Genomic DNA, 110,594 nt, shown 5'->3' with positions numbered 1-110,594 from the left:
GCGACATCAGTCATTACCTGATGCATCGGTACAACTGGATTAGACCGCACCAATTCAATAACGGACTGGCCCCAGCTCAGGCCGAGAAAAAACTTAACGTCGTGTCCGGGATTAGTTGACCACTACAGCGAGAGTGTTCGACACATCGAGGTATCTGACGACCTGCTAGCTCAAACGCGTGGCGTTAGGTCGTGTGCTTAAACAAAGGTATAACCAGATGGAAGCAAGCCGTTCGCTCGGGTTGTTGAGTCCGCGTGTCGGTGCGTCTACCAACTCCAGCAAGTAGCGCAATGGCGTTACTCCAAAGAGCAACGCTTTGACGCTCGAACGCAGAAAAATCAGTAGCTAGAAGGTCTGATCGCCCGTTACAGGCGAGGGGAATCTATTTTTAAAAGGTTGCCGCACTCTTGATTCGGAAAAGCGCGAGCGCGCACGCCCGTTGCTCAGTTGAGTGCGCGAGAGCCGGTCGATTGGCGTTGAGCAATCTCCGCGTCGACTCGTTCGTATAACTACGCCGACCGTATCTGGCGCCAAACCTTGGCGTTGAATGGAGTTGATGTTCTGGCGCCCGCTCAAGTCTAGTGTGACCACATCATCTATGCCTGGGCTCAAGGACGCCGTTGCCCGGTTGTCGTTATGCATTGTTACTCGCGCCGATTGCTGGGCTAGGATCCGTCGAACAAGCCGGATGTCCGCAGCGGCTTTGTAGTGATCTGCCATGAACAGGCGATAGCCATCCACAGACCAGCCGCGCTCCGCTAACTCATCGGTCACGTCAATGACGCCAAGATTGCCGAAATAGGCTGTGGTGTCAGGCTAAAGAATGCCAGCCAATGACAACTTAGCCACGCCGGATTCTCGATCAAAATATGAAAGGAAATGCCACACACCCTTGGTGCTTCAGGGATGGGGGAAGTTGATAGCGGCTTTGCCCGTGATGTAGTTTTCTCGGGAGACGCGTTTGAGGTCAAAGTTGAAGAGCGGCTGGATCATATGCTTGAGACGGCTACACGGCGGAGTCGTTGATCTGGAAAACGCTTTGAGATGCACTGTGATGAAGTGAACATGTCGTATGCTTAATGGGCCTCTGTCTTGTCGGAAGCTAATTTGCGCTGCGCGCCTCAGTTAGTCCAGAAGCAAGCGGAGCGCGCAGGCCCATGGCCGAAGGCGTGAGGATGGAAGCCCGAAGGGCCGAGACGCAGGCGTTTACGCCCAGGCTCGGTTCACGACAGCCGTCCGCCATCAGGGCGGCACGTCAAAAGCGTCTGACTGCAGATCCATTATCCATTCAGCCGTACTGAAATCATCGCTCGTTCTTCGCTTAATGGTTGAAGAACGCCTGGCGATCCTCTGGTGTAAAGATAGAGAAAATACTCTCCCTTATGATTGTGAATGATCCGGTAAACCTCTCCAGGTGAAAGCCTGCTAGGAAAGGTAATTTTGTCTAAAAGTATCTCGTATTGATCGTTACTCTGGCATCTCAAGGCGGCCATGAATTCTCTTTGTTCCTCGCGCTTCCATTGCCGCAGCATGTGGTATCGAAGAAAGAAAATGAGGCCGGCGAGTGCAACTAGCCCAGCAGCAACAATCGATCTACTGTCCAGCTCCACGTAGCACCTCCCTTAGCTTCGTGTCCCATCAAAACAAGGCGCTATCAGCACTGTAGCGGCTGCGAGAACGCGTGATCCTTGCGGCGTTGCACCTGAGCAAAGTCAGCTTATGGCAAACCTGCCTTGGTAATCTGGCTTCGGGCTGCTGCGACAATCGGTTGCATACCGTCGTGCCGGAAAGGTGAGGGCAAGTGGCTTACAATTCGTGCGACGAGGATGCGTCCATTTCAGCTGTACACAGGCATCCCAAGTCAGCAATAGCGAAGTGCTTATCCAACAAGCTGCATTTTTTCATGCAGGGTTATCGACCCGTGTGTAAATCCCGAAGGAGCTCCTTCACAAACCAGTCTTGTAAACCGACCTCAAGTGTGGGGATATCAGATGCTGGGCTCACCACCAAGCCAATGTTGATCAAACTTTCGACTTGATCGCTTGCTGCTTCAGACTGACTCCCCGTACCCACCTTTCGGTTCAGCATTTACTGCGCCGGCAGCGCTCCGAGCAGTAGCGCACTTCTTCCCAGCAGCGTGCCCACTTTTTCCTCCATGTGAAGGGAAGGCCGCAGGTCACGCAGGTTTTGACTGGGAGCTCACTCTTCTTCAAAACGATCCCCATGCATCGCGTCTAGCGAGTAGTGTCTGGTCGCGTACCCAGACCGATTGTTGTTTGGATTTACCCTTGATGCAGTGCTGCCGTGACACGTGTTTGAGAGCAAGGTCGAACAGTGGCATTTTCATGGGAGCTCTCTGAAGCGCACAAGACCCCGCTTGATGTGGCCGGCATTATCATCAATGTTGCTGAATGGAGGATCGTCTATTCTGCGAAGCAGAATTCTACTTGCTGGGCGTTCGTCGCTGAGCGATTACTTGAGGACTTACTAGAGGGGCGTGCCGCTAGCAACCCATCGCCCGACGAAATCGTCAAATTTTTCAGAATTCCGTCGCGGGTTAGACCCGCCAATTCTTCTTGAGTCTGACGCAGCAAAGCGTTGACCGGATGCCCCGATTCGGCGGAGAGAGTAATGGCTACTAGGGTCAGAGGATTCACATTAAGCGGGCCACTTAGCGCGGTGATCATCTCTAACGTCGGACTTGATTGACCGCGCTCTAATTTCGAGACGTATGTTCGACTGCTGACTTCTGCCAGGTTCCTCTGGGTCAGTCCTTTGCCTGCACGCATCGCTTTAAGCACAGCAGCGAAGGCATTTTTGAGCGACATAAACACGTTCCTGATTTGAGTCGTGGATACGCTGGAAGTAGCAATTCTGGGCACATGGAAGCCTATCACGATATGTCTGGGTTTCATGCTCTAGTGAGACCGAGACGAACCTTGCAGCTTGCTGAGGCTATGTACGCCGAGGTGGGCTATTTAAGGGAGTTGCCTTGACGAAGAAAGCGAGCGCATGTGGGAGGTTTCGAGACTCTTGAACTGCTGAAGCGCTGCCTCTAATTTGGAGCCAAGACGGGTTTCACCGATGACCTGTACCATCTCGATTGCGGCCTGCTCTTGGTCTAGAGCCAAGTCTGCTCCCTCCATCTTTCTAGCTGAACATCTCGTTGATTTCGGTATCAGCACGGCCCAGCGACTTCATCGAGATGTTGCCTGCGTCGTTCTCAGCAACGTGCCAGAGCGCAAATTTCGGAAGGTTTAGCCACGCCGGTGGCTTCGCATCAACGGCAATAGCCGAGCGGGTATGGTAGGTTGCTGCACCGTCGACTATCGATACAAGCGCGATACCGTGGGCTGTTGCATATTTTATCGCTCCGGATTGAAATCCTGATGTGGTGAACAGCATTCCTTTATGAGCGCCCAAAGATCTGACCTTGTCGTGCAGCACCTGAACCAGCTCCCGCTCGACTGCGTTACGGTATTTTTTGCACTCAATCAGAACGATAAATTCGGCGCCCGCGAAGGCTTGGAATTTTGCCAGCACGTCTATCTGGTAGGTTGAATCGTAGGCCTCGACCTTCACGTCGTGCTTGACCTCCAGCGATGTCAGTTCACCTCCCTGTTTGAGGATCCAGTCTCTGACCAAGAACTCGAATTCAGTGGCGGTAATTTCGAGGTTGGGATTCGCCATTGGTGGGAACATTCTTTTCCTTATCGTTCAGTCGAATTGGCAGTGTGCGATAGGTGCGCAGGGCTCGGGGTGGCAGCACCTAAGACTGTCGAATCCTCAAGATGGAATCGGCGATGGCTTGAGCATTTGCGTCCAGCGCTTCCATGGCCGACATCGCATGAGCGGCGACGCTTCCCACGCCATTTTCTGAAAGCCACTTGGTTATTTCTTCTATTGCTGCACCTAGTGCGTGCTGGTTATGCAGCAGCAATGTCAGGGCGTCCGCCGTGGCGATCTTGTAGTTCGAATTATCTCGCATGGCGGTCTTCCTTGGGATGGTGCACAGAGCCTAGTTCATCTCACCGCTGTCTCAAACGGTGCGGGTTTGCCCGATGTTTTGGCAGAGCACGACCAGGGCTGACAGGGGGCCAGAATGCTGCACTCACCGTCTTTGCTTGCCCGCCGTGCTTGGTCTGTGGAGCACGCGATGGGTAATACTTATCTACCCGAGCTTCAGGTTTGCGTACGGAGCCAAGCTTCCACCTTTTGCAATCTACCAACCTCGGAAAGCTTTGACCTTCCTGTATCTAGAGTCTCAAGCAGTCGCTGTCTCTCCGCACTAGAAGGAAACCAATCATCAATCTCGACGCTGCAGTGGATGGACTCACTCAATGCCCATCTAACGATCATGTCCGCAGCAGCTCTGCGGTGATCCGCCATGTACAGCCGCCGTCCTTCAACAGACCATCCACGCTTTGCTAGCTCATCGGTCACGTCAATGATGCCAAGGTCACCAAAGTATGCTGTGGTGTCAGGGTAATGAATGCCTGCTAACGACACCTTAGCCACGCCGGATTCCCGATCAAAATATGCAAGGAAATGCCACCCACCCGTGGTGCTTCCTAGACGCGGGAAATTGATGGCGGCTTTCCCTGTTATGTAGTGCTGGTGCGAGACGCGTTTGAGGTCAAAGTCGAAGAGCGGCCTGTTCATGCGTTTCGACCCACTTGTTTATGTAAGCATCTTATAGATCTCAGTATTGACGGAAGGGCGCTACCGCCTTCCCGAGCTCCGAGGATGTAGAGGCAAGCTGGAAGCCTGACGATACCTACTAAGGGCCGAAGCCTGCGGGTGAGCTGATCGAAGACAAAGGCGCTGGCGGCGCCCTTCGTCTAATTAGTTCATTCACCGCTTTACTCGACCTAGCGCTCTATCGATGAAATGCCGCTCAAGCAAGGTTAGGCTTTGGAGTCGATCCAGGTTTTCACGCAAGATTCGAGAAGCATCGTCTACGCTTGCCTCTTCTGCAAATGGAAATCGTGTTCCGAGCTTATGAAGCAATTGGACAGGGATTCCCATCTCTTCAAGCCCGGCCCATGCCGGATGCAAATGATAGTTTTCGAAAACACTGCGCAGATGCCCATAGGATACCCGGTAGTCTTTACCCCTCTCCTCTAGCTTGAGGTTGACGATGTCCTCAAGTAGAGCTAGTGCTTTAGGTATGGCATAACCAAATATCCGACTCGCAAAGTTTAGGGCATGGTTTATTTGCTCGGATAATTCTTCGCTATCGACACTGGATGGTATGCGAGATATTTGTTGGGTTAGGTAGCTTTCGTGGCTGGTCGCCATTAGGTAGGCAGAGACTCTGGCATTGATAACGCTGATGTTATTGATCAGCCCTAGTTTTTTAAATGAGCCAGAGCAAACACGATCAACGAAACGAGACAGGAAATTTGCGAATCCTGCTTTGGGGACGCCTGAGAATAAGCAACTGTGGAATTCACTTTCATCGGACATGTCTACGAAGCTGAATGCTGCTTCAATAATTTCCAGTTTGAATGAGGCATGTTTCCTCAGAAAATCCTTCCCAGCCCTGCTGGCTGACGTCCCGGCATCGAACCTGGATTGGGAAAAATCTGTCAAATGTTCCGGCTGAATGCCTGCGAGGAAATTTAAGGGCAGCTCTTCTGTTTGTTTTCCTAGAGGTATCACTACCTCAAAACAGTCGCTTTGTTTTGGTAGTTCTTCCATGCAAAAAACCTTACCGACGAAATGCTCACCCATCCGTCCTGCTCGGCCTTTTATATTCCCATGCGTGAACCGATCAATGCTGAAGTTACCGGCTCGATTATCGTAAATAAATACATTCTTAGCGACAGTGTTTACGCCTTCAATGATAGTTGAAGTGCAGATCAGAAATGGGAGTTCGCCACGGTTAAACTTATCGATAGTGTATTGCTGCATAGCTCTGGGTAGTCCACCGTAGTGAAGGCCTATCCCATTTCTAAAAGCGCGCGTGTACTCCCACTTGGGATGGTAGTGTTGATCTAACCAGCTGAGGTAGTCATCTTCGATGGCTTTCATAAAGCCGGATTTTAGTAGAAATTTAGCAACCTGTACCGCGCGGCCTGGAGATTTGCAGTAAATGATGGTAGGCCCATGGATCTGCTCGAGTGTTGTCGCTAATGCCTCATTCTTCTCATTCACGCTATCAGGTTTAATGTTGAAGAATTTGACGTCCACAGCTACCGTGTTGTAGTCGGTAGGGATAAACGTGTAATGCAGGTTGGACGACGGCAGTCCGCTTACACCGTTGATAAATGGCCCTGTCATGAAAAACTGCTTGGAACAGCGAAGTAGTTTGCTCAGTGCCGAGTTTAGAGCTGGTACTCTTTCATCTTCATCGTCAATCTCGCCGTCCTTCTTGCGTTTGAAGGCGAGCTTGTAAAATTCATCAAGTACGAATAGGTCGATGTCGATCAGATCGTCCCGGTCATTAACACGCTCTTGTGTCAACACATATAGAATGTGCTCCTGTCGAGAACGCTGTGTGCCATGGTGAATTATTTGAAATGTTTGTCCAAAACGCTCTTCAAGTCGACGTCGTGTTTCGTCGACCAAGGCGACAGTGGGGAGGACAATTACGAGTTTATTAAATTTCCCAGACGCGATCAGCGAGTCAACGATAGCGCTCTTACCCATGCTAGTCGGTGCACTCAGGATCACGTTTCGATATTCAAGAAGCAACTCGTAGATTTTGAATTGCATGGAGTGAAAGACGATATCTGTTGATATAGGCGTCTGATATGCCTCTAAGACAAACTCCTCCGCAAGCGACAGATCTTGAAACTGTGTTTTCAAATATGGATATAGCCCAGATTTCCGAACTAGGTGGCGTAGTAATGCATGAACTCCCGAAAATTGGCTTCGAGAGTCCAAGGCTCGAATGACAAGCTCTCGCCCGGAGCTCCTGTACTTCGGATTAGATAGGAGCTGCTCAGCGGTTTTGAGGTAGGCAAAGGCCGAGAAGTTTGGATGTTGCAGGCTTTGGAGCGCGGATTCGTAGTTTTCAAGCACAAGCCTTCTCCAGCGCCTTCTTTACTTCGGATAACAATCTATCTATGTTCGGTACAGGGTAAAGGTGAAGATCGATCAGTACCTCTCCGAATCCGCTGGTTTTTAAGTCTGACGAAAAATTATCGAATAGTTTCTTAGTTTCTGTATAAAGTTCTGGCTCATAACCCGGTGTCTCGGGCTCGGTCAGCAAAATGGAGTTGTAACCAAGAAAAATTATAAAGCGATACCTGTTTAGGTGGATATCGAAAGCTTGACTGGTTTCGAGGAGCTCATCAATATCGTGCTGGAGCAAGTAGGAGTCTTGTTTGATTTCAAGAATTTTGGAACGAGCCGAATCGATATTGTCGATGATGTCTGTGTATAGAATCGTTCGAAGATTGTTCAAACATTCGGCTAGGTCGGAACCGTTGTAAAGGTGGCTAAACCCTACCCAAAGCTCATCACCTCCTGAGGCTCTTGGGACGATATGAACATTCTCGAGGACTTTTACCTCGAAGGGTTTCTCAATATATAGAGAGGCAGGTATTGGCTGGCTCGTATGTTGGCTTCGGATACAAGAGTGAAGTAATACTTTTCCAAGAAAATCCCCAAGCTCGCTCATGGATGCTTCCAATCGAGATAACAAGATCCGGTATCGATCACTTGTTGATATGCCTGTGATGTCCGCTATTTCCTCTGGCATTAGTAGGATTTCATCAATCCATTTAATTACACTTTCTGAGATGTAGCTATATCTGTAGTTTCTAATGCTGTAATGCTGGTGCATTACTTTTCCGCATCTTGTGATGCTTCCGCAGCTGGGCGCATGCGTGTGGAGGTGCACGAGAATGGGTTGGAGTTTTTTGTTTGCGTATATTTTTGTATTCGTATATGCGGATTTCTCGTGTATCAAAATCTCAGATTTAAACCAGTCGATGAGATTGTTTCGATAGTAGGTCTTATCGTCTTCACAGTAGACTTTTCTGGAAAGCGCACTTTTCTTGGTTAGTGTGTAAACGATGTCTCGCCAAATTGCCTCGGCAGCGACATCGGAACTCAGGCTTACGCCAACGACCTCTAGAGCCGCGTTGCGGATATTTTTAATACCCATAAGTTCGATTTCGTGTACCGACGCATATACCTGCCACCAAGTCGAATCTACCCAATGCCCGATATCGTTTTTGGATGCGGCAACAAAGTTAGCAGTTCGCTGGTTGAGGTCGTCGACTAGCTCTTGTCGTCCTGGCCTGCCAATTCGCGAGGTCGGCAATACTCGGAGGTACTCCAAGAGGCCAGTCGGGCGCTCTGCTGAAACGATCCGAAATCTGCATTTGCTAATTGGGACGGTCGCTTGCTTCATCGATTTATGCACCATCGATGAATCAGGTATGCGTTTTTTTCGTGGCTTGCCCCAGGACTTGCTCTTCGCAGAGGAGACAGCAGTGCTTGTTGAATTATCTGTGATTGTGGTCGGTGTCCACTTCTTCTCGGCAGCAGCCTTGACTTGGATGAACTCTGTGAAACCTGCCCAGACGATATCTACATCATCAACGGTCTCGACACGCACGGCACGCATTTCCCTGTCCATGAGCATCTCAGTTGCAAGCCAGGCAGCGACACAGTCCTGATATAGGAAGCCGTATTTTGCTGCTACGCCCCCCGAGTCGGTTATTTCCATTGCGCTCGTATTCCATGGCACTTTGCTATGCCCAGCGTATGGGATTGTGCTCTGCCAGTCTATGGGCGGAATGGAGGCTTTCGTAGCCAATAGGGACACGGCGCTAATCCGGATGGAAGGTAGCTGATCCCAGCTCGAGGAAGTAGCCTCGTTCAGGCACCTCAAAAGCAACAAGCTTCGTTCCACGCTGTTTAGAAACGCTACCGAATACACCCCGTTGTTTTCGCCTCCTGGCCGCAGTCGCACGGGCGAATCCCTAGCTCGGCTCATCCTCACAGGTTGTACCTTCATCAGCAGGCCGCCATCTTGGGAACATCCAGTTGGCGATCAACCAGTCTTGCTGGAGGCTGCCATCTTTGGCAAATATGTCTTTTCCTTCAGCTAGCCTAAAACTGAATGTCTGCAATTCCTCGCGATTCCCCGAAAAAACGGTGACCTTCAGAGCAGCTTCAGTGCCGTAGAGCTCGCCAAATTTTCGATTTACCTCATCGACAAAAAAGTTCTCGGTGATGGTAGATGGGTCTTCAGGGGTGGGGACGTGTATGTCTTTTAGGGTTTCCTCAGTCAGCCAAGTAGACAAGCCCTGTAGGTGAATGCTCTTTGAGATCCGAACCCAAACACTTGCACCTGGTTCGACCTTGATAGGCGTGTTGGCGTTCGGGTTCTCGGACAATACGCACATTCCCGCTGCACCGGCTCTGCCGAGCGTTGCCGTATTGCTTTTGGTGACTTCAATTAGAGCCGACGTCAGGTAGACGGGATCCTTTCCATAGTTCCTCAGCTGCAGCTGAACAAATACGTCATCTTGGTTTTCAGGCATCACGGCGTTAATTCTGAAAGGCTTTAGCCTTGCTCGGACAACGGCTAGGGGCGCTTTGTCCTGTCCTCGCAACTGACTCACGAACGATATAAGGGAAGACCCGTCACTCAAAAAGCCAACGAAGGCGAAGAGGGCACCGACCGACAGCATATTTCGAATTGCGGGGCGGCTCCGGATTGATGACAAGGCTGAGACAAGCTTTTTTAACAAAATAAACTCCACCCTTTCAGGTTTTTCATTGCTCCACGGGATCTTTAAAATCGTCCACGCGCATATCTGTCGGCATGTAACGAGGAAATATTAATTGCATGGATTCCGATTTGAGCAGGAAGGCGCAATGATTATGACGGGGAGCTTACCGAGTAGCGCTGGTAGCTTTCCCAGCGTGCCCTCTGTCGATACGCGCTTAGCGACTATCCAACAGCGGGAGGCAAGCGCGTGGACGTGCTGACGGCACTCAGATAATGTCTCAAGCACGAAAACGCGCAGGTCGCGTGACGACTCATGAAAGGGATAGACGCGATGATTTATCAATGCAATGGATGCAATAGGACTACCTTCGAGATCGCATGCCCATGGTGCATGGGTTCTCAAGTTTCACCGTCATCAGAGCTCACGTTGCGACACCTCACGCCATTGGATCCTTCGTTTTATCCCGACTTTCAATACAGATCCAAAGGCTTGATTCAGGACTTCTTCGGGAAGAAGAAGGAGCAAGCCCAGCTCAACGATCTTTTGAACAACGTCTTGAGAAAGTACGCGGAGCTGAAGCAGCCATACTTCACGAACTTCATACACACCACTCGCGAAAGCGCAGGTACAAGCGATGAAGCAGGCGTGCCCGGCCCACGGTTGGATGGTGTGTACAGCGAGAGGGAGCTGTTCAGGGAAGTCTTGATTCGCAAAGGCTTTGACGAACTCGAAGGGCTTCCATCTCTATTGGACAAGCTGCTACAGACCACAGCCTTCAACTCTGCCTATCTGGGCTTCTCCAGAGAATTGACCCGCCACATTCGGACTGACCTGGCCGACACATTACGTTCTTGGATTGAAGAGGCAGGAGCGACATTCAGGTCTGACTTGGCTCTGTTCTATTACTACCTTTGGGAAAATGACCTAGCTTTCCCCAATGTTCAATTCAATCCCCAGGCGGCGTCGACATCTGGTGTGCCGCTCCTCCCGATACAGGTTTTCCGGAATGGCCTGAGCCTCTGCGAGGAGATTTATTTCGATATTCTCGTCGAACGTCTGGGATCTCAGCTGGAGCATTTTAATCCGAATCAGTTCATCACCATGTACCTGGTGGATGCTATGGACGGATTTCAGTTTGAAGCTTTCCTGGTTGAGATCTTCCAGACCATTGGCTATGACGTTAAGGAAACCAAGAAAACTGCTGATCAGGGCGCCGATCTTTTCGTTAGCCGGTTCGGTAAAAACATGGTCATCCAAGCTAAGAACTATTCGGGCTCCGTAGGCAACGCGGCTGTGCAGCAGGCCATCTCTGCTGAAGCCTTCTACGGGTGTGACGAGGCGATGGTCGTAACGAACTCCTACTACACGAAATCAGCGAAGGAGTTGGCCAGCACGGCGTGCGTGCGGCTAATCGACCGTGATGGGCTTCAGAGCTACCTTGATGACTACAATCAGAAGCTCATCGAGGTCTTCCAGGCCGAGGATGAAAGCGCCTAGGCCTGTGCCCTTCAGCGGTCAAGACGGCAATCGCCAAGGCATCATAAGCATACAGATCTGAGGGAGCACGCGAGGTGTCAGGAGTAAGACAGCACTTCATTCCAAAGTTTTTGCAGAAAGGGTTCAGATCTCCAGGTAACGGCAAAATCGTCCGATGCTGGGTATACGAACAAAACAAGCCCCCCAGATCTGCAAATATTCAAGACGTAGGACTTGAAAGGCATTTTTATGCTATCGACGGCGAGCCGGATCTGGACGATAAAATCACCGACGAAGAGCGGGACGTTTACGTACCTTTGATAGACAGCCTACGAGCTGGCAACCTGAGCGAGGCGGTGGTCGGTAGGATTCCAGCGCTGTTAGCTCATCTAGAAATCAGAAGCCGCCATGTTCGCCAGAATATGCAGTCGATGGTTGATGAGTGTGCCACTGGCATTCTTGGGTATCTTTCAGATCCCGCTACCCTCCGTGCGTTGACTCAAGATCATTTCAGACCAGGTTCCCCTGTCTTTTACAGTGCCTTGGCAGAGCAGGATGTTAGCCCGCAGCAGCTTCAGGCTTTGCTCAATATGGATGAATCACTCCTCGACCAAATCATCGAGCCCCTTGTCGCGATATTTGCAGCCCAGATGCCTGCCCTGTTGATGCGTATTAAGTCTTCAATACCCGACATGATAAAAGCCAGTCATGTCCGCATGCTCAACGAGTCTGTATCGCCAGCTGCCCGCGCCCTGCGTTTCAGCGCGCTCCATTATTCGGTTCAAAGATTTGAGTCACGCGATCTGCCCCTAGGGGATTCAGTCGTACTGTTCCATGTGAGAGGCGAGCGCTCTTTCAAGCCCTTCATGGATAAGGATGATGAGCTTGTTCACGTAATCCTGCCGCTGTCGTCGGATCTGTATCTTCTTGGGGAGACGGATATCTCTCAGCCACCGCTTTCCCAAAACCTGCCGCTTGAAATCGCCCGATGCTCTATGAAGTATTTCATCTGCTCCCACCAGAGTGATCGTGCTGTAGATTTTCAAGCGCAGATAGGACGCAATGCTAGCTGGCTTTCGGCACGAGAAATGAGCGTATTACTTGGAGAAGTGCTTTCGGGGCTGATGGGGCAGAAGCTAACTTGACGCGCAACAGTCAAGACGAGGTTACACGAAGGGATCTTTCTGAGATGGTTCGTCGAGATCTATCCTCATCATAACGCCTTCAGAAGCCGCTCAAATGTCTGATGCTCCCATGTGCTAAGCAGAGCTATAGGGTCAGTCCCGTATCGATCTCCCGAGTCGAACGACCAACGTCGTCCATCGGTGCTGACGCATGCTTCGCAGTAATCGAGCTCAACACAGTCGTTGAAGATCGTCATGCTCCATCCCTCGACGTCGACCATGAACATCCCGGCATAGAGCTCGTCCCAAGTCTGAGCACATGCTCTGATCATCGTGCGTCGCCCAAAGATCGCATCGCGCAGTACCTAGCAAACCTCTCTTGCTGTGAGCGCAGGCGTAGGTTCGTCAGGGCAATAGGTTAAAGTCATAAAAGAAACCAGTCGGCTTTGGTCGCTTTGCCAAAGGTACACCGGCATGCATGAACCAGGTACTCACAGGGAGTAGAGGATGAAGCTATTTTTGGACTGTGAGTTCACTCAGCTCAACCAGGATACAAAGCTGATCTCGTTAGCATTGGTCTCAGAAGCGGGAGACGAGTTCTATGTAGAACTGACCGATACCTACAAGATCGAAGACTGCAGTGACTTCGTAATCCAGCATGTCTTGCCGCAGTTGGATCAGCTCCGCTATGGAAGGTCACTCGTTGAAGCCCAAGCAGCGATGAGCGCTTTCCTGGGCAGTATCGAAGGCCAACTCGAAGTGTGCTCCGACGCTCCAGACTGGGACTGGGATTTCTTCTGCCAGCTCGCGTACGTGGATCATAAATGGCCAACCTATGTCGCGAACATGCCCACCAACCTGATTCATTTGTTCAGAGGTTTTGAAGCCGACGACCTCGGTGACATAGCGCTTTCCGAGCTACCTCATCATGCCTTGCTTGATGCCCGACTCCTCGCTGAGCTTTATCAGCGTCTGACGGCGGCCCCCAAGTTGGTGGGAGATTGATTGTGATGAATCATGAGCTCGAGAGGGGAGTGCTTGTTTGACCCTGTCCAAGATCGTCTTTCGTATTTCGGTCAATCCGAAAAAATGCGCTTGGCGTATAGATATACAGTTATCTCAATTGTACAGACGGAGCCAATCCTGGTCGTAGCCTCTGGGGACGCCAGCACGGATCGTGATGCAAGTAGAAAAAGTCCCCCAATTGGGGCTTTTTTGCCTGAAAATCGGGAAGGAATCTTGCGATCACTACTCAACGCGTCATGAAGGTTACTGAGCGCGACGCCAATGCTATCGCTTCTTCGAGCCACCGGCTCGGCTCAGTACGCCAAATGAATCGAAAATGGTTATCGTACGAAACGCTTGAGTGACCGGCGACTCGCTATCACTTGCTCTCGTATCTCGTCGGGGTCAATCGACATACCGCCGTCTGGTGTCACGCGCAGAGATTTCAGGTTGTTGAGGGCAGCTATGAACGCCCGATCTCTGGCTTGCTCTTGGCCAGATCTGTTGTCCCGACAAACGAGTCCTATCAATCGACCGAACCAATTCATGCCGCACTCCTTATTTCGTGTTCCATGACAGCATTTCAGCGATGCGTATGAAAGGTTAAATGAGAGAGCGAGTAGAAGCGAGATATTGGACGACCTGCTCCAGTCCCGCTCGGCATGCGATGAGATCGCGTGGTCGACCACTCAGACCTCGATTCATGCTGCTTAGCCAGACCTTTGCATTTTGCTCGTTTCCTGCGACGGCGAGCAGTGACTGATACAACTCAATCAGGAGCATGGCCCGGCCCCGCGCTTCGATGCTAGGTTCAAGTAGCTCATGTCCGTGACGTAAACGACGCACAGTTGAAACCTGCTCGCCTAATACGGCTGATAGTTCAGTGTCATCAAGCCCCAACCCTTCGCCAACCCGGATAAATGCTTTGCCAAGTACAGCGTTTGCAGTGCCCGATTCGCCTGATTTCATGCTCCACCCTATGATCTGTGATGGCCGAGTTTGACTATCCATCTTCATTGAACAGTTTGGCCGCTTCTGACCGGCGAACGGCTCCAGCTGCCAGCGATCAATGGTCTGTAACGTAGTTTTGTGCTTTGTAACTCTGCTTACGTTACAGCGCACAAAACTACGTTACAGACGTCAGAAGGCGAGTGGTGGGCGAAGGCAAGCGAAGCGCGCAGGCGTGCGGATGGAAGCCCGTCAGGGCCAAGACCTGCGCCTCGCGCTAGGGCTTGGTTTACGACAGCCATCCCCGACCAGGGGCACGCCCAAAATCATCGCCTCTCACCAGCCCGCATAATGAGTAACCAGGTGGCCCCAGTCCGAGAGCGCCGGGCCATCGCTGCGAAGGATGTTCATTGCCTCGGCGGCAGGGATTTTGGTTGGACAGCCCCCAGTCAGATATGTCTTGTCTTTGCCTTGGCAGTACAAGTGCATGATCGTTAAAACCATGATCTGTTGCAGCGACGACATTGCACGATAATTTTTGCGCATTGCTTTCAAAGATTCGGGGACGGGCTCTTCTCCACCAGTCCAATTGAATCCCCGAGGCCGCAAGTTGTAGTGGCTGCCTTGACTACCATAGGCGCGTTCGACGTACTCAAAGCAACCCTCAAGCGAGTAAGCCTCCACGATTCCCCACACCGCTTGCCCAAAAATATTGCCGCGCTCTGATGCACTCGGAAACGTAGGGATTGAAGCTCCGCAAACCATCGCCAGAGCCGTGTGCTCAATACCATCCATGCAAGGCACTTTGTCTACCATGTCGATCAGCGCCCAGCCAGGGAAACGGCCAGCAGCAAACGTGGCGTTAACTGCCGCGTAGGCAGCCAGGGCTACTGGTTCTCGCGAGTGATGGATGTAGGCTTGGTTGGCAGTTTGAATATTTGCGAATGCCCATACACCTGCTGAAGGCTGATGGACGCCAATCTCGGACAGAAGGCCTTTAGCTTGGGCGACGTAGTTGTCGTTCATGATTCCGCTTCCTTTACCTTATTTTGGTGCCCCACGGCCAATAGGTCAGTTAGGGGCATTCTCTTTCGGATAAAACAAATAGGGCTGATCGCTTCCTCGTCAGGGCAGAGCGCGAGAAGGGGGGGGCGGTTTGCAGTTGTTGAAGAAGTCGCTCCAACGCTGCCCGTTCCTCGGCGCACAGCAAAAAGACTGGGTCAAGACCGTCACTGCCGACACTCTCGAATGACCAACGTCGGCCATCAGTACTCATGCACTGATCGCAGTAATCGAGCTCGCAGCAATCATTGAAGAACACGAGGTGCCAACCATCGACTTCGATGTGGAAAAGTCCGGCGAAAAGTTCAGCCCATGACTGTGTGCATGCTCTCTTCATTGCGCGGCGCTCGTGTCTCTGAGCACCTGACAGACATCTTTTGCAGTAAGCGGAGACATTAAGGAAGTTTCCGGGTTCTGAAACATTGCCCGGAGCATGTTTGAGGAATACTACATCGGCATCTCAGTGAGCTTTGAACGCAACGGAATCACTGCATTTCCACAGCGGGCGCACTCCCTATGTGGCCGGCGATTTGGCTTAGTCGGTTGGTGTTCAGGCTCATTCCAAACTCGTCCGAACAGTTGCGGAGCGTGTGACTCACAAAAGTTAAAGAAACTGATAAAAATCTGGAGATTTCGCTCAATCGTTTTTGCGCTCCGATGTCCTAGCCGAGCCTGGATGTTAGTGAGATAGCACTGCACTAGGGATTGAAGAATGCGGCAATGATCAGGGGCTACGGGATCGCATTCAGGGTTGAAAATGTCTGAAATGGGCATGAAGGCATCCTTCCTATTGGGTACTTTTATAAAAGACGACAGGGAGAGAGTATGCAACGTGAGGCGACAGATGGTACTGATTATCCATACAAAACAGTATGTTACGCGTATACCTGTTTATTGTGTTGAATGGCGGAGGATACTTTTATTGGTTGAATTGACAGGTCTTCTTAGCAAGCTTCAGAACAGAGTGCGCAGAGTGCGCAGAGGGTCGAGCACGGCTCACAGATGTTGACGAAGCTGCTCGAGCACTGCCTGTTCCTGAATTCTCAGCAAAAGGATCGGGTCAAGACCGTCACAACCGACACGTTCGAATGACCAGCGTCGGCCATCAGGACTGATGCACTCATCGCAGTAATCAATCTCACCGCAATCATTAAAAATCACGAGATGCCAACCTTTAACTTCGATGTGGAAAAGTGCGGCGAAAATTTCGTCCCATGACTGTGCGCATGCTTTCTTCATGGCGCGGTGTTCGAGAATGATGTTTCTCAGCACTTGGCTGACATCATTCATTGTGAGCAGAGGGATGGTGCTGATTTTTAGCTCATCCGTAGTCATCCGCGTGCAAACCCTAGGGGAGCTTCATAGGAAGTTAGTTGGATTTATCATTGGCGCATTTGCGATGGGGCTGGTGAATTAAGCATAGCAATGTACGGCAGGATCCTACTCTACATTATAATTCTAGTTTGTTTAGAGCTTTTCCGTTGTAACAAAATTATAAGTAGCTTGATATGATTGATGTATGCGTATTTTATTTCTATCAGTTTTGTTTGGGTCAGATCGATTCCGCTTTTGATGTTTGATTTGTGTGTTGAGCGGTATATATGTCAATTTATTATTAATCATTGGTGGTTTAACTATGGGTATTCTTTCATTGTACTCTATTTAGTCAAAAAAAAACTTGAGGAAGTTGGTTGGCGAGGCTAGGCTTTGATTCGTATTGAATGGTGCGATGGAATCAACGGCATACCAGTTTGCCAACTACTGGAGTGACTCATGCTTGAATACAGCAACGCGGTAGGAGCGCTGTCCATCAAGAAAATTCCATTCTTTCCTTTAGTTCAGCCAGTCCGATTTGGCACCGATCCAGAAGATGCTATTGAAGAAATGGAGGTCATATTCGAGGGGCGGGCCACACTAGAAGAATATCAAAGCAGCATAAAATTTGAGCCATTGCATCAGTGCCATGAGACGCACTTCAATCATTTTCCAGCTTTATTGAATGAAGATGGATCCCCTTGGATATTGGGGAATCTGTACCTCATGAGCTTGGCTACGAGCTATCCGCAACCTCACCACAATACTCTTTATAAGACAGCGCAAGCTTTGAAAGATCACGCAAAAGTGCTAGAAGAAAATGGCATTGGAGTTTTCGACTTCCCTAGCCGGCAGGCAAAGCGTGCGACATACGCTTATAGGAATCACTGGAAGCGTATTGTTGATGAGGAACCAGATAAAGAAGACGGGGCTAATGAAAAAATAATTAAAGTAATTGGCTTTTATCGTTGGGCAGAATCGAATAGGTTCTTCACGCCAGAGAGGCCAATGTGGATAGAGACAAAATGTAGCAAGCCTCTGACGGATGGCCGTGGTCGTACTTTTATCAAAGAATATGTAAAAACTGACCTAGCTGTAAAAAGTTCGGGTGTGCGCTCCCCGAAAAAGCTTAAACCCTACGGCGATATTGCACAAGCCGCTATCATTCAGGCGTTAAAGGAAATTGATAATACCGAGATGAATCTTGTATTCATCTTGTCTTTAACGACTGCTGCTCGTAAACAAACAGTGCTTACGTTGAAAAAGTCCGCCTTCGATTCATTCAATGGGCAAGCTGAATTTAAGCTTAGAGTTGGTAAAAGAGGGGCGGCCGATACAAAGAAGCAAAAGAGTTTTGATATTTTCATACCGGGTTGGCTTGCTCAAGACATCGTTGACTATTTGAAGTCAAAAAGATACGCAGATCGCTTGGCTTTGTCATCTGAAGGCCAAGATAAAGATTACGTTTTTTTGAGTAAGATCGGTCAGCCTTACTATGCGCGAAAAGACGACTCCATGCTCGATCAATACAATGCTATTCCGGTAGGCAAGGCCATAGATGCCTTTATTCGACAGCAACTCACTCCCCACCTCAAATCAATGGGGCATGAGTTGCATATTCGATTTCATAACTTACGTGCAACCTACGCCAATAACTTTGTACGTGGGAATTTGGATTTGGTAAATAGTGGCCAAATGACGATGGCGAAACTTATCTATGAGGTCATGGAAAAACTAGGCCAGTCCTCCTACGAGCAAGCAGAAAAATACATAGGCAAAATTCAGATGGACGAGCTTTCTTATATTGCTCAATCACGAATTGAGTCAAGGCTTGAGCATGTACTCGCTGGGGGGGATGTCGGTGAAGAATGACATGGTCAAATATGAGCCGCTGGTCTACGATCTTGACTTAGAGGAAAATATTGGAATTTATTTTGAAGAAGATTTCAAGTGCGTTGAAGCATTGGAACTTCGTACTCTTGATTATGCAAGAATTCGTAGGATGCCCGTAGGTTTTTTAGCATATACATCAAGGTTCTCGAAGCGACCATATAAAGAGCGATGGGTAAGTATGTCTTCGCTCCGAAGCTCGCGGCTTAATCCTCTTCGAATATGGGCCAATTCTCTTACTGATAAGCGCGCTCATAAGCTTTCTCCCGCAGGAGTGCATGAGGAGTTTACCAAATTTTCAACTTTTATATTGTTCTGCGATGAAAATGGGCATGTCGATGTTTTGGACAGCCCTGAGTCGTTTCATAGAGCACTCATTATTTATTCTCATGAGCTTAATGAAAAGGTAGAAGAGAAAGGTCGAGGAAATACCGAAAACCGACTACTCACCGTGGCGCTTTCGGTCGCATATGAGATCTTCCCAGACGCTGACTATAATTTCAGGCTAGGAGTCAAATTTCCTGGGTACAGCAAGGACGAGCAAGAGAATACTCGGGTGCCGGACGAGGAAAAACTCTTTCCTATTTATCGAGTGGCTGATGCCGTCTTTAAAGCAATTCTCGCATTTCTTAAAGACCCAGAAAAGTCACCAAGAGTTGTTGAGCACTATGGGGAGAGGTATTGGTTCTTACCGGCTTACTATCCATTGATTTCTGAAACCGCGATGGTTGAAAACCAGCAAAAGAAGTCGCGCGGGTTAATCCTTACCGTTATTAGGGATCACGCATTAAAACTCGCCGAGCACAGCGATGGAAAGCTCACAATATCGGATGCAGTGTCAGTGGTAGTTATCAGGTTGGTCTCAGGCGACGAACTTGTCAATGAGAATTGTACAAAGCGAACTAAGTATGTAAGCCTGCCAAAGGCGTTTTCTCCAGTTGACTTAGCTCGACTGGCAATCCTCGCTCACGATTGCTTTTTGTTTATCTTCATTTTAAATACAAGCGCAAACGTCTCAGTGGCTGCAAATGTCTTGTGGGACGAGGCGCATAAAGTGGAAGCAGAGGTTCAGCGCCTTAGGTCAATAAAACGGCGGGCCAGTAATAAATCTGTAGATATTGTTTTTGGCGTGAGATTTCTTAAGCGACTCAGGGAATATTTTGAGCTTCGGGACTTTCTTCCTGGTGCTGATAATTTCAAAAATTTGTTTGGTACTTTTGACGAAAAAAAAGCACCACTGCAAGTCGGTGACAACCCTGCTGGCGATCTTGCTCACACACTAAAAAGGGTAGTGAGAAAGTCTCTGCAAGGCGTCGGTTATCGCGAGCTACGTGCTTTTCACCACAACTCCAAGTCAAAAGATTTTGGTTTGCCCGTGGCAGCGGACTCCGCGCAACACTCCGAGAGAACGGCCATTCAAAGTTATACGTCTGGAAACTACGGCGAAGCGTTGATGGAAAGTGTCATGTTTTTTTCCGGTCTTGGGAAGGCCGTTGAGAAATATGAAGATACCCATGCTGGTGGTTGCACTGGAAACCTAATTAGCGCGATTCAGGTCAGTGATATTTCGAGTGTCGTGCCTGATTGCAAAAATCTGATCGGTTGTTTGTTTTGCAAGCATTATTTGTTGCACTATGATCTGGTGGATGCTCAAAAGCTGATTAGTATTGATTATCTAATTGAGCAGCTTCGATCTGTACAATATAACGCTGAGGAATTTCAGGAAGCTTATGGCCCTACTCAAGCGAGAGTAAGATGGCTGCTGAGTGTGTTGTCTAACGCTAGTGAGGAGTTGAAAGTGCAAGTGCCGAAAATGCGTGATTATGTATTTAGAAATGAGGCGCTTACTGAGTACTGGCAATCCAAGCTCAATATTCTTGTCGAGATAGGAGTTCTCTAAATGGGTAGGTTTGGTTTGGTCGAATATCTCGATGATGCGTATTCTCCCTGGGCGAACAAAGGCGAAATTTGGCATATGCCGAACGACGAGTTTGTAGTCTCAATTATTCCTCTTGGTGAGGATGTTTTGTTTTCACATGACACTTGGTACTTTTTTAATCGTGGGCTTGCGCCAAACAAGCCAAACTATTTCAAAATTTCCTATGAGAAAGAGTCTCTTGATGAATGCGCACTTAGAAACTTGAAGGAGTCCAAAAGCATTTTGCTCGCTCTTGATCGGCATGCATTTGTTAAGCCGGGGCAGCCGTTGGGTCTTGCTACCTTGAATAGATATAATCTTGCCTTGCAGCATGTGAGAAGAGCCTGTAAAAAAAACCACGAATCTGTGTTTGACGTATTATCTAACTCGACGCGTCTTGGCGAGGCTTATGAACTTTATAGTTCTAATGCTCCGGCCAGTTCTCGTACATTGATAGATCTGATGAAGAAGCTAAGTCTACTTCCTTTTCGATATGTTGGTTTTAAGCCTGCATTGTTGCCTTTTTCGATGAGGCCTTCTCCTTCGAGTGAGGCAGGCAAGGAATTTCATCAAACTGAGATTATTCCCACGCAGATTTATCTGGATCTCCTTGTCAGCTACAAGGAAGTAGCAAAAGACTACTTGGCCGTAAAGGATGAATTAAGAGAGCTTGCTAAATGTATTTCGAAAGATCCAAGTTATGGGCGCAGCAAAACGAAGGATGGTGGTAAGTTTTTCAGCTTTGAGCAGGCCGTAGCAGCTGTGGGCTTGGAGTGGTATGCGAAAAAATATAATGTATCGTCGGTAGTCGAGCTTCAGAGGAATTTTGGGACGGTTCATTATGCATGTATTATGTTGATACATGCATTCACCGGCATGAGGAAGTCTGAAGCCTATAGTTTGAGACTTACTTCGCTTAAGAAAAAAGTTGAGGGTGTGAGGGTTGTAGCTTACGGTTTGTATGGATTTACAACAAAGTTTCGAGGAAAAAGAAAAAGGGTTATTTGGTATACCTCTGTCGATGTAGAGCTTCCATTCGAAGCGGCGTCGCATGTTTGCGAAACTATCATGTTTTGTAATGGCGAGCATGTGCCTAATCAGTATCTATTCATTTCCACCGGTTATTTTCCGTTTTCTTCTTCGTCCGATTCACTGCGTCCACTTGGATCATCAAATCCAACATGTGGTAATTATGAACCTAGTAAATATCAGATGCATCTAGGTACCCCTGCGATCACAGGTGAGCATCTTGATGAACTTAGGGCCTTGAATCCATTTAGGATTTGGGAGGCGGAAGAGGTTTTTCAGTTAGGAAAGGAGTGGCCTTTGAAAATACATCAATTGAGGCGCTCTACTGCGGTATACGCGATGGCAAGTGGCTTGGTCAGCCTTCCTGCGTTGAAAGAAATGCTGAAGCATTTAACTTTGGCTATGTCACGTTACTATGCCAAAGGATCCGTCTACGCTCACAACATACTAAAATATCATAAGTCTGATAAAGACTCTTGGCCTGTGAGGTATCAAGAGTCTGAAATTTTCGTGCGAGCATTCCAATATGTACAGGAACTCATCATTCCGGATGAGGTTTTGCTTGGGCCAGCCGGGGTGTGGCTAGAGCGAAATTCGAAGCCTCAACTGAAATCTCTCGCCTATGCCGAAAGTTTGGAAAATACGATGCGCAAAATGAAAAAAGGACAGATCTACTATCGGCCTACCCCCGTTGGCGGCTGCACCTTCAATGGTATTTGTAATAAGCGGGCTAGTGTCAGTTTTATTGGGTGTGAAGGCTGTTCTTATGCGGCGGTCAAAGAGTCAAAGCTTCTCAAACTTATTTCTGTTCAAGAAGTATTTGTGCAACGGTTGGAAAACACACCAGAGTACCAGTTTGAATGTAATACGCTGAGTGAACTCAAAGAATTTTCTGCTCGCCTTGGAGTGAAGTTATGAGTGATTCTGGCTTGGGGAAAATATGGGCCGCGTTACGGCGAATAAAGGCAGGAAAGCCATTGGTGGTCAGTCCGGACGACCAGCTTTCATACGATCTTATTTGTTTGGAGGCTGGTTTTGGACGGGGGTACCTCAAAGCTGGAAGGCCACAGCACGACGAGGTTCGCGCCGCAATTTCTGAGGAGATGAAGCTGCGAGGTGCGCAACCCAGGAAGCTTATAAAGGCAGCTGTTAAAGATGTTGTTAAACAAAAGAATGCTGAGATTAGCGCTCTTAAGGCCAAATATGAGTTGGTGTTAAATAGAGAGGTTATGCTGATACAGCATATTTATAATTTGGAGGAGCAGCTCCACAAGCGTGGAAAGCCACGGCTTGTTTACTCCCAATCAAAGCCTGAATAAAGCGCCATAAAACGTGCGACCACTTACTCTAAGGTAGCTCGTCAATTAGTTGTCCCTGAGTCACCGAGTGTTCTTTTATGCCGGAAGTAGCATCGGTGGCTTCGCGCCAGTCCCTCTTGCCAATTAACCCGATGCTCACCCAGATACAGCCAGCGACTGACCATACATCCCTAGAGTGCCATGGTTCAGACCAGCTTCTCACGACTTATTAGGGTTCCTCTGGAGGTCAGTTTGACGTGATTGAGGTTTGTGCACGCTCGGATGATTCTTGAGGGCTGGCTCCTAACGCGTCAGTGAACATCTTCACCCAAGCTCCTTGACGCATTCAACAATGCCAGGCACCCCCTTTGACCCTTTGACCCTTTGACCCTTTGCGCCAAAGCTAACGGCCTGCGCAAGTGTTCCCGATTTGTGGCCAGGAGGTGTCTGACGAATGACCCCATTAAGAGAGGCCATCGTTTCCTTTTACGATAAGAGAAGGTAAACGTTTATGTTTATGACGAATAGCAACGACAAAAGTGGGGAGCTTTTGGGCAAGGTGTGTCGGCTCCGATGGAGCCCAAAGCGAAACTGGCCATGGTGCGCGCAAGTCTTGAGCCAGGGCAGCCTTGTACATCGGCACACACACCATTGAATGCTTCATCGTGAAAGACAGCTACTGTGCTGCTCAAAGTGTCCAGTTTGTCGTGGACATCAAGGCTTGATGTCAGCTGAGACTCAGCCCTGCGCCTAACCCCTTCCTGCGACGCACCCATACCCTGTTCTATTGCCTGCCTTCTCCTCGTGTTGGTAGCGGGAGGGTCGGCTGCGCTTCCTGTCGGTCGCATGCATGCAAGATCTGTCTGTCCATCTGTGTGCATGGCGAGATGTGGATTTGTGTCCTCATATAGTGAGTAGCACTGATGAACGACGCTTCGGGTCTGGTGACGTTCAAGTTCGCCTTGGTCGCAGCGGTGACCGGGGTGTTCTCGCTGGCTAATGCGAGCCTGACGTTTGTGCTGGTGGCGGTTGGAGGGTTGGCCGTCGGGGTGGCGTTGAGCTGGCTGGTGGGTCGCCTGCGCGCCTGGATGATTGCCCGCGGCTGGGACGATCCGGCTACCCATGTGGTGTTTATGTTGCTGCTACCGTTCGCCGCTTATGTGCTGGCCGAACGATTGGGGGCTTCGGGCATTCTCTCTGCCGTGGCGGCGGGGATGATGCAGAGCTGGCTCGATCTGCTGCCGCGTCAGACCAGCACTCGTTTGCTCAATCGCAGTGTCTGGGCATTGCTGGAGTTCGCCTTCAATGGTCTGATCTTCCTGCTGCTGGGTCTGCAATTGCCGGACATCATCAAGGCCGTTGTCAGTCATGAGCCGACGTTGTGGCCGACATTGCTGTATCGCTGCCTTGACGTGGTGGCAATTTTTCTAGCGCTGGTGGTGCTGCGCTTTGTCTGGGTACAAAGTATCTGGCGTTTGTCAGTGCTCCTGCGACGTTTGCGCGGCAAGGGTGATCTGACGCAGGTGCCGACCGCCCGTTCATGCTGGCTGCTGACCGTCGGCGGCGTGCGCGGCGCCGTGACGCTGGCGGGTGTGATGTCGGTGCCGATGCTGATGGGAAGCGAAGCGTTTCCCGAACGGGATCTGCTGATTTTTATCGCCGCCGGGGTGATTCTGCTATCACTGGTGTCGGCGTGTATTGCGCTGCCGTGGTTGCTGCGTGGCATCGAAAAAAGCCCGGACGACAAGCGCCGTCAAGAAGTTCGGGACGCCTGGCGCAAGACCGCCGAGGCGGCGATCCATGCGCTGGAGACCGAGGAAGTCAACCCGCAAGACGCGGCTCAGGCGGCACTGTCAGCCGAGCTCAAGGCGCGGATCATGTCTGAATATCGTCATCAGCTCGAAGTGTTCAACGACTCGGCGGAAGCCCAGGCGCTGGCGTTCCAGATGGACCTGCTGGAACGCCGATTGCGTTTGAAGGCGCTGCGGGCACAGCGTCTGGAGTTGTACAGCCTCAGTCGTCAACACCAGATTGGTGATGACGTGCTCAGGGAAGTGCTGGGGGAACTGGACTTGAGTGAGGCCAATCTGGGGCCGGTCAAGTAAGTAAATGTGGCGTGCAAACTGTTATAGGGGTGGATAGATAGTCCGCATATTGACTTTATCTTGCTCGCTGATTTTCAGGTTTCTGGCCAGTTGCCAGTGACCGTCGGTTAGAAAATCGGGTACGTCATAATGCATGATGGAAAATTTGTCATAGGTGCCCAGAAACAGGTCAGGGTGTTTTGGTGCTTCGAACATGAAACGATCCACTTCGCCTTTGTCCCATCCGGCTACTTGTTTGTAGTAGTCGTAAACCCTTTCCTTGTTCCACGGAATATTGGCGTCGGGGTGCAAATGTTCATGATCCAGGCCCAGTGCATGGCCGAACTCATGAAGTAATGTCGCTTCAAACATCGGATCTTCTGGTAATACCGCGATGCAAAGAGTGGGCTCATCTTGCTCCGCAGCCAGCGCCTCCGAGCCCAGGAAGGAGTTGTTGTGAACACCACCCAGATAAATCCGGATGTCGGCTGTATGACCTTGCACAAAGTCGAGCGCAAGGTTGTGGTGCGGATCCCAGCGTCGAATGATGGCCTCGATTCGAAACGCGAGTTCATCGGGCACGGTGTGTGTAAATGCAACAGTGATTGTTGAAGCCTGTTCCCACAATGCATCCTGAAAAACCACGGAGCGCTTTTTGCGCACGCTGTCAGTGGTTGTTGTTGCAGGTGTTATTGTTCTGACTAAGTAGCGGGGGTGCATGATTGATCTCCCTGTCATTAAGAAATCTACCTCGTCCTTGGGTAGAAAGTGCCTGGATTAAAGAGACTCAAGGCAGGGTTGTAAAGCCGAAAGGTGGGTCGGCATTGTTACTTGATGATTAATGAAAGTCCCGCAACTGCATTGCGCAGTGCGGGACTCATTTGTTTACTGTTTCGAGGTAATAAAGGCACGAATTCGTTCGGCGGCCTCGACACATTCAGCCAACGGCGCGACCAACGCCATCCGCACGCGACCAGCACCCGGATTGACGCCATATACGTCGCGGGACAAGTACGAGCCCGGCACCACGGTGACGTGTTCTTCGGCGAACAGGTCGCGGCAGAAAGCTGCGTCGTCGCCTTCAACATTCGGCCACAAGTAGAAGCTGCCGTCGGGGCGCTGCACGTCCATCACCGGGCTGAGGATTTCCAGCACTGCATCGAACTTCTCGCGATACAGCGCGCGGTTGGCACGCACGTGTACTTCGTCGTTCCACGCGGCGACGCTGGCCAACTGGGTTTGTACCGGCATCGCGCAGCCGTGGTAGGTGCGATACAGCAGGAAGCCCTTGAGAATGTCTGCATCACCGGCAACGAAACCCGAACGCAACCCCGGCAGGTTGGAGCGCTTGGACAGACTGTGGAAAACCACGCAGCGTTTGAAGTCCTTGCGGCCCAGTTCAACGCAGGCAGTGAGCAGACCCGGCGGCGGGGTCTGTTCGTCGAAGTACAACTCGCTGTAGCACTCGTCGGCGGCAATGACGAAGTCGTATTCGTCGGCCAGGGCGATGAGTTTTTTCAGGGTGTCGACCGGGATCAGCGCGCCGGTCGGGTTACCCGGCGAGCACAGAAACAGGATCTGGCAGCGCTTCCAGATATCTGGCGAAACTGCATCGAAGTCAGGGTTGAAGCCGTTTTCATCCAGGCACGGCAGGTAATGCGGCTTGGCCCCCGCGAGGAACGCGGCGCCTTCGTAGATCTGATAGAACGGGTTCGGGCTGACCACCAGCGCATCGTCCCCACGGTTGACCACGGTCTGGGTGAACGCGAATAACGCTTCACGTGTGCCGTTGACCGGCAGCACGTTACGGGCCGGGTCGATCCAGCCGCTCGGTACGCCAAAGCGGCGCTCGCACCAGCCAGCGATGGCTTCGCGCAGGGCGGGAATGCCAAGGGTGGTCGGGTATACCGCCATCTGATCCAGACTGTTTGCCAGCGCCTCGGCGACAAAGCTTGGGGAGCGGTGTTTCGGCTCGCCGATCGACAGGGCGATCGGGCGCTTGTCCGGGTTCGGCGTGACGGTACCGAGCAGGGCGCGGAGCTTCTCGAACGGGTAGGGCTGGAGCTGTTTCAGAGCGTTGTTCATTTGTACGGGGTCTCATTGCAAAGCAGGTTAATCCGGGCGCGCAGTCAGATACTGATGCGCGAAAGCTTGATATCGGGTTCCTGATTGACGCTCAGTTGCTCGACGATCGCATCCTGCAAACGGCTGCACAGCAGGGGATCGGACAGCGGCTGGTTGTGCGCGTCGGTGATGAAGAATACGTCCTCTACCCGTTCGCCCAAGGTGGCAATTTTGGCGTTCTGCAGCGACAGATCGAACTCCAGGAAAATTCCACCGATCCGCGCCAACAGGCCTGGACGGTCGGGTGCGGTCAGTTCCAGAACCGTCACCGGACGCTGGGCGTCGTTGTGAATCGTCACTTGTGGCGCAAAGGCAAAATGCTTGAGCTGGCGCGGCACCCGGCGCTGAATGATCGTCGGGTAGTCGTCGGGGTTGCGCAGGGCTTCGGTCAGGCCCTCGCGGATCTGCTTGATCCGTGCCGGGTTGTCGCCGATGGATTCACCGTCGTTGTCGAGCACTATGTAGGTATCGAGGGTGAACTGGCTGCTGGACGTGATGACCCGAGCATCGTGAATGTTCAAGTTGAGCTGATCCATTGCCGCCACAGTCACAGCGAAGAAGTCGTGCTGATCCGGTGCATAAATGAAGATCTGCGTACCGCCCTCGAATTCACGCTGGGTGGTTTCCTTGATCAACACCAACGGCCCGCCATCGGCTGGCTGCTGGAGTATGGCGTCGCTGTGCCAGGCTACATCGCCGGCTGTGTGACGCAGGAAGTAGTCATCGCCCAACTGCCCCCACAACTGCTCGACGGCGTCTGGATCGGTGCCGCCGCGCACAAGAATGTCCAGCGCTGCACTTTGGGTCTGGCGGATCTGCTCTTCGCGATCCACCGGGTTTTCCAGGCCGCGGCGCAAGGCGCGTTTGGTCTCGGTGTAGAGCTGGCGCAAGAGGCTGGCGCGCCAGGAATTCCACAGCGTCGGGTTCGTCGCGTTGATGTCGGCCACAGTCAGCACGTACAGGTAGTCGAGGCGGGTTTCATCGCCGACCGCCTGGGCGAAATCGTGGATTACCTGCGGGTCGGACAAGTCCTTGCGCTGGGCGGTGGTCGACATCACCAGATGGTTTTGCACCAGCCAGACGATCAGGCGGCTGTCCCACACCGGCAACTGATGACGCTGGCAAAACGCCTCGGCATCGACTGCGCCGATCTCCGAGTGATCGCCATGCCGGCCTTTGCCAATGTCGTGGTACAGGCCGGCGAGGTAGATCAGCTCGGGTTTGGGCAACTTGCCCATAAGCTTGCTGGCCAGCGGGAATTTTTCCGATACCTGGGTGTACTGCAACTTACGCAGGTGCTTGATCAGGTTCAGGGTGTGCGCGTCGACCGTATAGATGTGGAACAGGTCGTGTTGCATCTGCCCGACGATAAAGCCGAACTCCGGCAGATAGCGCCCGAGAATGCCGTAACGGTTCATCCTTCGCAGGTTGCGGTGGATGCCGATCTTGCACTTGAACAGCTCGATAAACAGGCTGGTATTGCGGATGTCGTTGCGGAAGTTGTCGTCGATCAGGTGCCGGTGCTCGCGCAGCAAACGAATGGTATCGGCGCGCACGCCTTTGATTTCCGGCTGCTGAGCCATCAGCACGAAAATCTCGAGCATGGCGAACGGCGTGCGGCGGAACACGTTGTCGTTGCGTGCTTCGATATAGCCGTCGTGCAACTGGAAGCGCGAGTTGATCGGATGGGGCGGCGCTTCGTCTTCCGGGGCGAGGATGACTTCCTCGAAATGCTGGATGATCAGGTCGCTGAGCTGGGCGATGCTCATCACCACGCGAAAGTACTGCTGCATGAAGTTTTCGACAGCCTGCTTGGCGTCGTCGCCTTCAAAACCGAGTAGCCCGGCAATGGTGCGTTGATGATCGAACAATAAGCGGTCTTCGGAGCGGCCGGCGAGCATGTGCAGGGCGTAGCGCACTTTCCAGAGGAATTCCTGGGAGGAAGCGAGCAGGGCGTTTTCGCTCTCGACCAAAAAGCCTTCGCCGGCAAGGGCGCGCAGGTTCAGGGTGCCGTACTGACGACGGGCAACCCACAGAATCGTCTGAATATCCCGTAGCCCGCCGGGCGAGCCTTTGACGTTGGGCTCCAGGTTGTATTCGGTGTCGTTGTACTTGTGGTGGCGAGCCTTCTGCTCGGCGCGTTTGGCCAGGAAGAACTCCTTGGCCGGCCACATGTGGGCAGTGCTGGTGACTTCGAGCATGCGTTGGCGCAAACGCTCGGGGCCGCAGATGGTGCGGCTTTCCATGAGATTGGTGACGACGGTCAGATCGGCGCGCGCCTCTTGGGCGCACTCATCCACCGAACGAACGCTCTGACCGACTTCCAGGCCTATATCCCACAGCAAGGTGAGAAAACGCTCGATGGAATCGCGGAAAACTTCGTGATCGGCACTGTCCAGCAGGATCAGCAAATCGATGTCGGAGTAGGGGTGCAATTCACCACGGCCATAACCGCCGACCGCGACCAGCGCGATGTCGGCGTCTTCGCTCCAGTTGAACTGCTCCCAGGCCTTTTGCAGGATGTTGTCGACGAACCAGGCGCGGTCTTCGATCAGCCGGCGTATATCGCGGCCGCTGCGAAAGCGCGCATCGAGCACTTCGCGGGCCTGGCGGATCGCCTTCTTGAACGCCGCGATAGGGCTCGCTTTCAGGGCCAGTTCAGCCTGGAACTGGCCGCGGTCGAAGAGTTCGGGATCCACCTGCGGCATCGATTGGCTTTCCTTCTATAGGCTGGGAGCGTTTTTGGGATCAGGCCGAGACGCGGGGAATGGTGTCGTCGGCGCGCAAGGTGAAGATCTCGTAGCCAGTGTCGGTGACCAGCAAAGTGTGTTCCCACTGGGCCGAGAGCTTGCGATCCTTGGTGATCGCGGTCCAGCCGTCGCCCAGTACTTTGGTGTCGGCCTTGCCCTGGTTGATCATCGGCTCGATGGTGAAGGTCATGCCGGCCTTCAGTTCCATGCCGGTGCCAGCGCGGCCGTAGTGCAGGATCTGCGGCTCTTCGTGGAACACCTTGCCGATGCCGTGGCCGCAGAACTCGCGAACCACCGAGAAGCCGTTCTTTTCTGCGTGCTTCTGGATGACTTCACCGATGTCGCCCAGACGGCAGCCAGGTTTGACGATCTCGATCGCCTTGTACATGCATTCCTGAGTGATCTGCGACAGGCGCTCGGCCCAGACCGGCACTTCGCCGACATGGAACATGCGGCTGGTATCGCCGTGGTAACCGTCCTTGATCACCGTGACGTCAATGTTCAGGGTGTCGCCGTTTTTCAGCGGCTTGTCATTCGGGATGCCGTGGCAGACCACGTGGTTGATCGAGGTGCAGATCGACTTCGGGTAGCCCTTGTAGTTGAGTGGGGCAGGGATGGCCTGCTGCTCGTTGACGATATAGTCGTGGCAGATCTGGTTCAGTTGATCGGTGGTGACGCCCGGTTTTACATGTTCGGCAATCATTTCCAGCACATCGGCGGCCAGTTTGCCGGCGACACGCATGCCAGCGATGTCCTCGGGGGTTTTGAGGTTGACGGTCATACAGGCTCTCTCTGCGCTCGGCGGCGCTTGCTGATACGGATAGGGCGGCAGGTGTTCGTTTTGCGACCCTGAAAAACGCGATTCTAACAGACGAAAGGAGCAAACCCGCGCCTGCCTGCATCGCTTCTCTCTATACAATGGTGCGCGCCGAGTCGATTCCAAGGGGGCTGCGCCCATGTCCTTGGTGTGATTACAGATTTCGGGTTCCGTTTCTGCGCACCCTGTGGTATAAAATGCGCCGCTTTCCGGGGATACCCCGAAAAGCTTAAATCCACACACGTGTCGACACGATGACCTGGGTGCTTTTGGCTTTAAGCCACTGGTTGGTCATTGGGATACGTGGAGGCCAAACCCGACTTATTAAGGAACTATCATGTCCCAAGTCAATATGCGCGATATGCTGAAGGCCGGTGTGCACTTCGGTCACCAAACCCGTTACTGGAACCCGAAAATGGGTAAGTACATTTTCGGCGCGCGTAACAAGATTCACATCATCAACCTTGAAAAAACCCTGCCAATGTTCAACGAAGCTCTGACTTTCGTAGAGCGTCTGGCCCAGGGCAAAAACAAGATTCTGTTCGTCGGCACCAAGCGTTCCGCTGGCAAGATCGTTGCTGAAGAAGCAGCACGTTGCGGTTCGCCGTACGTCGATCACCGCTGGTTGGGCGGCATGCTGACCAACTTCAAAACCATTCGTGCTTCCATCAAGCGTCTGCGTGACCTTGAAGTTCAGGCCGAAGACGGTACTTTCGCCAAGCTGACCAAGAAAGAAGCGCTGATGCGCACCCGTGATCTTGAGAAGCTGGATCGTTCGCTGGGCGGCATCAAGGACATGGGCGGTCTGCCAGACGCACTGTTCGTGATCGACGTTGACCACGAGCGCATCGCGATCACCGAAGCCAACAAGCTGGGCATCCCGGTTATCGGCGTTGTCGATACCAACAGCAGCCCGGAAGGCGTTGACTACATCATCCCAGGCAACGATGACGCAATCCGCGCTATCCAGCTGTACATGGGTTCGATGGCTGACGCAGTTATCCGTGGTCGCAACAATGTTTCCGGCGGCACTGTAGAATTCGCAGCTGAAGAAACTCAGGCTGCAGCTGAGTAATTGACGCCCTGGCGTTGACTCAGTAAGCAAAAAGGGGGCTTGGCCCCCTTTTTGCCACCTCGAAAACCATTTGTTAACAGCGCAGCTACAGCATCTGTAACGTGCAGCGGCTAACAAGGGTGATTCGGGAAGAATTGAACGCCCGTTCGATCGGGTGGAATGGTTGAAAACCTATCCAAGAGGAATTTGAAAATGGCAGCAATTACTGCGGCGTTGGTTAAAGAACTGCGCGAGCGTACCGGCGAAGGCATGATGGATTGCAAGAAAGCCCTGGAAAAGGCTGACGGCGACATCGAAAAAGCCATTGATGACATGCGTGCTTCGGGCGCGATCAAGGCTGCCAAGAAAGCAGGTAACGTAGCTGCTGAAGGTGCCATCGCGCTGAAAGAAGACGGCAAATCCGCCGTTCTGCTGGAAGTGAACTCGCAGACTGACTTCCTGGCTCTGCAGGACGACTTCAAGGCATTTGTTGCTGCAAGCGTTGAAAAAGCGTTCGCCGACAAGCTGACTGATGTTGCTCCGCTGATCGAAGCTCAAGAAGCTGATCGCCTGGTACTGGTCGGCAAGGTTGGCGAAAACGTCAACATCCGTCGCCTGACTCGCGTTGAAGGTGATGTTGTTGGTGGTTACCTGCACGGCAACAAAATCGGCGTAGCTGTTGTTCTGAAAGGCGGTGACGTTGAGCTGGCCAAAGACATCGCGATGCACGTAGCGGCAAGCAACCCTGAGTTCCTGCTGCCATCGGAAGTTTCGGCTGAAGCTATCGAGCGCGAGAAAGCTGTGTTCCTGCAGCTGAACGAAGAAAAAATCAAAGGCAAGCCAGAAAACATTGTTGAAAATATGGTCAAAGGCCGTATCAGCAAGTTCCTGGCAGAAGCAAGCCTGGTTGAGCAGGCGTTCGTCAAGAACCCTGAAATCAAGGTTGGCGAGCTGGCCAAGAAAGCGGGTGCTGAAATCGTTTCCTTCACCTACTTCAAAGTAGGCGAAGGCATCGAGAAGCCGGTCGACAACTTCGCTGAAGAAGTTGCTGCCCAGCTGGCTGCCGCCAAGCAATAAGACAGTTTTCAACTGTCGCCCGAAAGAGGCTGCCCGCTCACGCGCGCAGCCTCTTTTCAGATGGGGTAGCCAATTTTTATTGGTTTCCACTTGGAACTGACTTACAAAGCCATGTTCCGATGGCGCTGAAGCAGCGCCAAGCTAGAGTGAACGCCAGCTGTAAACAGCTCGCAAAGAATTTTAAATACGCCGCAGGAGAGATTCGCAATGGCTCAGCAGGGCAGTGGTTATCAGGCTCGCTATAAACGCATTCTACTCAAGCTTAGCGGCGAGGCCCTGATGGGGTCGGAAGAGTTCGGGATCGATCCAAAGGTGCTGGATCGCATGGCGCTTGAAGTCGGCCAACTGGTCGGCATCGGCGTTCAGGTCGGTCTGGTGATCGGCGGTGGCAATCTGTTCCGTGGCGAAGCCTTGAGCAAAGCCGGTATGGATCGGGTGACAGGCGACCACATGGGCATGCTGGCCACTGTGATGAACGCTCTGGCCATGCGCGACGCGCTGGAGCGTGCCAATATCTCGGCCATCGTGATGTCGGCCATTTCCATGGTTGGCGTGACCGATCACTATGATCGCCGCAAAGCCATGCGCCATCTGAACTCCAAAGATGTCGTGATTTTCGCGGCCGGTACCGGCAATCCGTTCTTCACCACGGATTCGGCAGCCTGCCTGCGTGCAATCGAAATCGATGCCGATGTTGTGCTCAAGGCGACCAAGGTCGATGGCGTCTACACTGCAGATCCGTTCAAAGACCCGCATGCCGAGAAGTTCGATCATCTGACATATGATGAAGTGCTGGATCGCAAGCTGGGTGTAATGGATCTGACTGCTATTTGTCTGTGCCGCGACCACAAGATGCCGCTGCGCGTATTCAACATGAACAAGCCTGGTGCCCTGCTGAACATTGTTCACGGCGGCGCAGAAGGAACCCTGATCGAGGAAGGCCAACAATGATCAATGAAATCAAGAAAGACGCTCAAGAGCGCATGCAGAAGTCCCTGGATTCCCTGTCCCATGCATTCGGTCAGATTCGCACCGGCAAGGCACACCCAAGCATCCTGGGCAGCGTGATGGTGCCGTACTACGGCGCAGACACCTCCATCACTCAAGTAGCCAATATCACTGTAAAAGACTCGCGCACCCTGCAAGTCGTGGCGTTTGAGCGCAACATGCTCGCGGCAGTCGACAAGGCAATCCAGAGTGCCGGCCTGAACCTCAACCCGACCAACCTGGGCGAGTTGCTGCTGATCTCCATGCCTGCCCTGACCGAAGAAACCCGTAAGGGGTTTACCAAGCAGGCGCGCAGTGCAGCTGAAGACGCTCGTGTTGCCGTGCGCAACATTCGTCGTGATGCCTTGGGTGAGTTGAAGAAGCTGGTCAAGGACAAGGAGATCAGCGAAGACGAAGAGCGTCGTGCTGCTGCGGACATTCAGAAGCTGACTGACAAGGCTGAGGCTGATATCGACGCAGCCACCAAGCAAAAAGAAGCGGACTTGATGGCCGTATAAGGGTCGAGCTTTTAATGGACAAGACCAAGCAGACTGCGCCGTCCGCGGTGCCGCGCCATGTCGCGATCATCATGGATGGCAACAATCGCTGGGCGAAAAAACGCTTTATGCCGGGTGTCGCCGGGCATAAAGCGGGCGTTGATGCTGTACGGGCTGTAATCGAGGTGTGCGCTGAGGCCAAGGTTGAGGTACTGACCCTTTTCGCCTTTTCCAGTGAAAACTGGCAGCGTCCGGCCGATGAGGTCAGCGCCTTGATGGATCTGTTCTTCAAGGCGTTGCGTCGTGAGGCCAAGCGTCTCAACGATAACAACATCAGCCTGCGCATCATTGGCGATCGCTCGCGCTTTCATCCGGAGCTTCAAACCGCGATGCGCGAAGCCGAGGCGATGACTGCGGGCGCCAACCGTTTTATCCTGCAGATCGCCGCCAACTACGGCGGTCAGTGGGATATCGCGCAAGCCGCGCAGCGCCTGGCGCGTGAAGTTCAGGCCGGGCATCTGCGCCCGGAAGACATCACCCCTGATCTGCTGCAAACCTGTCTGGCGACCGGCGATTTGCCGTTGCCGGATCTGTGCATCCGTACCGGTGGCGAGCACCGCATCAGTAACTTCCTGCTGTGGCAACTGGCATACGCCGAGTTGTACTTCTCCGACCTGTTCTGGCCGGACTTCAAACACGATGCCATGCGCAATGCGCTGGCCGATTTCGCTTCGCGCCAGCGTCGTTTCGGTAAAACGAGCGAACAGGTTGAAGCTGGAGCCCGGGTTTAATGCTTAAACAACGAATCATCACTGCGCTGATCCTGCTGCCGATTGCTCTGTGTGGGTTTTTCTTGCTCCAGGGTTCCGGTTTTGCGCTGTTCATCGGTCTGGTCGTAAGTCTGGGTGCCTGGGAATGGGCGCGTCTGGCCGGCTTCACCGCGCAATCGTTTCGCGTCGGTTTTGCTGCCGTCGTCGCGTTGATGTTGTTCGTCATGTATGTGCTGCCCGGCCTTGCGCCTTGGGTGCTGGGTGCTTCGGTACTTTGGTGGGCGGTCGCGACGTATCTGGTGCTGACCTATCCGAAGTCCAGCGAGCATTGGTCCAGTGCCGCCACCAAACTGGTGATCGGTCTATTGATTCTGCTGCCGGCCTGGCAAGGTCTGGTGCAGATCAAGCAGTACCCGTTGGGTAACTGGCTGATCATGGCGGTGATGGTATTGGTCTGGGGTGCCGATATTGGCGCCTACTTCTCTGGTCGTGCATTCGGCAAGCGCAAGTTGGCCCCTCAAGTCAGCCCGGGTAAAAGCTGGGAAGGTGTGTACGGTGGTCTGGCGCTGAGTCTGGTGATTACCGCCATTGTCGGTCTGGTGCGTGACTGGACGGTAGCTGAATTGCTCAAGGGCTTGATGGGTGCTGCGCTGATCGTGTTCATCTCTGTTGTGGGTGACCTGACCGAAAGCATGTTCAAGCGTCAGTCCGGTATCAAGGACAGCAGCAACCTGCTGCCGGGTCATGGCGGCGTGCTCGATCGCATCGATAGCCTGACAGCGGCCATTCCAGTCTTCGCCGTATTGCTGTGGATGGCTGCACCGTGAGCCGTCCGCAACAGATTACCGTTCTGGGTGCGACAGGCTCGATTGGTCTGAGCACCCTCGATGTCATTGCGCGCCATCCAGAGCGATATCAGGTTTTCGCGTTGAGCGGGTTTACGCGTTTGAGTGAGCTGTTGGCCTTGTGCGTGCGTCATGTACCGCAATTTGCCGTGGTGCCGGAAGTCGCCGCAGCACGTGGTCTGCAGGATGATTTGCGCGCCGCCGGTTTGCCGACCCGCGTGCTGGTGGGGGAGGAGGGCCTGTGTCAGGTCGCCTCTGCTCCGGAAGTTGACGCAGTCATGGCGGCCATTGTTGGTGCGGCAGGTCTGCGTCCGACTTTGGCTGCCGTTGAAGCGGGCAAGAAGATCCTCCTGGCAAATAAAGAGGCGCTGGTGATGTCCGGCGCCTTGTTCATGCAGGCAGTACGCAAAAGCGGTTCGGTGCTGCTGCCGATCGACAGCGAACACAACGCGATTTTCCAATGCATGCCGCAGGATTTCGCTCGTGGTTTGAGCAGTGTCGGTGTCCGTCGGATTTTACTCACAGCCTCTGGTGGCCCGTTCCGACAGACGCCCGTGAGTGAATTGGCGAATGTTTCACCTGATCAGGCGTGCGCGCATCCGAACTGGTCCATGGGGCGCAAGATTTCAGTCGATTCGGCCAGCATGATGAATAAAGGTCTCGAGTTGATCGAGGCCTGCTGGTTGTTTGATGCAAAACCTTCACAGGTCGAAGTGGTGATTCACCCGCAGAGCGTAATTCACTCTCTGGTCGACTTTGTCGATGGCTCGGTGCTGGCACAGTTGGGCAATCCTGACATGCGCACGCCGATCGCCAATGCACTGGCCTGGCCGGAGCGCATCGACTCCGGTGTGGCACCGTTGGACCTGTTTGCGGTCGCGCGTCTGGACTTCGAGGCGCCCGATGAAGAGCGCTTCCCATGTCTGCGTCTCGCACGGCAAGCTGCCGAGGCAGGCGACAGTGCACCAGCAATGCTCAATGCAGCGAACGAAGTAGCGGTGGCAGCGTTTCTCGACGGACGGGTTCGTTACCTGGAAATCGCGAGTATCATCGAGGAGGTCTTGAACCTCGAATCAGTTGTGGCGCTGGATGATCTCGATGCCGTGTTCACGGCAGACGCCAAAGCGCGAGTCCTGGCCGAGCAATGGCTAAAACGTCACGCTCGATAGATTTTGCAACACAATGGCTATAAGCGGCACTGAACAGGATTGCGGAGAAAGTAGATGAGCGCGCTCTATATGATTGCCGGCACCCTGATCGCCTTGGGTGTGCTGGTCACCTTTCACGAATTCGGCCACTTCTGGGTCGCGCGTCGCTGTGGCGTCAAGGTTCTGCGCTTTTCCGTAGGCTTCGGCATGCCGCTGCTGCGCTGGCACGACAAGCAAGGCACTGAATTTGTTGTGGCTGCAATTCCGCTGGGTGGCTACGTCAAGATGCTCGACGAGCGCGAAGGCGAGGTGCCGGTCGATCAGTTGGATCAGTCGTTCAATCGCAAGTCCGTTCGTCAGCGTATTGCTATTGTAGCGGCCGGCCCTGTTGCCAACTTCCTGTTGGCCCTGGTGTTCTTCTGGGTGCTGGCGATGCTCGGTAGCGAGCAGGTGCGCCCGGTCATCGGTGCGGTAGAGTCCGGCAGTATCGCCGCCAAGGCTGGTTTGGGTGCGGGTCAGGAGATCGTCGCAATTGATGGCGAGCCAACGACCGGTTGGGCAGCTGTCAATTTGCAGCTGGTACGTCGACTCGGTGAAAGCGGTTCGTTGCAGTTGCTGATGCGCGAGCAGGGCACTACCGTTGATTCGCCACGTGAGCTGGTGCTGGATAACTGGCTCAAGGGCGCTGATGAGCCTGATCCGATTCGCTCTTTGGGTATTCGTCCTTGGCGTCCGGCCTTGCCGCCGGTGTTGGCTGAACTTGATCCAAAAGGCCCGGCTCAGGCTGCCGGCCTGAAAACCGGTGATCGTCTGCTGGCGCTCGACGGCCAGGCGCTCAACGACTGGCAGCAAGTGGTCGATACCGTTCGTACGCGTCCTGATACCAAAATCGTGCTGCGTGTCGAGCGTGATGGTGCTTCAATCGATGTCCCTGTGACCTTGGCTGCGCGCGGTGAAAGCAAGTCGCCAAGCGGTTATCTGGGTGCGGGTGTAAAAGCTGTCGACTGGCCACCGGAGATGATCCGCGAAGTCAGTTATGGGCCATTGGCCGCGATTGGCGAGGGCGCCCGTCGTACTTGGACCATGAGCATTCTCACGCTGGATTCACTGAAGAAAATGCTGTTCGGCGAGCTCTCGGTAAAAAACTTGAGTGGACCGATAACCATTGCTAAAGTGGCGGGCGCTTCTGCCCAGTCGGGCGTCGCTGATTTCCTGAATTTCCTTGCTTATCTGAGTATTAGCCTGGGAGTTCTGAATTTGCTGCCCATTCCTGTACTGGATGGGGGGCATTTGTTGTTTTATCTGATCGAGTGGGCGCGTGGTCGTCCCTTGTCGGATCGGGTGCAAGGTTGGGGGATACAGATCGGTATCAGTTTGGTGGTCGGGGTGATGTTGCTTGCTCTGGTCAACGATCTGGGTCGACTGTAAAGCTTCGCTGAATTGCGAATCTGCCGCATTTTGCGGCAGTTTGTTTATTGCCAGTTGGAATAAGAAAGGACTTCATGAAACGTCTGCTGCTAACTGCGGTTCTCACCGTATTGATGATCGCCGAAGTTCACGCCGAGTCCTTCACTATCTCTGATATTCGCGTCAATGGCCTCCAGCGGGTCTCCGCGGGTAGTGTCTTTGGGGCCTTGCCGTTGAACGTCGGTGAGCAGGCGGATGATCGTCGCCTGGTGGAATCCACTCGTGCGTTGTTCAAAACCGGTTTTTTTCAAGATATCCAGCTGGGCCGCGAAGGCAACGTTCTGGTCATCACGGTTGTCGAGCGTCCGTCGGTCGCCAGTATCGAGATCGAAGGCAACAAAGCGATCTCCACTGAAGACCTGATGAAAGGCTTGAAACAATCCGGTCTGTCCGAAGGCGAGATCTTCCAGCGCGCCACCCTCGAAGGTGTTCGTAACGAACTGCAACGTCAGTACGTCGCGCAGGGTCGCTATTCGGCTACGGTCGATACCGAAGTGGTATCGCAGCCGCGTAACCGTGTTGGTCTGAAAGTGAAGATCAACGAAGGCACCGTTGCGGCCATTCAGCACATCAACGTGGTGGGCAACACGGTTTTCCCCGAGGAAGACCTGACCGACCTGTTCGAACTGAAAACCACCAACTGGCTGTCGTTCTTCAAGAACGATGACAAATACGCCCGTGAAAAGCTTTCCGGTGACCTGGAGCGTCTGCGCTCCTACTACCTGGATCGCGGCTATATCAACATGGATATCGCTTCGACCCAGGTGTCCATCACCCCGGACAAGAAGCATGTCTATATCACCGTCAACGTGACCGAAGGTGAAAAGTACACCGTTCGTGACGTCAAACTCAGCGGTGACCTGAAAGTCCCTGAAGATCAAGTCAAGTCCTTGCTGCTGGTGCAGAAAGGCCAGGTGTTCTCGCGCAAGCTGATGACCACCACATCTGAATTGATCACCCGTCGTCTGGGTAACGAGGGTTACACCTTCGCCAACGTCAACGGCGTGCCTCAGCCGCACGATGATGACCACACCGTGGACATCCTGTTCGCTGTCGACCCGGGCAAGCGCGCCTACGTCAACCGCATCAACTTCCGTGGCAACACCAAGTCCGAAGACGAAGTGCTGCGTCGCGAAATGCGTCAGATGGAAGGTGGCTGGGCTTCGACCTACCTGATCGACCAGTCCAAGACCCGTCTCGAGCGTCTGGGCTTCTTTAAGGAAGTGAACGTCGAGACTCCGGCTGTTCCAGGTGTCGACGACCAGGTTGATGTGAACTACAGCGTTGAAGAGCAGGCTTCCGGTTCGATTACCGCCAGTGTCGGTTTCGCCCAGAGTGCCGGCCTGATCCTCGGTGGTTCGATCACTCAGAACAACTTCCTCGGTACCGGTAACCGCGTCAGCGTCGGTCTGACCCGAAGCGAATACCAGAGCCGCTACAACTTCGGCTACGTTGACCCCTACTGGACCGCCGATGGCGTGAGCCTGGGTTACAACGCGTTCTATCGCACCACTGACTATGATGAACTCGACGCCGATATATCGAGCTACGCAGTAGACAGCTTGGGTGTAGGCGCTAACGTTGGTTACCCGATCAGCGAGACTTCGCGTCTGACCTTCGGCCTTTCTGCTCAGCAGGACAAGATCAATACCGGTAAATATACCGTTGACGAGATTTTCGACTTCGTTAACAAGGAAGGCGATCAGTACCTGAACTTCAAGGCGTCGGCCGGCTGGTCCGAATCGACTTTGAACAAAGGCGTGCTGCCAACCCGTGGTCGTTCCCAGAGCCTCACCCTGGAAACCACCATTCCGGGCAGCGACCTGTCTTTCTACAAACTTGACTACCGTGGTCAGCTGTTCCAGCCGATCAGCGAAAACTACACTCTTCGCCTGCACACCGAGCTGGGTTATGGCGATGGTTATGGTTCCACAGACGGCTTGCCGTTCTATGAAAACTACTATGCTGGTGGTTTCAACTCGGTACGTGGCTTCAAGGACAGTACGCTGGGCCCGCGCAGTACCCCGAGTCGTGGCACGAATCCGGGCACCATTGCTGACCCGGACCAGGATCCACTGCCGTTCGGTGGCAACGTCCTGATCCAGGGCGGTGTTGAGGTGCTGTTCCCGCTGCCGTTCGTCAAGGATCAGCGCTCCCTGCGTACCTCGGTATTCTGGGATGTGGGTAACGTTTTCGACTCGCAGTGCAAGGACACCACCAACGCCAACGGCTCGTCGTCGAACACCAAGTGCAACGACATCAGTCTGAGCAACATGGCCAGTTCCGTCGGTGTAGGCGTGACCTGGGTCACCGCGCTGGGTCCTCTGAGCTTCGCGTTGGCAATGCCGATCAAGAAACCGGATGAAGCTGAAACTCAAGTGTTCCAATTCTCCCTCGGCCAGACGTTCTAAGCGTCTGACCCAAGATAACGACAATGGATTTTGTAGGGGTGCATCGTGCGTAAGTTGACTCAATTGGTTCTCCTGGCCTCCGTACTGGTGGCAGGTCCGGCGTTCGCCGACATGAAAATCGCTGTTCTGAACTATCAGATGGCACTGCTGGAATCCGATGCGGCGAAGAAATACGCCGTGGATGCCGAGAAGAAGTTCGGTCCGCAACTGACCAAGCTGAAAACTCTCGAAAGCAGCGCCAAGGGCATTCAGGATCGTCTGATGGCCGGTGGCGACAAGATGCAGCAAGGTGAGCGCGAGCGTCTGGAGCTGGAATTCAAGCAAAAGGCCCGTGACTTCCAGTTCCAGTCCAAGGAACTCAACGAAGCCAAAGCCGTTGCCGACCGCGAAATGCTCAAGCAGCTGAAGCCGAAACTGGATGGGGCAGTGGAAGAAGTCATCAAGAAAGGTGGTTTTGACCTGGTGTTCGAGCGTGGCGCAGTGATTGATGTCAAACCTCAGTACGACATCACGCGCCAGGTTATCGAGCGCATGAATCAGCTGAAGTAACCCATGACCGTGACTATCAAGCTCGGCCAGTTGGCCGAGTTCCTCGGCGCCACCCTGCGTGGCGACCCGGAGAAGAAAATTACTGGGCTAGCCACTTTGCAAGAGGCTGGCCCAGCTCAGTTGAGCTTTCTGGCAAATCCTCAATATCGCAAATACCTCCCGGGTTCGCAGGCTGCAGCCTTGCTGCTCAAGGAAGCGGATGCCGAAGGTTTTGCCGGTAATGCATTGGTGGTGCCGGATCCTTACCTGGCCTATGCGCGTATCTCTCACTTGTTCGATCCCAAGCCAAAAGCTACTGCGGGGATTCATCCCTCGGCGGTAATTGCTGCCGATGCGGTGGTTGATCCAACCGCCAGCATCGGTCCTTTCGTGGTGATCGAGGCTGGTGCGCGGATTGGAGCGCAAGTCACGCTCGGCGCCCATTGTGTGGTCGGTGCACGCAGCGAAATCGGTGAGGGCGGCTGGCTTGCTCCACGGGTGACGCTGTATCACGATGTGCGCATCGGCAAGCGTGTGGTTATCCAGTCCGGTGCCGTACTCGGTGGGGAAGGCTTCGGCTTTGCCAGCGAAAAAGGTATCTGGCAGAAAATCGCCCAGATCGGTGGCGTGACCATCGGCGACGATGTGGAGATTGGCGTGAATACCGCCATCGACCGCGGTGCGTTGGCCGATACCGTGATCGGCAATGGCGTGAAGCTCGACAACCAGATCCAGATCGCCCACAACGTCCAGGTCGGTGATCACACCGCCATGGCTGCGTGCGTCGGGATCTCCGGCAGCACCAAAATCGGCAAGCATTGCATGCTCGCTGGCGGTGTCGGTCTGGTCGGGCACATTGATATTTGCGACAACGTTTTCCTGACCGGGATGACCATGGTGACCCACTCGATTACCGAGCCGGGTGCCTATTCTTCCGGCACAGCCATGCAACCGGCTGCCGAATGGCGCAAAAGCGCGGCACGCATCCGTCAGCTTGATGACATCGCGCGACGTTTGAAACAGCTGGAAAAGCGCGTAGGGGAAGTGACCCCTGACGGCAATGCTTCATCAGATGGCTGATACCATTTCCATATCAAGTGTGCACAGCCTCTAGACTGCCTCCTTGATTTGCTAGAGGAGTGCGCGTCAGTCGCGCTCCCAATCTTTACATAGGCTTCCCCCCGAAATGATGGACATCAACGAGATTCGCGAATACCTGCCTCACCGTTACCCGTTCCTGCTGGTGGACCGGGTGGTGGAACTGGACACTGAAGGCAAGCGCATTCGCGCCTACAAGAATGTCAGCATCAATGAACCCTTCTTCAATGGTCACTTCCCTGCGCACCCAATCATGCCGGGTGTGCTGATCATCGAAGCGATGGCTCAGGCTGCCGGGATCCTCGGTTTCAAAATGCTCGACGTCAAACCGGCCGACGGCACCCTGTATTACTTCGTCGGTTCCGACAAGCTGCGTTTCCGCCAGCCTGTGTTGCCGGGCGATCAGTTGATCCTCGAAGCCAAGTTCATCAGTTGCAAGCGCCAGATCTGGAAATTCGAATGCCAGGCTTCGGTCGACGGCAAGCCAGTCTGCTCTGCTGAAATCATCTGTGCGGAACGCAAGCTATGAGTTTGATTGACCCTCGCGCAATCATCGATCCGTCGGCCGTTCTGGCTGACGGCGTCGAGGTCGGCCCGTGGTCGATCATCGGCGCAGGTGTGGAAATCGGCGAGGGTACCGTAATCGGGCCGCATGTGATCCTCAAAGGCCCGACCCGCATCGGCAAGCAGAATCGCATCTACCAGTTCTCCTCGGTAGGCGAAGACACGCCCGATCTGAAATACAAAGGTGAAGAAACTCGTCTGGTGATCGGTGACCACAACGTCATCCGTGAAGGCGTGACGATTCACCGTGGCACCGTGCAGGACCGTTCGGAAACCACGCTGGGCGATCACAACCTGATCATGGCTTACGCCCACATCGGTCACGACAGCGTCATCGGCAACAATTGCATCCTGGTCAACAACACCGCGTTGGCCGGCCATGTGCACGTCGAAGACTGGGCGATCCTCTCCGGTTTCACCCTGGTGCATCAGTACTGTCACATCGGTGCCCACAGCTTTTCCGGTATGGGCACGGCAATCGGTAAAGACGTTCCGGCGTTTGTCACCGTGTTTGGCAATCCGGCTGAAGCGCGCAGCATGAACTTCGAAGGCATGCGCCGTCGTGGTTTCAGCGAAGACGCTATCCACGCGCTGCGTCGCGCCTACAAGACTGTGTATCGCCAAGGCCTGACGGTCGAGCAGGCACTGGCCGAACTGGCTGAACCTGCTGCTCAGTTCCCGGAAGTCGCGGTGTTCCGTGATTCGATCCAGTCGTCGACTCGCGGCATCACCCGCTGATCATGGCCAGTCTGCGTATTGCGCTGGTGGCGGGTGAGGCTTCCGGTGACATTCTGGGCGCCGGTCTCATGCGCGCCCTAAAGGCACAGCATCCGGCAGTCGAATTTATCGGTGTCGGTGGACCGTTGATGCAGGCCGAAGGCCTGACCTCCTACTTCCCCATGGAACGCTTGTCGGTCATGGGGCTGGTGGAGGTGCTTGGTCGGTTGCGCGAGTTGCTCAAGCGCCGCAAGGAACTCATCGCCACGCTGATCGCCGAAAAGCCGGACGTGTTCATCGGTATCGATGCGCCGGACTTCAACCTCAATATCGAACTCAAGTTGCGTCATGCCGGCATCAAGACCGTGCATTACGTCAGCCCGTCGGTGTGGGCGTGGCGGCAGAAGCGCGTGTTGAAGATTCGCGAAGGCTGCGACCTGATGTTGACGCTGCTGCCGTTCGAAGCAAAATTTTACGAAGAGAAAGGCGTGCCGGTTCGGTTCGTCGGTCACACGCTGGCCGATACCATTCCGCTGGAGGCTGATCGCGCTGCTGCGCGTGCCGAGTTGGGTCTGCCCGACGGCCCGCTGGTGGCATTGATGCCCGGTAGCCGTGGTGGCGAAGTCGCCCGTCTGGGGGCGCTTTTCCTCGATACCGCCGAGCGTTTGCGTGCCATGCGCCCCGGGTTGCGTTTCGTCATACCTTGCGCCAATGCAGAACGCCGCATGCAACTTGAAGAGTTGCTCGCGGGCCGCGATTTGCCAGTGACCTTGCTCGACGGCAAGTCCCATCTGGCCCTGGCCGCGTGCAATGCGGTGTTGATCGCCTCCGGTACGGCGACCCTTGAAGCCTTGCTGTACAAGCGGCCGATGGTGGTGGCCTATCGTCTGGCCCCGCTGACGTTCTGGATTCTCAAGCGCATGGTCAAGAGCGCGTACGTGTCTCTGCCGAACCTGCTGGCCCAGCGCCTGCTGGTTCCGGAGCTGTTGCAGGATGATGCGACAGTCGAGGCATTGGCACAGACCCTTTCGCCCCTGATCGAGGGCGGTGAAGAGCAGACTCGCGGCTTCGACGAAATCCATCGCACGCTGCGGCTGGACGCTTCCAATCAGGCGGCGGATGCCGTCCTCAACCTGATCGGTCAAACACGATGAGCAAAAAAGATCTGCAGATGGGCCTGGATTTCACCCTGGTCGCCGAAGTCGAAGAGCTGGTGGCCGGTGTCGATGAAGTCGGTCGCGGCCCATTGTGCGGTGCGGTGGTAACGGCGGCGGTGATCCTTGATCCAAACCGACCGATCCTTGGCCTCAACGACTCGAAAAAACTCACCGAAGCCAAACGCGAAAAGCTTTACGACGAGATCATCGAAAAAGCCTTGAGCTGGTGCATTGCTCGTGCCGAAGTCGAAGAAATCGACGAACTGAACATTCTGCACGCAACCATGCTGGCCATGCAGCGTGCCGTGGCCGGCCTGCACATTCAACCGAAACTGGCGATGATTGATGGCAACCGCTGCCCGCAATTGCCGATGCGCGCTGAAGCCGTGGTGCAGGGCGACGGCAAGGTTCCAGCCATCGCAGCGGCATCGATTCTGGCCAAGGTCAGCCGTGACCGCGAGATGGCCGCATTCGAATTGATTTACCCGGGTTACGGCATTGGTGGCCATAAAGGCTATCCGACGCCCGTTCATCTGGAAGCGTTGGTGCGTCTTGGCCCGACGCCGATTCACCGGCGCTCGTTCGCCCCGGTGCGTCAGGCATACGAGGCACTGGAAGGGCTGACGCAGGTTTAGTCGCAAGGCTGATGTTTTGTTCGAGGCCCGGTACAATCCGGGCCTTGTTGTCTCTATGTAACTGGACAGGATCACTATGCCGGCTTCATTCGTTCATCTACGCCTGCACACTGAATACTCCCTGGTCGACGGGCTGGTGCGGATCAAGCCACTGGTCAAGGCGCTGACCGGCATGAACATGCCGGCCGTGGCGGTCACCGATCAGAACAACATGTGCTCCCTGGTCAAATTCTATAAAAACACCATGGGCGCGGGCATCAAGCCGATCTGCGGCGCCGACCTCTGGCTGTCGAACAAGGATCCGGACGCGCCACTGAGCCGAATCAGTCTGTTGGTGATGAACGCCAAGGGTTATCGCAACCTCACCGAGTTGATCTCGCGCGGCTTCATCGACGGCCAGCGCAACGGCATGATTATCATCGAGCGCCAGTGGGTCGCCGAAGCCAACGAAGGCCTGATCATGCTGTCCGCCGCCAAAGAAGGCGAGATCGGCATGGCGCTGATCGGTGGCAACCCGGCTGAAGCCGAAGCCCTGGCGCGCGAATGGATGAGCGTGTTCCCGGATCGCTTCTATCTGGAAATCCAGCGCACCAACCGTCCCAACGATGAAGAGCAACTGCATGGCGCCGTGGCCCTGGCTGACAAGCTTGGCGCGCCGCTGGTGGCCACCAACGATGTGCGCTTCATCAAGCAGGAAGACTTCGCTGCCCACGAAACCCGCGTATGCATCGGTGAGGGCCGCGCCCTCGATGATCCACGGCGTTCGAAGAATTACAGCGACCAGCAATACCTCAAAAGTGCCGAGGAAATGGCTGAGCTGTTCAGCGACATTCCCGACGCCATCGAAAACACCGTCGAGATTGCCAAGCGCTGCAACATCGACGTGAAACTGGGCACGCACTTCCTGCCCAACTTCCCGATTCCCGATGGCATGACCATCGACGAGTATTTCCGCAAAGTGTCCTTCGACGGTTTGGAGGAGCGACTGGCGGTTCTGCTGCCAAAAGACACCACCGAAGATTACGAGGCCAAACGTCAGGTCTATGTCGACCGGTTGAATTTCGAGCTGGATATCATCATCCAGATGGGCTTCCCGGGTTACTTCCTGATCGTGATGGACTTTATCCAGTGGGCCAAGAGCAACGGCGTACCAGTAGGTCCTGGCCGTGGATCGGGTGCCGGCTCGCTGGTGGCTTACGTACAGAAAATCACTGACCTTGACCCGCTGGAATATGACCTGCTGTTCGAACGTTTCCTTAACCCGGAACGGGTATCGATGCCCGACTTCGACGTCGACTTCTGCATGGACGGTCGTGACCGGGTGATCGACTACGTGGCCGAGAAATACGGCCGCAACGCGGTAAGCCAGATCATCACTTTCGGTTCCATGGCGGCGAAGGCTGTGGTGCGAGATGTGGCGCGGGTGCAGGGCAAGTCCTACGGCCTGGCGGATCGCCTGTCGAAGATGATTCCGTTCGAAGTCGGCATGACCCTGGAAAAAGCCTACGAGCAGGAAGAAATCCTGCGTGACTTCATCAAGGTCGATGAAGAGGCTGCGGAAATCTGGGAGATGGCGCGCAAGCTTGAAGGCGTTGTGCGTAACGTCGGCAAGCACGCCGGTGGCGTGGTGATCGCGCCGACCAAGCTGACTGACTTCTCGCCGATCTACTGCGACGAGGCCGGTGACGGTCTGGTAACCCAGTTCGACAAGGACGACGTTGAAGCGGCCGGTCTGGTGAAGTTCGACTTCCTCGGTCTACGCACCCTGACGGTTATCGACTGGGCGCTGAAGACCATCAACCGTGACCGCGCCAAGGTCGACGAGCCGCCGCTGGATATCGCGTTTATCCCGCTGGACGACAAGCCGACGTACACGCTGCTGCAAAAAGCTGAAACCACAGCGGTCTTCCAGCTTGAATCCCGCGGCATGAAAGAGCTGATCAAAAAGCTCAAGCCCGACTGTCTGGAAGACTTGATCGCACTGGTGGCCCTGTTCCGTCCGGGCCCGCTGCAGTCCGGCATGGTTGACGACTTTATCAACCGTAAGCACGGTCGCGCCGAACTGGCGTATCCGCACTCCGACTACCAATACGAAGGCCTCAAGCCGGTATTGGCGCCGACGTACGGCATCATCCTGTATCAGGAACAGGTGATGCAGATTGCTCAGGTCATGGCCGGTTACACCCTCGGCGGTGCGGACATGCTGCGTCGGGCAATGGGTAAGAAAAAACCCGAAGAGATGGCCAAGCAGCGCGGCGGCTTCATTGAAGGTTGCAAGACCAACAATATCGACGCTGACCTCGCCGGTAACATTTTTGACCTAGTGGAAAAATTCGCCGGTTATGGCTTCAACAAGTCTCACTCTGCCGCTTATGGTCTGGTGTCGTACCAGACGGCCTGGTTGAAAACCCACTACCCGGCGCCATTCATGGCCGCGGTACTGTCGGCGGACATGCACAACACCGACAAGGTCGTGACCTTGATCGAAGAAATTCGCACCATGAAGCTGCGTCTCGACGCGCCGGATGTGAATACTTCGGAATTCAAGTTCACGGTGAACGACGACGGCCGCATTGTTTACGGCCTCGGCGCGATCAAAGGTGTCGGCGAAGGTCCGGTGGAAGCGATCACCGAGGCGCGTCAGGAAGGCCCGTTCAAGGATCTGTTCGATTTCTGCGCCCGTGTCGACCTCAAGCGCATTAATAAGCGCACCCTCGACGGTCTGATCCGCAGTGGCGCACTGGATCGTCTTGGGCCGTATTTCCACGACGAACAAAAGGCTTATCAGGCCAACATCGACCGCAACCGCGCCGTGCTGCTGGCGGCGATGGAAGAGGCGATCAAGGCGGCAGAGCAAACCGCTCGCACCCACGACAGTGGTCACGCCGACCTGTTTGGCGGGCTGTTTGTCGAGGAAGATGCTGACGTTTATGCGACTCATCGCAAGGCCAAGGAATTGACCCTCAAGGAGCGCCTCAAGGGTGAAAAAGACACCTTGGGCCTGTACTTGACCGGTCACCCGATTGATGAATATGAAGGCGAGATTCGTCGGTTCGCCCGTCAGCGCATCATCGACCTGAAACCGGCCCGCGATACGCAGACAGTGGCGGGGATGATCATTGCCCTGCGGGTGATGAAGAACAAAAAGGGCGACAAGATGGGCTTCATCACCCTCGACGACCGCTCCGGGCGGATCGAGGCGTCGCTGTTTGCCGAAGCGTTCCATTCCGCACAGTCGCTGTTGCAGACCGACGCGATGGTGGTGGTTGAAGGCGAGGTCAGCAACGACGACTTCTCCGGCGGCCTGCGCCTGCGGGTCAAGCGGGTGATGAGCATGGAAGATGCGCGTACCAACCTTGCCGAGAGCCTGCGTCTGAAACTGCAGACCCAGGACCTGAAAGGCGATCAGCTACGCTGGTTGGGTGATTTGCTCAAGCGTCACCGCGGGGCGTGCCCGATCACCATGGAGTACACCAGTCCTGATGCGAAGACCTTGCTGCAGTTCGGCGAGACCTGGCGGATCGACCCGGCGGATGCGTTGATTCAAGCCCTGCGTGACCAGTTCGGGCGAGACAACGTCTTCCTCCAATACCGTTGACCGGCAGGGTGCCATCAAGCGCTTTGCCCGCGACCTGAATTTTTAATCTCGACCTCAGCGCGCCTTTTCCTTAAGGTAGGGCGCGAATAGACAACCGGCCGGCCCAAGCTCATTTGGGACACGACCCAAGACGGACGCCTATGAACCCGAATTTTCTAGATTTCGAACAGCCGATCGCCGACCTGCAAGCCAAGATCGAAGAGTTGCGCTTGGTCGGTAATGACAATTCGCTGAATATCGGCGATGAGATCTCCCGCCTGCAGGACAAGAGCAAAACGCTGACCGAAGACATCTTCGGCAAGCTGACCAGCTGGCAGATCGCACGCCTGGCGCGTCACCCGAAACGCCCGTACACCCTCGATTACATCGAGCACATCTTCACCGAGTTCGACGAACTGCACGGCGACCGTCACTTCTCCGACGACGCTGCGATCGTTGGCGGCATCGCCCGTCTGGACGATCAACCGGTGATGATCATCGGTCACCAGAAAGGCCGTGAAGTGCGCGAGAAGGTACGCCGCAACTTTGGTATGCCGCGTCCGGAAGGCTACCGCAAGGCCTGCCGCCTGATGGAAATGGCCGAGCGTTTCAAAATGCCTATCCTGACCTTCATCGACACCCCGGGCGCCTACCCTGGCATCGACGCTGAAGAGCGCAACCAGAGCGAAGCGATTGCCTGGAACCTGCGGGTCATGTCGCGCCTGAAGACCCCGATCATCGCCACCGTAATCGGTGAGGGCGGTTCCGGCGGTGCTTTGGCGATCGGTGTCTGTGATCAGCTGAACATGCTGCAATACTCGACCTATGCGGTGATCTCGCCGGAAGGTTGCGCGTCGATTCTGTGGAAAACCGCCGAAAAAGCACCGGATGCCGCTGAAGCGATGGGCATCACCGCCGAGCGTCTGAAGGGCCTGGGCATTGTCGACAAGGTGATTGGCGAGCCTTTGGGCGGCGCGCACCGTGATCCGGCAAGCGCTGCGGCTTCGATCCGTGCCGAGCTGAGCTCGCAACTGGCGATGCTGAAGAAGTTCGACAACGAAGCGCTGTTGAAGCGCCGTTATGATCGACTGATGAGCTACGGTCTCTAAGTCGACTGCGCTGTACCCATGTGGGAGCGAGCCTGCTCGCGAAGAGGGGGTAACATTCAACCAATGTGTTGGCTGTTACACCGCTATCGCGAGCAGGCTCGCTCCCACATTTGATTTGGGCAAAGAGAAAGATATGGATCGATCATCGATTGATTTGCCATCGCGATTGCTGCTCAATCTTGAGTCTTGGCGCAATGCCACTCATTGGCGTGTCGCATTCTCTGGTGGCCTTGATTCCACCGTACTGCTGCATCTGCTCGCCAGTCTCGCCAAAAAACAATCCTTGCCGGCGCTAAGCGCTGTCCATATTCATCACGGCCTTCAGGCTGCGGCCGATGCGTGGCCGACGCATTGCCAGTCTGTCTGCGATGCGCTGGGTGTTCCGTTACAAGTGGAGCGGGTGCAGGTGCAGCCGGGAGCGAGTCTGGAGCAGGCGGCGCGGGATGCACGTTATTCGGTGTTCTGTTCGGTGACGCAGTCTGATGACGTCTTGCTGACCGGTCAGCACCGTGATGATCAAGCCGAAACCCTGCTTTTCCGTCTGATGCGCGGTGCGGGAATGCGCGGTCTTTCGGGGATGCCACAACAGCGTCCGCTGGGGCAGGGGGCTTTGGTTCGACCGTTGCTCGATGTTACCCGCGCGGAGCTGGAAGCCTACGCACAAACTCATCAATTGCATTGGATTGAAGATCCGTCGAATCAGGATCGGCAGTTTTCGCGTAATTATCTGCGCCATCAGGTCATGCCGGCGCTGACCGGACGCTGGCCGCAAGCGCAGGCCAGCATGGCCCGCAGCGCTTCGCATTTGCGTGAAGCGCAAGGCCTGCTCGATGAGCTGGCACAGGTGGATCTGGCTCAAGCCAACACTCGTCATGAATTCGAATGGCTGGGATTGCGCTCACTTGAGTTGGCGCCGCTGGCCGCGCTGTCTGCCGCTCGTCAGCGAAATGCCTTGAGTCACTGGCTCGAACCGCTAACACGGTTGCCCGACACTGACCATTGGTCGGGTTGGTCGGATCTGTGCGACGCCGCCCACGATGCGACACCGGTCTGGCGTCTGGCCGATGGCGAATTGCACCGCAGCGCCGGCCGTCTGTGGTGGCTCAGCGGCGTCTGGCTGCGTGCGCCGGTGATCGGCAGCGACTGGCATGACCTGTCGTCACCGCTACGCTTGCCCGATAACGGACGTGTCATGTTCAGCGGTCAGACTCCCGTCGGGCCGTTGCAGATCCGCTATCGTCAGGGCGGCGAAGTGATGCATCTCGCGGATCGCGGCCGTCGCGATCTTAAGCGGCTGCTCAATGAACGCGCGGTGCCGGGCTTCGTGCGTGGCAGATTGCCGCTGCTGTTTCGCGGCGAAGAATTGCTCGCGGTGGCTAACCTGCCGGGTCTTGATGGCAAAGGGCAGGACGGCTGGCAATTGCATTGGCAGCCAACAGACGAAGATCAAGGTTTGAGATGAAAGGGGCATTCCGGTAGACTACGCTCCCTTCTTGATACAACTTCTGTGGATTCGCCTGAATTGCAGGAGTTGCCGATTACCAAGCAGTCTTTGCTGGGCGATTCCAAAAAATGTGTAGCGAGCAACGTACCGGTGTTTCATCTGCCGGTCTGTCCCAACGCGGCGGTTTTTTTGAAAGGTGCACTGTGATTAATGCAGGTGATCGGGGGCTTCGGCCTTCCTTCGCTTTCCCCGGCGGCTCGTACCGCTTTAACGCAGACTTCTAGGGTTTTTCATGACGCGCTACATATTCGTCACGGGCGGTGTTGTTTCTTCATTGGGGAAAGGCATTGCCTCGGCTTCATTGGCGGCCATCCTGGAGGCGCGGGGGCTTAAGGTCACCATGCTTAAGCTGGATCCGTACATCAACGTCGACCCGGGCACCATGAGCCCGTTCCAGCACGGTGAAGTGTTCGTCACCCACGACGGCGCCGAGACCGACCTGGACCTGGGCCACTACGAGCGGTTCATCCGCACGACCATGACCCAGAACAACAACTTCACCACCGGCCGTGTCTACGAGCACGTGCTGCGCAAAGAGCGCCGTGGTGATTACCTGGGTGCAACCATCCAGGTGATTCCGCACATCACCGACGAAATCAAGCGCCGCATCATCAAGGGTGCCGGTGACGCTGACGTGGCGATGGTCGAAATCGGTGGCACCGTGGGTGACATCGAGTCGCAACCGTTCCTCGAAGCCATCCGCCAGTTGCGTTTCGAAGTCGGCGCCAAGCGCGCGATGCTGATGCACTTGACCCTGGTTCCGTACATCGCCACTGCTGGCGAAACCAAGACCAAGCCTACCCAGCACTCCGTCAAGGAACTGCGTTCGATCGGCCTGCAGCCAGACGTACTGGTTTGCCGTTCCGATCACCCGATCGACATTTCGTCTCGTCGCAAGATCGCGCAATTCACCAACGTTGAAGAACGTGCGGTGATCGCGCTGGAAGACGCCGACACCATCTACAAGATCCCGGGCATCCTGCACTCCCAGGGCCTGGATGATTTCGTTGTCGAGCGTTTTGGCCTGCAATGCGGCAGCGCTGACCTGTCCGAGTGGGAAGCGGTGGTAGATGCCAAGCTGAACCCGGAACACGAAGTCACTATCGCCATGGTCGGCAAGTACATGGAGCTGCTGGACGCGTACAAGTCGCTGATCGAAGCGATGAGTCACGCCGGCATCAGCAATCGTACCAAGGTCAACCTGCGCTACATCGATTCCGAAGACATCGAAAACCAGGGCACTGCGCTGCTGGAAGGTGTTGACGCGATTCTGGTACCGGGTGGCTTCGGTCTGCGTGGCGTGGAAGGCAAGATCACTGCCGTTCAGTACGCTCGCGAAAACAAGGTTCCTTACCTCGGCATCTGCCTCGGCATGCAAGTGGCGGTCATCGAGTTCGCCCGTAACGTGATGGGCTGGAAAGACGCCAACTCCACCGAGTTCGATCGCGCCAGCGGTCACCCGGTCGTCGGTCTGATCACCGAGTGGGAAGACGCTACCGGTGCTGTTGAAGTGCGTACCGAAACGTCTGATCTGGGCGGCACCATGCGCCTTGGCGCTCAGGACTGCCTGCTTGAAGCCGGTTCCAAAGTGCACGATTGCTACGGCAAGGACGTGATTGTCGAGCGTCACCGTCACCGTTACGAAGTGAACAACAACCTGCTGCCGCAAATTATCGAAGCCGGCCTGAAAATCTCCGGTCGTTCCGCCGATGCTGCGCTGGTTGAAGTGGTCGAAGCACCGGATCATCCATGGTTCGTTGCTTGCCAGTTCCACCCTGAGTTCACCTCGACACCACGTGATGGCCATCCGCTGTTCAGCGGTTTTGTCAAAGCAGCGTTGGCTCAACACCAGAAGAAGGCGTAACCCCGATGGCACAGAAGATCATCCGCGTCGGCGACATCGAGATTGCCAACGACAAACCCATGGTGCTATTCGGCGGCATGAACGTGCTGGAAAGCCGTGACATGGCCATGCAGGTTTGCGAAGAGTACGTGAAGGTCACCGAAAAACTCGGCATCCCTTACGTGTTCAAGGCCAGTTTCGACAAGGCCAACCGTTCTTCTGTGGCCTCTTATCGCGGTCCTGGCCTGGAAGAGGGCATGCGCATCTTCCAGGACATCAAACAAGCCTTCGGCGTGCCGATCATCACCGACGTCCACGAGCCTGACCAGGCCGCGGTCGTCGCGGAGGTCTGCGACATCATTCAACTGCCGGCCTTCCTGTCGCGCCAGACCGATCTGGTCGTCGCGATGGCCAAGACCAACGCTGTCATCAACATCAAGAAAGCCCAGTTTCTCGCGCCTCAGGAAATGAAGCACATCCTGAACAAGTGCGTGGAAGCGGGTAACGATCAATTGATTCTCTGCGAGCGTGGTTCGAGTTTCGGCTACAACAACCTCGTGGTCGACATGCTCGGCTTCGGCATCATGAAGCAGTTCGAGTACCCGGTATTCTTCGACGTGACCCACTCGCTGCAAATGCCTGGCGGTCGTTCCGACTCCGCCGGCGGTCGCCGTGCGCAGGTTCTGGATCTGGCCAAGGCTGGCATGAGCCAAGGCCTGGCAGGTCTGTTCCTCGAAGCTCACCCGGATCCGGACAACGCCAAATGCGACGGCCCTTGCGCCTTGCGTCTGGACAAACTGGAGCCATTCCTGGCCCAGCTCAAAGCTCTGGACGAACTGGTGAAGAGTTTTCCGACGGTAGAAACCGCGTAAACCTCAATTCTCCGGTAAAGTACCGCACGATTTGTCGCTCATGCCCTCGGGCATGAGCGTTATCGTCTGCAAGCTGCCCGCCGTACACCCCTTGCCGACGGTAAAAAGATTTCCTCTAGCTGCGTCGTTTTCGTCAACTTTGGAGTGTTTACAACAATGGCAAAAATCGTCGACATCAAAGGTCGTGAAGTTCTCGACTCCCGTGGCAATCCCACCGTGGAAGCGGACGTGCTTCTCGACAACGGCATCATCGGCAGCGCTTGCGCGCCGTCCGGTGCATCCACTGGCTCGCGTGAAGCACTCGAGCTGCGTGATGGCGACAAGAGCCGTTACCTGGGCAAGGGCGTGCTCAAAGCGGTAGCCAACATCAACGGTCCGATCCGCGATCTGCTGCTGGGCACCGACCCAAGCGACCAGAAAGCGCTGGATCACGCGATGATCAAGCTCGACGGTACTGAAAACAAAGCGACCCTGGGCGCCAACGCCATCCTCGCCGTGTCCCTGGCTGCGGCCAAGGCTGCTGCACAGGATCAGGATCTGCCGCTGTACGCACACATCGCTAACCTGAACGGCACACCGGGTGTTTACTCGATGCCGGTGCCGATGATGAACATCATCAACGGTGGCGAGCACGCCGATAACAACGTCGACATCCAGGAATTCATGGTTCAGCCGGTTGGCGCCAAGTCTTTCTCGGAAGGTCTGCGCATGGGCACCGAGATTTTCCATCACCTCAAAGCTGTGCTGAAGGCCCGTGGCCTGAGCACTGCCGTTGGCGACGAAGGCGGTTTCGCACCGAACCTGGCGTCCAACGAAGACGCTTTGAAAGTGATCTCCGAAGCCGTGGCCAACGCCGGTTACAAACTGGGCACCGACGTGACCCTGGCACTGGACTGCGCGGCCAGCGAATTCTACGAAGACGGCAAGTACAACCTGTCCGGCGAAGGCCAGGTGTTCACTGCTGAAGGTTTCGCTGACTACCTCAAAGGCCTGACCGAGCGTTACCCGATCATCTCCATCGAAGACGGTCTGGACGAGTCCGACTGGGCTGGCTGGAAGATCCTCACCGACAAGATCGGCGAGAAGGTTCAACTGGTAGGCGACGACCTGTTCGTGACCAACACCAAGATCCTGAAAGAAGGCATCGATAAAAAGATCGCCAACTCGATCCTGATCAAGTTCAACCAGATCGGCACCCTGACCGAAACCCTGGAAGCCATCCAGATGGCCAAGGCTGCCGGTTACACCGCCGTGATCTCGCACCGCTCCGGCGAAACCGAAGATTCGACCATTGCCGACCTGGCTGTGGGCACCTCGGCTGGCCAGATCAAGACCGGTTCGCTGTGCCGTTCCGACCGCGTTTCCAAGTACAACCAACTGCTGCGTATCGAAGAGCAGTTGAATGGCAAGGCCAAGTACAACGGTCGCTCCGAGTTCCGCGGCTAAGTTGTAAATGGTAAAAAGACACCGGATTGTGTCGGAAAAGTCGTGACAGCGATGGATTTGCCACTAATCTGATGCCTTAACAGCACAAGCCTGGATCTTCCAGGCTTCGTGCTATCAGACGTTTCAAAGTTTTGGCGTGGCTGTCTTTTTTCACTGGATACCTGATATTCGATGCGCAGTCCTTACTGGTTGTTTCTCGTTTTGCTCTTGCTGCTGGCCGGTCTGCAGTACCGCCTGTGGGTGGGCAATGGCAGTCTGGCGCAAGTCGCCGAGCTGAATCAGCAGATTGCTGAGCAACATGCCGAGAACGAAGGCTTGCTGGAGCGCAACCGGGTGATGGACGCAGAAGTCAGCGAGCTGAAGAAAGGCATGGAGACCGTTGAAGAGCGGGCTCGCCATGAGTTGGGCATGGTCAAGGACGGCGAAACCCTTTACCAGTTGGCCCAATGATCGATTCCCTGCCGGCCTTCTGGGCCGTGATTCCTGCCGCGGGCGTCGGTGCCCGAATGGCCGCGGACCGTCCCAAGCAATATTTGCAACTGGGCGGGCGCACAATTCTCGAACACAGCCTCGGCTGTTTTCTTGATCACCCGAGCCTCAAGGGCTTGGTGGTCAGTCTTGCTGTTGATGATCCTTATTGGCCGAACCTCGCCTGCGTCAACGATCCGCGTATTCAGCGGGTTGAGGGCGGTGCCGAGCGCTCCGGTTCGGTGCTCAATGCCTTGCTGCATCTGCATGCCCAAGGTGCCGATGATGAGGATTGGGTGCTGGTGCACGATGCGGCACGGCCCAACCTGAGTCGCGATGATCTCGACAAGTTACTCGCTGAACTGGCGAGTGATCCGGTGGGTGGTTTGCTCGCAGTGCCGGCTCGCGACACGCTGAAGCGGGTCGACAAGCACGGTCGTGTGGTCGAGACCGTGGATCGCAGCGTGATCTGGCAGGCCTATACGCCGCAGATGTTCCGCCTTGGCGCGTTGCATCGGGCGTTGGCTGACAGTCTGGTGGCGGATGCCGTGATAACCGATGAAGCCTCGGCGATGGAATGGGCGGGCCTGGCGCCGCGTCTGATCGAGGGGCGCGCGGATAACCTCAAGGTGACCCGTCCTGAAGATCTGGAATGGTTGCGGCAGCGTTGGACTAACCGTCGCTAGAAGATCAAAGCCTTTAAATTCGATACTCCGGCCGCTCGGCCAATCCTTCCTTCAGAAAGTCCACCAACTTGCGCACCTTCGGCGACAAATGTCGCTGCTGCGGATACAGCGCCCACACCGCCGTGTTCGGCGGCTGATGCGCCTCCAGCAACGAAATCAACGCGCCACTGTGCAAATGCTCCAGCACGTAATAGTCCGGCAACTGACACAATCCAACCCCTTGCAGCGCGGCATCCAGCACCGCTTGCCCGCTGTTGCAGCGCCAGTTTCCCTGTACCCGCTGGGAAAATTCCCGGCCGTTTTGCTCAAGCTGCCAGATGTCCGAACTGCCGATCAGGCAATTGTGTCGGGTCAATTCGGACAAGCTGTGTGGGCGTCCATACCGTTCGACGTAGGACGGTGATGCGCACAAATACATGCGCCTTGGCGCAAGCCGTGTGGCGACCAAGCGCGAGTCCTGTAGTCGACCCAGTCGAATCGCCAGATCCAGCCCTTCATGCACCAGATCGAGTTGGCGGTTACTCAATTCAATATCGATGCGCAGTTGTGGGTACAGCCCCATGAACCTCGTCACCAGCGGCACGATAAAACGTTCGCCGTAGGCCACCGCGCAAGTCATGCGCAGCATGCCCTTCGGTTCGCTGGTCAAATCGCCGACCGCGCGCAAGGCTTCTTCGCGACCGTCCTGCAATCGTTGACAGTGCTGGAGAAAGGTTTGCCCGGCTTCGGTCAGCGTCACGCGACGTGTGCTGCGATAGAGCAGGCGTGTCTGCAAGCGCTCTTCCAGTCGTACGATTTGTCGACTGATGTGCGAGGAAGAAACCCCAAGACGTTCGGCAGCGGCGGTGAACTGGCTGCATTCGGCGACGGCGACGAACTCGTCGATGCCTTCCCAGCGGTTTTCGGACATCGTGATTATCCCTGCATGGCAATAATGTTTTGCTTTTGGCCTGATTATTCATCGTAAAGCCATGTATTACACTCCTTGTCTGGTTTTTTTATTCAATGGATTCACTGGAGAGTCAGCATGATCAAGTCGCGCGCCGCCGTTGCCTTCGAGGCCAAGAAGCCGCTGGAAATCGTAGAAGTCGATGTCGCCATGCCCAAGGCTGGTGAAGTGTTGCTGCGCGTGGTGGCTTCCGGCGTTTGCCACACCGACGCTTACACCCTGTCCGGCGCTGACCCGGAAGGCATCTTCCCGTCGATCCTCGGCCACGAAGGTGGCGCAATCGTTGAAGCGATCGGCGAAGGCGTGACGTCGGTTGCCGTCGGCGATCACGTGATTCCGCTGTACACCCCGGAATGCGGCCAGTGCAAATTCTGTAAGTCGGGCAAGACCAACCTGTGTCAGGCGATTCGTGCGACTCAGGGCAAAGGCCTGATGCCGGATGGCACTTCGCGCTTTTCCTACAAGGGCGAAACGATTTTCCACTACATGGGTACTTCGACGTTCTCGGAATACACCGTGTTGCCGGAAATCTCCGTGGCCAAGATCTCTAAAGATGCGCCACTGGAAAAGGTCTGCCTGCTCGGTTGCGGTGTCACCACCGGTATCGGCGCAGTGCTCAACACTGCCAAAGTCAAACCGGGTGACACCGTGGCGATCTTCGGCTTGGGTGGCATCGGCCTGTCTGCAGTGATCGGCGCAGTGAAAGCCAAGGCTGCACGCATCATCGCCATTGACATCAACCCGGCCAAATTCGAAATCGCCAAGCAGCTCGGCGCCACCGACTGCGTGAACCCGAAAGACTTCGATCGTCCGATCCAGGAAGTGATCGTCGACATGACCGATGGCGGCGTCGACTTCTCCTTCGAATGCATCGGCAACGTGCAACTGATGCGCGCAGCCCTTGAGTGCTGCCATAAAGGCTGGGGCGAGTCGGTAATCATCGGTGTAGCCGGCGCGGGTCAGGAGATTTCCACCCGTCCATTCCAGTTGGTCACCGGTCGCGTCTGGCGCGGTTCGGCGTTCGGTGGCGTGCGCGGCCGTACCGAGTTGCCAAGCTATGTCGACATGGCGCAAAGCGGCGAAATCCCGCTGGATACTTTCATCACCCACACCATGGGCCTGGAAGATATCAACAAGGCGTTCGACCTGATGCACGAAGGCAAGAGCATTCGTACCGTCATTCATTTCTGATCAATCGTGGTGACATGGCAACAAGTCGTGAAGTCTTGTTGCCGTGACCGCGTAGGAGTCTTTACATGAGTCTGGAAAACATCTCCTGTCAGAAAAGTTTCGGTGGTTGGCACAAGCGCTATCGCCACCGATCCGACGTGCTCGGCTGCGACATGGTATTTGCCGTGTACCTGCCGCCGCAGGCGGAGCAGGGCGGCAAGCTGCCGGTGTTGTATTGGCTGTCGGGTCTGACCTGCACCGATGAGAACTTCATGCAGAAGGCTGGTGCCTTGCGCATGGCCTCCGAGCTGGGCTTGATCATCGTGGCGCCGGACACCAGTCCGCGCGGCCCTGATGTCCCGGGCGATCCGGATGGCGCGTGGGATTTCGGTCTTGGTGCCGGTTTTTATCTGAATGCCACGCAGGAACCCTGGTCGCGGCACTATCGGATGCATGACTATGTCGTGCAGGAATTGCCTTCACTGGTTGAAGCGCATTTCCCGGCGTCCGATAAGCGCAGCATCAGCGGGCACTCTATGGGCGGTCACGGTGCGCTGGTTTGTGCATTGCGCAATCCGGGGCGTTACCAATCGGTGTCGGCGTTTTCGCCGATCAACAATCCAATGGATTGCCCGTGGGGGCAGAAGGCGTTCTCCCGTTACCTGGGCGAAGACCGTTCGAAGTGGAAAGAATGGGATGCCTGCGCGCTGATCGCCGAGGCCGATGAAAAGCTGCCGCTGCTGGTTGACCAAGGTGATCGCGACGACTTCCTCGCCACCCAACTCAAACCGGAAGCCCTGCAACAAGCCGCAAAACAAGCGGGCCATCCGCTGACCTTGCGCTCTCAACCGGGCTACGACCACAGCTATTTCTTCATCTCAAGCTTTATAGACGACCACTTGCAGCATCACGCACGCGCTCTGCGCGGTTAATGCAGGTAGAATCACGCCCTGACAAAAATCGGGGCGTTTTTTCTTATGCGTATTGGCCACGGCTATGATGTGCACCGTTTCGCTGAAGGCGATTTCATTACTCTGGGCGGCGTGCAAATCGCACACAGCTTCGGGCTGCTCGCTCATTCCGACGGTGACGTCCTGCTGCACGCCTTGAGCGATGCCTTGCTCGGTGCCGCGGCGCTGGGTGATATCGGTAAACACTTTCCGGACACCGATCCGCAGTTCAAGGGCGCCGACAGCCGTGCGTTGTTGCGCCATGTGGTCGGGCTGATCCACGCCAAAGGCTGGAAAGTCGGCAACGTCGATAACACCATCGTCGCGCAGGCACCCAAAATGGCCCCGCATATCGAATCGATGCGCGCGCTGATCGCTGCGGATCTTCAAGTTGAGTTGGACCAAGTGAACGTGAAAGCTACTACTACCGAGAAGCTTGGCTTTGTCGGTCGCGAAGAAGGCATTGCCGTGCACTCCGTTGCCTTGTTGCTGCGCGCATGAATGAACTGCAATTGCTCGGCCCGCGGGCCTATGGCGAACCCCTCGGCACCGCAGTACTGAAAGCCATCGCTGAAGATTTCCAGGTCGATGAAGTCCTCGATATTCCGTTTAGCGGTGACGGCGAACACCTATGGATCTGGGTTGAAAAACGCGGCCTCAATACTGAAGAGGCTGCACGGCGCATCGCCAAGGCTGCCGGTGTGCCTCTGCGCACGGTCAGTTATGCCGGGCTGAAGGATCGTCAGGCGCTGACCCGTCAGTGGTTCAGCGTGCAGCTGCCGGGCAAGGCTGATCCGGATCTGTCGGCAGCGGAAAACGATACGCTGAAGATTCTCAAAACCACCCGCCACAAGCGCAAGCTGCAACGCGGCGCGCATTCGGCCAATGGTTTTACCCTGCGCCTGACCCAATTCGCTGGCGACAAAGCGGCTATTGAAGAGCGTCTGCAACTGATCGCCAAGCAAGGCATTCCCAATTATTTCGGCGCTCAGCGTTTTGGCCATGACGGCGGCAACGTCGTCGATGCGCGTGCGTGGGCGGCGCGCAAGGCGTTGCCTGAGCAACGCAATGTGCGCTCGCGACTGCTGTCGACGGCACGCAGTTTTCTGTTCAATCAGGTGCTGGCGGCGCGGGTCGCCGATGGCACCTGGCAGCGCGCGCTGGTTGGCGACCTGCTGGCATTCACCGACAGCCGCAGCTTTTTTCCAGCCGGTGAAGCTGAATGCAGCGATCCGCGTCTGGCGATTCTCGACTTGCATCCCACCGGCCCGCAGTGGGGCGAAGGTGACTCCCCGGCCGCTGGCGCTGTCCATGATCTGGAGCAGGGGATTGCCGCCCGTGAAGCGGATCTGCGAGATTGGTTGATTCACGCCGGCATGAGCCACGAACGTCGCATCCTGCGGCTGCCCATTGGCGGGTTGACGTGGCATTATCCCCAGCCTGACATTCTGCAACTGGAATTCGTCCTCCCGGCCGGATGCTTCGCCACCGTATTGGTGCGCGAACTCGTTGATCTGGTGCCGGTGGGGCAGACGGACAGCCCATGCGTATTCTGATTTCTAACGACGATGGGGTAACCGCACCCGGTCTCGCCGCGCTTTATGCTGCGCTGGCAGATTACACCGAGTGCGTGGTTATCGCCCCGGAGCAGGACAAAAGCGGCGCCAGCAGTTCGCTGACGCTCGACCGTCCGTTGCATCCGCAATATCTGGCCAACGGCTTTATCAGCCTCAATGGCACACCGACCGACTGCGTGCATCTGGGCCTTAATGGTCTGCTGGAACGTGAGCCGGACATGGTGGTTTCCGGTATCAACCTCGGCGCCAATCTTGGCGATGATGTGTTGTATTCCGGGACAGTGGCGGCCGCCCTTGAAGGGCGATTCCTCGAACGTCCGTCGTTTGCCTTTTCGCTGGTCTCACGTCAGGTGGATAATCTTCCTACGGCGGCCTACTTTGCGCGCAAACTGGTCGAGGCCCATGCCGGGCTCGATCTGCCGCCGCGCACGGTGCTCAACGTGAACATTCCCAATCTGCCCATCGACCATATTCGCGGCATTCAGTTGACCCGACTTGGCCATCGTGCCCGGGCGGCGGCGCCGATGAAAGTCGTCGATCCACGCGGCAAAGCCGGTTATTGGATTGCTGCCGCTGGCGATGCTGAAGATGGCGGGCCGGGCACAGACTTTCATGCCGTGATGCAAGGCTATGTTTCCATCACCCCTTTGCAGCTCGATCGCACCTTCAACGATGCCTTCAGAAGTCTCGACGGCTGGCTGGAGGGACTGCGCTGATGGCTCGTGAACACGAAGACAGAATGCGCAGCGGCATCGGCATGACGTCCCAGCGCACGCGGGAACGTTTGATCCAGCGCCTGTACGAAGAAGGCTTGTCCAACGCCAAGGTGCTGGAAGTGATTCGCCGCACGCCGCGACACCTGTTTGTCGACGAAGCGCTGGCGCACCGCGCTTATGAAGACACGGCGCTGCCCATTGGCCATAACCAGACCATTTCCCAGCCTTATATGGTGGCGCGCATGAGCGAGCTGCTGCTTGAGGCCGGTCCGCTGGACAAGGTATTGGAGATCGGCACCGGTTCGGGTTATCAGACGGCCGTGTTGTCGCAACTGGTGGAGCGGGTGTTCTCCGTTGAGCGCATCAAGGTTCTGCAGGATCGCGCCAAGGAACGTCTGGTCGAGTTGAACTTGCGCAACGTGGTGTTTCGTTGGGGCGACGGTTGGGAAGGCTGGCCGGCCCTGGCACCTTACAACGGCATTATCGTTACAGCCGTGGCCACCGACGTGCCGCAAGCGTTGCTCGATCAGTTGGCGCCGGGTGGACGTCTGGTGATCCCGGTAGGTTCGGGGGAAGTACAGCAATTGATGCTGATCGTGCGTGAAGAGCACGGTTTCTCACGACACGTTTTGGGCGCTGTTCGCTTCGTGCCTTTGCTCAATGGGCCGTTGGCCTGAGCATTTATGCACAGGCGCTGAATTCCTTTCGTTCGCCTCGGTCTTACTCCGGCGACGATGGTTTAAACGGCGCAGATTGTCAGCTTGCAAACGTGTGCGCGAAGCGATTTCGCTTCATTAAAGGTAAAGCCGATTCGGCCCGTTATACTTTCGACACTTATGCCGAAATCCGGCATTCAAAATTTTTCAGCCACCACAAAGGGAGCGGCGGGTGAGTCTCACAGTCATTGCGCAGCGTATGGGTAACACGAGCTTTCAGCGCCTGGTGACTGGCCTTGTCTTGAGCACCTTGCTGGTGGGTTGCTCCAGCACCAAATCGAGCAATGTGCGGGTAGTCGATCGCAACAATGCAGTCGCGCAGCGTCCTACAGTGACGACCGGGCAATACGTGGTCCGTCCGGGCGATACGATGTTTTCAATCGCTTTTCGCTACGGCTGGGACTACAAAGCCCTCGCAGCCCGGAACAATATTCCTACGCCGTATACGATCCATCCGGGTCAGACAATTCGCTTCGACGGCCGCGCCGGTTCAACGCCCACGGCGGTGGTAAGCAACGCCAGTTCTTCGCCTTCATCATCCAGCAAAACTACGGTAATCCGGCGTCAGGCAAATGGCACGACCACCACTACAACCACCGGTTCTGCGGGCGGTTCTACTGGTGCAGTACCGTCCGTCGCCAACAAGCAAACCCAAGCTCCACTGCCTCCAGCGGGTCCAGCCCCGACCGGCTGGGGATGGCCATCTAATGGCATTCTGATTGGAAAATTCTCTTCAAACGGTAGTTTGAATAAAGGAATTGATATCGCCGGGGATTTGGGACAGCCTGTTTTAGCTGCGTCTGATGGGACGGTGGTATACGCCGGGAGTGGCTTAAGGGGCTACGGCGAATTAGTCATCATCAAACACAGCGAAACCTACGTCAGTGCTTACGGTCACAACCGTCGGCTGTTGGTTCGGGAGGGACAGCAGGTCAAGGTCGGACAGACAATTGCCGAAATGGGGTCAACGGGTACAGACCGGGTGAAACTGCATTTTGAGATTCGCCGACAAGGTAAACCTGTAGATCCGCTGCAGTTCCTGCCAAGACGTTGATTTGTAAGCCAGCCTGTTCCGTCACGTAGAGGGGACAGGCTCCAGCGCTGCCAAGGATAAAGGCGTCGCTTGAGCTTGGGGTCGAACTCACCAAAGGACTATAACAATGGCTCTCAGTAAAGAAGTGCCGGAGTTTGACATCGACGATGAGGTTCTCCTTATGGAGACCGGCATCGCTTCGGATTCGATGTCGAATGATGAAGGGGCTGCTCCACCTTCCGTTCGTTCCAAATCCAAACACTCCGCTTCACTTAAACAACATAAGTACATCGACTACACGCGGGCACTCGATGCCACGCAGTTGTATCTCAACGAAATCGGCTTTTCCCCATTGCTCTCCCCGGAGGAAGAAGTTCATTTTGCGCGCTTGTCGCAAAGTGGCGATCCCGCCGGGCGCAAGCGCATGATTGAAAGTAACCTGCGGCTGGTGGTCAAAATCGCCCGGCGTTACGTCAATCGGGGGTTGTCGCTGCTGGATTTGATCGAAGAGGGCAACCTCGGATTGATCCGCGCGGTGGAAAAGTTCGATCCCGAACGCGGTTTCCGCTTCTCGACCTACGCGACCTGGTGGATTCGTCAAACCATCGAGCGCGCCATCATGAATCAGACCCGGACCATTCGGCTGCCGATTCATGTGGTCAAGGAGCTCAACGTGTACCTGCGGGCTGCACGGGAGCTGACGCAAAAGCTCGACCACGAACCTTCACCCGAAGAAATCGCCAACCTGCTGGAAAAACCAGTGGCCGAGGTCAAGCGCATGCTGGGCCTGAACGAGCGGGTTTCTTCGGTCGACGTCTCGCTGGGTCCGGATTCGGATAAAACCCTGCTGGACACCCTGACGGATGATCGGCCAACCGATCCATGCGAACTGCTGCAGGATGACGACTTGTCGCAGAGCATCGATCAATGGCTGTCGGAGCTGACCGACAAGCAGCGCGAGGTGGTCATACGCCGCTTCGGTCTGCGCGGCCACGAGAGCAGCACACTGGAAGACGTAGGTCTTGAGATCGGTCTGACCCGGGAACGGGTGAGACAGATCCAGGTGGAGGGCCTCAAGCGCCTTCGGGAAATTCTCGAGAAGAATGGCCTGTCGAGCGAGTCGTTGTTCCAGTAAACGCATCGAACCACCGCCCACAAAAAGCCCCGACTGGTTCGGGGTTTTTTGTTGCCGGACATACGGTCAGCATTTCCATCATTTGTAGTCTCTCGGTGTAAGCTTCGGCTTACTCTTTCGTAAGTGTTCGCAAGATTTGCACGGTGGCAGACGTCTATTCTGATTGCGGTATTTTTCTAACTTATTGATTTATATATTTATTTATTAATATGAAGTGCTTATGACAGCCCATTCCAGTCTCCAGCGCCAATTGCTCTTGGCAGGGAACTCTTTAGTATCTGGGTTGTGTCGACGGACAGACACGCCCTTCAAGGACGAGGGGAAAGGACATCGCAGGACGCGATTCATCAGGACGATGAAAAGGAACACAGGGAATAGGGAAAAAATGTGGGCGGGTCAAACCGCCCCTTTTTTTGTCTGCAAAAAAGCAATCCCGGAAAAGCAAAAAGGCCCGCTAGGGGCCTTTTTATTGAACGCGGGGCAGATCAGCGTTCGAGGTCTTTGATCTTGCCTTTGACGCCATCCCACTCTTCGGCATCCGGCATCGATTCTTTCTTCTCGGTGATGTTCGGCCAGATCTCGGCCAGCTCGACGTTCAACTGAATGAACTCCTGCATCTCCTCCGGAACTTCGTCCTCGGAGAAAATGGCTACGGCCGGGCATTCTGGTTCGCACAGGGCGCAGTCGATGCACTCATCCGGGTGAATGACCAGGAAGTTCGGGCCTTCGTAAAAGCAGTCCACCGGACAGACTTCTACGCAGTCGGTGTACTTGCACTTGATGCAGTTGTCGGTGACGACGAAGGTCATTTCTAATTTTCTCCTCAGGCGGCGGCAGCGTTGCCCCTTCACGGTTGGGGTCGCCAGGTTTGGGAGCGATGCCTGCTGGCCAGGCTATTAGCCAGCAGCATCCCAAACCGCGCGAGATTCTAACAGCTTGAAGCCGTTTGCGTTATATCCGCTTCTTCAGTGCTTATATCCGGTTCTTCAATGCATAGAGCATTTCTAGCGCACGGCGTGGCGTCATTTCGTCGATATCCAGTTTAGCCAACTCATCCAGGACCGGATGCGGCAGGCTGGCGAACATGTCGCTCTGTTGTGGCGTGGCCGGTTTACCTTTGGCGGCTGGTTTCGGTGCCTCATGCGGCAATGCAGTGTCTTCCAGACGGCTCAAGTGCTCGCGGGCACGCACGATCACTTCGCTTGGCACACCGGCCAGTTGCGCAACCGCCAAGCCGTAGCTCTGGCTCGCAGGCCCCGGAAGCACATGGTGCAGGAACACGATGCGCTCGTTGTGCTCGGTGGCGTTGAGATGCACGTTGGCCACCAGCGGCTCGGCTTCCGGCAGAACAGTCAGTTCAAAATAGTGAGTCGCAAACAGCGTGTAGGCACGCAGGTGCGCCAGGCGCTCAGCCGCCGCCCATGCCAGCGACAGACCGTCGAAGGTGCTGGTGCCGCGGCCGACTTCGTCCATCAGCACCAGACTGCGCTCGGTGGCGTTGTGCAGGATGTTGGCGGTTTCGCTCATTTCCACCATGAAGGTCGAACGGCCACCGGCCAAGTCATCGCTGGAACCGATCCGGGTGAAGATCCGGTCGACCAGCGACAGTTCGCAACTGGCAGCCGGCACGAAGCTACCGATATGCGCCAACAGCACGATCAGAGCAGTCTGACGCATGTAGGTGGATTTACCGCCCATGTTCGGGCCAGTGATCACCAGCATGCGCGTGTTGTCATCCAGACTCAGGTCGTTGGCCACGAACGGCGTGGTCAGCACCTGCTCAACCACTGGGTGACGACCCTGGGTGATGCGCATGCATGGCTCGCTGACGAAGCGCGGACAGTTCAGATCAAGGTTCAGCGCACGTTCGGCGAGGTTGCTCAGCACATCCAGCTCAGCCAGCGCGCCAGCGGTGTCCTGCAACGGTGGCAACTGACTGATCAGATCTTCCAGCAGCGCCTCGTAGAGCATCTTCTCGCGCGCCAGGGCGCGGCTCTTGGCGGATAGCGCCTTGTCTTCGAACTCTTTCAGTTCCGGCGTGATGAAGCGCTCGGCGCCTTTCAGCGTCTGGCGCCGGATGTAGTCTGCCGGAGCCGATTCCGCCTGTTTGCTCGGCAACTCGATGAAGTAGCCGTGAATGCGGTTGTAGCCGACTTTCAGGTGGGACAGGCCGGTGCGGGCTTTCTCCCGCGCTTCCAGATCGATCAGGAACTGCCCGGCGTTTTCGCTCAGCGATTGCAGGTCATCCAGTTCGCTGTCGTAACCGGTCTTCAGGACACCGCCATCACGGATTACCGCAGGTGGGTTATCGATAATGGCTTTTGCCAGCAGCGCCGCCAGTTCCGGGTAAGTGCTGGTGGTGGTTGCCAGGCCTTGCAGGTGCGGCGCTTCGAGATCGGTCATTGCCACTTGCAGTTCCGGCAGCGCGCCGAGGGCATCACGCAGGCGCGCGAGGTCACGTGGACGGGCATTGCGCAGGCCGATCCGCGCAAGAATGCGCTCGATGTCGCCGATTTCCTTGAGCTGCGGTTGCAGCTTTTCGAAGCGGTAACCGTCGAGCAGGCAGGTGATCGAGGTCTGGCGCGCCAGCAATACAGTCAGATCGCGCAACGGACGGTTCAACCAACGGGTCAGCAAGCGGCTGCCCATGGCGGTCTGGCAGCGATCGACGACTGATTGCAGGGTGTTGTCGCGGCCACCGGCCAGATTGGTGTCGAGCTCCAGGTTGCGCCGGCTCGCGCCGTCCAGTACCACGGTGTCGTCGAGACGTTCGTGGCGCAGGCTGCGCAAGTGGGGCAGGGCGGTGCGCTGGGTTTCCTTGGCGTAGGCCAACAGGCAACCGGCGGCGCCGATGGCCAGGGTCAGGGTTTCGCAGCCGAAGCCTTTCAGGTCTTGTGTGGAAAACTGCTGGCAGAGACTTTTCAGCGCCGAGTCACGCTCGAAATCCCACGGCGCACGACGACGCACGCCACGGCGTTTTTCCGCCGGCAGATCTTTCGGCCAATCGTCCGGGATCAAAAGCTCAACCGGATTGACGCGCTCCAGTTCCGCCAGCAGGTTTTCCCAGCCCTTGATCTCCAGCACGGTGAAGTTGCCGCTGGTGATATCCAGCACCGCCAGACCGAACAGACGCTCGTCACCCAGTACCGCAGCGATCAGGTTGTCGCGGCGCTCATCCAGCAGCGCCTCGTCGCTGACCGTGCCCGGTGTGATGATCCGCACGACCTGACGATCAACCGGCCCTTTACTGGTGGCCGGGTCGCCAACCTGCTCGCAGATCACCACCGACTCGCCAAGCTTGACCAGTTTCGCCAGGTACCCTTCCGCCGCGTGGTAAGGAATCCCGCACATCGGAATCGCCTGCCCCGCCGACTGCCCGCGCGCTGTCAGAGTGATGTCCAGCAACTTGGCTGCCTTCTTCGCGTCTTCATAGAAGATCTCGTAGAAATCGCCCATGCGATAGAACATCAGCTGATCCGGGTGCTGGTTCTTCAGGCGCCAGTACTGCTGCATCATCGGAGTGTGGGAGGACAGGTCGGAGACGGCTTTATTCATCGGATTGTCAGGCAACTCGTTCAAAGGTGTAGGGCAAAAGCGGGGCATCCGCCGGGCTTTTGCGCGATGGGCGCAAGATTACCATGGCGGTCTATCCGACGCAGGCATGACGGCCCACTGACACTTTTGCCCATGATTTGTGTGTTTATGCACAATTTATGCAAATCAGCATTTGTCTTCGATAAAAACTTCAAGCACTATGCGCGTTATGCAAAAACGCAACGTATCCTCCGTCTTAAGAGCACTGCTCGACCAGCACGGGATCTCCCCCACGGAGCTCCATCGTCGCACCGGCGTGCCTCAATCCACTCTCTCGCGGATTCTCAGCGGGAAGATCGTCGATCCTTCGGATAAACACATTTCGAAAATCGCCGAGTACTTCAATGTAAGCACCGATCAGTTGCGCGGCCGTGCAGATGTTGCGCCGTCGGCCGGTGCCGCGCGTGATGACGTGCATGCGGAACTCAAGGACATAATGCTGTGGGACGACGACACGCCTGTCGATGACGACGAGGTGTCGGTGCCCTTCCTTCGCGAGGTTGAATTGGCAGCAGGATCAGGAAGATTCGTCATCGAAGAGAGCGAGCGCTCTAGCCTGCGCTTCGGCAAGCGCAGCCTGCGCCATAACGGCGTGCAATTCGATCAGGCCAAGTGCGTGACGGTGCGTGGCAACAGCATGTTACCGGTGCTGCGTGACGGCGCCACGGTCGGCGTGAACGCGGGCAAGTGCGGTATCGGCGACATCATTGATGGCGACCTCTATGCGATCAATCACAACGGCCAGTTGCGGGTGAAGCAACTCTATCGCCTGCCTACCGGTATCCGCCTGCGCAGCTTCAATCGCGACGAACATCCGGACGAGGACTACACCTTCCAGGAAATCCAGGAAGAGCAGATCGTCATCCTCGGTCACGTCTTCTGGTGGGGCATGTACGCCCGCTAAGCAGACCCCGGTCAGATAAAACCCGCCATCGGCGGGTTTTTTTTCGCCTGCGCAAAACCCTCAACGCCACGATTTATGCGGCATGCATGCGTCAATGCATTTCTTGTGCATAAATAAATGCATTTGCGCATTGACTGTATATGCATCCATGCATATTATTGCCACCAAGCCGCTCGACAAAGCGGCTGGAAACGAAAGCTCTTTAGTTCCACAAGAACAGGCAGCGATGAACCGGCCTCAACGGTTCAGAGGGTTGGCAACTGACCCGGGTGTGCAGCGTAAAGCACCAGAAGCAGTTATCCGGCGGGCAGGGACCGCGGTCGGAAAAACAATTTGAATGGACTCGTACCGCGCCAGTAGCGCCGAAGGGTCAGCTTCCTTTTTTGACTAAAGGACTTAAAGGAAGGCGAAGGAGCGCATTACTGAAAAGCCCGGCGGATTTGCCGGGCTTTTTGGAATGCCTACCTCAAGAGAAAACGATTGAACCCAACACACACCATTCATCAATCACCCCCAGGAGGCGTGACATGACAAGCGAGCAACAAGCGTTGGCGGACATGCCGATCTGGCTGGTCATCCTACTCGCCGTAGTGGGCGGGGTGTCCGGCGAAATGTGGCGCGCCGACAAGGAAGGCGCCCGCGGCTGGTCATTGCTGCGGCGCCTGGCCCTGCGCTCCGGCGCCTGCATGATCTGCGGCGTCTCGGCAATCATGCTGCTGTATGCCGCAGGATTGTCGATCTGGGCCGCCGGCGCCTTTGGTTGCCTGACCGCGATGGCCGGCGCCGACGTCGCCATCGGCCTTTACGAACGCTGGGCGGCCAAGCGCATTGGCGTCTGCGAAGTCCCGCCGCGCGACCAGCCTTAACCCTGACTGTTTTCCGTGCCGCCATTTTTGGCGGCAGGGCTTCGCGTGGACGATTGAAAAGGAGGTCATGTATGCCCACACCGATCCAGCAGCCGTCGCAACTGTTCACAGCCATTGCGACGACGTTGCGTAACACCGCAGGACTCACCCTCAGTGTCGGCAATCAAGATGATTTCAATGCTCCCGGCGATCAGGCCTGGGTGCTGATCGACTTTGACCGAAATGCGTCGGGAGTTCGCTCCGCCGATGGGCGAATTGCTCATGTCATGACGTTGTCGCTGCAAGTCATCCCGGCGCTTTCCGCCACGGCATTTGCCGCCTGCGATCTGATCGCCGTGCTGAAAAACCTGATCACCGACAACCGCTGGAATCTGCCTGGCGATCAATGCGATTTGCCGATGAATATTGATGGCTTGCCTTCACTACTCATCCGCGCCGATCAGCAATACAAGGCCTGGACATTGACGTTCAACCAGACCCTCTATCTCGGCCCGACACTGCTCGACGATCCACTCGGCACGCCGAAATTCGCCCGTACCTGGGAAGTCAGCAATATCGACGACCCCGACCAATACACCGCGCTGGAGGCCTGACCGATGTTCGACGCATTACTGCGTATGCAACTGGGCCCGATCATCGAGCGCCTGGCCGAGATGGAAGCGGAAATCGAAGACCTGCATCGGCGTGCCGAGAGCTACTGCCGCATCGGCGTCTGCCAGACAGTCGACGCGGCGAGCAACACCTGCACGGTCAGCCACGGTGGACTGCTCACGCCGGCCATCAAGTTCTTCAATCCGAGCGCCGGAGCGCAGAGCGAATCGCGGATCCCGACCGTGGGTGAGCAGTGTCTGCTGTTCAACTACGGCAGCGGTGAAAGCGGTGCGCAATCGGTGGCGTTGTTCGGTTTGAACAGTGATCGCTTTCCGCCGACTTCGACCGTACCGACGCTGACGCGCCGCGTGCATCAGGACGGCAGTGAAAGCGGTTACGACGACGCCACACACACTCTGCATTGGCAGAACGGCCCTGCGGCGTTCAACGGTTCTCGCGAGTCGCTGGAACTGAGCATCGGCCCGGCGCGACTGGCGATGAACCCGCAGGCCATCAACCTGCAACTGGGCGCCGTCGGCCTGACCATCGACGCTTCGGGCGTTCACTTCAGCGGCCCGCTGGTCGATCACCAGGGCCGCGTCATCAGCCCCTGATTCAAGAGCCTTCCATGATCGGAATCGATAGAGGCAGCGGGGCCACGGTCGACGACTGGCTGCAGTTTGTGCAGCGCGCGACCCGAGCTCTGACCACGCCGCTGGGCACCCGGCAAAAACGGCCCCTGTATGGCTCGCTGATCCCCTCGCTACTCGGGCAGAACCTCGGCGACGACGTTTTGCTCCTGGCTCAGAGCCACGCAGCGCAAGCGTTCTACAACAAGCAAAACGGCATCGATGATTTTCAGCCGCAAGTGATTGTCGCCAGCCGTCAGGGCGCCGGTCTGCTGCTGCGTTTCGCCGGCACCTGGAAAAACCGTCAACAAACCTTCGAGGTCGTGACATGAGCATGTTGATCCCCGGCCAGAACCAATTGGCCGAACCCGCGCTGATCGCCGTCGACGCCTTCGAAGACCTGCTCGCCGAGTTCAAGACCTTCGTTATCGAATACGTCGGCGCCCGCTCGCCGGACAGCGCAGCGAAACTCAAGAACAGCCTGGAAAACGAAAGCGAACTGCTGACCCTGGCGCTGGAAGCCTTCTGCGTTCGGCTGCAAACCCACGAGCGTAAATACAACGCCCGCATCAAGCAGATGCTGGCGTGGTGGGCCACCGGCAGCAACCTCGATGCGCGGCTGGCGGACATGGGTCTGGAGCGGCAGTTGCTCGATCCGGGTGATCCCGCCGCATTCCCGCCAGTGCCGGCGATTTACGAAAGCGACGACGACGCCCGGTTGCGTTATTACCTGGCGCCCCATGCACCGGCGGCGGGGTCGCGGATGCAGTATCGCCGCGAGGTGTTCACCCTCGGCGAACGGCCGACGGTGAAAGTCGAATCCACCGATGCCGGTGTGGTGAATGTCACTTACACCTTCAACCCGGATGGCCTCGCCGCGCAGGTCAAGGACGGCAATGGACGACGCACCGCGCCGGGCGAAGTACAGGTCACCGTGCTTGCGCGGGATGCTGACGGCACGCCATCCGAGGCATTGCTTGAAGGCGTCCGCCAACATTTCGCCAGGCCCGATGTGCGACCGGAAACCGACCTGGTCACCGTCAAGGCTGCCGAGATCCAGCGCTACAAAATTCGCGTCGTTGCCAAGATCAATTCCGGCCCCGATTCGGGCCTGACCCAAGTCGCTGCGCAGCAACAATTGCAGGCTTACGCCGACAGTTGCCATCGCCTCGAAGGGCGGGTGGATCCGAGCTGGATCGACTACACGCTGCACAGCGCTGGCGCCGTGCAACTGCAGATTCTGGAACCGCTGGCGCCGATCGTGACCACCGCGTTTCAAGCGCCGTATTGCACGGCGGTCGAGGTTGAGGTGCTGACGCTATGAGTGAAAAAACTCAGCGCCCGACGTTGCTGCCAGCCAACAGCTCGGCACTTGAGCGAGGGCTTGATCTGGGCTTCGGCGCATTGCTTGATCGCATCGCTCCACCGTTTCCCGAACTGATGAACCCGAGCGAAACGCCGGTCGCATTTCTGCCGTATCTCGCAGCGGATCGCGGCGTCGCCGAATGGAGCACCGCCGCGCCTGAAACGGAAAAACGCCTGACCGTCGAACTCGCCTGGCCCACCGCGCGCCAGGCCGGCACTCGCAAGGCACTGGAAAACGCCGCCAAGGGTTTGCAACTGCGCCCGGAAATCCGCGCCTGGTACGAACAGACGCCGCCCGGCGCGCCTTACAGCTTTTCCGTACGCGCCTTCAGCGAACAACCCTACAGCGAAGAAATCGACGCCCGTCTCGACCGACGCCTGGCCGATGCCAAAAGCGAACGGGATGTGCTGTCGGTCTCGGTCGGGTTGAGCGCATTCGGCAGCCATTACATCGGCGCCGCGACCTTCTGCGGCGAGCTGACCACGGTTTATCCGGTGTTCATCGAAGGGCTCGAAACCTCGGGAGAGGCGTTCATGGCCGCCGGTATGTACACCGTCGAAACATCCACTATTTATCCTCAGGGGGCCTGAATGGCTGACTATTACACCCTGCTCACCAATGCAGGGATTGCCTACGAAACGGCGTGCAAGGCCGCGGGCACGCCGATCAAGTTGACGCAGATTTCCGTCGGCGATGGCGGCGGCGCGGTCTACAACCCGGCCGCGACGGCCACGGCGCTTAAACGCGAAGTCTGGCGCGGGCCGCTCAATGCACTCTTCCAGGACGAGAAAAATCCGAGCTGGCTGCTCGCTGAAGTGACCATTCCGCCGGATGTTGGCGGTTGGTATGTGCGGGAAGCGGGGCTGTGGACTGACACTGGCGTTCTCTATGCCATCGTCAAATATCCAGAGTCGTTCAAGCCGGTTTTGGCGACGTCGGGGTCAGGTAAAGAGTTCTACATTCGCTCGATTTTCGAGACCAGCAATGCATCGCTGGTGACGTTGTTGATTGATGACACGGTGGTGAAGGCCACACGTGCCTGGGTCATGAGTTACCTCGCCGAAGAACTTGGCAAACTGGATGGCAAGCAATCGGTGCGCGTTGCGGCATCCACAAACGTCGTGTTGAGCGGTGCGCAGCAGATTGACGGTGTGGCAGTGATTGCTGGTGACCGCGTGCTGCTGGCGAATCAAACCTTGGCCAAGGACAACGGCCTGTGGATTGTTGCCAACGGAGACTGGGTGCGGGCGAGCGATGCCAACAGCAGCGCCAAGGTCACTCCGGGGCTGACGGTGATGGTGGAGGAGGGCACGGCGAACGGCGATTCGCTGTGGCACCTGACTACCAATGCGCCGATCACCCTCGGCACTACCGCGCTGACGTTCAAGATGCTGGCCGGGCGCACCGGGATTGCTGCCGGGACTTACAAGAGTCTGACCGTTGATGAATATGGCCGGGCGACTGCCGGCGTAAACCCTGAGACATTGGCTGGGTTCGGCATTAAGGATTCGTACACCAAGGCTGAAGTCGAAGCGCTGATTGCCAAGGCGTCGGCGCTGCCAGTGGGCTCGATTGTCGCGTTCCCGGTTGATGCACCGCCGCCGGGTTTTCTGGAACTGGATAACAGCGTAAGGAGCAGTGCGACTTACCCGGACTTGAGCGCTTATCTGGGCGGCAAGTTCAACAAGGGTGATGAGGGTGTTGGGAATTTCCGACTGCCTGAGGCGCGTGGGGAGTTCTTGCGTGGTTGGGATCATGGGCGGGGTGTCGATACTGGTCGCGCACTTGGTAGTTGGCAGGCTGATGAAAACAAAGCGCATGCTCACGCGACGTTATACGAATTAGTCACCGATACGTTTATGGCGGGAGCGGTATCTCGCAATTTTGTTCAGGAGTACGGGCAACAGAATAATGTGCAAACGCAGGTGTCCGGAGGTTTGGAGTCAAGACCCCGCAACATCGCCGTCATGTGGTGCATCAAAGCCTGGAACGCCCCGGTCAATCAGGGAAACATCGATATCGCCGTGCTCTCTGAACAGATGCAACAGCTTTCTTTGAATGGACCGATTGCCGGTGACATTCGAAACGCTCGGGTCTCGATTCCGGTTGCTGCTTCGATCGCGACGTTTACAGCGTCCGAGATGGTTCTGGGAGATGTGAACGGGAAAAGGGTCGTTATCTCCAGCTTCAACCAGAGCATCAACCTGTCGACTTCAGTCAAGGGCTTGGGAGCGATGGATGTGGGCGCAGCACCGGTGAATGGGTTTGTTGCGATTTACGCGCTCTACAATCCTGACTCCAAATCCACTGGCATTATCGCCGTCAATACCACTACTGCAATCGCTCCAAAGCTGTTTGCGGGCGTTGCTCCTGATGGATATACATTTTCCGCACTTCTCAGCATTTTGCCGACGAATGCCAGTGCTCAATTTGCTGTAGCTGAACAAGTTGATCGTCAGGTGTTCTATGGCACGCAGGTGTTGTCGACAACCGTTCCGGTTCTGACGCTCACAGGGTTATCGATCTCTGCAGCTGTCCCATTGAATGCCAAGTCGGTTTCCGGAAACTTTCAAGGCACGGTATCGGCCAATGGTTACAGCATGGCGCTTGCCGGGTCATCTGCTGCCATAGGTCTTCAGACCTTCATCGTGAACTTTTCAGGGGCAGGCGGTGGTTCATTTCTGGATGTCCCCTTTTTGTCGCCGCAAACGCTGTTTTATCGGCTGACCAGCGCCGGAACCTTCAGTGCTTTTGCTATCACTACGAATAGTTACAGATTTTAATGGGTGAACCGAGTGGAAGATAAATCACGCATAAACGTCATGTTCTCGGATGAGGCGCAAACGAAGATCGTTGCGGTGTTCTCCTGTCCTCAAGATGAAGGGAGTTACGCGAATCTGGGAGTGGTCGAACCACGGGATCAACGCTTTTTGACCTATATGTCGGAGTCTATCCCGGCCGAGCCGCAACCGGGCCCGTCACAGGTGATTGCATCCGAGAGATATCGCCGAGAGGGTATCGGTATTTTGGTGGGAGCGATGTCTATCGAAACAACTCGCGACAGCCAGGCGCTGATCGCCAGCACCGGTCTTTCCGCCATTCTCGACCCCGAGTACCGCTGCAACTTCAAAACCCTGAATGGTTTCGTCGAAATCGGCGCCGAGCAGATTCTTGCAATTACCAAGGCTGTGCGCAGCCATGTCCAGGCCTGCTTTGATCGCGAACTGGATTTGCTCCGGGCCCTTGATGCGGGAACCTATAAAGATGAAATGCTCGCTGTAGGTTGGCCGGACTCGCTGCCGCCCACTCCGATTACGGCGCATCAATAAACGCCCCACACTGTGGGGCGTTTTCACATCTAATCACCTAAGTGGGTGGTTTTAGATTCGTTGATTATCAAATAAGGAAGAACCTATGTTTTATTCACATTCCACTGGCGGTTTTTACGATCCTTCCATTCATACAGAAATACCAAACGATGCCGTTGAAATCTCGCGTGAGTATTGGATGGAGTTATTGAACGGACTGTCTGCCGGCAAGATGATTGTCATGAATGATGATAACTATCCAGTGCTGGCTGATCGACCGGGTCCAACGCCTGAAGAACTGGAAGGATATGAACGTTCGTGGCGCAACCAGCAGATTGCAGCCACTGATAGCGTTGTGACTCGTTACCGCGATGAGGTCGAACGCTGGCCCACGCTGCTGACTCCTGCGCAATACATCGAGTTGCAAACGTATCGCCGCGTACTTCGTATTTGGCCGGTGGGCGGTGAGTTGCCCTTGAGCGAACACCGGCCGCCAGCGCCGGAATGGCTCGCCAGCCTGCCCCAATAAATACGCCCCGCCCCGTCGGGGCGTTTTCTTATCCGCTGATCAGCTACTTACAGCCCCTTCTTAAACCAAGGGGCTTTTTCGTCTCTGGAGAATCCCAAATGGCAGAACGCCAAACCTACACCGTCCTCGTTCCGTTCCCTGTCGGGGGCGGTCATTGGTCGACCGCCGGACAGCAACTCGAACTGCTCGACGTCGAAGCCAACGCATTGCTTAGCGCCGGTCGCCTGGAACTGAATTCATCCACCCAGGCCAAAAAGGCCGCTGCCAAGAAGGCTGACTAAACATGGCTGAGGTTCTGAACTTCGAGCACAACGGCATTACCGTCAATGCCACTGAATCCCCCGAGGCCATGGGTGGCCTGGGTGACAACGTCATCGGTCTGGTCGGCACCGCGCCGAAGGCTGATCCGCTGATTCCGCGTAACGCACCGTTCCGCATCAACAGCTTCACCACCCATGCGTTGCTCGATCCGACCGGTTCGGAAGAGGGCACGCTGTACCACGCGGTTTACCAGATTCTCAAAGTGGTCAAGGTGCCGGTGTACGTGGTGATCGTCGAGGCGGGCGCGACCCCGGCCGACACCGTCAACGCAGTGATCGGCGGCGTCGAGCCGGCGACTGGCCGCAAGCTCGGTCTGGCTGCGCTGGGCAGTGTCCCGGAAGACCTGACCATTATCGGCGCGCCGGGCTTCACCGGCACCAAAGCGGTGGCCAGCGAGTTCGCCTCGTTCGGCAAGCGCATCAAGGCTCGTGTGGTACTGGATGGCAAGGACGCCTCGGTCGCTGACCAAGTCTTGTACAGCCAGGAACTGGGCGGCGCTGATCTCGGTTTCGACCGTTGCCTGGTGGTGCACAACATGCCTGCCGTGTACTCGAAAGCGGCGAAGAAAAACGTCTTCATTGCACCGTCCAGCCTGGCGATCGCCGCATTGGCCAAGGTCAAGCAGTGGGAGAGCCCGGGCAACCAGGTGACCTACGCCGAAGACGTTTCCCGCGTCGTGGAATACAACATCCTCGACACCTCCACCGAAGGCGATCTGCTCAACCGCTACGGCGTCAGCTACTACGCCCGCACCGTGCTCGGTGGCTTCTCGCTGCTGGGTAACCGCTCGATCACCGGCAAGTTCATCAGCTACGTCGGCCTCGAAGATGCGATCAGCCGCAAGCTGGTCAAGGCCGGCCAGAAAGCCATGGCGAAAAACCTCACCAAGTCGTTCATGGATCAAGAGGTCAAGCGCATCAACGACTGGCTGCAAACCCAGGTCGCCGACGAAACCATTCCTGGCGGCAGCGTCTATCTGCACCCGGAACTCAACAGCGTCGAGAAGTACAAGAACGGCACCTGGTACGTGGTCATCGACTACGGCCGCTACGCGCCGAACGAACACATGGTTTATCAACTCAACGCCCGCGATGAAATCATCGAGCAGTTCCTGGAGGACGTTCTCTAATGTTTACCAACCGCAATCGCCAGGCCATCGCGGCCACCCTGCAAGGCCTGCCGCTGTCGGCGACAGTAGAAGAATTTACTCCGCCGAAGATCGAATTCGATGTGGAAGAGATGCGTGGCGGCCGCTTCATTGTTGAAGAAATGGTCAAGGGCGGCAAAGCGCTCAACGCCAAGTTGACCCTGCAAGGCATGGGCACAGAAGTCATGCTCGCACTGGGCGTGAAGCTGGGCGACGACATCCTGCTGAACGTGCGTGAGGCTGGTCAGGATCAGGATGGCAACACTTGGTTCACCTACCACACCGTTGGCGGCAAGCTGAAATCCCTTGAGGAAACCGCGGTGAAAATGGGCGAAAAACCCAAGACCAACCTGGAGCTGTCCTGCCGCACCTACAACCGCCTGGAAAACGGCGTACCGGTGATCGACATCGACGTGCGCACCCAGAAGTTCGTGCTCAACGGCGTCGACATCCTCGGTGATGCCCGTCGTGCGGTGCTGATGCCGTAACCCTCCCATCACCACAAAAACCTGTAGGAGTGAGCCTGCTCGCGATGAGGCCAGCACATTCAACATCAATGTGCCTGAAAGACCGCTATCGCGAGCATGCTCACTCCTACAAGGGAACTGCTACACCCCTCAAGAATCACCAAGGAATTCATTCATGTCGTGGATGCCACCCAAGCATGACCTGCTGTCGCCAATCACCGGCGATGACGGCGCGCAGATCGAGCAGATCCAACTCAAACCGCTGTTCTACGCCGCGCAGAAAGAAGCGCTGGAACGCGCTGGCGATGACGAAGACGATCAGTTCTTCGAGCTGGCGCTGTTGGCCACCGGCCTGTCGATCAAGGAACTCGACCAGCTCAAACGCCCGGACTACGTGAGCATTGCCCAGTACGTACACGAGATGTCGACCCGGCCGGCGTCGTACTTCCTCGACCAGGTCGAAGACGCGGAAAAAACCGACGATCCCGATCAGGTGCAACTGCTGCAACCGCTCGCCGTCACCGGCCGCACCGTGACTTCGCTGTCGCTGGAAATGCCGGCATTGCGCGCCACCAAAGTGATGAAGAAACTGAAAACGGCCAAGGAACGCGCCGAGTTCATCACCGCCCATTGCACCGGTCTGATGATCCCGGATCTGGCCCACTTGACCGTCCCTGACTGGACTCAGCTACAGGTGCGCATAGACGATTTTTTAAACCAGCCGGCGGCCTACTTTCGGAACGCGACATCGAAGTAATCCTCGATATCGTCCCGCTCATTTACCCGGTAAGTGAGGCGGAAATTCTGGAATGGGACGCCGAAAAGGCGTTGCGCCGCTACGACATAGCGATCACTCGCCTTGGCGTGAAACAGGAGTAGAGCGGCATGGCAGAGAGCAAATATGCGCCGATTAACGCCGATGAGTGCAGTACTGCGGCCCCAGGCAATAGCAGTTTGAACATGGCAGCGGCGAGCACCGGTACAGGACCAATCGCCCGCGAGCAGATTTCCAGACTGAGTCAGGCGCTCATCACAGCGAGTATCAAAATCGGATCGCTGACGGCGGCGATTGATTCATTGAGGGTAGTGCTGTCCAACCTGCGTTCGATCTCGCTGAATACCGCCTCGAAGGGTGAGGCCACCAGCGAATCGACTACGCCGGGTGAGGCCAGTGAGCGGGCCAAGGCGCCCGAAAGTCTCAAACCGTCGATTGACTTGTACTCGGCTGCCGCCGAGTTGGGCAGCGCCGCACAACTGCCGCCCAAGCAGACCAATGAAATGGCACTGTCTAGCTTGATCATGGCCAGTAAGCCATTGGTGGCGGCGGGCGGCACCAGCGGTCTAGAGTTGCTCAAGGTCGCCACGCTCGCGGCTGACGCAGGGGTCGGCAATGAGCTGACCAATGCATCGGACAAGCCGTTTGAATTGCTCAACTTCGCCGGCGACGCTGCGGTCGTTGCGTCAGCATTCAAAGTCCCCGCCATGGAAGTCGCCGAAATGATGGCGGTGTGGCGCACTTCGATGAAGCTCACTCGCGATCAGGCGTTTGACCTCGCGGATGCGACAAACCAGCTCGGCAAAATGCCGGGTGGCGCCAAACCGGCAGACATCGGTGCTGTTCTCAAAGAGTCGGGTGACGCGGCGATTGCGGCGGGCCTGCAACCTGAGCAAGCTGCCGCGCTGTCGGCAGCCTTGCTCAACAGCGGGACGGAGAAAGGCGATGCCGGCGCGGCGTTGAAGAGCATCTCCATCGCGCTGGGCAAAGGGGGCAACGCGTCCGCCACCGAGCGTGGCGCCTGGAAGCAACTGGGGCTGGATCCGGCGGCCGTGACCGTGGCGATGCATGACCCCGACAAGCAAAATGCTCAGGGTGCGGTGCTCGCTGTACTTGCTGCGCTGAACGCTAAACCGGCCGAGCAACGCGCCACGTTGGCGCAGGCGTTATTTGCCGATAGCGGTAATGCCGTGCATTTGCTGTCGCAGAACCTTGGTGACGTCAACGAAGCCTTCTCGCAAGTGAAGGACAAAGACCAATACGCCACTTCGAAGCTCGGTGACCAGAGTTCGGTGCGCCAGTCTGCACTGGCGCTCTCCAATACCCCGCAAGGACAGTGGAACGCTCAGAATGCGCGAAGCGAGCGCTTGGCCATCGCCAGTGCCAATGCGGTGGCACCTTCTCCACAGGCGCTGAGTGTTGCCGGTGCCAGCCTCGACAGAATGAGCGAATTCGCCGAGCAGCATCCGACGACTTCTGCCGTGATCATCACGGTGGGAACAGCGCTGAAAAAGATATTCGATGTGTTGTTGGACACCGCTGTCGATGAGGGGAAAGACCGGTTGCGCAAACGCATACCCGGCGGCGCGTCCGCCACCCCCCCGGACCTTTCGTCTACCGCCGATTCTGCAGCGCAGCTTCCAACGGATCCGCCGGTGACGGAAATCGCCAGTTTGGTGCCCGCGACCGTCAGGGAAGTGGAAATCGGCGAACCATCGTCATTGCTCAATACACCCCGCCTAGGGCCGTCGAGCGTTGCCATGGGGGGGATTTCCCAGGTGGTGCCTGCCTCGGACAGGGGCGCAGGAGCGGCTATGAGTGAAAGGCTGGTCGTCGTCGCCCCTGACACACTCTCGGCACCCGGCCAGGTCAGCAAGGAACTGGCGAGCGCTCAGGCCGCCAACCAGCATGTCACCTTCGCCCCTTCGGTTCAGGTGTACTGCAGCGATCCGGGCAGTTCGGAAAACATCGGATTGCTGGTCACGCAGCATCTGCAAAGTCAGTTCGACAACCAATTCACACCGCTGATGTCCAGCAACCCCCTCGCCACGCGCCGTGACGCAGCCCTCACCGATGGAGTCGCCTGATGAAACAACAAATGGCACTGGGCAGTTTCATCTTTGGCCTGTCGCGCAATTTCGCCTACAGCACGCTGGCGCGCAAATCCGACGGTGGCTGGACTGAATTGCAGATCCTCACCAGTAAACCCAAATCCCATCAGACCGGACAGAAGCCCGAAACCCTGACCATCGGCGGCACAGCGATGTACGCCGTGGCCATGGAGCGGCTCGATGAGCTGCGTGCGCTGCAAGCCTTGAGAGCACCGCTGCCGTTGATCGACGGCATCGGTCGAAACTGGGGTTTGTGGCGGATCAGCAGCGTTCAGGAAAACCAGAGCGAGGTCATCGATGACGGCACCGCGATGGTGATCAAGTGGGTACTCGAATTAGCGGAGTTCAACAATGCGTAAGGTTCGAAGCGTGGCCGGTGATTCGGTCAATCTGCTGCTCTACCGCGAATCGGGTCGTTCAGACGATCAGGCCGAAGCCGCTTTGTGGACACTCAATTCGACCCTGGCCGAACACGGCCCCGTTTTGCCGGCGGGCATCTGGGTGACGCTGCCGGAACTTGACAGCAAACCCGCCGCGATCAAGCCGGTTCTGGCTTGGGACTAAGGAGGTTGCATGGCACAGGGATTTACACCGGCGATCGAAATCTACGGCGCCAACCACGCCTTGCTGAACCAGCGTCTGATCAGTTGGGAGCACATTGATGCTGCCGGGATGGAGTCCGATCAACTGACATTGGTGATCGACCTGGAAGGTCTTGAAGGCTTGCCGACTCTGGGCGGAACAATCGGCCTGCGGGTTGGTTATCTGGAGTCCGGGCTGGTCGAAAAGGGCCAGTTCAAGGTGACTCGACTGACCCCGACGCTGTTCCCGTTGCGCTTGACGCTGGTCGCTACCGCAGCGCCTTTTAGCGGCAAGGATGAGACCCGATTCAAGGAACGGCGCACGGTCAGTCATGGCCCCATAACCCTTGGCGCACTGTTTCGCCAGTTGGTCTCGCCGCACGGTTTTTCGCCGCGCGTCGATCCCGAACTGGCGCTGATCCGGATTGCTCATGTTGATCAGTCGAACGAAACCGACATGAGCTTCATCACGCGACTGGCGCTCAAGTACGACGCGGTGGCCAAACCGTACAACGACCTCTACGTATTGGCGAAACCTGCGCAGCTCAAAAATCTGTCGGGCCAAGTGATACCGGACGTCAGGCTGTCGGTGACCAGTAACAATCGACCGGGTGATCACGCCTTCATCAGCGCCTCACTGGAAGAGACCGCTCGCACCCAGAACCAGGGTTGCAAGACCTGCTTCTGGGACATTGCGGCGGCCAAACTGCGGGAGGTGGTAACCGGTTCCGAGCCCTACAAGGTCATTCGCCAGAAACAGGCCAGTGAAGAAGAAGCCAAAGCTATCGGCGAAGCCGAGGTGCGCAAGATGCTGCGCGAGAAATACAAGCTGAGGCTCACCTGTCCGGGCGATCCGCTGCTGGCTGCCGAAGGCCTGTTGGTGCTCGATGAAACTTGGCCAGACTTCATGCGCGGTCGCTGGTCGATCGAAAAAGTCACCGCCAGCGGCAAGCGTGAGGAAAGCTACCGCTGCTTGATCGAGGCAACCGGCCTCGATCCCAAAGCCTGATCCCTCCACAACATCCTGTGGTAGCGACCTGCTCGCGAAGAGGCCGGCATAGCCAACATTGATGGCGACGACTGACCCAGCGCTTTCGCGAGCAGGCTCGCTCCCACATTGGGTTCTGCGTTAACTCCCTCTAATTCCGGAACACCACCATGAAGATCACCCCGATCCTCACGCAGTTGCGTGCGCAATGCCCAAGCCTGGCCAGCCACATTGCGGTGGGTGTCGATCTGGCGTTGCTGCAAGGCAACCCTGATCTGCCGACACCTTCGGCCCACGTCACACCCCTGGCCGATCTGGCCAGCAACAGCACCGCACAAAACCTCACCTCGCAACCAATCCGCGACCGCTTCGAAATCGTCCTGGCGCTTGACGCCACCGACGCTACAAAAGCGCTGGATCTGTTGCACGACCTGCGCGCCGAACTGTGGCGCGCACTGGTGGGTTTCAAAGCCGATGCCGACTACAGCGCCATCGTTTATGACGGCGGCGAGATGGTCTCGATCAACAGCAGCCGCGCCTTTTATCGGCTGCGCTTTTTTGCCGAGTTCCAGCTCGGCCGCAATCTGCCCGATCAGCCTGCGGAGAGTTGGCACGAACGTGAACTGGACGGTTTGTCGTCCTTTACTGGGGCCACCGTTCGGGTCGATGCGATCGACCCGGCCGACCCCAACCTGAAACGCCCGGGCCCCGATGGGCGCGTGGAACTGACTTTCTCTGGAGACGTAACCCCATGAGCAATCGCATCACCGTAGTGCCGGCCGCAGGCCGTGCCGTGCCAGACCCGGAGGCGGGCGATCTGCTGCCTCTCGAAGGCCGTGAAGTGCTGGACAGCGCCTGGTGGCGCCGACGTCTGGCCGACGGCGATATCACACTCAAAACCGCAAAAGCGGCTAAACCACAGGGAGCCAAATAATGGCGATCGGATTCAGCAACATCCCCGCGGACATTCGTGTACCGCTGTTCTATGCCGAAATGGACAACTCGGCCGCCAATAGCGCGAGCTCGACCATGCGCCGTTTGATCGTGGCTCAGGTCAACGACAACATCGCCCCGACTGAAGTCGGCAAACTGGTTTTGGTCTCCAGCGTGGCGCTGGCAAAAAGCATCGGTGGCCAGGGCTCGATGCTCGCCTCGATGTACGAGACCTTCCGCAAGGCCGACCCGATCGGCGAGATCTGGTGCCTGCCGCTGCACAACGCTGAAGGTGCCATCGCCAAAGGCGTGCTGACCCTGACCGGCACCGCGACTCAGGCTGGCGTACTCAACCTGTATGTTGGTGGTGTGCGTGTGCAAGCCACCGTGGTCAACGGTGCTACCGCCGCTCAAGCAGCGACTGCGCTGGCGCAGAAAATCAACGCCACGGCCGATCTGCCGGTGAGCGCTGCGGCTGCCGAAGGCGTCGTGACCCTGAACGCCAAATGGACTGGCGACAGCGGCAACGACATCAGCCTGCAATTCAATCGCCTGGGCAAGAGCAATGGCGAAGAAACCCCGGCCGGCGTGACCAGCGCAATCACCGCCATGACCGGCGGCGCCGGCGTGCCTGATCAGATCGCTGCCGTTGCGGCACTGGGTGACGAGCCATTCGAGTTCATCGCGCTGCCATGGTCGGATCTGTCGACCCTCAACACCTGGCAAGCGGTCATGGATGACAGTACTGGTCGCTGGTCGTGGGCCAAGCAACTGTTCGGTCACGTCTACAGCGCCAAGCGCGGCACCGTCGGCACTCTGGTGGCGGCCGGTCAAGCGCGTAACGACCAGCACATGACCATTCAGGCGCTGGAGCCGGGCGTTCCGCAACCGTTCTGGGTACAAGCTGCTGCACTGGCTGCGCGCACTGCGGTGTTCATCTCCGCCGACGCCAGCCGTCCGACCCAGAGCGGCAGCCTGCCGGGTGTCGATCCTGCGCCAGCGAGCGAGCGTTTCACCCTGACCGAGCGTCAGTCGCTGCTCAACTACGGCATCGCCACTGCGTACTACGAAGGCGGTTACGTGCGCATCCAGCGTTCGATCACCACCTACCAGAAAAACGCTTACGGCCAGGCCGACAACTCCTATCTGGACAGCGAAACCATGCACCAGTCGGCGTTCATCGTGCGTCGTCTGCAAAGCGTGATCACCAGCAAATACGGTCGGCACAAACTGGCCTCCGACGGCACCCGTTTCGGCGCCGGTCAGCCGATCGTCACCCCGAGCACCATTCGCGGTGAGCTGATTGCCCAGTACGCCAAACTCGAACTGGAAGGCCACGTCGAGAACGCCGAGTTGTTCGCCGAGCACCTGATCGTCGAGCGCGACGTGCAGGACCCGAGCCGCGTGAACGTGCTGTTCCCGCCTGATTACATCAACGGTCTGCGTGTGTTCGCACTGCTCAACCAATTCCGTCTGCAGTACGACGACGCGGCTTGATAACCGCGTTTAGCGTCAAGCATTCAGCCCACCTCGCGTGGGCTTTTTTATTCAAGGGAGTAACACCATGGGTCAACTGATTGCAGGCACCTGCTACGTCAAGGTCGACGGCGCGCAACTGACTATCAACGGCGGCTGCGAAGCCCCGCTGATGGCCGTAAAACGCGAAACCGTCGTACCCGGCTTCTACAAGGAAACCGACATCGCACCGTCGTTCAAAGTAACCGCGCTGCACACCGCCGATTTCCCGCTGAAGAAGCTGATCGAAGGCACCGACATCACCGTCACCTGCGAATTCAGCAACGGCAAAGTCTATGTTCTGGCCGGTGCGTACCTGGTTGAAGAACCAGTCTCCAAGGGCGATGACGCCACCATCGAACTGAAGTTCGAAGGCATCAAGGGGACCTGGCAATGAGCGGCGCCGTGAAGCTTCAGGTTGCGATCGAAGCTCACGGCGAGCCCCTGACCGAACTCGTCCTGCGCCGTCCGACGGTGCAGGAAGTGCGAGCGATCAAGGCGCTGCCGTACAAGATCGACAAGAGCGAAGAGGTCAGCCTCGACATGGACGTGGCGGCCAAATACATCGCCGTGTGCGCCGGCATTCCGCCGTCGTCGGTCAACCAGTTGGATCTGGCGGACCTCAATGCGCTGAGCTGGGCTGTTGCGAGTTTTTTCATGAGTGCGGCGTCGGCGCCATCACCGACCTGATCGCAGTCGCCTATGACCTGGCCTGGTTCTGGAAGGTTGACCCCGAACAGATGATGGCCAGGCCACTGGATGTGCTCCGCGAATCGCTGGAGCACGCGCAACGGATCAATGCGATGCAGCAGGTGCAGTGATGGCAGACACAGATAGCAAACCGAAAACCTCGGTGCTGATTACTGGCATCGATGAGCTGTCGCCCAAACTCGGTGCCCTTCGGGCCAAGGTCGAGAGCTTCAAGAAAAACCTCGAGCAGACCGGTCTGGGCAAACTCGATATCAGCGGGTTGTTCAAGGACGGCAGCGTGATCACGCCGTTCGTGGACGGCATCAAATCGGCGGCAGCCTTTCAGGGGAAATTGACCGAAGTCAGCGAGACGGCGAAAACCGTCGACCTGCCCGCCGCGCCGAAAGTCGCCGCGCAGAACATGAACGTGTTCAGTGCTTCGATGGAGAAGGTTTCCAATGCGGTGAATGCCGCGCTGGTGCCGGCGGTCGGTGCCGTGGTCGTTGGCCTTGAGCCGATGCTGACGGGGTTCGGCAGTTTGCTCGATGACAACCCGGAGCTGGTGCAGGGGCTGGCGGCGGGGGCCATCGCGTTTTCAGCGATGCAAACCGCCGTGGCCGGAGCGACCCAGGTGTTCGATGTCATGAGCATGGTGATGAAGGCCAACCCGATCATGCTGATTGCCACAGGCATTGCCTTGGCCGCCGGTTTGATCGTGGCTTACTGGAAACCGATCTCGACGTTTTTCATCGGCCTCTGGCAAAAGATTGCCCCGGTTGTCATCCCGATGGCGGAGTTTTTCAAGACTATGTTCGGCTACACGCCGCTGGGACAGTTGATCAGCAATTGGGGGCCAGTCACGGCGTTTTTCTCTGTGTTGTGGGAGGGCGTCAAGGCTGTTGCCGTGCCGGTGATCGAGTTCTTCAAGACCTGGTTCAACTACTCGCCGCAAGGGTTGATCATCAATAACTGGATGCCGTTGGTGGGGTTGTTCTCATCGATCTGGGATTTGCTCAGGGCGGTGTCAGTACCTGTGCAAGCCTTCCTTCAGGGCTTCTTCAATTGGTCTCCGCTTGAGGTGATTCAAGCAATCTGGGGCGGAGTGGTCAGTGTGTTCACGGCGATCTGGGATTACATCAAGCTGCCGTTCCTGGCGATGTACGCGATTATTCGAGAGCAGTTGGGCTGGTCGCCACTGGAAAAAATCATCGAGAACTGGGCACCCGTTACCGCCTGGATCGAAAAGTGGGCGCAGAAGTTTCAGGACGCCATCGCACCGATCAAGGCGTTTTTCAACGGCGGTTTCGGCGAGCTGATTGCCGATGCCAAGGCCCGCGTGGATGTCTTCACTCAGGCTCAGCTGAAGACTAATGCCGAAGGCAAAGGCGAGTTGGCGCCGGTGTTTTTCAAGGGCAGCAGTGAATCGACCTCTAGCGAGTTGTCGGTACCGGGAAACCTGGCAACACCGGGGCTCCTGCCGGAAAAACCGCCTATGCAGGCCGGCTCACTGTCGCAAACCTCCAATACCCTGATCCAACAAAGCGCCGCCAACAACCGCACACAACTCGAAGGCGGCCTGACCGTGCGCTTCGAGAATGCGCCGGCGGGGCTGCGTACCGATCAACCGCAAACCAATCAACCGGGCCTGGCGCTGTCTTCGCGCATCGGCTATCGCTCGCTGTCGGCAGGAGGTTCCAATGAACTGGCGTGACCGTTTGTTGCCGGCATCCTTTCGCGGTGTCGGGTTCTGGATCGATCAGGCGAAAACCCCGGTCGGTCGCAAAGGTCAGTTGCATGAGTACCCGCAGCGTGACCTGCCGTTTTTCGAGGACCTCGGCCAGCAGGCCAAGACCCACGATCTGACGGCGTTCATCATCGGCCCTGATTGCCTGGAGCAGCGCGACAAGCTGCTCAAGGCACTGGAGGCGGGCAGTGGTGAACTGGTGCATCCGTGGCTCGGCCGCTTGCAAGTCAAGGTCGGCGAGTGCGACATGACCCACACCCGCCAGGACGGCGGGTTGGTGACGTTTGCGCTGAAGTTCTATCCCGATCAGCCGCTGCCATTTCCGACCGCCACCGTCAGCACCCAGAAGGTCTTGTTGTCGAAAGCCGACACGCTGCTGGGTTCGGCGGTAGCGCGGTTCGAACAGGCGATGACCCTGATCAAGGCTGCGCGGATCGGCATCGCCAATCTGCGCAACAGCCTCACCGGGGTTTATGAGGTGATCAAGGAGCAGCTCAAACCGCTGATCGAGCAATACCGGCAGATCACCGAACTGGTCAAAGCGGTCAAGGAACTGCCCAAGGAAGTGGCGGCGGAGTTCAAGGGCTTGCTCGGCGATATCAAGGAGCTCAAGGAATTCGCGAAGGAGGGCTACCGTGGCGTGATTGCCGACGTGTCCCAACAACTCGAAGCCATCCGCAAGGCTGATGCGCCGAAGATCACCACCGGCAAGGACACCAACGCAGCGGCGCAAGCCATGGCCGATCTGGTGCAGGACACCCTGCTGGTCAAAGTGGCGCAGTGGGTGGCGTCGATGCCGGTGGCGACCCCTGCGGTGAAACTGTCATCGACACCTTCGCTGGCTCAGCAGGCGAATCAACCGGTGACCCGTCAGGAAGTGCCTGTGACCGATGAGATGAAAGCTCTTCAGAAGGCTGTCGGGGCGGCAATTGATCCGATGCTGGACAAGGCCGATCCCAAGCATCACCAGGCAATCAATGATGTGAAGGAAGCGCTGATTGCGCATCTCAAGGCAGTGGCGTCATCCGGTGTGCGTCAGGTCAGTAAGTCGTTCCAGGAAAACCTGCCGGCGCTAGTCGTGGCCTACAAGCAATTTGCCGATGCCACACGGGTGACTCAAGTGACTCAGAGCAACAAGATGAACCATCCGGGCTTTTCACCCAACGACGTGAAAGTGTCCAGGGAGTAAACCATGAGCGAGATGGATAACCGCGTCACGCTGACGGTCAACAACATGGAGTACGGCGGCTGGAAAAGCGTCGAGATCACCGCTGATCTGGAGCGCCAGTTCCGTACCTTCAAACTCGACATCACTTGGCAATGGCCGGGGCAGACGGTCGATCAGCGGATCAAACCGGGCGACCCGTGCGAAGTGAAGATCGGCAAGGATCTGGTGCTCACCGGTTACGTGTTCAAGGCGCCGATTCGTTATGACGGCCGGCAGATCAGCCTGAGTATCGAAGGCAGTTCCAAGACTCAGGACCTGGTCGATTGCGCTGCCACCAACCGGCCCGGTCAATGGCAGGAACAACCGTTGCTGACCATCGTGCAGGCGCTGGCGATGGAGTACTCGCTGATGGTCGTCAACGAGATCCCCGAGACTGCGCGGCTGGCCAAGCACACCATCGTGCCGGGTGAAACGGTGTTCCAATCGATCGACCGTTTGCTCTCGCTGTTCCGGGTATTTTCCACCGATGACGAGCAGGGCCGGCTGGTGCTGGCCAAACCTGGCAGTGGTGGCCGCGCGAGTGATGCGCTGGAATTGGGCAAAAACATTTTGTCCGCCAATGCACCGATGGATCAAAGCCAAGTGTTTTCCGAGTACCGGGTGATCGGCCAGCAGAAAGGCTCCGATAAGAAGAGCGGGGCGGCGGTCAGCGAGGTTGAATCCACCGCCGCCGATCTGACCTTCAAGCGTCGGCGCACCACCATCATTAACGAAGGTACGGCGCTGACCTTTGAGTTGGCCCAGCAACGTGCCCAGTGGGAAAGTGCCACCCGAATGGGCAGGGCGCAGTCCACTACTTATCAAGTGCAGGGCTGGCGTCAGTCCAACGGTGATCTGTGGCGCCACAACACGCTGGTCAAGGTCACGGATCCGGTGCTCGATTTTGAGGGCGACATGCTGATTTCGAAAGTGACTTATTCACTGTCGGCGCAGGGGGCGGTGACGACCCTGCAAGTCGCGCCGCCGCATACCTTCGATCCTGATCCAATCCCACCGAAAAAAACTTCGGCCTGACACCGCCCCTGTAGGAGTGAGCCTGCTCGCGATAGCGGTAGACCGGCCACTGAAAGGTCGACTGCACTGACGCGATCGCGAGCAGGCTCACTCCTACAGTTGACCGCGTCGTGCCCATTTTTTGAAGGACACCCCATGAGCCTACTGACACGCCTGCTGGCGCGCGGCACTGTCGTGCTCGCCAATTCGGCATCCAAGCTGCAATCGCTGCAAATGCGCCTCACCGCCGGGGAAGTCAACGACGACCTCGAGCACTTCGAACCCTACGGTTTCACCAGCCACCCGCTGGCTGGCGCCGAGGGCGTCGTCACCTTCCTCGGCGGTGATCGTTCCCACGCTATCGCCCTGGTAGTCGCCGACCGCCGTTATCGCCTGCAATCACTGGCCGCCGGCGAAGTGGCGATCTACACCGACGAGGGCGACAAGATTCACTTCAAGCGCGGGCGGATCATCGACATCGAAACCACCACGCTGAATATCCGCGCCAGTACCGCTGTGAACTTCGATACACCAGTCATTAATCAGACCGGAAAAATCGTTTCCACTGGCGATCAACTCGCCGGCGGCATCAGCCAGATCAAACACGTGCACGTCGGCGTGCAGGCCGGCAACGGCCAGACCGGTGCGCCGGCAGGAGGCAAGTGATGTTCATCAGCCAGAACCTCCACGCCGCGCTGACCCGTGCCGTGCTCATCAGCCTGTTCACCTGGCGCCGTGCCGCCGATGACGACGCCCTCGACGACGACGAACGCTACGGCTGGTGGGGCGACACCTTTCCCACCGTCGCCGACGACCGCATCGGCTCGCGGCTGTGGCTGTTGCGCCGGGTCAAGCTGACCCGACAGACCCAGATGGATGCCGAGTTCTATGCCCGTGAAGCCTTGCAATGGCTGATCGACGACGGCCACTGCAGCGCCATCGACATCATCAGCGAACGCCTCGACGCCCAGCGCTTGAACCTGCGCACGGTCCTGACCCTGGCCGACGGTGAACGTCTGGACATCAACCCCGATAACAGTTGGCAGGTGATCTATGCCGTTTGAAACCCCTTCGCTACCGGTGCTGATCAAGCGCACCCAAAGCGACCTGGCCGGCGATTCGCTGCGCCAGTCCGATGCGCAAGTGCTGGCCCGCACCTTAGGTGGCGCCGCTTATGGCCTGTACGGTTATCTCGACTGGATTGCCGAGCAGATCCTGCCGGACAAGGCCGATGAATCGACCCTGGAACGCATCGCTGCACTGCGCCTGAACCAGCCACGCAAACCCGCGCAAGTGGCCACCGGCAGCGTCAGTTTTACTGCGACCGCCGGTGCGGTGCTCGACGTCGATACGTTGCTGCAATCGAGCGACGGTCGTACTTACAAAGTCACCGCTTCGCGCACCACGGTGAATGGCAGCAACAGCACCGCCATCGCTGCACTGGATGCCGGCAGCCTGGGCAATGCCGACGCGGGTCTGGCGCTGACTCCGGTACAACCGATCGCCGGCATCGTCGGCAACAGCTTCATCGTCTTGGCGCCGGGGCTCAGTGGCGGCGTGGCGCGCGAAAGCCTGGAATCGCTGCGCTCGCGGGTGATTCGTTCCTATCGCGTCATTCCCCATGGCGGCTCGGCCAGCGACTACGAAACCTGGGCGCTGGAAGTGCCGGGCGTGACCCGCGCCTGGTGCCGTGGCGGCTTGCTCGGGCCGGGCACAGTGACGGTGTTCATCATGCGCGACGAAGATCCGCAACCGGTGCCCAACGACGAGCAACTGGCAGAGGTTCAGGACTACATCGAACCGCTGCGCCCGGTCACCGCCGAAGTGCATGTGCAGCGACCGATTCAGGTGCCGGTGGTGTATCGCTTCAAAAGCGTCAACCCGGACACCACCGCTGTACGCGCAGCTGTAGAAGCGCAGTTGCGTGATCTGCATAACCGCGAGGCCGACCTCGGCGTGCCGTTGCTGATCAGCCATATCCGCGAAGCTATCAGCAGCGCTGGTGGCGAATACGATCACACGCTCACCGCGCCTTCGGCTGACGTGCCGGCCGGGCAAAGTGAACTGCTGACCTTCGGAGGTTGCGTATGGGGGGCATAAGAACCGCCGCGCAATATCAGGCGCAGTTGCGTGCGCTGTTGCCTGCAGGTCCCGCATGGGACCCGGAACAAGTGCCGGAACTGGAGGAAGTGCTGCAAGGCGTCGCCGTCGAACTGGCCCGCCTCGACGCCCGCGCCGCCGACCTGCTCAACGAAATGGACCCGGCCGGCGTCAGCGAACTGGTGCCGGACTGGGAGCGGGTGATGAACCTGCCCGACCCATGCCTCGGCGCCACGCCATTGTTCGATGACCGCCGCCTCGCCGTGCGCCGCCGCTTGCTCGCGGTCGGCAGCCAGGCCGTCGGCTACTACCTCGAAATCGCCAAAAGCCAGGGCTACCCCAACGCCAGCATCACCGAACACGAAGCCCCACGCATGGGCCGTGCACGGTTCGGTGCTGCGCATTTCGGTACTTGGGAAGCGCAGTTCATGTGGACGCTGAATACCGGCGGGCGCTTGCTGCTTGGTCGGCGGTTTGGCGCGAGCTATTGGGGGGAGCGTTTCGGCGTGAACCCGGGCTCGGCGCTGGAATGCCTGATCCACCGCAGTGCGCCGGCGCATACCAAGGTGCACATCAATTATGACTAGGGAGTGATGGGATGGATTATCCGAACAGTGTGCCCAGCGCCGGGTTGGTGAATGGGAAGTTTGTTGATGAGAACCCGTTGATGGGGACGCCGGGGTCTTTGATTCCGGCGGAGTGGGGGAATGGCGTTACGCAGGAAATTCTCAACGTGATCAAGGCCGGGGATTTGACGCCGGACGAGAAGAAATACGATCAGTTGTTGCAGGCGATCCAGAGTGTTTCGGCCAAGGGTTGGAATCTGGATTCGGCGTTGCCGATCGGGTCTTTGCCGACTGCCACGGTTGCAACGCCGGATGGTCGTCTGGCGATCACGCCAGCAGCGGTTGCCACCAGTGGCGGGCGGATCTCGATTCCGGCTGGCGTGCTGATCAGCCTCGGCCAGGAAGTGGTCGCTGGGCAGTTGGGACGTTCGCGCACATTTACCACTCCGGTATGGAGCAGCCCCGATTTGCTGCCAAGCACCGGCTATTTTTTGCGGGCTCAGGTAATCGGTGGCGCGCTGACCTTTTACATGCAGCGCGGAACGGTCTATGACGCTACGCCGGAAGGTTTGAAGGGCACGGTCAATGCGGCTGCGGGGGGTGGTTTTCAGTCCACGCCGCTGGATATCTGTCTGGCGTGGGTCGTCACGGCAGGACCGGGTTCTATTCCCATTGTCAGAGCGATCTACAACCGAAGTCGCTTGTCTTGGACGCAGACGGTCAATGGCAATGGGGTGGTTTATTTGCCACTTGATCCGCATGCCCGGGCGGCGCGATTGGTGGTGGGTAACCCCACGCCGCATCCCACCGGCATCACCAGTGTGAGCTTTGCGCCGACGGGTTGGTTGGGAGGCAATTACTGCTACCTGAATCCGACTGTAGGCACCTCTGGCAACTGGGATGGCTGGGCAACCCCAGGCGCCTCGGTGCTGATTTTCTCCAGCAACGTGGTCAGCGATACAACGGTTTCGACATTGACCGCCAGCTTCGACCATAACGAATTACGCTCGCTGTGGCAGGCGTACCAGGCCGAACACACGTGGGGCGCAGCCAATGCCGCCAGTGACGAATTGCTGTTCAGCATGGGGCTCAAGAGTGTCGGGCCGACCGATTACGCTAACGGTATCGCGGTTAATTTCTCTGCTGCCGTGAACGTGAACTTTTCATGGGAGTTGATCCGATGATCATCATTCAAGAACTGCATCAGTTCGAGGAAGGTCTGCGCCCGGCACAACCTTCTGCTGCTCATGATTGGACTGGTGAAAAGTGGGAGCTGAATTCCGCCAGAGTCGCCGAGCTGGAACAGCAGGAAGCCGAACGCTTGTGCAGCAAAGTCGATGCAGCCGCTGACAACGCTCGTACGCAACTGGCCGGCGATCCACTCAAAGCCATGGAATACGCCCAGGCCGCCGCCGACGCTCAGGCCTATCAGGACGCCGGTTACCCGAAAAAGGAAGTGCCGCTGTCGGTCGCTGCCTGGGGCATCAAAGGACGCACAGCTAGACAGGCTGCGGATCAGATTCTCGGCAAGGCTGATCAGCTCACCGATCATTTGCTGACCCTGCGCACGTTGCGCCTGAAGGCGAAAACACAGATTCGTACTCAGGCAGCCAAAGGCAAGGTCGAACTGGCTCGCAGCGCTGCCGATGAGGCGATTGCGGCGATTCGCGAACTGGTCAGCCAACAGGCCGGTTGAGCCGCCAATCAGCGTCACCCAAGCCCACTTCATCGTGGGCTTTTTATTTTCGGAAACAGACCGTGGACGAGGTTGCAATGGCAGCGCTCGGGACGCGGTTCATTTGTATTTCAGAGGAATGAAAGACCTATGGATTATCCAAAAAGCGTCCCCAGCGTCGGCCTGGTCGATGGCCGCTTCGTCGATGAAAACCCGGTGGCGGGAACGCCGGGATCGTTGATTCCGGCGGTGTGGGGTAACAGTGTGACTCAGGAGATCCTGAGTGTGATTATCGGTGGCGGGCTGGTGGCTTCTGAAGGGGACAACAATCAGTTGTTCAAAGCGATTCAGGCGATTGTCGGTAATGCCAGCCCGATGCGTTCGGTTATCACGCGGGTAGGCACCTCGAGGTTGTTGACCGGTGAAGAGCTTGGTCTGGTTTTGATCGATGCCGGGGCCGGATCACTGAGTGTACGTCTGCCGCCAGCCAATGCCAGCTTAGGGGTACGTGACGTCATTGTGCGGCGTGTCGATAACAGTGGTAATCGCTTGGTCGTGCAAAGCTCAAGCGGCGATGTGATCAAGTTTCACACTCACCTGAATGCTTCGGGTTATCCGTTTCTCGTTTTGATGGGAGCGGGTGACTGGTGGCATTTGCGCAGCGATATAGCGGGAAATTGGTGGCCAGTCGGTCGTCTGGACGGATCTTCACTCGGGTACATCGCCTTTGAGACCACGCTGGCAGTACTGCCTGGTGGTTATGCCGCGCTGAATGGATCGTTACTGAATCGCTCGGAATGGCCATGGCTCTGGGATCACGCGCAGCAGTCGGGCATGTTGCGTTCGGAGGCTGATCGAGGTGGTGCGTGGACGCCTGGAGACGGAGCCACGACTTTTCGTCTGCCAGAAGCCCGTGGCGAGTTTTTACGCGTACTGGCCGAAGGCGGTCTGGTCGATACCGGGCGTGCACCGGGGTCTTGGCAAAAAGGCTCTTTGGTTCAGGGCGACAATGGCATTGCCGACAATATTTTGTTCGCGACACACATCATTTCCCAGAAGACCCAGCTGGGTCTCGACATGGGCAACTACGCCGATTACGCAGGTGCGACGGTCAAATACATCACACCTGCCGCGCCGGTTACGCCAATCGCAGACTCTGAGTTGCTGAACCATGGCGGTATCACGCGTCCTCGAAATATTGCCTATCCGGGTCGAATCAAACTTATCTGAGGTGCCCATGTTTAATTATCTGATTGATCACTTGGGCTTCTTGAGTGGCCCTATTGAGCTTGCGGTTACGCCCGGCCTCGGTGTCCAACTACCGAGTAATGCCGTTCAACTTTCATTCGAATTGCCTGCGCCTGAAAGTGGCCGCGTCTGGACGCTGGTGAATAACGTTCCCCGTGAGGTGATAGACCGCCGAGGAGTGGTGTATCGGAAGGAAAACGGAGAAAAGCAGATTTGGAGTGAGCCGGGAGAGTTACCAGACGAACTCACTGCCGAGCCGTGGCCGGGAGACGGTTACTTCTGGATCGACAACACTTGGAAACTCGATGAAACCGCGCGCATATCTGCGATCAAGGTCGATGTATTGCGCTTGCGAGACACGTTACTTCGTGATGCTGTCCTGCGCATCGCCCCTCTGCAATACGCCGAAGACATCGATGATGCCAGCCATGACGAACAGTTGCTGCTGCTCGAATGGAAGCTATACAGCGTTGAACTCAACCGCATCGAAAAGCAGGCTGGTTTCCCTGAGGAAATCACTTGGCCGACCGCACCTGGCGCAACCGTAGACAGCTGATTGCTGCACAGGGAGTAAAACAGTGGACTATCCAAAAAGCATCCCCGGTGTCGGCTTGGTCAACGGCAGTTTCGTCGATGAAAATCCTGTCGCCGGAACTCCGGGATCGTTGATCCCCGCCGAGTGGGGAAACAGTGTCACGCAAGAAATTCTCAATGCCATCAAGGCCGCCGGGCTGACGCCGGATGAGGCGAAAACCGACCAGTTGGCAACCGCCATTGGCGCGCTGGTCGACTTCAACAAACTGAAAAATACCCCGACCACGCTGGCGGGTTACGGCATCACTGATGCGGTGGGGCGACTGCTGGCGGTCAGGCAGATCGAGACGGTCGGGATCACGGTTTACAAGCCCAATCCCAGGGCCAAACGCATTCGTGTGCGGTTGGTGGGGGCGGGGGGTTCCGGTGGTGGGTGTGCACCGGTGGCTGCGGGTTATCACGCTATTGGCGGTGGCGGTGGTGGTGGTGCCTATGCCGAGAGCCTGTATGACGTGACCGCGGAAATGATGGCCGGCGTGCCTGTTTCGCTGGGTGCGGGTGGTGCTTCACGTAACGCGATGGGGCAGGCCGGCGGTGGCGCTTCTTTTGGCAGCTACATGAGCGCCTCGGGTGGCATGGGCGGGCAAGTCCTGACCCTCCCAGTGACAGCCACGGCAGTGGGCTTCGTTCAGGGTGGTGCCGGAGGGCAAGCCGTCACGGGCGGTAACCTCGCCAACGCACGAGGAATCGGCGGTGGCTATGCCATGTACAACGCCAATTGGGGCGTATTGGCGGGCGGGGGAGGGGCGAGCCCGTTTGATGGCGGTGGACCGTTGATGGGCCTCAGTGGGCCTGGCACTTCAGGAGGACGAGGTTCGGGTGGCAGTGGTTCCTGTTCAACCAGTGCGTCCGTCTCTGTCCTTAGTGGTGTCGGCGGCAACGCCTTCTGTGAAATCTGGGAGTACGAATAATGGCCCGTTATGCACGAGTGGAAAACGGCGTCGCGGTCGAACTGATCGAGACCGGTGACTACCTGATTACCCAACTGTTCGCCCCGGCTTTTGTCGAGTCGATGGTGCCGGTTCAGGAAGGTACAGAAGTCGAAATCGGCGCCTCAATTGGCGAATTACGACCGCTCAGCTCAGGGCAGCCTGAACCTGACAAACCAGTTGTTCCAACAACACTCGCAGCCGACGAACAAGAGCCTGTATCAGCGGCTCGTACCTGGCGTCAGTCCAGCCTGTCATCCACAGAGTGGTGGGTGACGCGTCATCGCGATGAACAGGAACTCGGCCACGGTACGACGCTGAAGGCCCAGCAATATCTGGAACTGCTTGAGTACCGGCAGGCTTTGCGTGACTGGCCCGAGTCAAGCCATTTCCCTTCAGCCATTTCCCGGCCTTCAGTGCCTGCATGGCTCGCCGGTCTTATCGTCTGACTCCCGTTCCAGATGTGTTTTTAAGTAAGGAGATGAACCTTGGACTATCCCAAGAGTGTGCCCAGTGTCGGACTGGTCAATGGACAGTTTGCCGATGAGGATCCGATTGCCGGTAAACCCGGTTCGCTGATTCCTGCGACCTGGGGCAACAGTGTCACGCAGGAAATTCTCAACGTCGTGCAAGCGGCGGCGATGACGCCGAATGAGGCGTCCAGTAATCAGTTGCTTGCTGCACTGCGTAGCCCGGCGTTGTTCATGACTGCACCACAATTTGATAGCGGACGTACGGCGGCAACCTCCGAATTTGTGCAACGGGCGCTGGGGAATTATGCAAGCGCGCGGGGTATCTCCGGTTCTGCCCAGTTGACGCTGACAGATGTCGGCTGCTCGATCGGTCTGGGTGGCAACGCGGCTTACACCGTGATACTGCCGGATGCGGGCACGGTGCCGAGCGGCGCCACGATCAGCCTGCATTGCCGCAACAGCGCCCCGGTCACGGTGGCCAGTAAAAGCGGCACGCAGATCAGTCCTCAAGGGGCTTATCTGAGCACGATCGTGATGAACAGCGGTGAGAGCGCAAACTTTGTCAGAGAGTCCGGTGTGTGGGTGGTTTATGGCACCGCTACCCTGAAGTATTCAGCTAACTACGCGTCGCAGTTCGCCGCGGCGGGATATCAAAAGTTTCCCAGCGGTTTGATCTTGCAGTGGGCGACGGGGGGATCCGATGCGAATGGCAACCTGTCGGTGTCCTTGCCGATCAGGTTTCCCAATGCCGTTCTGGGTGGCGTCGCCAATGAAGGTTATCCGGCAGGCTGGGGCAGCTCCAACGTGACCGTTTGGGCGTTTGACGGGGCGAATTCCACGACGTCGACAGCTGCCGCTCGGGTGCGCAATGTCATGGCTTCAAGCGTAAAGCCCGAGCCGGGAATATCTGGGCGCATTCTGGTTTGGGGGTATTAAGCATGGCTATTTACTTTTACGCGCAAACACTGGGATTCGATCATGTCGAAAGCCCAGGTTCAGAGCTGCCCGAGGGGGCGGTAGAAATCACTCGTGCTCAATACAGTGAGCTGTTCACCGGGCAGGCAAGCGGCAAAGTGATCAGTGCTAGCGCCAGTGGTCAGCCTGTTCTGATCGAGCGGGCCGTCTCCCCGGAAGCGCTCGCCAGTCAAGAGCGCTCATGGCGCAACCACGAGCTGCAAAGCACCCAGTGGCTGGTGTTTCGTGATGCGGAAGAACTGGAAGTTGGTGAGGGCACGACGCTGCAAGTCGAGGAGTTCAAACAACTGCTGGCATATCGGCAAGCCTTGCGCGACTGGCCAAACGATCCTGACTTCCCGAGTGCACATTCGCGTCCAGTGGAGCCTGATTGGCTGGAAGGTTTGCTGCGGGCGAACGGCTGAGCTGTTTACCCTTTTCCAGTCACTCTAGAAGTACAAACTCACAAGGAAAAACTAACGTGGATTATCCAAGAAGTGTCGCCAGCTCCGGTCTGGTCGACGGCAAGTTTGTTGATGAAGATGCGATAGCCGGAACGCCGGGATCGCTGATTCCGGCGGTCTGGGGCAATAGTGTTACTCAGGAAATACTCAGCGCGATTATCGCGGCTGGTTTGAAACCGGACGAGCAACAGACTGATCAATTGGCTCAGGCTATCCGGCAATTGTCCAGGCCCGATCCGTTGCAACAGTTTCCGGTGCAGGTGTACCGCAGGAATTTGTTGATCAATGGTGGATTCGATATCTGGCAGCGTGGTACGACCAACCAAGGGCCAAGTATTGGCGGTTATGTAGCCGACCGTTTTCGCTGTGACTGGAATGGCAATGCCGCCGTGACCATCTCTCGCCAGGACTTCGCCCCCGGCCAGGCAGAAGTGTCCGGCGAGCCGAGCTATTTTTTGCGCTGGCAACAAACCACGGCGGGTGTCGGTGCGACCACGCATACAGTTTCCCAGAGCATTGAATCGGTCAGAGCATTGGCCGGGAAAACCGCCACTGTGACCTTTTGGGCGCGATCCGATGCCGCACGGCCGTTGAAGGTGACGATAGGCCAGTTTTTTGGGGCTGGCGGTTCGGAAGCCGTTGTGAAAGCGGTCGACGTCTTTCAATTGAGCACCGCCTGGGCCAGATACACCGCAACGTTTCAGGTGCCGGTAATTGCGGGAAAAATGCTCGGTGCGAATGATTGCCTGAGACTTGCTTTCGATCTTCCGCTGAACGTCTTGCAAACAGTTGATCTGGCAAGAGTGCAGTTGGAGGAGGGACCAGTCTCCACGCCATTCGAGTACCGCCCTATGGCTGAAGAATTCGTGCTTTGTCGGCGCTATTTCGAGAAGTCTTTTGCCGACCGTTTAACGATTCGCGCGAACAATGGCACGGGTACATGCATTGTCACGTTTACCCAGGCAGCGGCTGCAAATGTCGGTCAATACGGTATGGCCGTAGACATGCAGGTGCAAAAGAGAGTACAGCCTACTGTCGTGCTCTATTGCCCTGCAAATGTTAGTAACCAGGTTTGGAACTACTCGATTGGAGCTGCCTGCACGGGAACAATTGTACAAAGTGTGACACAGCGTAGTTTCGCAGTTGGCACCGTGACGCCTGTAAACAGCCAGCCCGGCAACGGCTTGCAGATTGAATGGACAGCAGATGCTGAACTCTAGGAGTGCAACATGGGTTATCAACTGACGATGTGTGGCGTGCTGCGTGTGAGTGATTCAGCGTTTATCCCGCAGGATCCGACCAATCGCGACTGGCTTGAGTATCAGGATTGGTTGCTCTCAGGCGGACAGGTCCTGCCTTTGAATGAATCACTCGAAAAGGCTGCTCCGGACAGCTCCGTGAAAACTCTGGCAAAAAAATGGCTGGCAGGCATTAGTGCTCAACCATGATTCAATCCGATCATCCAGGGAGGATTACGCATTATGCAAATAACTGAAAACAACCTTATCAACATCATGCCCAACGCCCGCACCCAAGCGGGCGTTTTTGTTTCTGCGCTCAACAGCGCCATGGCTAACCGTCGTATCGATACGCCCAAACGTATCGCTGCATTCCTCGCGCAAATCGGTCACGAGTCGGGCCAGTTGCGGTACGTGCGCGAGTTGGGCAACAACCAGTACCTGAGCAAATACGACACCGGCACCTTGGCGTTACGGCTGGGCAACACGCCTGAGGCCGATGGCGATGGCCAAAAGTACCGCGGTCGCGGGCTGATCCAGATCACCGGTCGCGCCAACTATCGCCAATGCAGCCTCGGCTTGTTCGGTGACGAACGGTTGCTGTCCTTGCCAGAACTGTTGGAACAACCGCAATGGGCCGCCGAATCCGCCGCATGGTTCTGGGAAAAGAACGGCTTGAACGAACTCGCCGACCGCGACCAGTTCAACACGATCACCCGGCGTATCAACGGCGGGTTGAACGGTTTGCAGGATCGTCTGGAAATCTGGGCGCGGGCGAGGGCGGTGCTATGCCAATCCCCTGGCGAGTGATCGGCGTTGTATTACTGGCCTTGGGGGCAGCGGCGCTGGCCTGGCAGTTTCAGGACTGGCGCTATGGTCGGCAGTTGGCCGAGCAGGCTCGTTTAAACGCTGAAGCCCTTAATCAACAGACCATTGCCGCTGCCACCACACAACAGACCGAGCAGGATAAACGTCTGGCCCTTGAGCAACGGCTCGCGGCCAGTGAACAAAACCATTATCGAGCCATGACCGATGCCCAACGTGATCAGGATCGCCTGCGCGATCGTCTTGCCACTGCTGATGTGCGCCTGTCAGTCCTTCTCGACGCCGGCGACGTTGCCGCCGGCTGTACGGTGCCAACCACCGCCGGCACCGGCGGCGTGGATCATGCAACCGTACGCGCCCGACTTGACCCGGCGCATGCTCAACGAATTGTCGCCATCACCGACACCGGCGACCGCGGACTGATTGCCTTGCAGGCCTGTCAGGCCTATGTCAGAGCATTGGCGCCCGCACATTTTGAATAAGCTTGTGTATTGAAAGCGCAACCGGCTCGTGTACGGTGGGACCCATTCCACCCGATCCGGAGCGCACCGTGAAAGAGATCACTCAACTGGCCGCCGAACTTGGCCGACGTCTGCAAGTGCTCAATGCCCACGTCACTACGGCCGAATCCTGCACCGGCGGCGGCATTGCCGAAGCCATTACGCGGATACCGGGCAGCTCGGCGTGGTTCGAGGCCGGTTACGTGACCTATTCCAACCGGCAGAAAACCCAGCAGCTCAACGTGCCGGCCGAGCTGTTCGGCACGGTGGGGGCGGTCAGTCGCGAAGTGGTCGAGGCGATGGTGGGCGGCGCTCAGGAGAAAAGCCTGGCACGGTTCGCCGTGGCGGTCAGCGGCGTGGCCGGCCCCGACGGCGGCACGCCGAACAAACCGGTGGGCACGGTGTGGCTGGCCTGGGGTGTCGACGATGTGGTTTCCAGCGAGGTGCAGCACTTTCCCGGCAACCGCGATGAAGTCCGCCGACAAACGGTGAAGGCCGCGCTAGAGGGGCTCCTGCGACTAGCGGCAAGAGAAATCGAAAATCAGGGGTAGGCGATCCGCGAACGCTGTGGAATAATACTGGCTACTTATACAGGTGTTGGCCGTCAGGCCTTATTGATTACGTGAGGACTTTAATGGACGACAACAAGAAGAAAGCCTTGGCTGCGGCCCTGGGTCAGATCGAACGTCAATTCGGCAAGGGTGCCGTAATGCGTATGGGCGATCAAGACCGTCAGGCGATCCCATCCATCTCCACTGGCTCTCTGGGTCTGGACATTGCACTCGGCATTGGCGGCCTGCCAAAAGGCCGTATCGTTGAAATCTACGGTCCTGAATCTTCCGGTAAAACCACACTGACACTGTCCGTGATCGCCCAGGCTCAAAAAGCCGGTGCGACCTGCGCATTCGTCGACGCCGAACACGCCCTCGACCCTGAGTACGCCGGCAAACTGGGCGTAAACGTCGACGACCTGCTGGTTTCCCAGCCGGACACTGGCGAACAAGCCCTGGAAATCACCGACATGCTGGTGCGCTCCAACGCCGTTGACGTGATCATCGTCGACTCCGTGGCTGCACTGGTGCCGAAGGCTGAAATCGAAGGCGAAATGGGCGACATGCACGTGGGCCTGCAAGCCCGACTGATGTCCCAGGCGCTGCGTAAAATCACCGGTAACATCAAGAACGCCAACTGCCTGGTGATCTTCATCAACCAGATCCGCATGAAGATCGGCGTGATGTTCGGTAGCCCGGAAACCACCACCGGTGGTAACGCGCTGAAGTTCTACGCATCGGTTCGTCTCGACATCCGCCGTACCGGCGCGGTGAAGGAAGGCGACGAAGTGGTCGGCAGCGAAACCCGCGTCAAGGTTGTGAAGAACAAAGTGGCTTCGCCGTTCCGTCAGGCCGAGTTCCAGATTCTTTACGGCAAGGGCATCTACCTCAACGGCGAGATGATCGACCTGGGTGTACTGCACGGCTTCGTAGAAAAATCCGGCGCCTGGTATGCCTACGAAGGCACCAAGATCGGTCAGGGCAAGGCCAACTCGGCCAAGTTCCTGGCAGACAATCCGGAAATCGCCGCCAAGCTCGAGAAGCAACTGCGTGACAAGCTGCTGGCGCCAGCAGCAGACGTTAAGGCTTTGGCGACCCGTGACAAGGTCGACGATATGGCCGAGGCCGACATCGACGTTTGAAGTTTTTGAATGACTCTTGTACTCGATACCCTCGTCGCGGTGCGACGAACCGCCATGGACCTGCTCGCACGTCGCGAGCACGGTCGAGTCGAACTGACGCGTAAACTGCGTCAGCGCGGCGCTGAGGCGGAGATGATCGAAACAGCCCTCGACCGTTTGACGGAAGAGGGGCTGCTTTCCGAAGCCCGTTATCTTGAAAGCTTTGTTTCCTACCGAGCGCGTTCCGGCTATGGCCCTCTGCGAATCCGCGAGGAACTCAGCCAGCGTGGTTTGCAACGTGCCGATATCGAACTCGCCCTGCGCGAAAGCGGTATCAGTTGGCAGGAGCAACTTAAGGAAACGTGGCAGCGGAAATTCTCCGGGCACTTACCGATTGATGCCAAGGAGCGAGCCAAGCAAGGCCGCTTCCTGGCCTATCGAGGTTTCTCGATGGAGATGATCAACCGCTTGTTCAGCGGCAGAGGGATGGACGATTAAAACGGTTAAACAAAAACGGCCCGCTATGAAAATAGCGGGCCGTTTTTTTTTGCCTTTTAAATGACTTTCGACGGTTCTCGGCTGCGTTGCGCGGTCGGTGGTTTGGAGTCGGCCCAGTTGTCCGGCAAGTTGATGTAGTCCACCAGCTCCCTCAAACGCCCGTGATTCCGGGCGTTGAAAGCAAAGGCCAACCGCGTCAGGTGGCTGAACTGCGCTTCATCGTGTTCTTCGCCGGCGTAGGCGTGTTGATGGAACTGGTCGCTCAGGCACAGATCGGCAAAGGCTTCCTGCATATGTTCCAGCGCCTGGTCGCTGAGTTTGTGATTCATGCGGATCACGAATTGGCGCTTGAGCCAGCGGCTGGAGTGGAAGTTGCTGTAGAACTGGGTGATCTGTTCCACCGCTTCCTCGACGGTGTACACCAACCGCATCAGCTTCGTGTCGGTTGGCAAAATGTAGTGATTGTCCGCCAGTTGCTGGTGGATGAAATCCATCGCCCCCTGCCAGAACGTGCCTCCCGGCGCATCCAGCAAGACCACCGGCACCAGTGGGCTTTTGCCGGTCTGGATCAGCGTCAGCACTTCCAGTGCTTCGTCCAGCGTGCCGAACCCGCCCGGGCACAGCACCAATGCATCAGCTTCCTTGACGAAGAACAGCTTGCGGGTGAAGAAGAAGTGGAAGGGCAACAGATTACCTGTGCCGCCCACCGTCGGATTGGCATGTTGCTCGAAGGGCAGGGTGATGTTGAACCCGAGGCTGTGATCACGTCCGGCACCTTCATGCGCGGCGGCCATGATGCCGCCACCGGCACCGGTGATGACCATCATGTCCGAACGCGTCAACGCCGCACCGAGTTCCCGAGCCATCGCATAGAGAGGATGTTCGACTGGCGTGCGCGCCGAGCCGAACACGGTGACTTTGCGCCGCCCCTTGAATTGCTCCAATACGCGAAACGCCTGCTCCAGCTCGCGCAAAGCTTGCAGGGTGATCTTGGCGTTCCAGCGGTTGTGGTCTTCCTGGGCCATGCGCAGCACGGTCAGGATCATGTCGCGATAGATGGGAATATTCGGACTGTTGGGTGAAACACGGTTGAGTTGCTCTTCAACCTGGCTGATGAGGTCGGGGCCGCTTTCCTGAAAATGACGGCTGAGCAGGTCATTCGGTTGGTAAGGCATTCAACGTCTCCTTCTGCACAGAGCGGGTGGCCCTGATTAGCGGCGTCAGTGCCGCGCTGCAAAAAAACACACAATCGGCAGTTCCTTTTCTGCCTTGAACAAGTGAGCGGGAATACTTTGAATCTAGACCCTTGCACGCATTTGCGCTGACTTGATCATTGCGCTGCAAAGTCCTGACTGGCAACTGCTTATTGTTTTTCAGCCAATTGCACCACCGCTCGTCCGAACGTGTGCCGGACGGCAAACCCTCTGATTAACTCTCAGACAGGCACCATGCAAATTTTGCGTCAATCACCATACGCAAGGTGCATGCGATTCAAGGATTTGCGGGTGGCAAGGAGGCGAGGGAACATGACCAGAGTGATTCTGGAGATCGATACGCAGCTGTATCGGATGTTGAAAGCATCGGCCGAGAACAACCAAGTGAGTCTCGAAGAGGAGTGCTGCCGCAGGTTGGCAGGCGGGGAACGCCGTTCGCGTTATTTACAGGCACTGGTGGCCGAACTGCGCGCCGAAGATGAACAACGGCGCGCCAACTCGCGATGATTACTTCTTCTTCGCCGGGGCGGCTTTCGGGCAATCCGAGTCCTGATAGCTGGCGGAGCCGATCGCCTTATTGGTTTTCACTTCAGTGAAGTCGTAACGCATGACCGCGCCTTTAGCCATCAGCTTGCGGTACGACGGGTTGTTGCAGACCGAGGCGCCGAGCTGGAAATACACGGCTTTCGGATCAGCACGCATCTTGTCGGCGTGGCTCTTTTGCACGCTCAGGTGGTTGATCAACTGAGTGCCTTCAACGGTGTAGCCCTGATCAAGAATGTCTTCATTGATTGCCCGAGGCGTGCCGACGCTGCTTTGGGCGGCGACGTTGCGCAGCTCTCTGTTCAGATTCTGCTCACTCAAGGACGCAGCCTGAGCGGTGAAGGACGACGCCAGCAGAATGGCAGCGGTGGGAACGATAAGGCGCAGCATGAAACTCTCCTGGTTCAGTGACTGGTGGTTCGACCAGCCACGTGACTGTGCGTTCAGTGGCGGCGAATTATAGGGGAGCCGGTCTGGACGGTACAGGCTTGTGCCCGTTGCTCTGGTAAACTGCCGACCTTTATTGCCCTGCCGAGTGTTGTTCGTGTCGAGTTTCCCTGTCTGCCGGCCTTGCCTGCGATGAACCATGCCCCCAACGCCGTAGCCCGCCTGCGCGATCAGCGCGAGGACGAGGGCATCAAGCCGATTCAGGCCCGGGGCTTTCGCTCCGAACGTTGTCGCGACTGCCGGGTGATCATCAGTCATTGCCTGTGCGCCTGGCGGCCAAGCGTGGAAACCCGTTCCGGCGTGTGCCTGATCATGACCGGCAAGGAAGTGTTCAAACCGAGCAATACCGGTTGGCTGATTGCCGATGTGGTGCGCGATAACCACGCGTTCATCTGGTCGCGCACCGAGCCGGACCCGCAGATGCTGGCGCTGCTCAACGACCCGCAATGGCAGCCGTATCTGGTGTTTCCCGGCGAATACGTCGAGCCGTCGCGCGTGACGAATACCGTTGCCCTCGATAACAGCAAGCGGCCGCTGTTCATTCTGCTGGACGCGACCTGGACCGAAGCGCGGAAGATCTTCCGCAAGAGCCCGTACTTCGACAGCCTGCCGATCCTCAGCCTGTTGCCTGACAAACTTTCGCGCTACCGCTTGCGTCGTTCGACCCGTAGCGAGCACCTGTGCACCGCCGAGGTCGCGGCGCTGTGCCTGGAACTGGCGGGTGACAGTGACGCGGCCTCGGCGCTGGACGCCTATTTCGACGTGTTCAGCCAGCATTATCTGGGCGCCAAACAGCAGCTGGACATGAATGAATCCACGCCTGCTCACGCCGAGTTGCAACCCTATATACGAAAGCCGCAGCCGGAGTTGGCCCAATAGTGGCCCATACTGTACGCGGCGGCGGCCGTGCTGCTTGACCACCCCGTCTTCGCTGGGCATGCTTGGCGCCGATTAGGGTGCGGCCAAGGTTTGAAACGCCGTGTTTGCTGGTTATTGGCGTTGAACGTGCCCCTGTGGATGCCGCTTAAACGCGCATCTTGAGTTGCTTTGGCGAACCCCGAATACACCGGGTCAGCCATCAAAAACAGGATCATTTGAAAAATGGCCACATACGACATCCTGATTGCCGATGATCACCCCCTGTTTCGTAGCGCCCTGCATCAAGCGGTGACGCTGGGCCTTGGCCCGGACGTCCGGCTGGTGGAAGTGGCGAGCATCGCCGAACTGGAAACCCGTCTCACCGAAAAAGCTGATTGGGATCTGGTCCTGTTGGATCTGAATATGCCTGGCGCGTTCGGGTTTTCCGGGCTGGTGATGTTGCGCGGTCAATACCCGCAGATTCCCGTGGTGATGGTCTCGGCGCAGGAAGAAGCCTCGGTGATGGTCAAATCCCGTGAATTCGGTGCCAGTGGCTTTATTCCCAAGTCCAGCGACCTGAGCGTGATTCAGGAAGCGGTGCGCAAAGTGCTCGATGGCGATGTGTTCTGGCCGCCGCAGGCGTTCGAAGCGGTCAGCGTTTCCGCCGAAGCGAAGGCTGCCAGTGATGGCCTCGCCAGCCTGACTCCGCAACAGTTTCGCGTGCTGACCATGGTCTGCGAAGGCTTGCTGAACAAGCAGATCGCCTATGAATTGAGCGTGTCGGAAGCGACCATCAAGGCCCACGTCACAGCGATCTTTCGCAAGTTGAATGTGCGTACTCGCACGCAAGCGGCTTTACTGCTGCAACAACTTGAGTCAATTCCGAGCCAATAACTATTGGCGTATTCACGCTTTTTTGACTTTCGTTGATCTAGCTTTCTCACTCCTTTTCAGTTGGTTTCCACTTTATGTCACCTTTCAAGGGCCAGACCGGCCTGAAACGCATCCTCAACGCTTCCGGTTACTCGCTGGACGGTCTGCGTGCAGCCTTCACCGGTGAAGCGGCGTTCCGCCAACTGGTGCTGCTTAATGTAGTGCTGATTCCGCTGACGTTCTTCCTCAATGTCAGCCGCGTCGAACAGGCGCTGTTGATCGCCGTGTGCTTGCTGGCGCTGATCGTCGAGTTGCTGAACTCGGCGGTGGAAGCGGCCATTGACCGCATCTCCCTGGAACTGCACCCACTGTCCAAGAACGCCAAGGACATGGGCAGCGCCGCGCAATTCGTGGCCTTGACCATGATCGCTCTGGTTTGGGCGGTGATTCTGCTTTAAGCGATAGTGGGCAAGACGATCTCGTCGCTGCGCTGCACACCGGCGGTGAAAGCGCGGCACAGATCGAGAAACTCGCGCATGGCCGAGGTCTGGTATTTCTGCTTGTGCCAAATGAAGTAGAACTGCCGCGCCAGATCCAGATCCGGCGTCTCCACAGGCACCAGACTCCCACGGCGGAAGGCATCACGTAGCGCCAGCCGCGAGATACAGCCAATCCCCAGCCCCGACTCCACCGCGCGTTTGATCGCTTCGGTGTGCTCCAGCTCCAGACGGATATTCAGCGCACTGCGATGGTGACGCATGGCCTGATCGAAGGTCAGGCGCGTGCCGGAACCCTGTTCGCGCAGAATCCACGCTTCATGCGTCAACTCTTCCATGGTCGCGCTGCCGCGTTTGGCCAGCGGATGCTGCGGCGCGCAAAACACCACCAGCTCATCCTCGACCCAGCTCTGCACTTCGATGTCCGGGTGGCTGCAATCGCCTTCGATTAGACCCAGATCAATTTCGTAGTGAGCGACTTGTTGCACGATATTGGCAGTGTTCTGCACGTGCAGCTTCACCTGACTTTCCGGGTGGCGCTGCATGAAACTGCCGATCAGCAGGGTTGCCAGGTAGTTGCCGATGGTCAGCGTTGCGCCCACCGACAGCGAACCGAAACCGGATTTGCCGTTGAGCAGGTCTTCGATTTCCTTGGACTGATCCAGCAGCGCCACGGCTTGCGGCAGTAGCTGTTTACCGAGGGCGTTGAGGCTCAGCCGTTTGCCGGCACGGTCGAACAGCTGGCAGCTGGACTGGCGCTCCAGTTCGGTGATCGAGGTGCTTGCCGCCGATTGCGAGAGGTTGAGCAGACCCGCAGCACGGGATACGCTTTCCTGCTGGGCGACAGCGACGAAGACTTGCAGTTGACGGAGAGTAAATCGCATATCGATATAACCGATAACCCTTATCTTAATAATCCAGTTAACAGATATTGTCGGCGCTATTAGAATGCGATGCAATTGCGCACCATCGGCATTTATTCAGCCCAGAGCAAGCGCAGAGCCAATATCCAGGAGTCAAACGTACATGAGCAACATGAACCACGAGCGTGTCCTCAGTGTTCATCACTGGAACGATACCCTGTTCAGCTTCAAGTGCACCCGCGATCCGGGCCTGCGCTTCGAGAACGGGCAGTTCGTGATGATCGGCCTGCAACAGCCAAACGGCCGCCCGCTTATGCGCGCTTACTCGATTGCCAGCCCGAACTGGGAAGAGCATCTGGAATTCTTCAGCATCAAAGTACCTGATGGCCCGCTGACCTCCCAGTTGCAGCATCTGAAGGAAGGCGACGAGATCATCATCAGCAAAAAGCCTACGGGCACGCTGGTGCTGGATGATTTGAAGCCTGGCAAACACCTTTACCTGCTCAGCACCGGTACCGGTCTGGCGCCGTTCATGAGTGTGATCCAGGATCCGGAAACCTACGAGCGTTTCGAAAAAGTCATCCTGTGCCACGGCGTGCGTTACGTGAACGAAGTTGCTTACCGCGAATTCATCACCGAGCACCTGCCGCAAAACGAGTTCTTCGGCGAAGCGCTGCGCGACAAGCTGATTTACTACCCGACCGTCACTCGCGAGCCTTTCGAGAACGAAGGTCGTCTGACCGATCTGATGCGCAGCGGCAAACTGTTCAGCGACATCGGCCTGCCGCCGATCAACCCGCAGGACGACCGCGCCATGTTGTGCGGCAGCCCGAGCATGCTCGACGAGACCAGCGAAGTGCTCAACAGCTTCGGCCTGACCGTGTCGCCGCGTATGCGCGAGCCGGGTGACTACCTGATCGAGCGTGCGTTCGTCGAGAAGTAAGCCCCACTGAAAAAGCCCCCATTGTCTGAATTGGCAATGGGGGCTTTTTTATGCCCGCGACATTCACCTGTAGGAGCTGCCGCAGGCTGCGATCTTT

At 56.6% G+C, this 110,594-nt stretch carries 110 protein-coding genes and 2 pseudogenes; 90 read left to right on the top strand and 22 right to left on the bottom strand.

What is annotated here, in order from left to right; all coding sequences use genetic code 11:
- Positions 1-687: 687 nt before the first annotated feature.
- The 9 genes and pseudogenes from IAI51_RS27970 to IAI51_RS14925 all read right to left on the bottom strand — a co-directional run.
- A pseudogene (locus IAI51_RS27970) lies at positions 688-993 on the bottom strand (hypothetical protein); the annotation flags it as partial.
- A gap of 1,088 nt (positions 994-2,081) precedes the next feature.
- Positions 2,082-2,213, bottom strand: a complete 132-nt coding sequence (locus tag IAI51_RS14960) for a DUF2256 domain-containing protein (RefSeq protein ID WP_187679181.1) — start codon at positions 2,211-2,213, stop codon at positions 2,082-2,084.
- A gap of 210 nt (positions 2,214-2,423) precedes the next feature.
- Positions 2,424-2,828, bottom strand: coding sequence for a helix-turn-helix domain-containing protein (locus tag IAI51_RS14955; protein ID WP_187679176.1), 405 nt, complete (start codon positions 2,826-2,828; stop codon positions 2,424-2,426).
- A 322-nt stretch (positions 2,829-3,150) separates the two neighbouring features.
- Entirely contained in the window at positions 3,151-3,702 is a 552-nt protein-coding gene (locus IAI51_RS14950) for a restriction endonuclease (protein ID WP_187679175.1), read from the bottom strand.
- A gap of 67 nt (positions 3,703-3,769) precedes the next feature.
- A complete protein-coding gene (locus IAI51_RS14945) occupies positions 3,770-3,988 on the bottom strand; it encodes a hypothetical protein (protein ID WP_187679174.1) in 219 nt (72 codons plus the stop codon).
- A gap of 194 nt (positions 3,989-4,182) precedes the next feature.
- The gene (locus IAI51_RS14940; protein ID WP_187679173.1) at positions 4,183-4,662 is read right to left on the bottom strand and encodes a hypothetical protein; all 480 of its coding nucleotides are present in this window, start codon (positions 4,660-4,662) and stop codon (positions 4,183-4,185) included.
- Positions 4,663-4,854: 192 nt separating this feature from the next.
- The gene (locus IAI51_RS14935; RefSeq protein WP_098466043.1) at positions 4,855-7,029 is read right to left on the bottom strand and encodes a DEAD/DEAH box helicase; all 2,175 of its coding nucleotides are present in this window, start codon (positions 7,027-7,029) and stop codon (positions 4,855-4,857) included.
- Positions 7,022-8,686 (bottom strand): dsDNA nuclease domain-containing protein, encoded by a 1,665-nt coding sequence (locus IAI51_RS14930; RefSeq protein WP_187679172.1) that lies wholly within the window; start codon positions 8,684-8,686, stop codon positions 7,022-7,024. Before IAI51_RS14930 ends, IAI51_RS14935 begins: the two co-directional genes overlap by 8 nt.
- Positions 8,687-8,942: 256 nt before the next feature.
- Positions 8,943-9,506 carry a hypothetical protein gene (locus tag IAI51_RS14925; protein ID WP_187679171.1) on the bottom strand — a complete coding sequence of 188 codons (564 nt, stop codon included), beginning with the start codon at positions 9,504-9,506 and terminating at the stop codon, positions 8,943-8,945.
- 522 nt (positions 9,507-10,028) lie between these two features.
- Here IAI51_RS14925 and IAI51_RS14920 point away from each other — a divergent pair.
- The 3 genes from IAI51_RS14920 to IAI51_RS14910 all read left to right on the top strand — a co-directional run bounded on the left by IAI51_RS14920 (position 10,029) and on the right by IAI51_RS14910 (position 13,303).
- Positions 10,029-11,195 (top strand): restriction endonuclease, encoded by a 1,167-nt coding sequence (locus tag IAI51_RS14920; RefSeq protein ID WP_187679180.1) that lies wholly within the window; start codon positions 10,029-10,031, stop codon positions 11,193-11,195.
- 74 nt (positions 11,196-11,269) lie between these two features.
- Positions 11,270-12,319 (top strand): DUF4238 domain-containing protein, encoded by a 1,050-nt coding sequence (locus tag IAI51_RS14915; protein WP_187679170.1) that lies wholly within the window; start codon positions 11,270-11,272, stop codon positions 12,317-12,319.
- A gap of 486 nt (positions 12,320-12,805) precedes the next feature.
- On the top strand, positions 12,806-13,303 hold the full coding sequence (locus tag IAI51_RS14910; RefSeq protein WP_187679169.1) for a 3'-5' exoribonuclease: 498 nt from the start codon (positions 12,806-12,808) through the stop codon (positions 13,301-13,303).
- A 603-nt stretch (positions 13,304-13,906) separates the two neighbouring features.
- Here the strand turns inward: IAI51_RS14910 and IAI51_RS14905 are convergent.
- From IAI51_RS14905 to IAI51_RS14895, 3 genes are all read right to left on the bottom strand, one after another.
- A complete protein-coding gene (locus IAI51_RS14905) occupies positions 13,907-14,272 on the bottom strand; it encodes an antitoxin Xre/MbcA/ParS toxin-binding domain-containing protein (protein WP_187679168.1) in 366 nt (121 codons plus the stop codon).
- Positions 14,273-14,587: 315 nt separating this feature from the next.
- A complete protein-coding gene (locus IAI51_RS14900; RefSeq protein WP_187679167.1) occupies positions 14,588-15,277 on the bottom strand; it encodes a hypothetical protein in 690 nt (229 codons plus the stop codon).
- Positions 15,278-16,309: 1,032 nt separating this feature from the next.
- Positions 16,310-16,648 (bottom strand): hypothetical protein, encoded by a 339-nt coding sequence (locus IAI51_RS14895; RefSeq protein WP_222944162.1) that lies wholly within the window; start codon positions 16,646-16,648, stop codon positions 16,310-16,312.
- A gap of 438 nt (positions 16,649-17,086) precedes the next feature.
- Here IAI51_RS14895 and IAI51_RS14890 point away from each other — a divergent pair, with 438 nt between their 5' ends.
- The 6 genes and pseudogenes from IAI51_RS14890 to IAI51_RS14865 all read left to right on the top strand — a co-directional run.
- On the top strand, positions 17,087-18,499 hold the full coding sequence (locus IAI51_RS14890) for a site-specific integrase (protein WP_187679166.1): 1,413 nt from the start codon (positions 17,087-17,089) through the stop codon (positions 18,497-18,499).
- Positions 18,465-20,417 carry a hypothetical protein gene (locus tag IAI51_RS14885; RefSeq protein ID WP_187679165.1) on the top strand — a complete coding sequence of 651 codons (1,953 nt, stop codon included), beginning with the start codon at positions 18,465-18,467 and terminating at the stop codon, positions 20,415-20,417. The genes IAI51_RS14890 and IAI51_RS14885 overlap by 35 nt, the downstream gene beginning before the upstream one ends.
- The gene (locus tag IAI51_RS14880) at positions 20,418-22,382 is read left to right on the top strand and encodes a hypothetical protein (protein WP_187679164.1); all 1,965 of its coding nucleotides are present in this window, start codon (positions 20,418-20,420) and stop codon (positions 22,380-22,382) included.
- The gene (locus IAI51_RS14875) at positions 22,379-22,783 is read left to right on the top strand and encodes a hypothetical protein (RefSeq protein ID WP_187679163.1); all 405 of its coding nucleotides are present in this window, start codon (positions 22,379-22,381) and stop codon (positions 22,781-22,783) included. The genes IAI51_RS14880 and IAI51_RS14875 overlap by 4 nt, the downstream gene beginning before the upstream one ends.
- Before the next feature lie 608 nt (positions 22,784-23,391).
- Entirely contained in the window at positions 23,392-23,487 is a 96-nt protein-coding gene (locus IAI51_RS14870) for a nucleotide-binding domain-containing protein (protein WP_187679162.1), read from the top strand.
- Positions 23,488-23,679: 192 nt separating this feature from the next.
- A pseudogene (locus tag IAI51_RS14865) lies at positions 23,680-24,867 on the top strand (cation:proton antiporter); the annotation flags it as partial.
- A 21-nt stretch (positions 24,868-24,888) separates the two neighbouring features.
- Here IAI51_RS14865 and IAI51_RS14860 read toward each other — a convergent pair.
- The 4 genes from IAI51_RS14860 to map form a co-directional block, all read right to left on the bottom strand.
- Complete coding sequence (locus IAI51_RS14860; RefSeq protein ID WP_187679161.1) at positions 24,889-25,566, bottom strand: M12 family metallopeptidase; 678 nt, start codon at positions 25,564-25,566, stop codon at positions 24,889-24,891.
- A gap of 165 nt (positions 25,567-25,731) precedes the next feature.
- A complete protein-coding gene (gene dapC / locus IAI51_RS14855; RefSeq protein WP_187679160.1) occupies positions 25,732-26,931 on the bottom strand; it encodes a succinyldiaminopimelate transaminase in 1,200 nt (399 codons plus the stop codon).
- 44 nt (positions 26,932-26,975) lie between these two features.
- The gene (locus tag IAI51_RS14850) at positions 26,976-29,678 is read right to left on the bottom strand and encodes a [protein-PII] uridylyltransferase (RefSeq protein ID WP_187679159.1); all 2,703 of its coding nucleotides are present in this window, start codon (positions 29,676-29,678) and stop codon (positions 26,976-26,978) included.
- Between the two features lie 40 nt (positions 29,679-29,718).
- Entirely contained in the window at positions 29,719-30,501 is a 783-nt protein-coding gene (gene map / locus IAI51_RS14845) for a type I methionyl aminopeptidase (protein WP_187679158.1), read from the bottom strand.
- Between the two features lie 373 nt (positions 30,502-30,874).
- Here map and rpsB point away from each other — a divergent pair, with 373 nt between their 5' ends.
- From rpsB to ispD, 23 genes are all read left to right on the top strand, one after another.
- Entirely contained in the window at positions 30,875-31,612 is a 738-nt protein-coding gene (gene rpsB, locus IAI51_RS14840; RefSeq protein WP_187679157.1) for a 30S ribosomal protein S2, read from the top strand.
- Between the two features lie 192 nt (positions 31,613-31,804).
- Positions 31,805-32,668, top strand: a complete 864-nt coding sequence (tsf, locus tag IAI51_RS14835) for a translation elongation factor Ts (RefSeq protein WP_187679156.1) — start codon at positions 31,805-31,807, stop codon at positions 32,666-32,668.
- A 207-nt stretch (positions 32,669-32,875) separates the two neighbouring features.
- Positions 32,876-33,619 carry a UMP kinase gene (gene pyrH / locus IAI51_RS14830; RefSeq protein WP_003222124.1) on the top strand — a complete coding sequence of 248 codons (744 nt, stop codon included), beginning with the start codon at positions 32,876-32,878 and terminating at the stop codon, positions 33,617-33,619.
- A complete protein-coding gene (gene frr, locus IAI51_RS14825; protein WP_187679155.1) occupies positions 33,616-34,173 on the top strand; it encodes a ribosome recycling factor in 558 nt (185 codons plus the stop codon). The genes pyrH and frr overlap by 4 nt, the downstream gene beginning before the upstream one ends.
- Before the next feature lie 14 nt (positions 34,174-34,187).
- Positions 34,188-34,943 (top strand): polyprenyl diphosphate synthase, encoded by a 756-nt coding sequence (uppS, locus tag IAI51_RS14820; protein ID WP_103303033.1) that lies wholly within the window; start codon positions 34,188-34,190, stop codon positions 34,941-34,943.
- Positions 34,943-35,749: a phosphatidate cytidylyltransferase gene (locus IAI51_RS14815; protein WP_187679154.1), complete on the top strand. Its 807-nt coding sequence runs from the start codon at positions 34,943-34,945 to the stop codon at positions 35,747-35,749. Before uppS ends, IAI51_RS14815 begins: the two co-directional genes overlap by 1 nt.
- Positions 35,746-36,936 carry a 1-deoxy-D-xylulose-5-phosphate reductoisomerase gene (gene ispC, locus IAI51_RS14810; RefSeq protein ID WP_187679153.1) on the top strand — a complete coding sequence of 397 codons (1,191 nt, stop codon included), beginning with the start codon at positions 35,746-35,748 and terminating at the stop codon, positions 36,934-36,936. Before IAI51_RS14815 ends, ispC begins: the two co-directional genes overlap by 4 nt.
- Before the next feature lie 54 nt (positions 36,937-36,990).
- Positions 36,991-38,343: a sigma E protease regulator RseP gene (gene rseP, locus IAI51_RS14805; RefSeq protein WP_187679152.1), complete on the top strand. Its 1,353-nt coding sequence runs from the start codon at positions 36,991-36,993 to the stop codon at positions 38,341-38,343.
- Positions 38,344-38,417: 74 nt separating this feature from the next.
- Positions 38,418-40,793: an outer membrane protein assembly factor BamA gene (gene bamA, locus IAI51_RS14800; protein ID WP_187679151.1), complete on the top strand. Its 2,376-nt coding sequence runs from the start codon at positions 38,418-38,420 to the stop codon at positions 40,791-40,793.
- A 45-nt stretch (positions 40,794-40,838) separates the two neighbouring features.
- A complete protein-coding gene (locus IAI51_RS14795; RefSeq protein ID WP_042557882.1) occupies positions 40,839-41,342 on the top strand; it encodes an OmpH family outer membrane protein in 504 nt (167 codons plus the stop codon).
- Between the two features lie 3 nt (positions 41,343-41,345).
- Complete coding sequence (gene lpxD, locus IAI51_RS14790) at positions 41,346-42,401, top strand: UDP-3-O-(3-hydroxymyristoyl)glucosamine N-acyltransferase (protein ID WP_187679150.1); 1,056 nt, start codon at positions 41,346-41,348, stop codon at positions 42,399-42,401.
- A gap of 106 nt (positions 42,402-42,507) precedes the next feature.
- Positions 42,508-42,948 (top strand): 3-hydroxyacyl-ACP dehydratase FabZ, encoded by a 441-nt coding sequence (gene fabZ / locus IAI51_RS14785; protein ID WP_003222142.1) that lies wholly within the window; start codon positions 42,508-42,510, stop codon positions 42,946-42,948.
- Complete coding sequence (gene lpxA / locus IAI51_RS14780; RefSeq protein WP_187679149.1) at positions 42,945-43,721, top strand: acyl-ACP--UDP-N-acetylglucosamine O-acyltransferase; 777 nt, start codon at positions 42,945-42,947, stop codon at positions 43,719-43,721. The genes fabZ and lpxA overlap by 4 nt, the downstream gene beginning before the upstream one ends.
- Before the next feature lie 2 nt (positions 43,722-43,723).
- Entirely contained in the window at positions 43,724-44,854 is a 1,131-nt protein-coding gene (lpxB, locus tag IAI51_RS14775; protein ID WP_222944161.1) for a lipid-A-disaccharide synthase, read from the top strand.
- A gap of 11 nt (positions 44,855-44,865) precedes the next feature.
- A complete protein-coding gene (gene rnhB, locus IAI51_RS14770) occupies positions 44,866-45,492 on the top strand; it encodes a ribonuclease HII (protein ID WP_187679177.1) in 627 nt (208 codons plus the stop codon).
- Between the two features lie 76 nt (positions 45,493-45,568).
- The gene (gene dnaE / locus IAI51_RS14765) at positions 45,569-49,090 is read left to right on the top strand and encodes a DNA polymerase III subunit alpha (RefSeq protein WP_187679148.1); all 3,522 of its coding nucleotides are present in this window, start codon (positions 45,569-45,571) and stop codon (positions 49,088-49,090) included.
- Positions 49,091-49,230: 140 nt separating this feature from the next.
- Positions 49,231-50,178, top strand: coding sequence for an acetyl-CoA carboxylase carboxyltransferase subunit alpha (locus IAI51_RS14760; protein ID WP_187679147.1), 948 nt, complete (start codon positions 49,231-49,233; stop codon positions 50,176-50,178).
- A 133-nt stretch (positions 50,179-50,311) separates the two neighbouring features.
- Complete coding sequence (tilS, locus tag IAI51_RS14755; protein WP_187679146.1) at positions 50,312-51,640, top strand: tRNA lysidine(34) synthetase TilS; 1,329 nt, start codon at positions 50,312-50,314, stop codon at positions 51,638-51,640.
- Between the two features lie 274 nt (positions 51,641-51,914).
- Positions 51,915-53,546 (top strand): CTP synthase, encoded by a 1,632-nt coding sequence (locus tag IAI51_RS14750; protein ID WP_187679145.1) that lies wholly within the window; start codon positions 51,915-51,917, stop codon positions 53,544-53,546.
- Positions 53,547-53,551: 5 nt separating this feature from the next.
- Positions 53,552-54,397 carry a 3-deoxy-8-phosphooctulonate synthase gene (gene kdsA, locus IAI51_RS14745; RefSeq protein WP_187679144.1) on the top strand — a complete coding sequence of 282 codons (846 nt, stop codon included), beginning with the start codon at positions 53,552-53,554 and terminating at the stop codon, positions 54,395-54,397.
- Positions 54,398-54,553: 156 nt separating this feature from the next.
- Positions 54,554-55,843, top strand: a complete 1,290-nt coding sequence (gene eno, locus IAI51_RS14740) for a phosphopyruvate hydratase (protein ID WP_042557893.1) — start codon at positions 54,554-54,556, stop codon at positions 55,841-55,843.
- 171 nt (positions 55,844-56,014) lie between these two features.
- Positions 56,015-56,293, top strand: coding sequence for a cell division protein FtsB (gene ftsB, locus IAI51_RS14735; protein ID WP_095189352.1), 279 nt, complete (start codon positions 56,015-56,017; stop codon positions 56,291-56,293).
- A complete protein-coding gene (ispD, locus tag IAI51_RS14730; protein ID WP_187679143.1) occupies positions 56,290-56,997 on the top strand; it encodes a 2-C-methyl-D-erythritol 4-phosphate cytidylyltransferase in 708 nt (235 codons plus the stop codon). Before ftsB ends, ispD begins: the two co-directional genes overlap by 4 nt.
- A 13-nt stretch (positions 56,998-57,010) precedes the next feature.
- Here the strand turns inward: ispD and IAI51_RS14725 are convergent, their stop codons facing one another.
- Entirely contained in the window at positions 57,011-57,907 is an 897-nt protein-coding gene (locus IAI51_RS14725) for a LysR substrate-binding domain-containing protein (protein WP_187679142.1), read from the bottom strand.
- Between the two features lie 117 nt (positions 57,908-58,024).
- Between IAI51_RS14725 and IAI51_RS14720 the strand changes: the two genes are divergently transcribed.
- The 8 genes from IAI51_RS14720 to rpoS all read left to right on the top strand — a co-directional run bounded on the left by IAI51_RS14720 (position 58,025) and on the right by rpoS (position 65,243).
- The gene (locus IAI51_RS14720) at positions 58,025-59,137 is read left to right on the top strand and encodes an S-(hydroxymethyl)glutathione dehydrogenase/class III alcohol dehydrogenase (protein ID WP_008081726.1); all 1,113 of its coding nucleotides are present in this window, start codon (positions 58,025-58,027) and stop codon (positions 59,135-59,137) included.
- Positions 59,138-59,202: 65 nt separating this feature from the next.
- On the top strand, positions 59,203-60,048 hold the full coding sequence (fghA, locus tag IAI51_RS14715) for an S-formylglutathione hydrolase (RefSeq protein ID WP_187679141.1): 846 nt from the start codon (positions 59,203-59,205) through the stop codon (positions 60,046-60,048).
- 45 nt (positions 60,049-60,093) lie between these two features.
- Positions 60,094-60,567, top strand: coding sequence for a 2-C-methyl-D-erythritol 2,4-cyclodiphosphate synthase (gene ispF, locus IAI51_RS14710; protein WP_187679140.1), 474 nt, complete (start codon positions 60,094-60,096; stop codon positions 60,565-60,567).
- Positions 60,564-61,622, top strand: a complete 1,059-nt coding sequence (truD, locus tag IAI51_RS14705) for a tRNA pseudouridine(13) synthase TruD (protein ID WP_187679139.1) — start codon at positions 60,564-60,566, stop codon at positions 61,620-61,622. The genes ispF and truD overlap by 4 nt, the downstream gene beginning before the upstream one ends.
- Positions 61,610-62,359, top strand: a complete 750-nt coding sequence (gene surE, locus IAI51_RS14700; RefSeq protein WP_187679138.1) for a 5'/3'-nucleotidase SurE — start codon at positions 61,610-61,612, stop codon at positions 62,357-62,359. The genes truD and surE overlap by 13 nt, the downstream gene beginning before the upstream one ends.
- Before the next feature lie 41 nt (positions 62,360-62,400).
- Positions 62,401-63,036, top strand: a complete 636-nt coding sequence (locus IAI51_RS14695; RefSeq protein ID WP_177327338.1) for a protein-L-isoaspartate(D-aspartate) O-methyltransferase — start codon at positions 62,401-62,403, stop codon at positions 63,034-63,036.
- Between the two features lie 211 nt (positions 63,037-63,247).
- Positions 63,248-64,129 (top strand): peptidoglycan DD-metalloendopeptidase family protein, encoded by an 882-nt coding sequence (locus IAI51_RS14690; RefSeq protein WP_187679137.1) that lies wholly within the window; start codon positions 63,248-63,250, stop codon positions 64,127-64,129.
- A gap of 106 nt (positions 64,130-64,235) precedes the next feature.
- Positions 64,236-65,243 (top strand): RNA polymerase sigma factor RpoS, encoded by a 1,008-nt coding sequence (gene rpoS, locus IAI51_RS14685; protein WP_187679136.1) that lies wholly within the window; start codon positions 64,236-64,238, stop codon positions 65,241-65,243.
- Positions 65,244-65,728: 485 nt separating this feature from the next.
- Here rpoS and fdxA read toward each other — a convergent pair whose 3' ends face one another.
- Both fdxA and mutS read right to left on the bottom strand, forming a co-directional pair.
- Positions 65,729-66,052, bottom strand: a complete 324-nt coding sequence (gene fdxA, locus IAI51_RS14680) for a ferredoxin FdxA (protein WP_054047139.1) — start codon at positions 66,050-66,052, stop codon at positions 65,729-65,731.
- Between the two features lie 163 nt (positions 66,053-66,215).
- A complete protein-coding gene (mutS, locus tag IAI51_RS14675) occupies positions 66,216-68,798 on the bottom strand; it encodes a DNA mismatch repair protein MutS (RefSeq protein WP_187679135.1) in 2,583 nt (860 codons plus the stop codon).
- A 208-nt stretch (positions 68,799-69,006) separates the two neighbouring features.
- On the opposite strand from mutS, the gene IAI51_RS14670 reads away from it, so the two are divergent.
- The 45 genes from IAI51_RS14670 to recX all read left to right on the top strand — a co-directional run bounded on the left by IAI51_RS14670 (position 69,007) and on the right by recX (position 104,259).
- Positions 69,007-69,741 (top strand): helix-turn-helix transcriptional regulator, encoded by a 735-nt coding sequence (locus IAI51_RS14670; RefSeq protein WP_095191963.1) that lies wholly within the window; start codon positions 69,007-69,009, stop codon positions 69,739-69,741.
- A gap of 527 nt (positions 69,742-70,268) precedes the next feature.
- On the top strand, positions 70,269-70,607 hold the full coding sequence (locus tag IAI51_RS14665) for a phage holin family protein (RefSeq protein ID WP_038357950.1): 339 nt from the start codon (positions 70,269-70,271) through the stop codon (positions 70,605-70,607).
- A gap of 71 nt (positions 70,608-70,678) precedes the next feature.
- Positions 70,679-71,200 (top strand): hypothetical protein, encoded by a 522-nt coding sequence (locus IAI51_RS14660; protein WP_187679134.1) that lies wholly within the window; start codon positions 70,679-70,681, stop codon positions 71,198-71,200.
- A gap of 3 nt (positions 71,201-71,203) precedes the next feature.
- Positions 71,204-71,812, top strand: a complete 609-nt coding sequence (locus IAI51_RS14655) for a phage baseplate assembly protein V (protein WP_187679133.1) — start codon at positions 71,204-71,206, stop codon at positions 71,810-71,812.
- A 14-nt stretch (positions 71,813-71,826) separates the two neighbouring features.
- Entirely contained in the window at positions 71,827-72,159 is a 333-nt protein-coding gene (locus tag IAI51_RS14650) for a phage baseplate protein (protein WP_187679132.1), read from the top strand.
- The gene (locus tag IAI51_RS14645) at positions 72,156-73,151 is read left to right on the top strand and encodes a baseplate J/gp47 family protein (RefSeq protein WP_187679131.1); all 996 of its coding nucleotides are present in this window, start codon (positions 72,156-72,158) and stop codon (positions 73,149-73,151) included. The genes IAI51_RS14650 and IAI51_RS14645 overlap by 4 nt, the downstream gene beginning before the upstream one ends.
- A complete protein-coding gene (locus tag IAI51_RS14640; protein ID WP_187679130.1) occupies positions 73,148-73,783 on the top strand; it encodes a phage tail protein I in 636 nt (211 codons plus the stop codon). Before IAI51_RS14645 ends, IAI51_RS14640 begins: the two co-directional genes overlap by 4 nt.
- On the top strand, positions 73,784-75,976 hold the full coding sequence (locus IAI51_RS14635; protein ID WP_187679129.1) for a phage tail protein: 2,193 nt from the start codon (positions 73,784-73,786) through the stop codon (positions 75,974-75,976).
- Positions 75,977-75,988: 12 nt separating this feature from the next.
- Positions 75,989-76,522, top strand: a complete 534-nt coding sequence (locus IAI51_RS27960; RefSeq protein WP_316249773.1) for a DUF4376 domain-containing protein — start codon at positions 75,989-75,991, stop codon at positions 76,520-76,522.
- Positions 76,523-76,607: 85 nt separating this feature from the next.
- Positions 76,608-77,030, top strand: a complete 423-nt coding sequence (locus IAI51_RS14625; protein WP_187679128.1) for a phage tail protein — start codon at positions 76,608-76,610, stop codon at positions 77,028-77,030.
- Positions 77,031-77,128: 98 nt separating this feature from the next.
- On the top strand, positions 77,129-77,311 hold the full coding sequence (locus IAI51_RS14620) for a hypothetical protein (protein ID WP_187679127.1): 183 nt from the start codon (positions 77,129-77,131) through the stop codon (positions 77,309-77,311).
- A gap of 2 nt (positions 77,312-77,313) precedes the next feature.
- Positions 77,314-78,480: a phage tail protein gene (locus IAI51_RS14615; RefSeq protein WP_187679126.1), complete on the top strand. Its 1,167-nt coding sequence runs from the start codon at positions 77,314-77,316 to the stop codon at positions 78,478-78,480.
- Complete coding sequence (locus IAI51_RS14610; protein ID WP_134825665.1) at positions 78,480-78,986, top strand: phage major tail tube protein; 507 nt, start codon at positions 78,480-78,482, stop codon at positions 78,984-78,986. The genes IAI51_RS14615 and IAI51_RS14610 overlap by 1 nt, the downstream gene beginning before the upstream one ends.
- Before the next feature lie 154 nt (positions 78,987-79,140).
- The gene (locus tag IAI51_RS14605; protein WP_187679125.1) at positions 79,141-79,722 is read left to right on the top strand and encodes a phage tail assembly protein; all 582 of its coding nucleotides are present in this window, start codon (positions 79,141-79,143) and stop codon (positions 79,720-79,722) included.
- A gap of 128 nt (positions 79,723-79,850) precedes the next feature.
- The gene (locus IAI51_RS14600) at positions 79,851-81,827 is read left to right on the top strand and encodes a phage tail tape measure protein (RefSeq protein ID WP_187679124.1); all 1,977 of its coding nucleotides are present in this window, start codon (positions 79,851-79,853) and stop codon (positions 81,825-81,827) included.
- Entirely contained in the window at positions 81,827-82,210 is a 384-nt protein-coding gene (locus tag IAI51_RS14595; RefSeq protein WP_187679123.1) for a phage tail protein, read from the top strand. The genes IAI51_RS14600 and IAI51_RS14595 overlap by 1 nt, the downstream gene beginning before the upstream one ends.
- Positions 82,203-82,415, top strand: a complete 213-nt coding sequence (locus IAI51_RS14590) for a tail protein X (protein ID WP_187679122.1) — start codon at positions 82,203-82,205, stop codon at positions 82,413-82,415. The genes IAI51_RS14595 and IAI51_RS14590 overlap by 8 nt, the downstream gene beginning before the upstream one ends.
- Before the next feature lie 9 nt (positions 82,416-82,424).
- Positions 82,425-83,441: a phage late control D family protein gene (locus IAI51_RS14585; RefSeq protein WP_187679121.1), complete on the top strand. Its 1,017-nt coding sequence runs from the start codon at positions 82,425-82,427 to the stop codon at positions 83,439-83,441.
- Positions 83,442-83,590: 149 nt separating this feature from the next.
- Positions 83,591-84,175, top strand: coding sequence for a hypothetical protein (locus IAI51_RS14580; protein WP_187679120.1), 585 nt, complete (start codon positions 83,591-83,593; stop codon positions 84,173-84,175).
- Positions 84,172-84,354, top strand: coding sequence for a DUF2635 domain-containing protein (locus IAI51_RS14575; protein ID WP_095188872.1), 183 nt, complete (start codon positions 84,172-84,174; stop codon positions 84,352-84,354). Before IAI51_RS14580 ends, IAI51_RS14575 begins: the two co-directional genes overlap by 4 nt.
- Positions 84,354-85,850, top strand: coding sequence for a phage tail sheath subtilisin-like domain-containing protein (locus tag IAI51_RS14570; protein ID WP_187679119.1), 1,497 nt, complete (start codon positions 84,354-84,356; stop codon positions 85,848-85,850). Before IAI51_RS14575 ends, IAI51_RS14570 begins: the two co-directional genes overlap by 1 nt.
- Before the next feature lie 67 nt (positions 85,851-85,917).
- Positions 85,918-86,265 carry a phage tail tube protein gene (locus tag IAI51_RS14565; RefSeq protein WP_007908779.1) on the top strand — a complete coding sequence of 116 codons (348 nt, stop codon included), beginning with the start codon at positions 85,918-85,920 and terminating at the stop codon, positions 86,263-86,265.
- A complete protein-coding gene (locus IAI51_RS14560) occupies positions 86,262-86,558 on the top strand; it encodes a phage tail assembly protein (protein ID WP_007908778.1) in 297 nt (98 codons plus the stop codon). The genes IAI51_RS14565 and IAI51_RS14560 overlap by 4 nt, the downstream gene beginning before the upstream one ends.
- 130 nt (positions 86,559-86,688) lie before the next feature.
- Positions 86,689-88,269 carry a phage tail protein gene (locus IAI51_RS14555; protein ID WP_187679118.1) on the top strand — a complete coding sequence of 527 codons (1,581 nt, stop codon included), beginning with the start codon at positions 86,689-86,691 and terminating at the stop codon, positions 88,267-88,269.
- Positions 88,256-89,491, top strand: coding sequence for a DNA circularization protein (locus tag IAI51_RS14550; RefSeq protein WP_187679117.1), 1,236 nt, complete (start codon positions 88,256-88,258; stop codon positions 89,489-89,491). The genes IAI51_RS14555 and IAI51_RS14550 overlap by 14 nt, the downstream gene beginning before the upstream one ends.
- Positions 89,492-89,494: 3 nt before the next feature.
- A complete protein-coding gene (locus IAI51_RS14545) occupies positions 89,495-90,544 on the top strand; it encodes a phage baseplate assembly protein (protein ID WP_187679116.1) in 1,050 nt (349 codons plus the stop codon).
- 135 nt (positions 90,545-90,679) lie between these two features.
- Entirely contained in the window at positions 90,680-91,189 is a 510-nt protein-coding gene (locus IAI51_RS14540) for a phage baseplate assembly protein V (protein WP_187679115.1), read from the top strand.
- Positions 91,189-91,587, top strand: coding sequence for a phage GP46 family protein (locus IAI51_RS14535; protein ID WP_187679114.1), 399 nt, complete (start codon positions 91,189-91,191; stop codon positions 91,585-91,587). Before IAI51_RS14540 ends, IAI51_RS14535 begins: the two co-directional genes overlap by 1 nt.
- Positions 91,577-92,623, top strand: coding sequence for a baseplate J/gp47 family protein (locus IAI51_RS14530; protein ID WP_187679113.1), 1,047 nt, complete (start codon positions 91,577-91,579; stop codon positions 92,621-92,623). The genes IAI51_RS14535 and IAI51_RS14530 overlap by 11 nt, the downstream gene beginning before the upstream one ends.
- Positions 92,611-93,210 (top strand): YmfQ family protein, encoded by a 600-nt coding sequence (locus tag IAI51_RS14525; RefSeq protein WP_187679112.1) that lies wholly within the window; start codon positions 92,611-92,613, stop codon positions 93,208-93,210. The genes IAI51_RS14530 and IAI51_RS14525 overlap by 13 nt, the downstream gene beginning before the upstream one ends.
- A gap of 11 nt (positions 93,211-93,221) precedes the next feature.
- Positions 93,222-94,373 (top strand): phage tail protein, encoded by a 1,152-nt coding sequence (locus IAI51_RS14520; RefSeq protein ID WP_187679111.1) that lies wholly within the window; start codon positions 93,222-93,224, stop codon positions 94,371-94,373.
- Entirely contained in the window at positions 94,370-94,885 is a 516-nt protein-coding gene (locus IAI51_RS14515; protein ID WP_187679110.1) for a phage tail protein, read from the top strand. Before IAI51_RS14520 ends, IAI51_RS14515 begins: the two co-directional genes overlap by 4 nt.
- A 129-nt stretch (positions 94,886-95,014) precedes the next feature.
- Entirely contained in the window at positions 95,015-96,094 is a 1,080-nt protein-coding gene (locus tag IAI51_RS14510) for a tail fiber protein (protein WP_187679109.1), read from the top strand.
- A gap of 7 nt (positions 96,095-96,101) precedes the next feature.
- Positions 96,102-96,668: a tail fiber assembly protein gene (locus IAI51_RS14505; RefSeq protein ID WP_187679108.1), complete on the top strand. Its 567-nt coding sequence runs from the start codon at positions 96,102-96,104 to the stop codon at positions 96,666-96,668.
- A 22-nt stretch (positions 96,669-96,690) separates the two neighbouring features.
- Complete coding sequence (locus tag IAI51_RS14500; RefSeq protein WP_187679107.1) at positions 96,691-97,617, top strand: hypothetical protein; 927 nt, start codon at positions 96,691-96,693, stop codon at positions 97,615-97,617.
- Positions 97,617-98,084: a phage tail assembly chaperone gene (locus tag IAI51_RS14495; RefSeq protein WP_187679106.1), complete on the top strand. Its 468-nt coding sequence runs from the start codon at positions 97,617-97,619 to the stop codon at positions 98,082-98,084. Before IAI51_RS14500 ends, IAI51_RS14495 begins: the two co-directional genes overlap by 1 nt.
- A 39-nt stretch (positions 98,085-98,123) precedes the next feature.
- Positions 98,124-99,044, top strand: coding sequence for a phage tail protein (locus IAI51_RS14490; protein WP_187679105.1), 921 nt, complete (start codon positions 98,124-98,126; stop codon positions 99,042-99,044).
- 2 nt (positions 99,045-99,046) lie between these two features.
- Positions 99,047-99,487, top strand: coding sequence for a phage tail assembly chaperone (locus tag IAI51_RS14485; protein ID WP_187679104.1), 441 nt, complete (start codon positions 99,047-99,049; stop codon positions 99,485-99,487).
- A 56-nt stretch (positions 99,488-99,543) separates the two neighbouring features.
- The gene (locus tag IAI51_RS14480) at positions 99,544-100,746 is read left to right on the top strand and encodes a carbohydrate-binding protein CenC (RefSeq protein WP_187679103.1); all 1,203 of its coding nucleotides are present in this window, start codon (positions 99,544-99,546) and stop codon (positions 100,744-100,746) included.
- 9 nt (positions 100,747-100,755) lie between these two features.
- Positions 100,756-100,974, top strand: a complete 219-nt coding sequence (locus tag IAI51_RS14475; protein WP_187679102.1) for a hypothetical protein — start codon at positions 100,756-100,758, stop codon at positions 100,972-100,974.
- Positions 100,975-101,007: 33 nt separating this feature from the next.
- Positions 101,008-101,574, top strand: a complete 567-nt coding sequence (locus IAI51_RS14470) for a glycoside hydrolase family 19 protein (RefSeq protein ID WP_187679101.1) — start codon at positions 101,008-101,010, stop codon at positions 101,572-101,574.
- A gap of 222 nt (positions 101,575-101,796) precedes the next feature.
- Entirely contained in the window at positions 101,797-102,012 is a 216-nt protein-coding gene (gene rz1, locus IAI51_RS28265; protein WP_410458007.1) for a lysis system o-spanin lipoprotein Rz1, read from the top strand.
- A 127-nt stretch (positions 102,013-102,139) separates the two neighbouring features.
- Positions 102,140-102,640, top strand: coding sequence for a CinA family protein (locus IAI51_RS14460; RefSeq protein WP_187679099.1), 501 nt, complete (start codon positions 102,140-102,142; stop codon positions 102,638-102,640).
- Between the two features lie 83 nt (positions 102,641-102,723).
- Positions 102,724-103,782, top strand: a complete 1,059-nt coding sequence (gene recA / locus IAI51_RS14455; protein ID WP_187679098.1) for a recombinase RecA — start codon at positions 102,724-102,726, stop codon at positions 103,780-103,782.
- Positions 103,783-103,791: 9 nt separating this feature from the next.
- Entirely contained in the window at positions 103,792-104,259 is a 468-nt protein-coding gene (gene recX / locus IAI51_RS14450; protein WP_187679097.1) for a recombination regulator RecX, read from the top strand.
- A gap of 56 nt (positions 104,260-104,315) precedes the next feature.
- Here recX and IAI51_RS14445 read toward each other — a convergent pair whose 3' ends face one another.
- Positions 104,316-105,434, bottom strand: a complete 1,119-nt coding sequence (locus IAI51_RS14445) for an LOG family protein (protein ID WP_187679096.1) — start codon at positions 105,432-105,434, stop codon at positions 104,316-104,318.
- Positions 105,435-105,785: 351 nt separating this feature from the next.
- On the opposite strand from IAI51_RS14445, the gene IAI51_RS14440 reads away from it, so the two are divergent.
- The gene (locus tag IAI51_RS14440; RefSeq protein WP_187679095.1) at positions 105,786-105,980 is read left to right on the top strand and encodes a hypothetical protein; all 195 of its coding nucleotides are present in this window, start codon (positions 105,786-105,788) and stop codon (positions 105,978-105,980) included.
- Here IAI51_RS14440 and IAI51_RS14435 read toward each other — a convergent pair whose 3' ends face one another.
- Positions 105,981-106,406, bottom strand: a complete 426-nt coding sequence (locus tag IAI51_RS14435; RefSeq protein ID WP_187679094.1) for a PA3611 family quorum-sensing-regulated virulence factor — start codon at positions 106,404-106,406, stop codon at positions 105,981-105,983.
- 189 nt (positions 106,407-106,595) lie between these two features.
- On the opposite strand from IAI51_RS14435, the gene IAI51_RS14430 reads away from it, so the two are divergent.
- The 3 genes from IAI51_RS14430 to IAI51_RS14420 all read left to right on the top strand — a co-directional run bounded on the left by IAI51_RS14430 (position 106,596) and on the right by IAI51_RS14420 (position 108,652).
- On the top strand, positions 106,596-107,342 hold the full coding sequence (locus IAI51_RS14430) for a tRNA-uridine aminocarboxypropyltransferase (protein WP_187679093.1): 747 nt from the start codon (positions 106,596-106,598) through the stop codon (positions 107,340-107,342).
- Positions 107,343-107,564: 222 nt separating this feature from the next.
- A complete protein-coding gene (erdR, locus tag IAI51_RS14425; RefSeq protein WP_042557931.1) occupies positions 107,565-108,215 on the top strand; it encodes a response regulator transcription factor ErdR in 651 nt (216 codons plus the stop codon).
- Positions 108,216-108,289: 74 nt separating this feature from the next.
- The gene (locus IAI51_RS14420) at positions 108,290-108,652 is read left to right on the top strand and encodes a diacylglycerol kinase (RefSeq protein ID WP_129390014.1); all 363 of its coding nucleotides are present in this window, start codon (positions 108,290-108,292) and stop codon (positions 108,650-108,652) included.
- Here IAI51_RS14420 and IAI51_RS14415 read toward each other — a convergent pair.
- Positions 108,649-109,575, bottom strand: coding sequence for a LysR family transcriptional regulator (locus IAI51_RS14415; protein ID WP_187679092.1), 927 nt, complete (start codon positions 109,573-109,575; stop codon positions 108,649-108,651). The genes IAI51_RS14420 and IAI51_RS14415 overlap by 4 nt on opposite strands.
- A 142-nt stretch (positions 109,576-109,717) precedes the next feature.
- Here IAI51_RS14415 and fpr point away from each other — a divergent pair, with 142 nt between their 5' ends.
- Positions 109,718-110,497 carry a ferredoxin-NADP reductase gene (gene fpr / locus IAI51_RS14410; protein WP_002554680.1) on the top strand — a complete coding sequence of 260 codons (780 nt, stop codon included), beginning with the start codon at positions 109,718-109,720 and terminating at the stop codon, positions 110,495-110,497.
- Positions 110,498-110,594 lie beyond the last annotated feature (97 nt).

This window comes from Pseudomonas sp. N40(2020) (assembly GCF_014472415.1).
Taxonomy (GTDB): Bacteria; Pseudomonadota; Gammaproteobacteria; order Pseudomonadales; family Pseudomonadaceae; genus Aquipseudomonas.
Note: the sequence above shows the minus strand (reverse complement) of the source record. Positions and strands in the feature narration are given on the sequence as shown.

Excerpts from the sequence above, each read along its gene's own strand:
- IAI51_RS14955 (WP_187679176.1), bottom strand. The coding sequence starts at position 2,828 with ATGTCGCTCAAAAATGCCTTCGCTGCTGTGCTTAAAGCGATGCGTGCA.
- IAI51_RS14950 (WP_187679175.1), bottom strand. The coding sequence starts at position 3,702 with ATGTTCCCACCAATGGCGAATCCCAACCTCGAAATTACCGCCACTGAA.
- IAI51_RS14945 (WP_187679174.1), bottom strand. The coding sequence starts at position 3,988 with ATGCGAGATAATTCGAACTACAAGATCGCCACGGCGGACGCCCTGACA.
- IAI51_RS14940 (WP_187679173.1), bottom strand. The coding sequence starts at position 4,662 with ATGAACAGGCCGCTCTTCGACTTTGACCTCAAACGCGTCTCGCACCAG.
- IAI51_RS14930 (WP_187679172.1), bottom strand. The coding sequence starts at position 8,686 with ATGGAAATAACCGACTCGGGGGGCGTAGCAGCAAAATACGGCTTCCTA.
- IAI51_RS14925 (WP_187679171.1), bottom strand. The coding sequence starts at position 9,506 with ATGCCTGAAAACCAAGATGACGTATTTGTTCAGCTGCAGCTGAGGAAC.
- IAI51_RS14920 (WP_187679180.1), top strand. The coding sequence starts at position 10,029 with ATGATTTATCAATGCAATGGATGCAATAGGACTACCTTCGAGATCGCA.
- IAI51_RS14910 (WP_187679169.1), top strand. The coding sequence starts at position 12,806 with ATGAAGCTATTTTTGGACTGTGAGTTCACTCAGCTCAACCAGGATACA.
- IAI51_RS14905 (WP_187679168.1), bottom strand. The coding sequence starts at position 14,272 with ATGAAATCAGGCGAATCGGGCACTGCAAACGCTGTACTTGGCAAAGCA.
- IAI51_RS14900 (WP_187679167.1), bottom strand. The coding sequence starts at position 15,277 with ATGAACGACAACTACGTCGCCCAAGCTAAAGGCCTTCTGTCCGAGATT.
- IAI51_RS14895 (WP_222944162.1), bottom strand. The coding sequence starts at position 16,648 with ATGACTACGGATGAGCTAAAAATCAGCACCATCCCTCTGCTCACAATG.
- IAI51_RS14890 (WP_187679166.1), top strand. The coding sequence starts at position 17,087 with ATGCTTGAATACAGCAACGCGGTAGGAGCGCTGTCCATCAAGAAAATT.
- IAI51_RS14885 (WP_187679165.1), top strand. The coding sequence starts at position 18,465 with ATGTACTCGCTGGGGGGGATGTCGGTGAAGAATGACATGGTCAAATAT.
- IAI51_RS14880 (WP_187679164.1), top strand. The coding sequence starts at position 20,418 with ATGGGTAGGTTTGGTTTGGTCGAATATCTCGATGATGCGTATTCTCCC.
- IAI51_RS14875 (WP_187679163.1), top strand. The coding sequence starts at position 22,379 with ATGAGTGATTCTGGCTTGGGGAAAATATGGGCCGCGTTACGGCGAATA.
- IAI51_RS14860 (WP_187679161.1), bottom strand. The coding sequence starts at position 25,566 with ATGCACCCCCGCTACTTAGTCAGAACAATAACACCTGCAACAACAACC.
- dapC (WP_187679160.1), bottom strand. The coding sequence starts at position 26,931 with ATGAACAACGCTCTGAAACAGCTCCAGCCCTACCCGTTCGAGAAGCTC.
- IAI51_RS14850 (WP_187679159.1), bottom strand. The coding sequence starts at position 29,678 with ATGCCGCAGGTGGATCCCGAACTCTTCGACCGCGGCCAGTTCCAGGCT.
- map (WP_187679158.1), bottom strand. The coding sequence starts at position 30,501 with ATGACCGTCAACCTCAAAACCCCCGAGGACATCGCTGGCATGCGTGTC.
- rpsB (WP_187679157.1), top strand. The coding sequence starts at position 30,875 with ATGTCCCAAGTCAATATGCGCGATATGCTGAAGGCCGGTGTGCACTTC.
- tsf (WP_187679156.1), top strand. The coding sequence starts at position 31,805 with ATGGCAGCAATTACTGCGGCGTTGGTTAAAGAACTGCGCGAGCGTACC.
- pyrH (WP_003222124.1), top strand. The coding sequence starts at position 32,876 with ATGGCTCAGCAGGGCAGTGGTTATCAGGCTCGCTATAAACGCATTCTA.
- frr (WP_187679155.1), top strand. The coding sequence starts at position 33,616 with ATGATCAATGAAATCAAGAAAGACGCTCAAGAGCGCATGCAGAAGTCC.
- uppS (WP_103303033.1), top strand. The coding sequence starts at position 34,188 with ATGGACAAGACCAAGCAGACTGCGCCGTCCGCGGTGCCGCGCCATGTC.
- IAI51_RS14815 (WP_187679154.1), top strand. The coding sequence starts at position 34,943 with ATGCTTAAACAACGAATCATCACTGCGCTGATCCTGCTGCCGATTGCT.
- rseP (WP_187679152.1), top strand. The coding sequence starts at position 36,991 with ATGAGCGCGCTCTATATGATTGCCGGCACCCTGATCGCCTTGGGTGTG.
- bamA (WP_187679151.1), top strand. The coding sequence starts at position 38,418 with ATGAAACGTCTGCTGCTAACTGCGGTTCTCACCGTATTGATGATCGCC.
- lpxD (WP_187679150.1), top strand. The coding sequence starts at position 41,346 with ATGACCGTGACTATCAAGCTCGGCCAGTTGGCCGAGTTCCTCGGCGCC.
- fabZ (WP_003222142.1), top strand. The coding sequence starts at position 42,508 with ATGATGGACATCAACGAGATTCGCGAATACCTGCCTCACCGTTACCCG.
- lpxA (WP_187679149.1), top strand. The coding sequence starts at position 42,945 with ATGAGTTTGATTGACCCTCGCGCAATCATCGATCCGTCGGCCGTTCTG.
- lpxB (WP_222944161.1), top strand. The coding sequence starts at position 43,724 with ATGGCCAGTCTGCGTATTGCGCTGGTGGCGGGTGAGGCTTCCGGTGAC.
- dnaE (WP_187679148.1), top strand. The coding sequence starts at position 45,569 with ATGCCGGCTTCATTCGTTCATCTACGCCTGCACACTGAATACTCCCTG.
- IAI51_RS14760 (WP_187679147.1), top strand. The coding sequence starts at position 49,231 with ATGAACCCGAATTTTCTAGATTTCGAACAGCCGATCGCCGACCTGCAA.
- tilS (WP_187679146.1), top strand. The coding sequence starts at position 50,312 with ATGGATCGATCATCGATTGATTTGCCATCGCGATTGCTGCTCAATCTT.
- IAI51_RS14750 (WP_187679145.1), top strand. The coding sequence starts at position 51,915 with ATGACGCGCTACATATTCGTCACGGGCGGTGTTGTTTCTTCATTGGGG.
- kdsA (WP_187679144.1), top strand. The coding sequence starts at position 53,552 with ATGGCACAGAAGATCATCCGCGTCGGCGACATCGAGATTGCCAACGAC.
- eno (WP_042557893.1), top strand. The coding sequence starts at position 54,554 with ATGGCAAAAATCGTCGACATCAAAGGTCGTGAAGTTCTCGACTCCCGT.
- ftsB (WP_095189352.1), top strand. The coding sequence starts at position 56,015 with ATGCGCAGTCCTTACTGGTTGTTTCTCGTTTTGCTCTTGCTGCTGGCC.
- ispD (WP_187679143.1), top strand. The coding sequence starts at position 56,290 with ATGATCGATTCCCTGCCGGCCTTCTGGGCCGTGATTCCTGCCGCGGGC.
- IAI51_RS14725 (WP_187679142.1), bottom strand. The coding sequence starts at position 57,907 with ATGTCCGAAAACCGCTGGGAAGGCATCGACGAGTTCGTCGCCGTCGCC.
- IAI51_RS14720 (WP_008081726.1), top strand. The coding sequence starts at position 58,025 with ATGATCAAGTCGCGCGCCGCCGTTGCCTTCGAGGCCAAGAAGCCGCTG.
- fghA (WP_187679141.1), top strand. The coding sequence starts at position 59,203 with ATGAGTCTGGAAAACATCTCCTGTCAGAAAAGTTTCGGTGGTTGGCAC.
- ispF (WP_187679140.1), top strand. The coding sequence starts at position 60,094 with ATGCGTATTGGCCACGGCTATGATGTGCACCGTTTCGCTGAAGGCGAT.
- truD (WP_187679139.1), top strand. The coding sequence starts at position 60,564 with ATGAATGAACTGCAATTGCTCGGCCCGCGGGCCTATGGCGAACCCCTC.
- surE (WP_187679138.1), top strand. The coding sequence starts at position 61,610 with ATGCGTATTCTGATTTCTAACGACGATGGGGTAACCGCACCCGGTCTC.
- IAI51_RS14695 (WP_177327338.1), top strand. The coding sequence starts at position 62,401 with ATGACGTCCCAGCGCACGCGGGAACGTTTGATCCAGCGCCTGTACGAA.
- rpoS (WP_187679136.1), top strand. The coding sequence starts at position 64,236 with ATGGCTCTCAGTAAAGAAGTGCCGGAGTTTGACATCGACGATGAGGTT.
- fdxA (WP_054047139.1), bottom strand. The coding sequence starts at position 66,052 with ATGACCTTCGTCGTCACCGACAACTGCATCAAGTGCAAGTACACCGAC.
- mutS (WP_187679135.1), bottom strand. The coding sequence starts at position 68,798 with ATGAATAAAGCCGTCTCCGACCTGTCCTCCCACACTCCGATGATGCAG.
- IAI51_RS14670 (WP_095191963.1), top strand. The coding sequence starts at position 69,007 with ATGCAAAAACGCAACGTATCCTCCGTCTTAAGAGCACTGCTCGACCAG.
- IAI51_RS14665 (WP_038357950.1), top strand. The coding sequence starts at position 70,269 with ATGACAAGCGAGCAACAAGCGTTGGCGGACATGCCGATCTGGCTGGTC.
- IAI51_RS14660 (WP_187679134.1), top strand. The coding sequence starts at position 70,679 with ATGCCCACACCGATCCAGCAGCCGTCGCAACTGTTCACAGCCATTGCG.
- IAI51_RS14655 (WP_187679133.1), top strand. The coding sequence starts at position 71,204 with ATGTTCGACGCATTACTGCGTATGCAACTGGGCCCGATCATCGAGCGC.
- IAI51_RS14650 (WP_187679132.1), top strand. The coding sequence starts at position 71,827 with ATGATCGGAATCGATAGAGGCAGCGGGGCCACGGTCGACGACTGGCTG.
- IAI51_RS14645 (WP_187679131.1), top strand. The coding sequence starts at position 72,156 with ATGAGCATGTTGATCCCCGGCCAGAACCAATTGGCCGAACCCGCGCTG.
- IAI51_RS14640 (WP_187679130.1), top strand. The coding sequence starts at position 73,148 with ATGAGTGAAAAAACTCAGCGCCCGACGTTGCTGCCAGCCAACAGCTCG.
- IAI51_RS14635 (WP_187679129.1), top strand. The coding sequence starts at position 73,784 with ATGGCTGACTATTACACCCTGCTCACCAATGCAGGGATTGCCTACGAA.
- IAI51_RS14625 (WP_187679128.1), top strand. The coding sequence starts at position 76,608 with ATGTTTTATTCACATTCCACTGGCGGTTTTTACGATCCTTCCATTCAT.
- IAI51_RS14620 (WP_187679127.1), top strand. The coding sequence starts at position 77,129 with ATGGCAGAACGCCAAACCTACACCGTCCTCGTTCCGTTCCCTGTCGGG.
- IAI51_RS14615 (WP_187679126.1), top strand. The coding sequence starts at position 77,314 with ATGGCTGAGGTTCTGAACTTCGAGCACAACGGCATTACCGTCAATGCC.
- IAI51_RS14610 (WP_134825665.1), top strand. The coding sequence starts at position 78,480 with ATGTTTACCAACCGCAATCGCCAGGCCATCGCGGCCACCCTGCAAGGC.
- IAI51_RS14605 (WP_187679125.1), top strand. The coding sequence starts at position 79,141 with ATGTCGTGGATGCCACCCAAGCATGACCTGCTGTCGCCAATCACCGGC.
- IAI51_RS14600 (WP_187679124.1), top strand. The coding sequence starts at position 79,851 with ATGGCAGAGAGCAAATATGCGCCGATTAACGCCGATGAGTGCAGTACT.
- IAI51_RS14595 (WP_187679123.1), top strand. The coding sequence starts at position 81,827 with ATGAAACAACAAATGGCACTGGGCAGTTTCATCTTTGGCCTGTCGCGC.
- IAI51_RS14590 (WP_187679122.1), top strand. The coding sequence starts at position 82,203 with ATGCGTAAGGTTCGAAGCGTGGCCGGTGATTCGGTCAATCTGCTGCTC.
- IAI51_RS14585 (WP_187679121.1), top strand. The coding sequence starts at position 82,425 with ATGGCACAGGGATTTACACCGGCGATCGAAATCTACGGCGCCAACCAC.
- IAI51_RS14580 (WP_187679120.1), top strand. The coding sequence starts at position 83,591 with ATGAAGATCACCCCGATCCTCACGCAGTTGCGTGCGCAATGCCCAAGC.
- IAI51_RS14575 (WP_095188872.1), top strand. The coding sequence starts at position 84,172 with ATGAGCAATCGCATCACCGTAGTGCCGGCCGCAGGCCGTGCCGTGCCA.
- IAI51_RS14570 (WP_187679119.1), top strand. The coding sequence starts at position 84,354 with ATGGCGATCGGATTCAGCAACATCCCCGCGGACATTCGTGTACCGCTG.
- IAI51_RS14565 (WP_007908779.1), top strand. The coding sequence starts at position 85,918 with ATGGGTCAACTGATTGCAGGCACCTGCTACGTCAAGGTCGACGGCGCG.
- IAI51_RS14560 (WP_007908778.1), top strand. The coding sequence starts at position 86,262 with ATGAGCGGCGCCGTGAAGCTTCAGGTTGCGATCGAAGCTCACGGCGAG.
- IAI51_RS14555 (WP_187679118.1), top strand. The coding sequence starts at position 86,689 with ATGGCAGACACAGATAGCAAACCGAAAACCTCGGTGCTGATTACTGGC.
- IAI51_RS14550 (WP_187679117.1), top strand. The coding sequence starts at position 88,256 with ATGAACTGGCGTGACCGTTTGTTGCCGGCATCCTTTCGCGGTGTCGGG.
- IAI51_RS14545 (WP_187679116.1), top strand. The coding sequence starts at position 89,495 with ATGAGCGAGATGGATAACCGCGTCACGCTGACGGTCAACAACATGGAG.
- IAI51_RS14540 (WP_187679115.1), top strand. The coding sequence starts at position 90,680 with ATGAGCCTACTGACACGCCTGCTGGCGCGCGGCACTGTCGTGCTCGCC.
- IAI51_RS14535 (WP_187679114.1), top strand. The coding sequence starts at position 91,189 with ATGTTCATCAGCCAGAACCTCCACGCCGCGCTGACCCGTGCCGTGCTC.
- IAI51_RS14530 (WP_187679113.1), top strand. The coding sequence starts at position 91,577 with ATGCCGTTTGAAACCCCTTCGCTACCGGTGCTGATCAAGCGCACCCAA.
- IAI51_RS14525 (WP_187679112.1), top strand. The coding sequence starts at position 92,611 with ATGGGGGGCATAAGAACCGCCGCGCAATATCAGGCGCAGTTGCGTGCG.
- IAI51_RS14520 (WP_187679111.1), top strand. The coding sequence starts at position 93,222 with ATGGATTATCCGAACAGTGTGCCCAGCGCCGGGTTGGTGAATGGGAAG.
- IAI51_RS14515 (WP_187679110.1), top strand. The coding sequence starts at position 94,370 with ATGATCATCATTCAAGAACTGCATCAGTTCGAGGAAGGTCTGCGCCCG.
- IAI51_RS14510 (WP_187679109.1), top strand. The coding sequence starts at position 95,015 with ATGGATTATCCAAAAAGCGTCCCCAGCGTCGGCCTGGTCGATGGCCGC.
- IAI51_RS14505 (WP_187679108.1), top strand. The coding sequence starts at position 96,102 with ATGTTTAATTATCTGATTGATCACTTGGGCTTCTTGAGTGGCCCTATT.
- IAI51_RS14495 (WP_187679106.1), top strand. The coding sequence starts at position 97,617 with ATGGCCCGTTATGCACGAGTGGAAAACGGCGTCGCGGTCGAACTGATC.
- IAI51_RS14485 (WP_187679104.1), top strand. The coding sequence starts at position 99,047 with ATGGCTATTTACTTTTACGCGCAAACACTGGGATTCGATCATGTCGAA.
- IAI51_RS14475 (WP_187679102.1), top strand. The coding sequence starts at position 100,756 with ATGGGTTATCAACTGACGATGTGTGGCGTGCTGCGTGTGAGTGATTCA.
- IAI51_RS14470 (WP_187679101.1), top strand. The coding sequence starts at position 101,008 with ATGCAAATAACTGAAAACAACCTTATCAACATCATGCCCAACGCCCGC.
- rz1 (WP_410458007.1), top strand. The coding sequence starts at position 101,797 with ATGCCCAACGTGATCAGGATCGCCTGCGCGATCGTCTTGCCACTGCTG.
- recA (WP_187679098.1), top strand. The coding sequence starts at position 102,724 with ATGGACGACAACAAGAAGAAAGCCTTGGCTGCGGCCCTGGGTCAGATC.
- recX (WP_187679097.1), top strand. The coding sequence starts at position 103,792 with ATGACTCTTGTACTCGATACCCTCGTCGCGGTGCGACGAACCGCCATG.
- IAI51_RS14445 (WP_187679096.1), bottom strand. The coding sequence starts at position 105,434 with ATGCCTTACCAACCGAATGACCTGCTCAGCCGTCATTTTCAGGAAAGC.
- IAI51_RS14440 (WP_187679095.1), top strand. The coding sequence starts at position 105,786 with ATGACCAGAGTGATTCTGGAGATCGATACGCAGCTGTATCGGATGTTG.
- IAI51_RS14435 (WP_187679094.1), bottom strand. The coding sequence starts at position 106,406 with ATGCTGCGCCTTATCGTTCCCACCGCTGCCATTCTGCTGGCGTCGTCC.
- IAI51_RS14430 (WP_187679093.1), top strand. The coding sequence starts at position 106,596 with ATGAACCATGCCCCCAACGCCGTAGCCCGCCTGCGCGATCAGCGCGAG.
- erdR (WP_042557931.1), top strand. The coding sequence starts at position 107,565 with ATGGCCACATACGACATCCTGATTGCCGATGATCACCCCCTGTTTCGT.
- IAI51_RS14420 (WP_129390014.1), top strand. The coding sequence starts at position 108,290 with ATGTCACCTTTCAAGGGCCAGACCGGCCTGAAACGCATCCTCAACGCT.
- IAI51_RS14415 (WP_187679092.1), bottom strand. The coding sequence starts at position 109,575 with ATGCGATTTACTCTCCGTCAACTGCAAGTCTTCGTCGCTGTCGCCCAG.
- fpr (WP_002554680.1), top strand. The coding sequence starts at position 109,718 with ATGAGCAACATGAACCACGAGCGTGTCCTCAGTGTTCATCACTGGAAC.